The organism is Peribacillus sp. CSMR9, from assembly GCF_033141925.1.
Classification (GTDB): domain Bacteria; phylum Bacillota; class Bacilli; order Bacillales; family DSM-1321; genus Peribacillus; species Peribacillus simplex_A.
The window spans coordinates 173,015-275,523 of record NZ_JAOPHO010000002.1 but is presented as its reverse complement, the minus strand read 5'-3'; the positions used below and the strand labels follow the sequence as shown (position 1 = coordinate 275,523).

The window sequence follows — 102,509 nt, the reverse complement described above, 5'->3', positions numbered from 1 at the left end:
CAATACGGGAGTCAACTATTAGCTGCTTAATTTATAGGTCTTTTTTTAAGACTGTCCATTTTGAAGGGCACAGTTCAACCCCTACAGGTTGCAATCGTTTTTAATCTTTTGAGATTGATAAGTTTGACTCCGTAGATTGTCAATATCCAAAATGGCTTAACCATCTATTCGAAACTATTCACAAGTAACCTTGTAGGGGCAGCGGATGCATTAGGGTCCTCTATTTCCTGGCCACTTTGGTAGGGGCACAACATGTTCAATTTTTGTACTTTTAATATATTTTTTATAACGTCATTCCAATTTTAACTTTTCAGACCTGAAAAAGTCTTTTATGTAAAAAGGAGGTCATTCAAATATGAATAACAAAATGTATCTTTCCTTGGCCATTCCGCTTACGATTTCGACGATGAGTACGCCCTTGCTCGGTGCGGTTGATACGGCTGTTGTTGGAAAATTGAGTGATCCCGCTTATATAGGCGGGGTAGCTGTCGGAACCATTATCTTTAACACGATGTATTGGCTTTTTGGATTTCTTCGTGTCAGTACATCTGCCTTTGCAGCACAAGCGGAGGGAGCAAGGGATGAAAATCAAAGCCTGATGGCTTTGATTCGGCCTTTTTTCATAGCAGCAATTATCGGTCTTCTTTTTATCGTGATCCAAAAACCCATTTTGAATGTTTCGTTAGGTGCAATCGGTCAGGAATCGGACGTTTCCGCCTTTGCTGCAGATTACTTCAGCATCCGGATATGGGGTGCACCTTTTGCATTATTGAACTATGTCATCCTAGGCTGGTTAATCGGGAAATCCAGGATAAAAACATCTTTGTTCATACAAGTTTTCATGAACGTGATCAATATTATCTTATGCCTGGTTTTCGTAAATGGCTTTTCATGGTCAGTATCAGGGGTTGCTGCCGCTTCATTGATATCAGAGATTTTCGCTTTTTTCCTGGGCTTGTGGGTGATTCGGAAAGCGGTTATCATACCGGATGCTTTTTCATTCCGGGAGGGGTTCGATCATGCTTCCCTGAAGAAAATGATGGTGGTCAACAGGGATTTATTCATCAGGACCATTTGCCTGATTACGGTTTTCAATCTTTTTACGGCTAAAGGAGCCACTTTCGGGACAGAGACATTGGCGGCCAACGCCGTACTCATACAAATCCATTACCTGATGGCCTATTGCTTTGATGGCTTCGCGAATGCGTCCAGTCTTCTAATTGGAAAGGCCATTGGTTCGAGAGATATCCACCTTTATAAAAAAACTCTCTCACTTTCTGCGCAGTGGGGCTTGTATGCCTCGCTCATACTTGCTATATCATACTATCTATTTAGCGATAAGGTCATTCTCCTTTTCACGAATATCCCAGGTGTCATCGAACTGGCCCATGAATACGGACTTTGGATTGTCCTATTCCCTTTCACTGCCTTTATCGGACTCATTTTCTATGGGGTATTTACCGGTGCGACTGAAGCGGTTCCTATAAGAAACTCGATGCTCCTTGCACTATTGGCCTATCTATTTGTCCAATTCTCAGCAGTCCCCCAGCATGGCAATCATGGATTATGGCTTGCATTTCTGGCATTCAGTTTAGGACGTTCCTTATTTTTAGCGTTATATATCCCAAGACTAAACCGAAAAGTAACGGAGTTAATGGATGAAGAGAGTCCAGTGAAATCACCTTCTTTTTAAAAAAGAGGGTGTTTTTTATAATAAGGGGAATTTATCGGTAGTTTGACATTCGCAATAAAACGGGAATACGAAGAAAAGATAGCTACGCTTGGCGAATCAGATAGGAAAAGTGATAAAATGTAAAATATATATAAAAGAGGAGCTGACGTATTTTGAGTGAATTGAATTGGCGAGAAGAAGTTGAAAAACGGAAAATGGACCTATTACTGGACACACAAAACTTATTGAAAATAAAAAGTGTATTGGATGAAGAGCACCCGACAGAGGAGGCCCCATTCGGTAAAGGGGTCAAGGAAGCGCTTGATTACATGCTTAAATTAGGCGAAAAAGACGGTTTTACTGTGAAAAATGTCGATAATGTCGCTGGCCATATTGAAATGGGTGAAGGCGAGGAGTTAATCGGTATTTTATGCCATGTCGATGTGGTACCTGAAGGAGATGGATGGAGTTCGGATCCGTTTGGCGCTGAAATCCGTAATGGCCGCATATATGCTCGTGGGGCAATCGATGATAAAGGACCGACGATGGCTGCCTATCATGCAATGAAGCTGGTCAGGGAGCTAGGAAAACCTTTGAACAAACGTGTAAGGATGATCATTGGAACGGATGAAGAATCGAACTGGCGCTGCGTTGACCGGTACTTTGAAGTGGAGGAAATGCCATCGATGGGCTTCGCACCAGATGCTGACTTCCCGATCATCAGTGCGGAAAAGGGAATTTGGGATTTCTCGGTTATCCAACCTGCCGATGCAGGAAATGGTACGAGCTCAAACGTGAATGTTATGGAATTTTCTTCAGGCCGAAGGACGAATATGGTACCGGATTTTGCTACGGCGACTGTGGAAGCGGCTAATCCAGTTGAAGTAGTGGCAAACTATAAGGCTTATTTGCAAAAATACTCATTGAAGGGCCAGGCCGTTCCGCAAAAAAATCAAGTGCTCCTTGAAATGAATGGTGTCTCGGCACATGCGATGGAACCGAAAAATGGAATAAATGCAGGTCTGCATTTAGCCGACTTTTTAGCTGATCTCACTCTTGATCCGCATGCGAAAGCTTACTTCACTTTCATCAAGGGTCGTTTGTTTGAAGATTCCCGTGGAAATAATTTAGGTGTGGCTTATTCGGATGAGCAAACAGGAGAATTGACGGTCAATGCCGGCGTTTTCAATTATTCCAAACAAAGGGACAGCTCGATTGGGTTCAGTATGCGCTATCCAGTGACGTTTGAGTGGGAACAGGAAAAGGCGGCATTGGAAGAGAGGCTTGCGGCATATAATTTGAAAGTGAAGACCAATTCGCATTCTACTCCACATTATGTGAGCAGTGAAAGCTTCTTGATTAAGACGTTGCAGCAAGTTTATGAAGCGGAGACAGGTGATAAAGCTGAGCTTCTTTCGATTGGCGGCGGCACCTACGCCCGTTCATTGAAAGAAGGTGTTGCATTCGGCCCGCTTTTCCCTGGCAGCGAAGATATTGCGCATCAAAAAGATGAATATATTGATATTGAAGATATGCTAAAGGCCACGTCCATTTATGCACGTGCCATTCATGAATTGGCTAAATAAAAGGCTGAGAAGGAGAAAGACATGGGAAAAATCATTTTTAACGGCGATCTTAAAAGCAGGTCCGAAGTACAGGTTGACATTGAAGATCGGGGATATCAATTCGGTGATGGCGTCTATGAAGTCATCCGGGTTTATAATGGCGAATTATTTGCGGGAGACATGCATCTAAACCGGCTGATGGACAGTGCGAAGTTGATTCAGATGAAAGTTCCCTTTACTATAGCGGAAATCAAAACCCGCATGGAAGAGCTGATCGCTGAAGATCAACTGAAGGACGGTATCGTCTATATGCAGCTGACAAGGGGCGTATCTCCGCGAACACACTCATTTCCAACTGCTGAGGTGGAACCGGTCTTTGTAGCCTATACGAAGGAAACGCCTTATACAGGAAAAATGAAGCAAGGGGTCAAGGCTGTTACCACCGACGATATACGCTGGCTGCGCTGTAATATTAAGAGCTTAAATCTACTTGGTAATATAATGGCTAAACAGCAAGCGGTTGAAGCTGGCTGTGATGAAGCGATCCAGCATCGAGATGGCACGGTTACGGAGGGAAGTTCGTCAAATGTCTCAATCGTGGTGGATGGACTACTTAAAACGCATCCGGCCACCAACTTGATCCTGAATGGAATTACCCGTCAGGTGATGCTGAAACTTTGCGCTGAACATGGAATTCCCTATGTCGAAGAGACCTTCACTGTCGAGGACATGATGGCAGCCGATGAAGTCCTTTATACGAGCACAAGCGTCGAAGTGACACCAATTATAAATATCGATGGCCAATCGATTGCAGCCGGGGAACCCGGTCCGATAACCCAAAGAATTCAAAAACTGTTTTCCGAGGAAATCGAGAGGCAATGCGGTTCGGTTAAATAGATACAACCCCCCCTTTGCCGAAACTGGCAAGGGGATTTTTTTTAAATGCTTCTACTTTAAAGCCGGACATGAAAGATTTTTATCGTGCAATTGACTGATTTCATGTCAGAAGTGTCCGAACCTCTTTTTACACGCCTTCGTTCACGTTAAAAACATTCACCTCATGCAGTTAAATTCATGTAAAAAAAATTTTTTGACATTTTCAAGATCCAGGAATATAATTGCTAATAACCTAAAAAGTTTACCCGTTGCAACAATTTAAGTTGCGTGTAAAAAGGAGCTGAAATAGAAATGTCCGATGTATTGCATCAATCTTCCTCGAGAGGGATCAAACAACTGCTTCCTTATCTAGGGCCGGCCTTTATAGCAGCTGTGGCCTATATTGATCCAGGGAATTATGCTACCAATATTACCGCCGGATCTAAATATGGCTATACATTATTATGGGTTATCTTCGCATCTAATTTAATGGCTGTGCTGATTCAATCACTATCCGCTAAATTGGGGATAGCGACAGGAAAGAACCTACCTGAGTTATGCAGGGAGAAATTTTCGAAAAAGACATCTTTCTTATTATGGATTCAAGCCGAAGCAGTCATAATGGCAACGGACTTAGCTGAATTCATAGGAGCGGCACTGGGAATTTATTTGCTATTTGACTTACCGCTCATCACATCGGCCATTATTGCAGCGATTGGTTCTTTTGCCATTTTGGAAATCCAGCGTAGAGGTTATCGGACATTCGAAGCCTTGATCACGGTCATGATATTTGTTGTGGTGATTGCCTTTGGTGCTCAAGTTTTTTATGCGAAACCTGACACTTCATCCGTTGTCTTAGGACTCTTCACTCCAAAATTCGAGGGAGTGGACAGTATTTTACTATCGGCAGGTATGCTTGGAGCTACCGTTATGCCACATGCGATTTACCTTCATTCCTCTTTAACTCAGAAGAGAATTGTCGGTAAAAACGATTTCGAAAGAAAAAGAATTTTTCGTTTTGAGCTAATTGATATTATCATCGCCATGTTGATTGCAGGTGGGATCAATGCCGCAATGGTCATTGTTTCAGCTGCCCTTTTTCATAAGAATGGAGTACCTGTAGAGGATTTGGATGTTGCCTATCAACAATTCGGTGCCATACTTGGACCCTCTGTCGCGATGCTCTTTGGAATAGGCTTATTATTTGCCGGTTTATCCAGCTCATCCGTTGGTGTATTGACAGGTGATGTAGTCATGCAGGGATTCATTAAAAGACATATACCGATCTATTTGAGAAGGGCCATATCGACGGTCCCGCCTCTGCTGATAATATTATGGGGAGTGAATCCATCTAAAGCACTTGTGATGAGTCAAGTTATACTCTCGTTTGGCATCGCGTTTGCCTTAGTGCCATTGATCATGTTCACAAGCAATAAAAAAATCATGGGCAACCTGGTCAATCACAAAATCACCTCAAGCACTGCATGGCTCATAGCTGTACTCATCATCGGACTGAATTTGTTCCTTCTTTACGAAACGCTGTTCAGCTAAAAGGAGAAGAGGCAGATAAGGAACATTTTGACTGCACACCAATTGTTAGACACCATCTAACAATTGGAGGTGCAGTTTTTTTTGTTAATCCGTCCTTCCTTGCAATAATCCGCCCCAAACTATTATGAACAATCCCTCTGAAGGATTACTTCCTCTATAGCTTCGTTCACAGTATGGAAGGCAGGGATTCCAGTCTTTTTTTGATGGAGGGCATATTTATAAGGAAGTCCATGAAAGTATAGGCAATGGGGATTATGGAAAAATTAATGGGAAAACAGGAAGGGATGTTTGTGACCATGAATACTCATTTTTTCTTTGCTTTAGTATTACCTGATGATATTAAGTCTTATTTAAATGCTGTTACGGAACAACTGAGGTCAGACTTTCCATTTAAGAAATGGCTGCATCCAGCCGATTATCATATTACGATGGCATTTTTGGGCAATGCCCCCGATCCATTGAAAAAGGACGCTTTGGAGCGTGTGGAGAGCAAGCTTGCTAATGAAGCCTCATTTGGTTTGAAACTCGGCGATATCGGCGGTTTTGGCAAGAGTGAGAGTCCAAGGATTCTATGGGCAGGTGTCAACCAGCAAGAAAGGCTTTTTACCATTCAAAGAAAAATTTATAATTCATGTATCGAGGCCGGTTTTGAACTTGATAAAAAGCCGTTTAAGCCTCATATAACGCTGGCAAGAAAATTTGAGGGGGAAAGTCCCTTTTCGTTGGAGAGCGTCCGGCGGATGGCGAATTTGGAGTGTAAGCATTTTGAAGCTGACCAGGTTGCGTTATATCAAACACATCTTGGAGCCTCGCCGTCATACGAGAAGATTTTCACGATACCCCTTGAAAAATAGAGAGAGAGGGGTGGTGGCTGTATGGCACAGCTCATAAAGATGCAGGATTATATTTCCCGGTATGAGCAGGATATTTATCGATATCCAACACAATTTGCACGGTTGAAAAAACAGCAATGGGATACATTGAAGGCTGCTTATAATGCGGGTGAGCTAGATCGGTTGTATAGCGAATATGCTGAAAGTGGAACACAGGTCAAGATTGATACTTCACAGGAAGGGTCAAAGGGCCTGTTTAAAAGGGTGAAAGGCATATTCCACAGGGCAGAACAAGAGGCAGAGGCGGAAGAGTTGGTAATACAGAACCAAGTTGAAAATACTAATGTATTTTCATTAAAGTTTCCGTTCCGTCCGGCCAGTCTGGATGAATTAAAGCAGAATTTTTTAAATCAATTGCTCCGCTTCCAAATGAAATGGGGAAGTTCGACGCTTCGAGAAAAGTCAATTGTGGACCAATCATTCTTTTTGGATGAAAGGCTCCGCTTTTTTCTGCAGCGTTTTCCGGATACGTTTCTTGTATTATATAAACCAATTTTTCTATTGAAAAATGCTCCTGTTGAAGTCGATGTCATTTTATTGACCCCAGTTGACGCTTGGTGCATCACTTTTCTGGAAGCCGAGGAAGACGCTGCTTTCATCGGTGGGAGTGATCGGTTCTGGGTCCGCAGGCATCATAAGCATCCTGATAAAAAAGTGCTCAACCCTTTGCTGGGCGCAAATCGGATGGGAACATCGTCTCCCAGTTATTTGAGCTTTATGAAGTGAACGTGCCGATTAAGAAGGTGATTCTATCACGGAATGGATATGTGGATTACCCCAAAGCTCCTAATGATATTACGATATTGGATAAACGGACCTTCCCGGATTGGTTTGATAGGCTGCGGAATATATCATCTCCTCTTAAGGCACAGCAGTTAAAAGGCGCACAGGCATTGCTGGAATATTGCCAAACTACATCCAGCCTGCGACCTGAATGGGATGCCGAATATAACCAAACAGAGGGAAATGAACATGCCGCCCCTTAATGACACGCTGTGTTACATTGTCAATCCAATGGCTGGGAAGAAAGCCGAGGAAATACTGAAATCAAAAGCTGTTCCCTATGAGGTGTTTTTTACAAGGGAAAAGAGGCAACGCTAAGATTGACGAAGCAAATACTATCAGGGACAAATCAGGAAACCCGGATGATCGCTGCTGGGGGAGATCAACCATTAATGAAATGATAAATGGCGCAATTGGTTTTCTCATGCGATCATCAGCTCCCTTGCGGCTTGGTCTGGCAATGATTATGTAAGGGGCATTCAAAAAACTGAGAGTGTGGAAGAAGCCCTTCCTTTATTTTAGGATAACGATTTAGTGCAGTTGCCAATAGACAGTTCGAGTCGAATGATAAGGTTGGTTATTTTATGAATAGCCTTGGCATGGGAATTGATGCTGAAGTTTCCGCTGAAGGGGCCGTTCCCTTCTGAAAAAATGGTTTAATTTTGTCAGAGCGGGTAAATTAATTTATCTGTTCATTTTTATAAAAAAGTTATTTTCTTATCAGCCCAGCGGTATGGAGTTGCTTATTGATGAAAATCGGCAGCTTTTGAAACAGTATGGTTCATTGTCATTGCGAACCAGCCATACTTTGGCGGTAGAATGAAAATTTCAACGATGTCAAAGCTGGATGATGTCAGGTTGAATGTGTTTGCGGTCCATGATATTACATAGTTGAAATTATTGACCGTATTCATTTCACCTAAATATTAAAAATGTTGATTCTTTTTCTGGTAAAATGATAACAATGAGGAATCACGTGTCAGTAAAAATCCAGTCTGATGGGGAAATTGTTGGAATGGATGAAGCAGCTGCAGTGGTTCTGAAAGAGAAAATCCGCTTCATGTTCAAGGATGATATTCCATGCAAAAATATGAAATGATTTATTTGTTTTTGTTTTATGCGTATAATCGTTCTATAGTACTTGACGAAGAAACCGTTTTTCAACTAAAATTTAATTTATGGCTATTGTTTAATTGCTCAATAGCTATTTTTTTATTTCTCTAAATGAGGATGTTTTTAATTGCGGGTATCATCCCGATGCACGTATATATGCAGCTTCGCCAGCAGGCGGATTTTTTATTAAACATGGACTCAAAGTAGTGGTATTACATACACTAGGTGAACGTACCCATATTTGTATGATTAAGCGAGGAAATCGAAGGTGAACCAGTTGGAACATTTATTAGGTCAGGAGTGGGATATATCCCCTGCTGGAGGAGCTACGGGAGAAGCCTTTATTGCCGAGAAAGAAGGGCAGAAGCTCTTCCTTAAACGAAATTCATCGCCATTTTTAGCTGTTCTTTCAGCTGAGGGCATTGTTCCAAAGTTAATGTGGACAAAACGCCTGGAAAATGGGGATGTAATTACGGCCCAGCATTGGATGGAAGGCAGGGAGCTATCTCAGCAGGAAATGAACAATATAAGAGTCGCAAAGCTGCTTCAAAAAATTCATCAATCCAATCCTTTGTTAAGCATGCTCAAAAGGCTTGGGAAATCCCCTTTACGACCTGAAAGTATACTTACAGACATAGAAACCGGGTTAACTTCGGATGTTACGGATATTCCGATTATCAAGGAAGCCATCCATTTTTTACAGAACAATCTCCTGTTGATTGAATGCGACGAAAAAGTCGTCTGTCATTGTGATGTGAACCATAATAATTGGCTCATGACCGAAACCGACGGATTGTTCCTGATTGATTGGGACGGAGCGGTCATTGGCGATCCGGCCATTGACCTCGGCATACTCCTGTATTCATATGTCCCAAGGGAAGAATGGAATCAATGGCTTGCCCGCTATGGCAAGAAGCTTGACGCAGGCCTGGAGATGAGGATGAAATGGCACACGGTTTCACAACTTGTGCTTTCCATCCAATGGCATCATCGTAGAAAGCGGTACGAGGAAAGAAATGAACTACTGCAAAAACTTGAAGCATTATTGATGGTTGACTGATCAGAATTGATCTATATCATCCACCCACTGGGACAAGTCGTTCTGGTGGGTTGATATATGTGCATCTAAATCGGCGGTACCGATGCCTGTCTGACTGTATTCGTAAATCTCTGTCAGTATCGTTTTCACATTGCTGTCAATATCCATGTTGATCATTAAGGATTTGACGAGCCTTTCAACCTGTTCACATTCAGCAACGGATCCGCAGCAGTCTTTTTGATGATTGGTTAATATATCTTTTAATAGTGACATTTGATGTTCATGGGTAATCGGCATTTAATACCTCTCCTTTCTTAAATATGGATTCTAGGGATTCTCAGGTGGTTCTCGCCTGCCCTTCACTTATTTATGGTGTGTTTTGCGGAAAGTTTTATACATGAAAACTACAGAGACTGTCGCCTGGATGGCCGGCAGTTTTTTTATTTGTTCAGTGGGTGCATGCAGGCTTTTTACTAAAAAAATCAACTTGCAGGAATCCATCCACTCGTGTTATGGTTTGAACGATTATATTATAAATAGGGGTGTCATCATGCGTTTAAGAAATAAACCTTGGGCTGAAGACCGTTTGAATGATTTTCCACAATATGTAATTCATCAGCCAGTGAGCCATAAAGGTAAATGGCATGAAGTTTTTGGTAACGATAATCCGTTATATATTGAAGTGGGTACGGGGAAAGGCCGTTTCATTACAGAAATGGCAAAAGCCTATCCTGATGTGAATTTCATTGGAATTGAAGTATATAGAAGCGTCATTGTAGCTGCACTGGACTTGCTGATTGAAGCAGAAGTTCCGAATTTAAAGCTGTTGAATGTTGACGCAGCGAACTTAGGCGAATATTTTGCAAAAGGTGACGTGGATCGCGTCTACTTGAATTTCTCTGATCCATGGCCAAAATCACGCCATGCAAAACGTCGGTTAACGTATAAGACATTCCTCGAAGTATATGAAGGAATCCTGCCAGACAATGGCGAGATTCATTTCAAGACGGATAACCAAGGGTTATTCGAATCTTCCTTGAAGAGTATTTCCGAATACGGCATGCTCTTGAAATATGTAAGCCTTGATCTGCATAACAGCAGTTTTGAAGGGAATATCATGACTGAATATGAAGAAAAGTTCTCGAGTAAAGGCAACCGGATATACCGATTGGAAGCAATGTTCCAATAATCATCGTTCAGAAACCAGGTGCATAGCATCTGGTTTTTAGTTTGTTAAAATCAAAAAATGTTCATATCTTCCTTATGTAAAAGACAGGATTAATGCTGTTAATCATCAAGGATGTCAAGGAAACTCAAGAGAGATTATATTGAAATGTATCCACCATTATCGTCCTACTATGGATTTCCTGGATTTACGAGAACGAGATGGATTGTTATCAATTTCAATATTTGGAAGCGGGTGTTAAACTAAAGGAAGAGGAGGGGTAAAATGGAAACGATGCAAATAGGGGAAATTAAATTAACATGGTTGAATGGCGGTGTAACTCACTTGGATGGTGGCGCGATGTTCGGTGTTGTACCGAAACCGCTTTGGGCCAAGAAGTATCCTGTTAACGAAAATAACCAAATCGAGTTACGTACTGATCCGATTTTAGTGCAGGCAAATGGATTGAACATGCTTATAGATTCCGGTATTGGTAATGGAAAGATGAATGACAAGCAAAGACGGAATTTTGGGGTGACGGAGGAATCCAATCTTGTTGAAGATCTTGGCAGACTTGGGATTCAGCCAAATGATATCGATTACATTTTAATGACGCATCTACATTTCGACCATGCCTGCGGTTTAACGAAACGTAAAGATGAAAATTGGGTTCCTGTTTTCGAGCGTGCAGAAATTATTACGACCCAAACTGAATGGAAAGAAATGCAAAACCCGAATATTCGTTCAAAAAGTACATATTGGGCAGAAAACTGGGAGGCTGTCGCTTCTCTTGTTCGTCCTTTTGAAGGGGAGCAAGAAATTACGGACGGCATTAAAATGGTCCATACTGGGGGTCATAGTGATGGACATGCAATCATCATCATTGAAGATGGCGGGGATAGATTGATCCACATGGCAGATATCATGCCGACGCACGCGCATGCGAATGTCCTCTGGGTCCTCGCTTATGACGACTATCCTATGACTTCCATCGAGGCGAAGGAAAAATGGATGAAATCCGGACTCGAAAATGGGTCCTGGTACAGCTTTTACCATGATGCCCACTATTGTGCCATCAAGTGGGATGTAACGGGTAAGGATATAATAGCCGAATTGAAACGGAAACGGTAAGCGGGAAAGCAAAAGGAGGACGTCATTTTGACTGCCCTCCTTTTTGTATCAATCATTTTGTGCATTAAGTTCCAATATCGTTCCTGTAGAGGCATCTGCAATAAATTCGAATTGCTCGCGTTGTCCCTCTGTGTTTCTAGTGATCCCACCTTTGTACACTTCATAGTCCAAATCATTTTTTGTATAGTTTTCCGGCTTCATCAAGATCCATGAGCCATATATATTTCCATCCTTTTTGACTGTTTCCTTCACTTGGGCCAAGACTTTATCCGGAGAAGGTTTACTTGATTGATCCAATATTTGTTTTGTTGCATAGCCAGCGGCAAACCCGGCTGCAGTACCTAGTAAAAACGTTTTCCAATTCATTTATTTCTCCTCCATTGCATTTTTTAAAACCACTCCCACCAGTATACAGAAGAACACATTATTTGACTAATAATTTGAAATTTTAACCATTAACTGATAAATTAGAACTTTCTAGTGTAACATGAAGCTAAGTTCTGTAAAATAGTAAGTAACAATACATAGGTTAGGGGTAAAAAAATGAATCGTGAGACTTTAGAACTATTTAAAACATTGACGGAATTACCAGGAGCCTCGGGAAATGAACATGCAGTTCGGAGTTTCATGAGGAGTGAGCTGGAAAAGTATTCGGATGAAGTCGTTCAAGACCGCCTTGGCGGAATATTTGGCTTAAAAAGAGGGAATGAAGAAGGGCCGACTGTCCTGGTTGCCGGGCATATGGATGAGGTGGGCTTCATGGTCACTTCCGTAACGGAAAATGGAATGATTCGTTTTCAGACCCTTGGAGGCTGGTGGAGTCAAGTGCTTTTGGCCCAAAGAGTCGAAATCATTACCGATAACGGCCCGGTCATTGGTGTAATCGGTTCGATTCCTCCTCATTTGCTTGATGATTCGCAACGCTCAAAACCGATGGATATCAAAAATATGCTGATTGATATCGGGGCGGATGATAAGGAAGACGTGAAGCGAATCGGTATTAAGCCTGGTCAGCAGATTGTACCGATTTGTCCATTCACGCCGATGGCCAATGAGAAAAAAATCCTTGCAAAAGCGTGGGATAATCGTTACGGGTGCGGACTTGCAATCGAATTGTTAAAAGATTTAAAAGATGAAACATTACCGAATATCTTATATTCCGGAGCAACCGTGCAGGAGGAAGTGGGATTACGGGGTGCGCAGACTGCAGCTCATATGATCAAACCGGATCTTTTCTTCGCTTTAGATGCAAGTCCGGCGAATGATATGTCCGGCAGTAAAAGTGAATTTGGCCAGCTAGGGAAAGGGGCACTACTCCGCATTTTTGATCGTTCGATGGTTACGCATCGCGGCATGAGGGAATTCATCCTTGATACGGCAGAATCGAATGATATTCCGTATCAATATTTCGTTTCCCAAGGAGGCACGGATGCAGGGCAGGTCCATATTGCAAATGAAGGAATTCCAAGCGGGGTGATTGGTATTTGCTCCCGCTATATTCATACACATGCATCCATGATTCATATTGATGATTATGCCGCTGCACGTGAACTGATTGGGAAATTGGTTCGTTCCTGCGATAAATCGACATTTGAGACTTTGATAAATAACGGTTGATGGAGGAAGCTGAAATGGAAAGGGATGCTGTCATGTATCCTTTTCCAGCAGCTTTTTTTTACATAGAAGGAAGGTAAGTATATTGAAAATAGCAGTAGGCAGTAAAAATCCGGCGAAAGTAAAGGCAGTGCTTGATGTATATGTAGAAGCTGAAATCATTTCGCTTCAAGTGGAAAGCGGGGTCTCGGACCAGCCATTTTCAGATGAGGAAACGTTGGATGGGGCAATGACACGTGCCCGGAATTGCTTAATTCACAGTGATGCTGAAATCGGTATCGGCCTTGAAGGCGGTGTCGTGAAAATGGAACAGGGCCTATTTCTGTGTAATTGGGGTGCGATGGCCACGAGAGACGGTAAGGTCTTTGTAGCTGGCGGAGCGAGAATCCCACTACCCAAAATTGTTGCTGAGAAGCTGCTGGGCGGTCAAGAGTTGGGCCCGGTGATGGACGCCTTCACAAACCAAGAGAATATTAGTAAAAAGGAAGGGGCGATCGGCGTGTTTACAAATGAGCGAATCACCAGGGGGGAAATGTTCCTTCATATCATGAGGATGCTTGCCGGTCAACACGAGTATAAGCTGAAAATGAAAAAAGAGGATTTTTGAATCATGTCATGACAGAATGCATACTTCGGATCGGCGAATGCGGGTTCGAATCATGAAAAAAGAATACTGCCAAAACAGAGCAGGATCTGACAGGATTTTAATGAGCGGGGTTGCTAGTATAAATGACAAGGGGTGAGCGGAATGGGGTGGGTTGAATCAATCCAGAAGGCGATCGAGTATATCGAGGAGCACTTATTGGAGGATCTGACAATCGAGAGCATTTCCAGGCAAGCGAATGCATCAGCTTTTCATTTTCAAAGGACATTCACCATTTTAACGGATATTTCGATTGGTGAATATATCCGGCGTCGAAGATTGACATTAGCGGCCCAGGAGATTTCATCCACAAATGGCAAGGTCATTGATTTAGCCTACAAGTATGGCTATGACACTCCCGAGGCATTCTCAAAAGCTTTTCGAAGGCAGCATGGAGTATCTCCAAGTGAAGCCCGAAAGTATATGGGGAAGCTGAAATTCTATGAACGCCTGGTGATACAGGTGATTTTGAAAGGGGCAAAACCGATGAAATACAATATCCTCGAAAGGGATTCCTTTCAATTGATTGGAATCAAGCAAGAATTTTCCTTGATTAATGAAGAAAATTTGGTTGGGATTCCGATGTTGTGGGATAAAGTGAATGCGGATGGAACCAGCGATAGGTTAGGGAAGTTGAATAATGGCCAAATAGATGGCTTGATTGGTGTATGTGTCGATAAGCGGGCAGTGGAAAAAAATGAAACTATGGATTATTGGATAGGTGCAGAGTATGCCGGGAAAGTGCCTGAAGAGTTTTCAACACTTACGATACCGGCTTCCAAATGGGTTGTATTTGAAGTTCACGGGCCAATGCCGGATGCCATTCAAAAAGCCTGGAAGCAAATTTTTTCCGAATGGTTCCCTACCAGCGGTTATGAACATGCCGGGACACCTGAATTGGAAGTATATGCGAATGATGACGCATCAAATCCTGATTATTATTCAGAAATTTGGATTCCCATTAGAAAGGGATAAGTTTTAACTCATAAAATATTGTTTTTCGCTTGTAGGGAGATTAGGTTCATCTCACTTTCCCTACAAGCTTTTTATTTGGGTATAGACCTTTTCTCGTTATCAATCAATCCACATAGGGGGTCAAGCTCTTGGCCAGGAAGAATTACCGCCCATCTTCAAAAATATAAGAGAGCACCTTCATGGCTTGGTTCACGGATTCGACCGTGACACTCGCCTTTTCCGATAATTCCTTTAAGGCATGATGATGGGATTCTGAGCGAATCAAAATAAGCGGTTTACCCAGGGAAACGGCGGTGGTAGCGTCCATGGCAGTATTCCACTGTTTATATTTCTCGCCAAACAGAGCGACGACAAGATCAGCTTTTTTCATCATAAGACCTGTCCGCAAATTATTGATTTGGGAAGCGGCGGCATCCTTCAGAATAGGGTTCGGCTGTTCTCCGAGAATATCTTCACCAACATTATCGGAGCGTTCATGGTTTTCCATCGGACCGACAAATTCTAAGGGAAGCTTCAAGGCAGCGGCCTTATCTCTCAACTCACTTCTCCAATTCGAATGAATCTCCCCGGCAAGATACACGGTTAATTTCATAGTTTTCCTCCTCGGTATTTAAATTGCTTTCATTGTATCATGTTTTTTAGAAAATGGATGAATTCCATAAATAAGGATAATAGTATCCATAAGTGAGTACAAGAGAAGGCTGGAGGAATGACGATGGCTTTATCGAATGAAAAATTTCTTGTTTTCGTGTTAATTAGCAGTTTGCTTGTTGGTTGCTCAGGCATCGAGAGACAAACCGAAAAGGCGATGAAGGCTGCTGAAGTGGCTTTTCGTGACGATGAAAAACAGCCCAATATCGAGGCAGGGCTTATTCAGGTCTATCTGCCAAAGGATTTTAATGTAGTAGAAGAACATGAAAATAATTTGATTTTACAAAAAGGTGATAAGGCATATATATTATTTGTCAATCCAAATGAAAAGGAAGACAGCTCCGTATTATTTTTGGCAACAAAGTTGCAGGGGGATCAATATTTAGTGCTGCATTCTTTTCAAAATGATGAAAAATTCGGCTTTATCTCGATAAAAGAGGCATCGAAGGAAAAGTATGAGCTTGCGGTGGGGATCGGTGCGGTCAAGCTGACAACCGAAACGGATAAAGACCACTTAAAAACCGATGCGAAACAAATGATGCAAGTCGTTTCATCTGTGCCCCAAAAATAAAATGCACCCCGAAATTTCCGGCCATTCAACCGATCCATATTAATGGTTGATTCGGGGAGAGTCTGGTATGATGGGATAATATAAACTGTCATTTAGAGCAGGAGGAATATTCAAGTGGAAAATTTACAAACTATTGAGCAATTTGATGCATTAAAAAATGAAGGCAAACATATTTTTCTTTTTTCAGCAGCATGGTGTGGAGATTGCCGTGTAATCGAACCGATAATCCCGGAGATTGAAACGAAATTTCCTGATTTTACGTTCATTCATGTGGACCGTGATGAATTCATCGATGTGTGTGCAGCTAATGATGTATTCGGTATACCAAGTTTCATCGCTTATGATAATGGCAAAGAGCTAGGTAGATTCGTGAGCAGGGACCGAAAAACACAAGAACAAATTGAGGAATTCATTCAATCACTATAATCAATTTCCCCTTCTCGCAGGGGATTTTTCAATGAAGAGGAGGGTCAATCATGAAAATGGACAGCACGAAGCTGAAAAATATCTTGAAGGAACGTTTAAAAGATGTTAATCGCACTTTCAAATTCGATAGCAAGCAAGATACGTTACGTGTGGAAAATGTGAAGACCGGGAAGGGGATCACCATCGAGTTGCCTCCTGTACTTGCTAACTATGAAAATGTACAGGAAAAAGCCATCGATGAAATTACCTATTATGTGGAAGAGGCCCTGAATGTAATGGGGGAAGATCACAGCATGGAAGGCAAGGAGAAGTCCATTTTCCCAGTCATCCGCTCAACCTCCTTTCCTATGGAATCGGAAGACGGAAATCCATTTTTATTCGATGAGCATACGGCTGAAACCCGGATTTTCTATGCCCTTGATTTAGGGAAGACCTACCGCCTTATAGATGAAAAGATGCTTCAACGGGAAAATTGGCAGGGTGACAGGATCCGTGAAATTGCCCTTTTCAATGCCCGTTCCCTCTCAACTGAAATGAAGTCGGATATCGTTGCAGGTAATGCATTTTATTTTTTGAACACGAATGACGGATATGATGCCAGCAGAATCCTAAATGAATCCTGGCTCCGGGAAATGAAGGATAAGGTCGAGGGAACCATGGCCGTGGCCATTCCGCATCAGGATGTCATCATCATTGCCGATGTGAAGAATGATACGGGTTATGATATTCTTGCGCAAATGGCCATGAGCTTCTTTGCCAGCGGTCATGTACCGATAACGGCTCTATCTTTCCTTTATGAAGAAAATGAGCTGGAGCCCATCTTCATTTTGGGTAAAAACAAAAAGCGTGAACTATAATATCTTGCAAAACAAAAGGACCGTGTCAGCATGGAAAAACTCCAGCTTGGCAGCGGTCCTGTTTTTTATGGAGAAGTATATACAAGTTTAATAGAGTTGAACTAAAAGAAAGTGAAGCATTTTCCAACAAGGAACCTGAACTGACTGGTTTCGTGAAAAATAGCCTGGAAAGCATGAATGACAAAGATCTTAAGAAGGTTAGGAATTTCCGATTTTCTCAGGTTCAGAAGATTTTTCGTATTATGCAGAAAAGATTCCAGGCTGCTTCTTTTACATCGGCTGTAAACCGAAAGGGATGGAGAAGGCATAATTCAATCACCATCCTAAATTCGATATTGATGAAGATGCCCTTTTGATCGCTTCCAAATCAGTGGCGCAGGTTGTAAGCAGCTTTTATGAATGGGAATAGTACCATTGGTCTTTTTTTGCAAAAAAACGTTAGAACCCACAAAACACCGTTCAGTATTAACGAACGGTGTTTTATAGGCTTCGGCAGTTTGGATGCCACCGGAGGTTCCATGAAGGATGATGCAATGATTTGACCAGTCTCCACCCGGTTTGCATGTAAACTTAATCTCATTGTAAACGTGATTTAACAGCGGTGTTTTATTTTAATAGTAGACTAGAGGCTGAGGGTATTTCACAATGGATAGGTTTAAACTCATTCAACAAGGGGTTTAATAGGATAGGAGTTCTGCGGAATAGGTAGAGTTAGTAAAGAAAACGAAAAAAAGCAGATACAAATCCCAATTTAGCTTAAATTTTCTCGATATTTTAAAAATAACTGGTAGAATTAGTTACATAACTACAGATGTAGAAAGAGTGATACGTTTGAAATGGCTAAATAAGATGAAAAAATGGTTCCAAGCAGAGGAAATTATTGAAATCGAAGAAATTATTATAGATGAACCGCTTGATGAAGAGACATTAAGAAATATGGATTTTTCGAAGCTACCGAAGTCAAAGAAAGAAGAAATAAAAGTTTACAATCAAACAGTGGAAAAAATGTCACAGACTCCAGATCCGGATACGAAAATCCTGTTTCAATATCCCAAAGGACAGTTCAAGTTTCCGCTCATTCCTGACCGGGAGCAGAAAAAAAGAAAGCCTAGGGAAAGAAACCGGGAAAATCACGAACCAGAGCAGGGGAATGTGACCAAAGAAACGAGAAGGCCTGTTAGGGATCCCGAAACAAAACGGAGAAGCTTAGATCGGGAGCAAAACTCGAAAATAGTCCCTTCAAATACTCCATTCCGCCCAACGGAAATCCCTTCACCCATTTATGGGTTCCGCCGTCCGGAAAAAAAGATAGTCCCTTCTGAAGGAATTGTCGAATATGAATTAGAAAGCAAATTGCCCGTCATTAATAAAGAAGAACCCGATATTGAGATTCCAGGATCCATCCCTGAAACCCCAAAAGCCTTTGAGGAATTGACGATAAAACCATCTGTTCTTGTACAAGAGCAAGCGGAAAAAAAAAGGGAAGGGGCGGAGATACCCGCTTTCTTTCGTAAGAAGTCCATTGAGGCACGACCTGAAGAAGCAGTAAGTGAGCCTGTTATAGATGAGCATGCGGAAGAAAAAGAGTCTTATGAACAGGACCCAATTGATTTTGGACGCGAAGTCGCTGTATCCATCATGGACAAGCCGGCTGAAGCTATATCGGTCCCGGTACAATCGACTCAACCACCTGTAAGTCACGGGATCCATCCAGAAAGTGATCCATCAGAGGCAAAACCGGAAGAACATCCTAATCGTCCGAAAAAACATATCCCATTTAATGTGATGATGCTTAAGAAAGACCGGGAAAAAAATGAGTTCATGAATAAAATTTTGCCGGAAAAAAAAAGCCCTAATGCCGAAAGGGTAATCGTTTCACCTGATAAGCGATCTCTGATCAATGCTGATGAAACGGAGGCAGGACAAGCGAAATCATCCTCCATTCCTGAACGGAAACCGGAGGATGGCAAAGTTATGTCGAAGGAGGAGACTCCGGTCATTCAAGAACCCTCAACCTTAGTGGATACTGAATATGGCAACGTAACGGTCGCAGTGCCTGACAAAACAGCTGAATCCAATATCGGTTCGACTCCTGTCTTTAAGCCTTCATTTGAACAGGGGCATCACATTTCTGAAAATGGGAATCAAGAAGCTGATAATACAGAGGCTTCAGCAGAAGGTTGGCAGAGCGATACCCCGGAAGTGTTTGGTTCCGTTGAAGCCGATGATAATCCATACTATGTGTTTCCGAATATCGAGTTGCTGACACCTCCCACTTATGCTGTGCATGATGATGAGTGGCTCGAAGAACAGACTTTATTACTTGATGAGACCTTGAAAAACTTCAATGTCCGTGCTAAGGTCGTCAATGTCACTCAAGGACCGGCAGTAACCCGATTCGAGGTGCATCCGGAACCCGGTGTGAAGGTGAATAAAGTGACGAACCTGATGGATGACATCAAATTAAGCCTTGCCGCTCAGGATATGCGGATGGAAGCGCCTATACCGGGTAAACATACAATTGGAATCGAGATTCCGAACAGGAAAAGCAAGCCGGTATTTTTGCGGGAGGTTTTGGAAAGTAATGAGTTTCAAGAGCATGAATCACCGCTTGCTGTGGCTTTGGGTCTAGATATATCCGGTCAGCCGATAATCACGGATTTGAGGAAGATGCCGCATGGATTGATAGCCGGGCAAACGGGATCGGGGAAAAGTGTCTGTATCAACACCATGCTGGTAAGCTTGCTGTATAAAGCGACGCCGCAGGAGTTGAAATTGCTGTTGATCGATCCCAAAATGGTCGAACTTGCCCCATATAATCGAATCCCGCATTTGGTCAGTCCAGTCATAACCGATGTAAAAGCGGCTACGGCCGCGCTTAAATGGGCGGTAGAGGAAATGGAACGGCGTTATGAATTGTTTGTACATGCCGGTGTACGTGATATCACCCGCTTTAATGACCAAGCGGAAAAAGCCGGTCAATTTTCAAGCAAGCTGCCTTATATCCTAGTGATCATCGATGAGCTTGCGGATCTAATGATGATGTCCCCGGCTGATGTAGAGGAAGCGATTTGCCGGATTGCTCAAAAGGCCCGGGCCTGTGGCATTCATTTGATTGTAGCCACTCAGAGACCGTCTGTCGATGTCATAACTGGATTGATCAAGGCAAATATCCCGACAAGGATCGCTTTTTCGGTTTCTTCACAAGTCGACTCCCGTACGATCATCGATAGCGGAGGTGCGGAAAAACTGTTGGGAAGAGGCGATATGTTATTTGCTGAAAACGGCTCTTCAAAAACGGTTCGCCTGCAAGGGACTTTTGTAAGTGATGAAGAAATCGATCAAGTTGTCAACCATGTCAAACTGGAGCAGCAGCCTAAATATCTGTTTGAACAGGAAGACTTGTTGAACAGGGCCCAGGTCACGGAAGAAGCGGATGAACTATTTTTCGAGGCATGTGAATTTGTCGTGAGCCAACAGGCTGCATCTGCATCGAGTGTCCAAAGGCGCTTCCGTGTCGGTTACAACCGTGCGGCGCGTTTAATAGAAATGATGGAGCAGCAAGGAGTCGTTTCTGAATCCAGGGGCTCAAGGCCCAGGGATGTTTTGATTTCGGAAGAAGAACTGGAATTTTTACATGTTAATTAAGAGAACCTATTAAAAGGAAATTGTATATAATGTAAAAGGGTGAAAACCTTGTTATTATCACGTTAATTGAGGCAAAAGCCAATGATTTTATAAATTGGAACCTCCCTGACATGGATGAATGAATAAAAAAGTGATATAATAGTTTTTTGTTGATGAATGATTGAAAATATAAGCATGAAAAACTATGAAGAAATTGCGTTTCTAACAAGTCTCGTAATGAAAAAACAAATAAAAGATGACGTCATATACTGTCATACAGGTAGACGATTGGTGGAGGTTCGCTTTATGACTGCTTACCATTTTGTGGGAATTAAAGGGTCGGGTATGAGTGCTCTTGCACAAATACTGCATGATATGAATATTGAAGTGCAGGGTTCCGACTACGAAAAAGAATTTTTTACACAATTGGCATTAGAAAAAGCCGGGATTAAAATCCTTCCTTTTAACGAGGAAAATATTCAACCTGGAATGACCATCATTGCAGGAAATGCGTTTCCGGATAGTCATCCGGAAATCATGAAGGCAAAGGAACTTGGTTTGCCGATCATCCGTTATCACCGTTTCCTAGGTGATTTCATGAAAAACTTTATCAGCGTGGCGGTTACGGGAGCGCATGGTAAAACATCGACGACCGGCTTACTGGCCCATGTAATGGGCGGGCCTAAACCGACATCCTTTTTGATTGGGGATGGAACGGGTAAAGGAATCGTGAATTCTGATTACTTCGTATTCGAAGCATGTGAATATCGCCGTCATTTCCTTTCATATTATCCGGATTATGCAATCATGACGAATATCGATTTTGACCATCCTGATTATTACGCCAATGTCGAAGACGTGTTCGAGGCTTTCCAAACGATGGCCCTTCAAGTCAACAAAGGCATTTTTGCGTGCGGGGATGATGAGCATTTACCACATATTCAGGCTAAAGTACCAGTTATTTTTTACGGATTTGCAGAAGGAAATGATTTCCAAGCGAAAAATGTTTCCGTCACTCCGGATGGCACCACTTTTGATGTGCACGTAAGGAACAATTACTATGATACATTCACTATTCCTACCTTTGGAAAGCATAATGTGTTGAACGCACTTGGTGTCATTGCACTTTGTAAATATGAAAACTTGGATAAAGAAGCTGTGAAAGCCCAATTGCGGACTTTTGGCGGAGTTAAACGCAGGTTCTCCGAAAAGGAAATCGGAAGCCAGATCATCATTGATGATTATGCGCATCATCCGACTGAAATTTCGGCAACTGTTGACTCTGCTCGTCAAAAATATCCAGAGCGTGAGGTTGTTGCGGTATTCCAACCGCATACTTTCTCGAGAACGCAGGCATTCCTGGATGAATTTGCTGACAGTTTGAATTTGGCCGACAAAGTATACTTATGTGAAATTTTTGGATCTGCCCGTGAACATCAAGGGAAGTTGTCGATTGAGGACCTTCAAGATAAAATTCCAGGTGCCGAGCTGATAACGGAGAACACAACTGCAATATTGCAAAATCATGAAAACAGTGTCGTGTTATTCATGGGTGCGGGGGACATTCAGAAGTTCCAAGCAGCCTACGAGCATTCACTGCAGGTAAAATAAAAAAACGACCGATCCGTTAGCACGGGTCGGTCGTTTTTTATTGGAATTTTTGTTATTTTAAATTTTCTGGATTTAAATTTTCCAGTTCGGGTAAAACGAAGCGCCCGTCCTTACGTATCAAGACGTCATCAAAATGGATTTCCCCTCCGCCGTATTCTGGGCGTTGAATGTTGACCAGGTCCCAGTGAATGTCGGAATGGTTTCCGTTAAAGGCATCATCATAGCATTGTCCGGGAGTGAAATGAAAACTTCCATCAATTTTTTCATCAAAGAGGATATCTTGCATCGGGTGTAGAATATAAGGATTTACACCAATTGCAAATTCACCGACATATCGTGCGCCTTCATCAGTATCAAAAATTTTGTTGATGCGATCCGTATCATTCGCAGCCGCTTCAACGATTTTTCCATCCTTGAATGTTAACTTCACGTTTTCAAAAGTAAAGCCCTGATAAGGGGACGGAGTATTATACGAAATCACTCCATTGATGGAATCTTTAACAGGAGCCGTATATACTTCACCGTCAGGAATGTTCAGCTCACCTGCACATTTGATGGCTTTAATGTCTTTGATGGAGAAGGTTAGATCCGTTCCGGGCCCGGTTAAGCGGACCTTATCCGTTTTATCCATCAATTCGACAAGACTGTCCATTGCTGCGCTCATTTTGCCATAGTCGAGGTTGCAGACTTCGAAATAAAAGTCTTCAAATGCTTCAGTGCTCATTTTGGCTAATTGGGCCATGGAATTTGTCGGGTAGCGAAGTACGACCCATTTTGTTTTTGGCACGCGGATATTTCTATGTACTTTACCGACTGTCTGTCCATGAATCGCCATCTTCTCTGGAGGGACATCGGATTGTTCATTGATATTATCCCCGGCACGAAGCCCGATATAGGCATCCATCTGGTTCATTACGTTTGCTTCAAACTCACCCATCATCTTGTACTGTTCTTCTTTGGCACCCATCAACAAGGCACGATCGACTTGGTGATCCTTTAAAAGGACGAATGGGTAACCACCAGCTGCATAGGCTTCATTCACAAGGGCGTTAACAAGTTCACGCTGCAATCCAAAGTTTTCGATCAAGATTCTTTCACCTTTTTGAAGCTTCACGGAATAATTGATTAAATTTTTAGCCAATGTTTCAATTCTGGGATCTTTCATAAAAATACCTCCATTGTTTAAATTCGACTTATCTTTCTATCATACCCGATTTCCAGCCATAAGTGTCACCCCATGAATTTCATGGAGGAACTGGATGCAGGCAACAATATTTCCAGATTAGGGTTTGATGGGGTATATTGAAAAAATAAATACGTTTATAATAATAGGGAAGGGGTAATTAATATCTAACAGCTACTAAATAAGTCGATTTTTTCGGAGGTGTTCCAATGGAGATTATTTTATACGTAAGTGCTGCTGTTGCAGCGATAGCCTTTTTGGTCCTTGTTATTTTCCTGACAAAGGTACTGACATCGCTTCAAACAACCCTGGACAGTGTGGCCCGGACGCTGACAGGACTAGAGAGCCAAATGCAGGGCATAACGCTCGAAACTACCCAGTTATTACATAAAACGAATACGTTGGCTGAAGATTTGCAGCAAAAGTCAGAAAACCTGAACACGGTGGTGGATGCCGTGAAGGATGTAGGTACATCCATCTCAAGCTTTAATTCTTCCATCCAAAAGGTTTCCCATAAAGTGCAGGCTGAGATTGATAATAATCAAGAACGAATCTCACAGATTGTACAATGGAGTAATGTAGCTTTAGAGATTAGGGATAAATGGAAGACTAGAAGCAAACAGGCTGCCCCAACCCCAACTGAAAGTGCGGAATTAGAAAGGGAAGCACTGGAAACCGATAACCTGCCTAAAAAAAGGTTTTTACGTTCTAGATCATAAAATCTAGTTATATAAAAAATGAACTGAAAATTGAAAGGGGAATGTATTATGACTCAAAAAGAATTTCAGACAAAGGACTATCAGAAATCATATGAGGACGAACGCGACTCGATCAATTCTAAGGACTTTATGATTGGCGCCTTGATCGGCGGGATGATCGGAGCTGCCACTGCTTTGTTCATGGCTCCCAAAACAGGCAAGGAACTAAGGAACGATTTCAATGAACAAGCTAAAAACATTTCAGAGAAAACGGAAAGATTAAGACAAACGGCGATGGAAAAAGGTACGGTTCTTGCTGATACTGCAAAAGAAAAAACAAGCTCCGTAACGGAAATCGTTTCAAATAAATCTTCAAATATCGTTAATAAAGTGAAAAGCCTAAAAACGGGAAAAGAAAACGGCGACTCTGCTGATGATACGACAAATTCGAGCAATAAGGATATAGATGTGACGGGAACTTCCGATTCTCCTATCGTATCTGTAGAAACGAATTTTGCTAACGGCAGCAACCCGGAAACTGATCCTGCCGATCCTACAAGCGGAAACAAGAATACGGCAAAATTAAAACTTGATGAAGCGAAAAAGGCATTTGATGAAACAGAGAATAAACTAACGAAATAAATTCTTGACCCTCCATTCTTTTAAAAGGGATGAAGTGACATAAAGTTACGTAGAATAAGGCGGTGAAGCGCTTCGATGGCTTCACCGCCTTTTTGATGGTAAAATTTATATGTACAAGGAAAGGAGATGCATTATGAAGATTACCAAAATTGAAACAGAAGAACAATTCAATCAGCTTTTAAAAGAGGATACTTTCCTACTTTTCAAGCATAGCGTAACATGCCCGGTCAGTGCTGAAGCATATGAACAATATGAAAAGTACATCTTAGAGAACGAACAACTTAAAACGGCCTATTTAGCCGTTCAGGAAGCTCGTCCACTATCCAATTATGTGGCAGAAACATTTGATATCAAACATCAATCACCTCAGGCCATCCTTTTTAAAAGTGGAAAACCGGCCTGGAATGAATCTCATTGGCGGATTACATATGATTCATTGAGCAAAGCCATTAATGAATGATTGATAAAGGCCGGATCCCTTAGGTAGGGGATCCGGCCTTTTATTATTCCATTGATTGGCGGGCCTAAGGATGTTAATCCTGGGGAAACCTATTCTAGGGAGGCCCTTTCGTAAAGACTCTTTAAATATTTCTCGGCTTCGGACAAGTGGCAGAAGATTTAAACTTTTCTATGTTCTTGTGAAAAATGATCAATTAAATGATAGCTTTCCTGTTCTATTTCCAATATAATTCCTACAACGGATCGTGTTTCAATATTCTGTGTAACCATTTTTCTGGCATGAGCGGCACCTAGTTTTAAGTATTTATAACTTTAATGCTTAAAAGCGTTTAATTATTAAAGAAAAATATAGTGACATTTATGGACACTTCATTTATAATTGATTTAATCATACATGAAATATTCTAAATTTTTCATTGATAAAACAATCGGAGTGGATGTTCGAGGGTCCGGATGGGATTTTTTTAGTTTGAATCCGCTGAACCGATTTCTATTTTAAAAAACGAAGGGATGGATTTGTAATGAGCAACAAAGAGCTTGATGGACTTCGTAATCAACTGGATGATGTGAACCTTCAGTTATTACATCTTATTAATCAACGTGCTGAACTTGTACAGGAAATTGGTCGCGTTAAAGAAAAACAAGGTGTAAACCGTTACGATCCGGTCCGTGAAAGAACAATGCTGGATCTTATCGAAGCTAATCATCAAGGACCGCTTGATCTTGGTTCGATTAAACATATTTTCAAAGAAATCTTCAAATTGGGCTTGGAGCTTCAAAAAGACGATCAGAAGAAAACGCTTCTTGTATCTAGAAAACAAAAGGCTGAAGACACTATCATCGACATTAAGGGTGAATTGGTCGGTAATGGAATCCCGAGCTTCGTTTTCGGACCATGTGCCGTTGAATCTTATGAACAAACTGCTGCGGTGGCGGAAGTCATTAAAGCTAAAGGTTTGAAATTGATGCGCGGAGGTGCATTTAAGCCACGTACATCACCATACGACTTCCAAGGACTTGGTTTGGAGGGCTTACAAATACTTAAACGTGTTGCTGACGAATACGGCTTGGCCGTCATCAGTGAAATCGTGAGCGCTAACGATATCGAAGCGGCGATCGATCATATTGATGTCATCCAAATCGGAGCACGCAACATGCAAAACTTCGACTTGCTAAAAGCGGCTGGTGCCGTAAATAAACCAGTTCTTTTAAAACGCGGACTGGCTGCAACGATTGAAGAGTTCATTCATGCAGCGGAATATATCATGTCGCAGGGCAATGGCAACATAATCCTTTGTGAACGCGGTATCCGTACTTACGAAAAAGCAACAAGAAACACACTTGATATCTCTGCCGTACCGATTTTAAAACAAGAAACCCATTTACCGGTCATGGTTGATGTGACGCATTCCACTGGACGTCGCGACCTCTTGCTTCCGACGGCTAAAGCGGCGCTTGCAATCGGTGCTGACGGTGTAATGGCAGAAGTGCATCCAGACCCATCTGTTGCTTTATCGGATTCTGCACAGCAAATGGACTTCAAACAATTTGATGAATTCTACGATGAAATTAAACGTTTGAATTGGGTAACTGTATAAGCTGGAAAGTCTTTAAAATATCTACTTACGGCCCTTACCTCCTTGGCAAGGGCTATTTTTAATGGTAAAATACTTGTTTTTACAGAAAAAGCATCGAAATAGGCACTATTGGATTGCAGGAAAGATTCGACTATCGTATGATAAATAACAAGAATGAGAACTGTTCGGAAGATTGAGTCATACATAAAGTGATATCTATGTGAATTTTATACTTGAAAAGGGTATTGAATCTTTGACTGAGAAGAGAGTAGGACTGCATTTTTTGTTAGGCAGATCGTTCCTAAAATAATCTTCCTTATAGAGGAAAACGCATAAAAGAATTTTTCCCGAAATAATTCGGGTCTTTTATGGGGAAAATGAAAGAAATGGAGGAATGGATGAATGAATAATATAACCATTTATGATGTGGCGCGTGAGGCGAATGTTTCCATGGCCACCGTTTCCCGTGTAGTTAACGGGAATCCGAATGTAAAGCCTGCAACAAGGAAGAAAGTTTCGGATGTGATTGAGAAGTTAGGGTACCGTCCCAATGCAGTGGCAAGGGGTCTTGCCAGCAAGAAAACGACAACAGTCGGGGTCATAATTCCGGATATCTCGAGCATCTTTTTTGCCGAATTGGCACGAGGCATAGAAGATATAGCCACCATGTATAAATACAATATCATTCTAAGCAGTTCCGATGAGAATATAGATAAGGAATTCCATTTGTTGAATACGATGCTTGGAAAACAAGTGGATGGTATTGTATTCATGGGCGGTAACATTTCTGATGAGCATGTCAAAGAGTTTAAGAATTCACCCGTTCCAATCGTTCTGGCAGGTTCGGTGGATGAAAGCGGACAAGTTCCATCGGTTAATATTGATTATGAGGCGGCGGCATTCGACGCAGTGACCTTCTTTGCTAAAAAAGGCCACAAGCATATCGCTTTTGTAAGCGGAAATCCTTCCGCGCTGATTGATGAAAAGAAATTGACTGGTTATAAACGAGGGTTGAAAGAAGCTGGGCTTACTTTCGATGAAAGCTATATTGTTGAAGGCGATTATACATATGATTCAGGAATCGAATCTTTTGAAAAGTCACTGGAAGCTGAAGAGAAACCGACGGCATTCATCGCCAGTGCTGATGAAATGGCGCTTGGAATTGTCCATGCGGCACAGGACAAAGGGTATAATGTACCGGAAGACTTTGAAGTGATCAGCTTCGACAACACGAGATTGACATTGATGGTGCGACCGCAAATCACGACGATCGTTCAACCTTTATATGATATTGGTGCCGTTGCGATGAGGCTTCTAACAAAGTTGATGAATAAAGAAGAAGTGGAGGAAGGTCATGAAAAAGTGATCCTGCCACATCGGATTGAAAATCGTCAATCAACGAAATAAGCTGGTTTGGAGAGTGTCCTGGGGGCACTCTCTTTTGTTTCTTAAAAAAAAGATCGTTTTTCAACGATCTTTTGGTTTACTGTGGTCCTTGCTTGCCGATGTTTGCTTGGAAGACCGAATGGGATATAGAACCTTTTCAAGTGTCAGGGCATTTTTCTCGGTAATTTCAGGCTTCCTTGGAATGGGTTCGTATATATCCTCCATATCATCCCATTCTTTCGGTAGCGAAACTGGGGACTCAGGCTGCCAGCAATCAAGCCATTCTTTTGATAAGGGACCTGATATATCATTATCCGTCATTTCAAGCCAGACCCTCGACCAAGCCCTCGGGACGACGCGCCATATATCATATCCCCCGCCCCCTACTGCAATCCACCGTCCTTCGCAATACTTATGAGCCATTTCGTGGGCTAACTTTGGTATTTCTCTATAAATCTTCATGGTTGCCGATAAATGGGTGAGCGGATCGTAATAATGGGAATCCGCTCCGTTTTGCGTTAAAATGACATCCGGTTTGAAGAATTCAATGACCTCTTTAAAGGAAACTGTATAGCATTCGAGCCAGGAGCCATCTTCCGTGAATGCATCAACCGGGATGTTGAATGAATAGCCGTATCCTGTTCCTTGACCCCGTTCGTTAATATTGCCTGTGCCGGGAAATAAGTAGCGTCCCGTTTCATGAATGGATAGGGTGCATACATCCGGATCATCATAAAATGACCATTGGACTCCGTCGCCATGATGTGCATCAGTATCGACATATAAGACACGTGCCCCATATTTTTTTTGCAGGTATTTAATCGCGACCGAACTATCGTTATAAATGCAGAAGCCCGAGGCTTTCCCTCGGAAACCGTGATGCAGGCCCCCTCCAAGATTAAGTGCATGCAGGGACTGACCGGTCATGACGGCATCAACCGCAGTTAATGTACCGCCTACAAGCAAGGCGCTTGCTTCATGCATCCTGGGGAAGATTGGGGTATCTTCTGTTCCAAGCCCGTAATTCATGGCCTTTTCAGGGGGGAGCTTACCCTGCCCTGCTAATCTGACAGCGTTTACATAATGCTGATCATGGATCAATTCCAATTCTTCATCTGTAGCCATTCTTGGCTTGATAATTTGATCATCACTGATGGCATGGTGTTTTTTTAACAAATCCAGCGTGAGTTTAAGCCGTTTTTGATTGAACGGATGTTCATCATTGAATTTATAGGTAAGGAGTTCATCCGAATAGACAAAAAGGGATGTATCATTCATGGGAAATCCCCGGTAGACTAGGCCATAAAACGGTATAGCCTTCTTTCTTCAAATCCTCCACCACCATAAATGGATTCATCGTCTGCACTCGAATTACAAGAATCTTATAATCGGTCCCATCTTTTTCAGGATAAACAAGAGTGCTCAGGATATTGGAATTGCGCCTTTTGAAAATGCGGGCAATATCATGAAGGGTACCTGCCTTATCAGGGATTTTGATTTCGATTTGGGAACCGGGCTGGTTGACTCCGGTCAACTCAACGTATGAATGAAGCAAATCAGAACCGGTTATGATGCCTACTAACTTCCTTTCTTTTACGATTGGAAGGCAGCTGATATTATTATCGCAAAAAACAGCCCCGATTTCTTCGACGAAATCTAGCGGGTGCCCTGTGATTATATCCGTTCTCATGATGGTTGATAATGCTTTTTGTAAATCATTTTCGTTTTCTGCGGTGCGGAATATAGAAGGGGCAGCATCCCGTATATCACGGTCGCTGACTAATCCGACAAGTTGAAAGCTGTCATCGACAATGGGTATATGGCGAATTCGTTTCTCCTTAATGATTAAGACAGCGCTATGGATTGTATCCGTAGGAGTGAGAGTGATAATATCCTCATTCATTATTTTTTCAACAATCATATTCCTTCCTCCTCTTATACGCCTCTTTAATACATGAACCGATTCATAAAACGCAATTGGTCGAATTTCTGGATGGATTCCGGCGGCACTCTTTTGCCAATGCGGGCCATCAGGCAGTTGGCCGGGTGGGAACTGATTTCAGGATCATCTGTTGCAAAGTAGACCAAGTCACCGGCACTCATCATTTTTTCCATGACCTTGCGATAGTCCCAAATATTCAGCCCTGTCCCTTTCAAGTCCCAATGCCAATAGTATTCAGTGGTGATGATGATGAAGTCTTCGACCGAATCGTCTTCCATGGAAAGGCTGATTAAGTTCTTCCCGACGGAGGCACCCCGGTATTTAGGGATGACCTCGATTGCACCAAGCTCTATCAGGTCCTCCATCTGGATTTCCGACCAGCGTTCCAAGGGATCGGGATATAAATAAGAGACATAACCAACGATGGTTTCCTTTTCACGGGCGATAAAGATCCTGCCTTCAGGCAAGTCAGCAATCTCTATTAAAGCTTTATGCTGCAAAGCAGGCGGGCGGAAGGCGACCAAGTCTTCGTGAAACTCATAAGCGGACATTTTTTCCCCGTTTAACGGCCCCTCGATGATGAGCGTCCCGCTTAATGTCTGCAGTTCCTTAGTATAAAAGGTCTTATTATATTCCATTCTTTCACCACCCTTGTAAAATAGTAATCTTATAACTCTCGCATTCAAGCATAAGGAGCATTGCTTTTAAAACTGGCCGAATGGAAAGCTTACATAAATTATACATAAAAAAAGTGGCATAATGCAGAAAGTTCAAGGCTTATATGAATCTTTTGTTACAGTGCTTCCCATATATCCGCTATCGATATGAACTCATAATAACTATAAGTGATTTTCAAAATTCATCAAGAAAGATTTTCCCTAATATGGAAGTGTTGAATATTTTAAAAATTGAGATAATTGTGTTTTTATACTATAATGAAAATATAGAGCCGAATAGAGGGGGAGTTTGCCATATGAATGTGAAAGCGTTGCCAGTAGTGGAAGGTAATTTTAATTTAAAGAATTACGATGAAAAATACAAGAAATTTGACTGGTCCGAGACGGAAAAGGAATTTTCCTGGTCTGAAACAGGTAAAGTGAATCTTGCATATGAAGCCATTGACCGCCATGTTGAAACATATAAAAAGAACAAAGTAGCCCTTTATTACAAAGATGATAAAAGAAATGAAAAGTATACTTTCAAGGAAATGAAAGATTATACGAACCAAGCGGCCAATGTGTTCAAGAACATTGCCAATGTGGAAAAAGGCGATCGCGTTTTCATCTTCATGCCACGCTCCCCGGAGCTTTATTTTGCATTGTTGGGTGCGATTAAAACGGGGGCGGTCGTAGGGCCGTTGTTCGAAGCCTTCATGGAAGGCGCGGTAAGGGATCGCCTTGAAGATAGTGAGGCAAGTGTGATAGTGACGACCCCTGAGCTTTTGCCGCGCGTTCCAGTAGATGAATTACCCCATTTAAAACATATTTTCCTAGTGGGGGAAAATATAAAAGAAGAAGGAAAGTATCATCACTTCAATAAAAAGTTAAAAGAAGCGGACAAAAAATTCGAAATCGAATGGGTAGATCGGAATGACGGCCTGATTCTTCACTATACCTCAGGTTCCACAGGGAAGCCAAAAGGGGTGCTTCACGTTCATAATGCGATGATCCAGCATTATCAAACGGCAAGGTGGGTCCTTGATTTGCAGGAAGAGGACGTGTATTGGTGCACAGCGGATCCTGGATGGGTGACAGGGACGTCTTACGGTATCTTTGGACCGTGGCTGACAGGAACCTCCAATGTCATTGTAGGTGGGCGATTCAAGCCTGAATCCTGGTATAAAACCTTGGAAGACTTTGGTGTCACGGTATGGTATAGTGCTCCGACAGCCTTTAGGATGCTGATGGGTGCAGGTGATGAAATCGTTAAACGGTTCGATTTGGGTTCTCTCCGCCATGTTTTAAGTGTCGGTGAACCGTTGAATCCGGAAGTGGTGCGCTGGGGAATGAAGGTATTCAATCACCGTATCCATGATACATGGTGGATGACGGAGACCGGGGCTCAGGTCATATGCAATTATCCTTGCCTGGAAATCAAACCGGGTTCGATGGGTAAACCGATTCCTGGTGTGAAAGCGGCAATAGTGGATGATCAAGGCATCGAGCTTCCACCGCACAGAATGGGGAACCTGGCCATCAAGAAAGGATGGCCTTCGATGATGAAGACTGTCTGGAATAATGAATCAAAATATGAATCTTACTTTATGCCAGGTGATTGGTATGTTTCCGGTGATTCCGCTTATATGGATGAAGATGGTTATTTCTGGTTCCAAGGCCGGGTTGATGATGTCATCATGACGGCAGGGGAAAGAGTCGGACCTTTCGAAGTGGAAAGCAAGTTGGTCGAGCACCCAGCCGTAGCTGAAGCGGGGGTCATCGGTAAGCCCGATCCAGTTCGGGGGGAAATTATCAAAGCATTTATAGCCCTCCGTGACGGATACGATGCAAACGATGAGCTGATTGAAGAAATTCGCCAATTCGTAAAGAATGGTCTCGCAGCACATGCGGCGCCGCGTGAAATTGAATTCAGGGATAAACTTCCTAAAACAAGAAGCGGGAAAATCATGCGCCGTGTCTTGAAAGCTTGGGAACTGGATCTCCCAACTGGTGATTTATCATCGATGGAGGATTGAAACGCTGGGCATCCTGATTTTAGATGAAAATTAAAAGGCATCCATGGTCAATTATATGGATGCCTTTTTTTGAGTTCGGGAACATTAGTCGAATCAGTGTGGGAGATTATAATGAAACAGGCTGTCGGGAAATCCCCGACAGCCTGTTTCACTTCAAAAAGAGTGTCATTCTTCCTCTTCTTCAGCTTTATCTGTGTTTTTATCTTTATCATTGACAGTATCTTTATCTTTGTCGGTCTCTGTATCTGTATCTTCTTTGTCTATATTCCCTTTGTCTTGATCTTTGTCTTGATTTTGCTCTTTATCTATAACTTTATCTATATCTTTATCTTTATTTGTGTCTTTTTCTTTTTCTTTATCTGGTTTACCGTTCTCTTCTTTTGAGTCTGGTTTTTTAACTTCTTGAGTTATTTTATCATTTCCGCGATCATCTTTATTTTTAGTCGAATCTTCTTTTGAACCTGTCTTTTTAGCGCCGCTTTCAACACGCTGAGAAGGGGCTGATTCTTTACCGACTATGTCTACGGCCGTTACATAATAGGAACCGCCTGAGCCGACTTTGTAAACAAGACTCTCACCAGCATTGATGCTCGCCACTTTTTTGCCGTCTTTATAGACACGATAGCCGACGACATCTCCTTCATGATGCAGGCCCCATGTAATCTTATCGTTACTGATCGTTATGGATAGGGGATCGGGTACTTTGCCATTATCATTCAATTTCGCTTTCGCCCCGACGACATTTCCTGATTTTTCGCCTCCGGGAATAACGGATCCTGGGTCAATCACATATTGCAATCCGATATCTGCGAACGAATCTGGATTGAGCATGAACCCGCCGCTCGTGAATTCGCCAGGCGTTTGCGGAAGGGCTGCGTAGCGTTTGCTGCCGACTGATACATATTGTCCATCTATGAAACTATCATCCGCCTTGGATGGAGCATATTTGGCGATGAATAAATCTGATTTTACAAGCCCTGCCTTTTGGCATGCACTTGAAGGCAGCAGTCCTGAAACGGCACAGAAGGAACGGCTGACAATTCCGCCAGGCATTTCAAACCGCTTATCGGGATCGACGAGTTTCGGGTCGACTTTATATGCGGCATTGATCAGATCTGCCCAATAATATATATTCCGTTTATTATATTCAAGACCATTGTAGGTCCCTTGCAAGGATTTCGGTGTATCATAACCCAGCCATGTACCGAATGATACATTCGGGTTGGTTGCGACGAACCATGCGTCCCAGTAGTTTTGGGAAGTTCCGGTCTTACCTGCCCAATCGCTTGAGAAAGCAAGTCGGTTCCTGACCGAAGCGGCCGTCCCGCTGTTTACGACATCGCGCATCATATCAAGCGTCAGGTAAGCGGCTTGTGGTGAGAAAACATCCACTGGTTTCACTTTATGCTGATAGATGACCTTGCCATCTTTCGAAACGATTTTATCGATCATATAAGCATCGATGAATTCCCCTGAATTGGCAAATGTGCCAAACGCATTGACGTTTTCTTCAACGGTTACACCTTTGTCCATGGCACCTAATGACATGGAAAGATGGGAGTAATCCCCTTTCGTCACGGTGGAGAATCCCATTTTCTCTAAATAGGAAGCGGGGCTCAGGTTGATTATTTTCTTGTAAAAGAGCGCTGCCGGAATATTATAGGAATTCTTTAAGGCCTCGCGGGCAGTCGATACTCCCGTATAGCTGCCGCCGCCATAGTTTCCTGGGCTCCACGCTTGGCTGCCTGCCGGAATGGAAATGGGCACGTTGGCCGATACGCTACCAGGTGAGATTTTGCCCAGCTCGATGCCTGGACCATATATGAGCAAAGGCTTCATTGTTGATCCGTTTGATCGATGTGATGCGGTTGCATGGTTCGTCTGTTTCCGCTTGAAATCACGGCCACCTACGAAACTGATGATTTTTCCTGTTTTATTTTCGATTAGAATAGCCCCGGCTTCAACGGGCTCGCCCGCTTTATCGTATCCGAAATTCGGATAGTTTTTCGTAACTTCCTGCATTTTATCATATATCTTTTTATTGACCGTCGTATAGATCTGATAGCCGTTTTGACGCAGCTTGCGATCGGCAAGTGCTACATATTGTTTTTTTAAATCTTTATCCTTTAAATCTTTCTCTTCATATCCATCTTCTTTTGCCAGACTGACAGAAAGGATTTCGATGGAGCGTTTTTCAATTTCCTGGGTGAGCCAAGGATATTTCTCGGATGGCAACGCCTTTTTACCGATAAAGTCTTTTGTTATGTCGTATGCGCTTGCTTTATCATACTCTTCTTTTGTTATGTATCCATTACTATACATCCGTTTTAAAACGGTTTTCATCCGGTTGATGCCGGGTTCTTGATTTTCTTTCAGTTTTCCTTGCTGGGTATACGGTGTATAACCGAAAGGACTTTGCGGCAATCCAGCAATAAAGGCAGATTGGGGCAGTGTCAGATCTTTGGCCTCCACGCCGAAAATACCTTCAGCAGCGGACTCGACACCAGCGATGTTCCGACCGGAAGAATTTCGCCCCAGAGTGGAGACATTTAAGTATGTTTCCAAAATCTCTTCTTTTTCAAAGAACTTTTCGACCCGGAGTGCAAGCAGGATTTCTTTTGCTTTCCGATCAAATGATACTTCGTTGGTCAGGATTTGGTTTTTAATGAGCTGCTGTGTTAAAGTGCTTCCTCCCGATTGGACGGATGCATTCGTAAATTCCTGGTAAATGGCACGCAGGATAGCTTTCGGGACAACCCCGTCATGTTCATAAAAATACTCATCTTCTGTAGCGATGACTGCATTTTTAAGATACTCCGATACTTTATCGATGGACACTTCTTCACGCTCAAGGTCACTCTTAAGCTTGCCTAAGTATACGTCATCAGCAAAGTATACCTCAGAGGTCTCTTCGTAATTGTAGATATCTTTTTTTAAATCTTCCTTTGAGCGTACCGGCTCATCTTTGACGAGGGCAGCGAAATAGCCAGCTCCAACGCCGCCGGCGAATGAGAATCCTAGAACCCCAACAATAATGAGGATCAACGTTAGGTTCCAAATGACTTGGTATGTAACCCTTGCATTTTTTTGTGTTTTTTCATTTTTTAAAAAACGGGTTATCTGTTTCCATGCTGTTTGAAATCTATCTTTTTGATTATTATTCATCGTATCATACCCCCTGAAATCACATATATTATAGCATATAACACGGAAAGGAAAGGCGAACTTTCATATTTTTCTAGAATCTGTAAGGGTGATGTTGACAATGAATCTTATGTATGATAAAAATTTATTAATAATAAAATTTATTAAAAAAGCGCGATGATAGGACCCAGTAGTCAAACTATCCCTGTTTTAGAGAGCCGGTGGTCAGTGGAAATCGGTACACATGGTGAGATGAATTACTTCCTGGAGCATTTACTGTGAAATGATTAGTAGCAGGAAACGGTTGACGACCGTTATTCGTCTCGAGCGGAGGGCGCATTATGTCCTCAAGTTGGGTGGTACCGCGAATTTATTCGTCCCTTCATATTATATGAAGGGGCGTTTTTGTGTGCTTTTTGCGGGATTTTTTCGGATTGAAGGAGGAATTGTAAAATGGAATTGCTAAAGGAACTCGAGTGGAGAGGGATTATTTATCAACAAACGGATGAAAAGGGTTTTAAGGACCTTTTAGAAAAAGAGAAAATTTCTTTATACTGTGGTGTAGATCCAACCGCGGATAGTATGCACATCGGACATCTACTGCCATTCTTGACAATGCGCCGTTTCCAGCAGCACGGTCACCGTCCCCTTGTGCTTGTAGGAGGAGCGACTGGACTTATCGGTGATCCAAGCGGTAAAAAAGAGGAACGCCAGCTGCAAACGCTGGAAAAAGTGCTCTATAATGCCGACTGCCTAAAAGGACAGCTATCCCACATCTTTGAATTCGACGGTGAAAATGGTGCTGTCATGGTCAATAACTATGACTGGATAGGTAAAATCGACATGGTTACGTTCTTGCGTGATTACGGGAAATACATCGGCATTAACTACATGCTGGCAAAAGACACGGTTGCTTCCCGTTTGGAAACAGGGATTTCTTTTACGGAATTCGCATATACAATTTTACAAGGGATCGACTTTAGCCATTTATACGATAATCATGACTGTAAGTTGCAAATTGGCGGAAGTGATCAGTGGGGCAATATTACGACCGGTCTTGAAATGATTCGTAAATCGCATGACGAGGAAGCAAAAGCGTTCGGCATGACGATTCCGCTTGTGACGAAAGCGGACGGAACGAAATTCGGTAAAACGGAAGGCGGGGCGATTTGGCTTGACCCGGAAAAGACGACTCCGTATGAATTTTACCAATTCTGGATCAATACAGCGGATGCTGATGTCGTAAAATACTTGAAATTCTTCACATTCCTATCACGTGAAGTAATTGAAGAGTTAGAGCAGTCCGTACAGTCCGAACCGCATTTGCGTAAAGCGCAAAAAGCCTTAGGGGAAGAAATGACCCGTTTGATTCATGGTCAGGAAGCTCTTGATCAAGCAATCAAAATCTCTGCCGCCCTATTCAGCGGTGAGGTGAAGAATTTAAGTGCAGCGGAAATCAAATTGGGCTTTAAAGATGTCCCTAGCTTCGAACGTGAAAGCAAGGAAGATATCGGCTTGGTCGATTTAATCGTTGAAGCGAAAATTTCGCCTTCAAAGCGTCAAGCCCGTGAAGATATTCAGAATGGGGCAATCTCCATAAATGGGGAGAAAGTGACTGATCTGCAATATGTAGTGACGGAAGCTGCCAAGATTGAAGGGGAGTTCATCCTCGTTCGACGCGGTAAGAAGAAATATACATTAGTGAAATGATTATTCAAGGCCCGGCTGAATTACAGCCGGGCTTTATTTTGAAGTATTTAGTGCCAAAAAAACCCCCATCCAAGGATGGGGGTTTTGAAGTTATTAACGAGAGTAGAACTCAACGATAAGAGCTTCGTTAATTTCAGCAGGCAATTCAGAACGTTCTGGTAAACGAGTGAAAGTACCTTCTAATTTCTCAGCATCGAAAGTAAGGAAATCAGGTACGAAGTTAGTTGCTTCAACTGATTCTTTGATGATTGAGAAGTTGCGTGATTTTTCACGAACTGAGATTGTTTGTCCAAGAGTCACTTTGTAAGATGGAATGTCTACGCGGCTTCCGTCTACAGTGATGTGACCGTGGTTAACAAGTTGACGTGCTTGACGACGTGTACGAGCTAAACCAAGACGGTAAACTAGGTTGTCAAGACGTGATTCAAGAAGAACCATGAAGTTTTCACCATGTACACCTTTAAGTTTGCCAGCGCGGTCGAACATTGAACGGAATTGACGTTCAGTGATTCCGTACATGTGACGAAGTTTTTGTTTCTCTTGCAGTTGCATTCCGTATTCAGAAATTTTTCTGCGTTGGTTAGGACCATGTTGTCCTGGAGCATAAGGGCGTTTTTCTAATTCTTTACCAGTACCTGTTAGGGAAATTCCTAAACGACGGGATAGTTTCCAGCTTGGGCCAGTATAACGAGCCATAGGATGACTCCTCCTTTAAATGTTTTTATTTTGGTAAAATAAAAACCGTGTGAATGTACGATCATGACCATTTTGTTTTCATGTACCTTCGCCCTAGCAGCAGAGAGTTACGAGATACACCTCTGTATTGAGGAACAAAATGAGAACATAAAGGCTGTCACATAGGCTGCAATATTTTACACAAGGAGTATTGTATAATATTCTGCTCAATGAGTCAAGGATAGTTGCGATTAAATAAGGGGAGAGAATCGCAGCGGGAAGATACAATACATTTAAATAACACTATTTTTGTATGCTTCATGGTTGGTTTCCTGGCATTCCTTGGGAGCCCTTATAGGTATCGTTCCCACCTAGTTCTTTTGCATCGTTTTTTGCGAATCGTATAAATAACTAAAAAATAGGCAGTTATCGGTGTTTCCCATTGGGCAGAAGGTCAATCGAATAGTGTGATAGAGGTTAAGGGCCAGGCGTTTTATATTGGGAGGAATTAAGGGAAGGACCGGATGCAAGTACATGGGATCCTGTAATGGAGAGGGGAGTAGGCAAGGATTGCCGCTCCCTTTAACTTTATAATTGCTTGGAAAGGATTTCTGCGAACTTCTCCAGTCCCTGCTGATCGATTTCGTCAAATCGGTCCGTGACCGGGCTGTCGATATCGAGGACCCCGAACAATTTGCCATCCTTCATGAGCGGTATGACAATTTCAGATCGCGATGCTGCGTCGCAGGCGATATGTCCAGGGAATTGATGGACATCCTCGATGCGCAGGGTTTTTTCAGTTGCCGCTGATGTCCCGCATACGCCTTTACCCATTGGGATGCGAACACAGGCTGGAAGTCCCTGGAAGGGTCCCAGTATTAATTGGCCTTCTTCGTATAAATAAAAGCCGACCCAGTTAATCTCATCAAGAAACTGATTAAGCAGAGCTGCCGCATTGCTTAAATTGGCTATCCAGTTCGTTTCATCCTCGATTAAGGCAAAAAGTTGTTTCTGGACAAGTTCATAGTTTTTTTCTTTTTTTCCTTGATACATTTCGACATTAAACAAAAGCGTTCACCTGTCTTCCGCATATTATTACAGCACTTTCTAATATGTTGCTTTATTGTTGGGAAATTGTCGAGAACTTACTAAAGGATTCAGGCTCTTCCGTGCAGAAATAGTCCATAAGACTTGTCTCAAAGAAAGCGAGGGATTGCCTAAATGAATCGCCAGACGCCAACGAAACAAGCCATTGTGGAAGCTGCACTGCATTTATTTCATTTAAAAGGCTATCATGCCACATCCATACGGGATATTGCGAACAAAGCGAAAGTGAACGCTGCAAATATTGCCTACTATTTTAAGAATAAGCAGGGATTGCTGGAATTCTGTTTCACTTCCTATTTAGAAGAGTATATCCTGGTCCTTGATACGAACATGACACTGCTGGACCTTAAAGGCCCCCAGCATTGCTTGATGAATCTAGTAATGGATATTCTCGATTTCCAGAGGGAAAACTTCCTGGCTGCACGGTTCATATATGGGGAATCTTCACTAGATTCCAATTTAAACCGGGAAATTCATTCGACTTATTTTACAAAGGAAAAGTCTTATTTTCAATATGTTTTGGAACAAGGGATTAAGAGCAGGAGTTTCCAGCAGGTCTCCATTCCCATGTATATGCTCCAGTTGAAGGGCCTGCTAACGGCTCCTGTCCTTCATACCCATTATGCGATGGATGTGCTTCATGTGTTCCCGCAGGAAGCCTATTACACGAATATTTATGCCAATGAAGTCGGACGTTTTCTGCAAGATACCCTTTTCATTGCCGAAGACCTACAGCCACTGTTAGCGGGCCGGCCTGAAGTGTATACATGAGTTACCCATTAAACTCTGCAATCAGCGCCTGATGGCCCTGACCCAAATCTTTAGCCTGATGGGCATCGGAACCATAAATAAGCGGAATGCCGAGATCGAAAGCACGCTTTGCAAACCTTTCTGGAGGATAAGGCTCACCGCATAGCGGCTTTACAAGGCCGGCTCCATTATAATCAAGTTCATACTTTTGTTCCTTGATCAAATCCAGCACCTTGTAAACGCGCTCGTCAAAACTTAATGCTGGCGGATATCGATGCTGGAATTTATGGACAAGCGTAATATGCCCGATCCGCTTAGGTTTATAAATGCCTAAATCAGCTTTTATCGATTTTTCCAGAGTATCGTAATATTTGGCATACACCGATTCGACTGAACCTAGTTCATTGGCAATCTCACCAAACCCATTTTCACTGAAATCGATGCAATGCCAATTGCTTTGATGCTTGATGAAGTGGACGGAAAGTATACTGTCATCAAGGAATTCTCCGATTTCGTCGAGGAATTCTTTTGTTTCTTTTTCATGACCCTCTATGAAGTCAACCTCTAGACCTCTTTTGATCAGGATTTTGTCTTTATAGCGTTCTTTCAGTACGCGGAGCTCCTGAAAGTAATCCAGGAGCAGGGCAGCGTCCATGCCGCTGTCTTTTTCAGGCGTAGGATCTTGAAAATCTCGTGGCAATGGAGCATGTTCCGTAAATGTGATTTCCTTTAATCCTAGCTCGATTCCCCGCGTAATATATTCATCGAATTTATCCGTAGAGCCGTGAGGGCAAAACGGAGTATGTACATGACCGTCAGCTTTCATAGTCCTTCCCTCCCAAAAAACAGGTATTTGTAGCAATTTTCTACAAAAAAATCATTTTTCTCATCAAAAATTATTGCTAACATGGTATCATAAAAGCATTAAATTTAACATTTTTAAAATTGATATATAAACGAGCAAGACTGTAGGGACTAGAACAGGGGGCTTACCATGGAGTACATACTTGGGGTAATTGTATTAATTTTGATTTTCATCATTTGGGGTTATTTTTTCAAAAAGAGATATTTTAAAGAGATCGATCGACTGGAATCCTGGAAAATAAGCATCATGCACCGCCCCGTGCTAGAAGAGCTTTCTAAAGTCAAACAATTGAACATGACAGGTGAAACAGAGGAAATGTTCGAAAACTGGCGCATTGAATGGGACGCTATCATTACGGACCATATGCCCGAAGTCGAAGAGCTTTTATTCGATGCAGAGGAGTCCATCGATAAATACCGTTTCAGCCGGTCAAAAGAGGTACAGCGCAAAATTACAGTCAAGCTGAATGAAATCGAGGAAATGATCAAAAAGATCCTATACGAATTGAATGAACTCGTAGGCAGTGAGGAAAAGAACCGATTGGAAATTGAGGATATTAAAGAATCCTACCGTCAATTGAAGAAATCCTTGCTTGCACACAGGCATAATTACGGGAAAGCGGCTGATAAGCTGGAAAATTCCTTGGATGAAGTATTGCAGATCCTTCAGAGGTATGAAGAAGAGACTGTGAACGGGAATTATTTGAATGCGAGGGAGCTCGTTCTTTCCATTAAGGAGAAATTGGCGATCTTGGCCGTTAAAATGGAGTTGCTCCCAAAATTATTGGTTGATAGTCAATCCGAGCTGCGCTCCCAGCTTCATGAATTGAAGGATGGCTATGAGGAGATGTCGGGACAGGGTTATCTGTTGAGTCATATCCAATTCGAGCAGGAAATATCAAGGCTTGAGGAAGAACTGAATCTTTATAAAGCACAATTGGAAAATGCCGAAACGGAAGCTGTGGATAAAGGCATTAAAGATATGCGCGAAAGCATTGAGGTGCTTTATGACCTTTTGGAGAAAGAAGTGCTTTCAAAACAGTATGTCTTGAAAAATGATGAAGTCCTCAGGAAAACGATAAGTGACCTTGAATATGAGAACGATAAACTTAAAGTTGAAACCATACATGTTCAACACACGTATCATCTAACGGAAAATGAGCTAGATGCACAACGGAAGATGGAAAAGCAGATTGCCCAGATTTCGAAACGCCATCAATTGCTCGTCTTGAAGATGGAGGATAATGTGATGGCAAGCTCTCTTATCAGCGAAGAGATGCAGGGGCTGGCAGTACAGCTGAAAGAATTACAGGAAAATCAAAAAGAATTCACCATTAAATTACAGGCTTTACGAAAAGATGAAATGGATGCCAGGGATTCACTGGCCGAATTGAAACGCAAAATGGTCGATACTGGCCGTTTAATTGCAAAAAGCAATATTCCAGGTCTTCCTGAAGAGTATAAAGCGGTGCTTCAGGATGCCAAAGAAAGCATGGATGACGTTCAGGGTAAACTTGAAGAAAAGCCGCTTGACATGGCCGCTGTTTATATTTATTTGGAAAAAGCTGTCCAACAGGTGAGTGCGGTCCACGAAAAAGCTGATGAATTGATTGAACATATGTATTTGGCCGAAAAAGTGATTCAATTCGGAAACCGTTATCGCAGCAGTCACGATACAGTTGCCGATAGTCTCAGGGAAGCGGAAGCCAAATTCCGAAGCTATGAATATCAAGCTGCATTGGAAACGGCAGCCACGGCCATTGAAAAGGTCGACCCAGGTAGTTTGCGAAAAATTGGAACGAACATAGAAGAAGTTCTTTCCTGAAAACCCGCCATGGCGGGTTTTTTCTTTTATCGGATCCTGAACTAGTTTTCTGCCGAAATTGAAAAATGGGATTGATAGGGTTGGAAGTGAAATCATTCTGCGGGAATTCAAAGAAAGCGTGTCTCCTTTCGTTCATGGACCAGTGTTTTACATTCTCTTTCAAATCCAATTATGTTAATATTAGAAGTCGCAACAGCTACACTTGAAACGGCATTTAGAAGAGTGACCAACATAGATACAAAAACATGGAAGGTGAACCCATGATTTATTTTGACAATAGTGCAACAACAAAACCATATCCTGAAGTAATCGAATCATTCATGAAGGTTTCTTCGGACTATTTTGGAAACCCCTCTTCGCTGCATGGACTTGGGGTGCAATCCGAAAAATTACTTTCTGCTGCAAGAAAGCAAATCGCTGATTTATTAAAGGTGAAGAGCTCGGAAATATATTTCACTTCCGGGGGGACGGAAGGGAATAATCTTGCCATTAAAGGAGCCGCCCTCTCTCAGAGAAATCGGGGAAAACACATAATCACGACGGCAATCGAACATCCTTCTGTAGAAGACGCATGCCAAGCATTGACGAAAATGGGTTATGAGATCACATATCTTCCCGTTAACGAATTTGGGCAAATTGATATAAACGATCTTAAGCATGCATTGAGGGAAGATACCATTTTAGTATCCGTCATGCATGTTAATAATGAAGTTGGCTCTATCCAGCCGATTGCTGAAATGGGAAAATTGTTAAAGCAATACCCACACGTGCTCTTTCATGTCGATAATGTGCAGGGGGCAGGCAAAGTTTCTTTATCAATACGTGATGCCAATGTGGATTTATGTACAATTTCCGGACACAAGGTGCACGGCTTGAAGGGGACGGGCATCCTTTATGTTCGTGAAGGCGTTCGGATCGATCCGCTTTTCCACGGTGGCAATCAAGAAACGAAAATCAGGAGCGGCACCGAAAATGTTGCGGGAATCGTCGCCCTTTCAAAGGCTTTTCGTATTAGTATGAGCAATCAATTGCTGTGTCATGATAAGCTGCAGCAAATCAAAAATTATTTATATAAAGGTTTGAAGGAACTGGACGGGGTGTTGATTAACAGTCCTGAAAAAGGTGCACCCCATATTGTGAATTTTTCCGTACCGGGACTCAAATCAGAGGTATTGCTGCATGCGCTTGAATCGGAAGGGATATATGTTTCGACTACTAGTGCCTGTTCTTCGAAAAAAAGGACGGTAAGCAAAACGGTGGATGCGATGTTCCATAACCAAGCCCGTTCCGAAAGTGTGATCCGAATCAGTACTACCTATGGCAATGAGATGGAAGAAGCGAAGCAAGTTCTGGCGGCGATACAGAAAATAGTCGCTAATTTAGAAAAAATAATGAGGGTTGCAAAATGAAATTTGATCATATAATTATCCGTTATGGAGAAATCTCCACGAAAAAAAGAAACCGTAAAGGCTTTGTAGACAAAATGAAGGCGCATATCCGCTGGAGTTTAAAGGATATTGAAGGAGTAGTGCTAACAGCCAACAGGGAGCGGATGTACGTTCTCCTGAACGGTGTGGACCATAAGCCTGTCATTGACCGATTGAAAGGCATTTTTGGGATCCAGTCTTTAAGCCCTGCGATAAAAATTGAACGCGACTTAGAAGTGATGAAAACGGCAGCGTTGTATTACCTTAATCATACTCTTGAGGAGGTAAATACATTCAAAATCACGACAAAACGCGCAGATAAGGATTTCCCATATAATACCGATGAAATTAACAGGGCACTCGGCGGGCATTTGCTTCGGAATACAGAAAATTTAAAAGTGGATGTAAAGAACCCTGATTTGAACCTGCTGGTAGAAGTGAGACGCGAAGCCGTTTATTTGACGGGTGAAATCATCCAGGGGGCAGGCGGTCTTCCATTCGGTTCAAGCGGAAAGGCAATGCTGATGCTTTCAGGCGGGATTGATAGCCCTGTTGCAGGATTCCTTTCGATGAAACGCGGATTGGACGTAGAAGCGATTCATTTTTACAGCCCGCCTTTCACAAGTGAGCGTTCACGTCAAAAGGTCATTGATCTGGCAGGCAAGCTTGCTGAAATAAGTGGAAGCATGAAAGTGCATATCGTTCCATTTACTGAAATTCAATTATTGATTCAAAAACAGATCCCGGAAAACTACTCAATGACAACAACTCGACGTTTAATGATGCGGGTCGCCGATCAAATCCGTGAAAAGGAAGAAGCCATGGCACTGATCACCGGTGAAAGCCTTGGACAGGTTGCAAGCCAGACGATGAGCAGCATGTTTGCCATCAATGAGGTGACGAATACACCGATCCTGCGTCCGCTGATTACGATGGATAAAACGGAAATCATCAAAATCGCAAGAGAGCTTGATACTTTTGAAATATCCAATCTGCCTTACGAAGATTGTTGTACGGTCTTTACGCCGGCAAGCCCAAAAACGAAACCGAAACGTGAAAAAGTCAATTACTATGAGAGCTTCGTTGACTTTGAATCATTGATTGAAAAAGCGGTCTCCGAAACAGAAATATTGACGGTTAAACCGGGTCAGACATTCGATAGGGAAGAAGCGATGGAAGACTTGTTTTAATATCCTGTAATTACCAATGATATTGTGCGAATGAAGCCATGTGTTTTAACACACTCTATAATCACAAGGAGGTGAAAAACTCATGGCAAACAACAACAGCTCAAACGAATTATTGGTACCTGGAGTGGAACAAGCTCTACAACAAATGAAATATGAAATCGCTACAGAATTCGGCGTACAACTTGGTGCCGACACAACATCTCGCGCTAACGGTTCAGTTGGTGGAGAAATCACAAAACGCCTTGTTCAAATGGCTGAACAACAATTAGGCGGAGGATTCAACAGATAATTTAATAAATATGGCTACAGAGAGCGGGTTCTAACACCCGCTCTCTTTATTATTTGTAAAAATAAATAGAAATATTAGAGAAGTATCTTGTATAATGAGTAGGTACTAAGAGTTCATAAATGGAGGGGAAAAAAATGAAACGTAAAGATTTATTGGCTCCGGAACATTACAACTTAGTGAGTGAAATGGAACGTTTTGCAAAAGATCCAGAAAAAGTTGCCGTCCTCTGGGAGAACGAAACCGGAGACAAAAAACAACTTACATATGAGAATTTATTAAAGAGTGCAAATAAAATCGGAAATGCCTTCAAAAAAAAAGGACTCGGTAAAGGTGATACGGTCCTTATCATAATCCCTCGCTTGGTGGAAGCCTATCAAGTGTATTTAGCCGCATTGAAAATTGGCATGATTGTCATACCTTGTTCCGAAATGCTTCGTGCGAAGGACTTGCAGTATCGAGTCAACCATGGTGATGTTAAAGGAATCATCAGTTATCATGAATATACTCATGAATTGAATGAAATAGAAGGGGCGGAAAGCCTCCTGAAATTTTCAATCGGAAAACGAATCGAAAATTGGCTGAATTTGAATGAGCTTGCCGATGAGGAATCAGATCAGCTGACTATGGCCGACACGAAGAGTGAGGATATGGCGTTCTTATCGTATACTTCCGGAACGACAGGAAATCCAAAAGGGGTCGTCCATACACATGGATGGGCTTATGCCCATTTGAAAACGTCTGCAGCAAACTGGCTTGGCATCAGCGAAGGGGATGTGGTTTGGGCAACGGCAGGCCCAGGGTGGCAAAAGTGGATCTGGAGTCCTTTCCTGGCTGTATTGGGAACGGGTGCAACAGGTCTTGCCTATCATGGGAAGTTCGAGGCGAAAAAATATCTTCAGCTGCTTCAGGGATACAAAGTGAATGCGTTATGCTGCACACCAACCGAGTATCGGTTGATGGCAAAGGTGGATAACCTTGATGACTATGATTTATCCCATCTTCATAGTGCAGTATCAGCGGGAGAGCCTTTAAATCAAAAAGTGTTCGAGGTCTTTAAAAACCATTTCCATATTGAAGTGCGCGATGGATATGGACAAACCGAAAATACCCTTTTGGTAGGTGTAACAAAAGGCATGGATATTAAATTGGGCTCCATGGGCAAACCGACTCCGGGCAACCATGTGGAAATCATTGATGATTCCGGTAAACCCTGTTCTCCTGGTATAGTGGGGGATATTGCCGTACATATCGATACACCTGCTCTCTTTAAAGAATATTTTAAAGATCCCGAGCGGACATCGAAGCAATTCCGTGGGGACTATTATATCACCGGCGATCAGGCGAAAATGGATGAAGATGGTTATTTCTGGTTTGAGGGTCGAACTGATGATATCATCATCAGTTCGGGATATACCATTGGACCGTTTGAAGTGGAAGATGCACTCGTTAAGCATCCATATGTGAAAGAGTGTGCCGTTATAGCAAGTCCTGATGAAATAAGGGGAAATGTGGTCAAGGCGTATGTCGTCTTGATGGATGATATCGATCCGAACAGCCAAGATTTAATCAAAACGCTTCAATCGCACGTAAAAGAATTGACTGCTCCATATAAATATCCAAGGAAAATCGAATTTTTAGATGAGCTTCCCAAAACGACATCGGGTAAAATCAAACGGGTGGATTTACGGAAAAGGGAAGAAGCACTACTTAATAATTAACGAAAGCATTTCCGTCAGCCCCCGGCTGACGTTTTTTTTATTAACAGAGGCTTGCATAATCATAAATATGGGAATCCGTGAATTGAGATGGTACACTTACTGCATATCTGAAGGGAAAGAATCATTTAATAAGGAGTGTAGAGCGGGATGGGAACGTTATGGTTCAATGGGGCGATATATACGATGATTAAAGAAAAAGATCAAGTGGAGGCACTCTTCACTGAAAAGGGGGTAATTGTTGATACCGGCAGCATTGACTATTTAGAACGTAAATATGCCGGCAATATTTCCAGGGAAATCGACTTAAAAGGACAAACGATGCTGCCAGGGTTAGTGGATAGTCACCTTCATTTGGTCGGGCATGGTGAAAGACTGCTTCGTCTAGACCTCTCTTTGATGGATAGCAGGGAGTCCATCATGAATGCCTTGAAGGAAAAGTGCTCAAAGACCCCTGCTGGAAAGTGGATTGTTGCCGAAGGGTGGAATGAAAATGAATGGCCCAGTCCTGAATTGATTTTACGGGATGAGCTTGACGCGATATCGACAGAACATCCCATCGTATTGAAAAGGATCTGCCGCCATGCCTTGGTGGTCAATTCCTGCGCCCTTTTGGAAGCGGGTATTAAAGAAGATATAAAAGAACCGTCAGGCGGGGTGATCTGCCGCTATCCAGAAGGACGGTTAAATGGTTTATTTAAAGAAAGCCAGGCGCTGAACCTGATTTTAGACAGCCTTCCTGGCATTGACCAAGAGTATATCGAAAACGCACTCATAGAGGCCATAGAAGACGCATATAAGCTAGGTTTGACTGGCGGACATACTGAAGACCTCCATTACTATAATGGCTTCCTTCCGACATATCAGGCGTTTAAATCGGTAATCGAGGACAGGGAAATGGCCTTTCGCGCCAATTTACTCGTCCATCACGAAGCGTTCGAAGAAATGCTGAAAGCAGGCGGCAGCTATCAAGAAGGTACGCGATATATCAAGTTCGACAGCATGAAGATATTTACCGACGGCTCCTTAGGCGGACGCACAGCCCTGTTAAGCGAACCCTATGCAGATCAAAGGGATACGAACGGTGTCGCGATATTCACTGAGCATGAGCTTCAGGAATGGGTGAAAAAAGCAAGGGATGCCGGAATGCCTATTGCTGTCCATGCCATTGGCGATCTCGCTTTTGAATACGTCTTGAATGCAATTGAAGCCATCCCCCCAAAAGAGGGACAGAGGGACCGGCTCATCCATGCGCAGATCGTCCGGCCGGAGCTGCTGGAGCGGGCGGCAAAACTGCAGGTCATATTTGATATCCAACCAGGTTTCGTCACGTCCGATTTTCCGTGGGTGGAAGAAAAGGTTCCAGCCAATCTATTGGATTCCTCCTATGCCTGGAAAACCTATTTGAATATGGGCATCATTTGTGCGGGAGGGTCAGATGCGCCTATAGAGCCATTAAATCCAATTTTGGGCATCCATGCTGCTGTCACAAGGACGAAAATCAACAGTGAGGACAGTACCGTATATGGCTTGGATGAAAGGCTCTCCGTTCATGATGCCTTCGCACTTTATACAAAAGGGAGTGCTGCAGCTATCGGCCAGGAAAAACGCCGCGGTCAGATCATCAAAGGGTACGATGCAGATTTTACAGTGTTTAATCTGGATGTCTTTGCTGTTGCGCCGGATGATCTCCTGAAAGTTGAGGCGGTCATGACGGTCATCGATGACAGAATCATGTATGATAAAAAATAACAGTTGCAAAAAAGAAATGGATACGCAAAATAGTTAGATGGAATTCGATAAAGGAATTAATGGAAAGAAGGCAGGTTATGAAAGTGGATGAACAAAAAGAAGGGGCGATCTATGCAGCCCTTTCTTATATGATGTGGGGAGTCGTGCCAATTTACTGGAAGTTCCTTCAGGGAGTCGGAGCTACAGAAATCTTGGCTCAGAGGGTATTATGGTCTTTCGTCTTCATGCTGGTTTTATTGATGTTCATGAAAAAACGACAAGCGTTTCTTGATTATGTCAAAAACATATTGGGAAATCCCAAACTCTTTGCGGCGTTACTAACGGCCTCACTGCTCGTTACAGCTAATTGGGGAGTGTTCATCTGGGCCGTTAACTCAGGACGGATCCTTGACACGAGCCTTGGATATTATATCAATCCGCTAGTCAGTGTACTATTGGGAGTGATAGTTTTAAAAGAAAAATTGAGCGGGGCACAGATCATGTCGTTCCTGCTTGCAGGAATCGGGGTCTTGATCCTAGGCATTCATTTCGGTACGATCCCGTGGGTCTCTCTTGTTTTGGCCATGACCTTTGGATTATACGGCCTGGCAAAAAAAATGATCAAAGCTGAATCGGCGATCGGGCTGACGCTCGAAACGATGATGGTAACGCCTCTTGCCCTGGGTTACCTGATATACTTGATGAACCAATCAGAAATGCAATTCTTTACAGCAGGAAGCACAAGCTTGCTGTTGGTGGGCGGTGGGATTGTCACGGCCTTGCCTCTTTTATATTTTGCAAAGGGGGCGGAGAAGATCCCGTTATCGATGCTTGGGATTTTTCAGTATATCGCTCCGACCTTATCCTTACTGATCGGGGTATTCGTCTATCACGAAAGTTTTACAAAAGCGCATCTTTTAGCCTTTTTGTTCATATGGTCAGCCTTGGCTGTTTATACACTATCCATTACGAAATGGGGCCAGGCAAGTGCACGCAGGTTTAAAGGCAAAGGGAACATCGGTGCGTGAATAAGAAAAAATGCTTGGTGGTTCCATCCCCAAGCATTTTTTAATTGTCGATATTTAAAGAAACCGGTTTTACGGCAGGAGAATTGCTTGAGTCATGAAAGGTAAATCTTCGGACCTATTTCAGAAACAATCAAATCAGATAGGCTGACAAGACCGTGAACGGGCTTTGCACGGGAGATAGTTGGTTGGAATTGTCTATAGTAGGAACTATCCAAGCTAATGATATGCTTTGTCAGGAATGCTGAGATGGCGGCATTCGGCTTTCTATTGCTATTTAGTTCATCGATGATACCCTGTGCATTGGTAATCCCGATCCCGTGGCCATAAAAGAGGTCTTCTCCTAATAATATTGCATTCTCACCTTGCCATTCAGGTGTTTCCTCATCGTGATCAGGGTTTTTGAAGTAAAGGCAATCCCCTGGTAAATAATCCGTTCCTTGATGAACATGAAGAGCCATATTCTTCGGAGGGCGCCAGTCATATAGAAATAGGCTTGAAAAAAGATAGTCGAAATTCCTAGGGCCGATTAAATCCAAAATGGCCTTTAAAAAAGTGACGACTATCGCTGTACCGCATTCGAAAGCGTAAAGCGTTCCATTCAAGAAAATGTCCAGGAGTGCAACATGAGGGGCAATCCCTGGCTGAAGGGTAAAAGTGCCATCCTTTGAAAGGCGCCAATATTGTTTATTGGATGCCGATTCCTCAAGTGTGGAAAATTCTGCATCACTTTTATCCAACGCAAAAGCTGCCTCGATGACTCGGTGCCTCAGTTGTATATCGAAATTAAGGTATCCAAAGCTCCGATATTCAAAAATGTTAGAATCTTCCGCTAGCAATTGGAGAATTTCAAGCGATTTAGCAGATGCTATACCTGGTTGGATGTGACTGACATCTAATAATTTGTGATTAATCTTTATCATGATCATATCCACCTTTTGCTTTTGAAATTAAGGGCTTATAAAACCAGTACACAAAAAATGTCCACAGGTTATGCTCATTATATGAATACCTGCAAGGAAATGACTCTTTGAACGTGTCAGGCACGTAAACGAGAATGATTGGAATGGCATGATGTTTTGCTAGATATCCTTTAACGCAAGGGAAACCTTTCCAATTAATGAGAAGAAGCAAATTAGTATTCCTTTTTCTCCATGAATTGATATAATGGGAGAGAAAAGTTCATATGTGCGAGAAATGTAGGGGGGCCAGTACTGCTGGCTGAGATTGCGTCCTTTAGATGCTGACTCTTTGAACCTGATCTGGATGATGCCAGCGGAGGGAACATATTATTACTGACTTTCTGTTTTGTATGTTAAACGTCCGAATTCATCTTCGGGCGTTTTTTGTTTTTTACCGGTATTGGAATGGACCCTGGCGCCCCATTATGGTTTCGGCATATGGATCTTATATGATGTGTAGGAGGATAATAGTTTGAATAAATTCTTACCACTGTTAACTTCGTTGTTCCTTTTGGCTGGATGTGGGGCAGGCGGAACTAATGAAAAAGAAGAATCATCTAAAAAAGAAGGCAATAAAGAATTAAAAAAGGTATCGGTCGTGCTTGATTGGACACCGAATACAAACCATACAGGATTGTATGTAGCCAAGGAAAAAGGGTATTTCAAAGAACAAGGTCTGGATGTGGAAATTATCATGCCAGGCGAAGCTGGAGCTGATAAACTTGTGGCTTCAGGGAAATCTGAATTTGGCGTGAGCTACCAGGAGGGCATTACGCAGGCCCGCGTGCAAGGCGTGCCGATTGTTTCGCTAGCTGCTGTCATCCAGCATAATACCTCTGGATTCGCTTCACCTGCGGCAAAAAACATTAAAACTCCCAAGGATTTTGAAGGGAAAACGTATGGTGGCTGGGGGTCTCCAGTTGAAAAGGCCATTATTGATTCACTTATGAAAAAAGAAAATGCCGATGTAAATAAAGTGGATATAGTGAATACAGGGGACACAGATTTTTTCACTTCGGTTAAAAGGGATATAGATTTCGCCTGGATTTATTATGGGTGGACAGGTATCGAGGCTGAGTTGCGGAATGAAAAGCTTAATATGGTTTACTTAACCGAATACTCTGATAAGCTTGATTACTATACGCCTGTTTTGACAACAAATGAAAAGATGATTAAAGAGGATCCTGAGACTGTTAAAGCATTCGTTCATGCAGCTTCGAAAGGGTACCAGTTTGCAATTAAGAATCCTGATGATGCAGCGGACATATTAATTAAGTCTGCACCTGATCTAGATCCAAAACTAGTGAAGAAAAGCCAGGAGTGGCTTGCAGATAAGTATCAGGATGATGCTCCGCGTTGGGGTGAACAAAAGCTTGAAATCTGGAAGAATTATAGTGATTGGATGAAGGAAAATAAGCTTCTTGAAGGTGATTTCAATCCTGAAAAGGCATTTACCAATGAATTTTTACCAAAATAGGAGGAAATACAATGGCCAATTCATTAATTAGTATACAAATCATTCCTAAAGGGGAAAATGTCATCCCCATGGTCGATGAAGCAATCAAGATCATTGATGAATCAGGTGTCAAGTATGAGGTTCACCCGCTAGAAACAACAATGGAGGGTGAGCTATCCGAGCTTTTTGCCGTGATAGAAAAAATGAATGTAAGAATGATTGAATTAGGCTCGCCGAATGTCATTTCCCAAGTGAAGATACTATATCAGCCAAGCGGGATTACGATGGATACGTTAACGGAGAAATATCGGGCATGATCAAAAGGGGAATTTGGAAGAAGGGGGCTCCCTTCTTTCTTTTATTATGTTTGCTGATAGTATGGGAGTCAATGACAGTCTTATTAAAGGTTGAAAAATGGCTGCTTCCCGCTCCATCAGCCATTTTCATTGAAGGAATTGAGTCGTCCCGTAATCTTTTTGGACACCTTATATCAACAACTGAGCTTGCGTTATCGGGTTTTCTTATTGGAAGCTGTATCGGGTTATTAATTGCTGCAATCTTACACCTATTTCCAGGTGTGAAGGACGCGGTTTATCCTCTGCTCATACTCTCGCAAAATATACCAATCATAGTTTTGGCACCGCTTTTAGTGATCTGGTTTGGCTTTGGCATGCTGCCTAAGTTAATTGTGATTTCACTCGTATGTTTTTTTCCGGTTGCGGTCGCTTCATTGGACGGTTTTCGCCAGACACCTTACGAACTTAAGCATTATTTCAAGATGATGGGAGCGGGGAAAAACCAGTTATTTTGGAAGCTGGAACTTCCCCACTCGATCCCGTTCATTTTCTCAGGCCTAAAAATTTCGGCCACCTATAGTATAATGGGTGCGGTTATTTCGGAATGGCTTGGGGCTAAATCGGGGATTGGTGTTTATATGACGCTCGCTTCCTCCGCGTTTCGGACAGATCGGGTGTTTGTTGCCATTTTCATCATTATGGGAATGAGCCTTCTCTTTTTTGGAATCATCACATTCCTGGAGAAATATTTAGTTTCATGGAAGAGAAAGGAGGGTGAAAGGGATGATGCTGGAAATTAAAGATGTCTCCTTTTCTTTCGATGGTAAACAGAATATTTTAGAGAATATGAATTTCCATGTAGATGATGGGGAATTTGTCACAATCCTAGGACCATCTGGCAGCGGTAAAAGTACGTTGTTCCACTTGATAGGCGGTATTTTGAAGCCGGATCAGGGCATCATTTCGTTGGATGGTAAAAAGATAAATGGCTTTAAGGGCCATATAAGCTATATGCCGCAGCAACCATCCCTTTTACCTTGGAGAACGGTGTTGGATAATGTTTTGCTTGGAAGTGAGCTTGCTGGGATAAGAGACAAAGAAATGGCAAAAGCCCTTTTGTTGAAAGCTGGATTAGAAGAGTATGTGAAGGCATATCCGCATGAATTATCTGGGGGCATGAAGCAAAGGGCCGCTTTCATTCGAAGCATCTTAAGTCAACAGGACTTGATGTGCCTGGACGAACCCTTTTCTGCTCTGGATGAACTGACAAGATTGGAAATGCAAAAATGGCTGTTGTCTGTTTGGGAACAAAATCGGAGATCTGTGCTTTTTGTTACCCACAGCATAGATGAAGCGGTTTTCCTTTCAGATAGAATTTATGTGTTATCAGCAAAACCGGCTGCTGTCATCAAAGAAGTGAAAGTTCCATTTCCAAGGCCAAGAAGTGAGGAACAATTTCTAAGTGATGAATTTTTAAATTTGAAGAGAGAATTATATGCCGCACTAAAGCCAACCCTTTCTTAAGTCAGGAGGAAATTGAAAATGAAGATCATCGACAGCCATATCCATTTGGATAGGTATGATGAAAGTGAACAGAAGCAGATTCTCTCTGATATGGAAAAGGTGCATTTGGAATCATTGGTGACAGTTTCCATGAATTTAACCTCTTCCATAAACAATGACCAGCTTTCACTCAAAGATTCACGAATTAAGCCTGCCTTCGGCTTTCATCCCGAGCAGCCCCTCCCGAGTAAAGAGGAAGTGAACGAATTATTGTATTGGATGCGGGAACATCGTCATAATATGGTTGCTGTAGGTGAGATCGGACTCCCGTATTACTTAAGGCAGGAAAATCCCAATATGGATACGTCAGGTTATGTAGAGATACTGGAAAGGTTGCTGGCTTTTGCTAAAGAGGTTGAAAAGCCGGTTATCCTTCATGCCGTCTATGGCGATGCCCCCATCGTTTGCGACCTTTTGGATAAGCATCAAATCACAAAGGCACACTTTCATTGGTTTAAAGGTGATATCAGGACAGTCGAAAGAATGGCCGAAAAGGGGTACCGCATTTCGATTACACCTGATGTTTGTTATGAGAGGGAAATACAGGAATTGGTTTTTGCATACCCACTTAAGCTGATGATGATTGAAACGGATGGCCCATGGCCGTTTGAAGGGGTTTTCAAAGGGAAATGGACGCACCCGGGCATGATGCATGAAAGTGTTCGTCAAATTGCTTCGATTAAAGGATTGCCAATTGAGGATGTCTATGAAATCCTTTATCAAAATACGAAAGATTTTTACCATATATAAAAGGTACCGGACATATCCGGTACCTTTTTTGTTAGTTCAAAGAAAGGTCCTTTTCACCTTTTCCCAAAAGGAATTATCCTTAAGCTTAACGGTCTTGATGACTTTACCGCTTAACCGGACCTTGACCTTTTCAACATGATTGATGCTTAAGGCTTCATTGTCCATTCCGATGATCGGGTAACTTGGCCCGTTTTGTTCAAGGTGGACGGTCAAAGATCTATCGCCGCTTAGGATGAATGAAGAACCTAGGGTCCGATAGGAATTATTATTGATGGATGCGAACTCGCTCACTTGAAAACAAGGGAGAAGCGGATCCACAACGGCCCCGTTTACCGATTTATTATAGGCGGTGCTTCCGGTCGGGGTCGCAATGATGATTCCGTCGCCGCGAAAAGTTTCAAAATGGAGTTGATCAATGAAAATATCCATGATGAACGTTTTGGTTATGGAAGTCCGGATACTGAGTTCATTGAGGGCATAAAAGGAGGGCTGATCGTCCAACTGGATATCGATGGTTGGATATTTACACACCTCGATTTGCTCTCTTGTCATGGCATCGATCATTTTATCCGTGTCTTCCAAGTGGAAATCGCAATACATATTCAAGTTACCTGTGGTGGAAATGCCTGCATATAAACAATCATCCCTGAACCCGGTTTTACGGGCTGCCTGCAGGAATGTGCCGTCATCACCTATGCTTACGATGATGTTGGCCTTTGTGAAATCTTGGATGACTTCATATGAATGCTGTTTCGCTAAGTCCGATAAGTATTCGATCTTGTTAAGTATTTCTGCATTCGGTGCATGGAAAAAATAAATATTCCTGCGTGTGTTCATCATGTTCCCCCCTAGTATGATTGGTGATGAAAGGGCTTTCTTTTTCCTGTTCAGGTAAATGCAGATCGTGCAAAATGCACTGATTCATTTCCAATTAGAGGATTATTTGCTACAATTTTATATGTCTAGTTTATCATGGAATGAAACATTAATGTATGCAGTTCGTATGATAAGAAGGATACATATATTTAAGGGGGAAAACAGATGAATGGAAAACGTTGGGCGGCACTTGGAATTGCAGCCGTTTTATTTTTTGTCTCTATTGCTGTAGGGACGGCTACAACTCTATTTACAGCGGATACGGAAAATATCATTGATGAATTATTTGCTTCTGAAAGTGCATTTAACGAGGAAGTCATAGAAGGCGATGATTTTTCTAATGTTATTGCAGTATTCGATGTAGAGGGAACGATTCAAGATACAGGAGAAGCTTCATTACTAAGTTCAGCAACATATAATCACCGTGCCTTCATGGATAAGCTGAAGATGGCAGAGGAAAATGATGATATCAAAGGAATCATACTAAGGGTGAATTCTCCTGGCGGCGGTGTCGTAGAAAGTGCTGAGATCTATGATAAGATCCTTGATATTAAAAAAGTGAAAAAACCTGTCTATGTTTCAATGGGATCAATGGCGGCTTCCGGCGGATATTATATTTCTGCGCCAGCCGATAAGATTTACGCCAGCCCAGAAACGATGACGGGTTCACTAGGTGTCATCATGCATGGGTATAATTACGAGAAGCTGGCCAAGAAGTATGGCGTTGAGTTCGAAACCATCAAAAGCGGACCACACAAAGATATTATGAGCCCAACTCGGGAAATGACTGGAGAAGAACGTGAAATACTGCAAAATATGATTAATAATTCTTATGATCAATTTGTAAAAGTCATTGCCGACGGACGAGGTATGACAGAGAATGAAGTACGCAAAATTGCTGATGGTCGCATTTATGATGGGCGTCAGGCTAAAGAAAACCATTTAATAGATGATTTCGGCCATTTGGATGATGTAATTGCCGCGATGAAAACTGATATCGGTAAAAAAGATGCTCAAGTTATCCGCTATACCGATGAGGCAGGTTTCGGTTCATTATTCAGTATGGAAGCGCAAAAAATGTTGGGGAATGATGTGGAAACGGCCGTCTTGACAAAAATCCTTTCCTCTTCAAATTCTCCACGCTTAATGTATTTGTATGCGGAATAGGGGGGCTGAAGGATGACGGAACGAAATGAAAACAATGAACAAACCGCTGCATCCAATGTACTGGCAGATCAAGAGGTTCCCGTTCAGCAGGAATTTACGCCAGCCAAGCAGGCCGTGGATGATGGCGGAGTCAAGAGAGTGCATTTTGCTGGATTTTGGATGAGATTTTGGGCCTATTTAGCTGATTTGTTGGTTATCGGAAGTTTGAATCGGATTTTGATTCATCCCATCTTCAAGTTTTATGAAGGGACAGATGATCTTTGGTTTTCCGCAGAAGGCTTACTAACAGGGATCGTATTCTTCTTATACTTTGTTTTGATGACCAAATTCTTGAACCAAACCCTTGGTAAGATGATTTTTGGACTGAAAGTCGTTACATTGAGGGAAGAGACAAAAACCATTTCTTGGGGTACGATATTGTTCAGGGAGCTGATTGGCCGATATATTTCAAAAGTTACTTGGATTGGCTATCTCCTGGCAGGCTTATTACCGAAGAAACAGGCTTTGCATGATGTCTTTGCAGACACGGGTGTTGTTTTGATCAGAAGATGATATTTTCCATTCATGAATCTGTAAGAGCGTGTTTTTCGCTTTTGCAGGTTTATTTTTTTTTGCATTTGCCGATAATGATAGGCTGAAGGGGTGTGGGTGCATGATGTGGGTTTTGCTGATTATAGGTATCCTCATTTTGGTGCTGCTTATTCTTATTTTCACAAAAGTAAGAGTATACATTGACTACAAACGTGTCCAAACGAATGACAAAATACATATTAAATTATCAGCTTGGTATGGACTTATTCACTATACATTCAAAGTCCCGGTCATTAAAAAGGATGATGACTCGGCAGCTATAGTAGTAAAGGAAGAGCAAGAAATGAAGGGGAAAACCAAAAAAGAAGATATGAAAAAAATCACACCCGAAGATTTGCGTGACGGATTCGCTGACATGAAGGAGTTGCTTCAGCATATGGTCGGATTTCATAGGGTCGTCCGTCAGTTCACAGGGAAAATCCAAGTTAAAAAATTCAGCTGGCATAGTATTGTCGGTACTAAAAACGCTGCACATACCGGTGTTTTAACAGGTGCATGCTGGGCGCTTAAAGGCTCAATCATCGGTTTGCTGACAACCTATTTCAACTTCCGGATCATGCCCGCATATTCCATTACACCTGACTTTCAAAGATGGCAGGCCAATACGTCGATTTCCTGCATATTACAATTTAGAATCGGGCAGGCTATGGTGACTGGAATAAAACTGCTTCGTTATTGGAAAGGCGGAAAACCGCATTTCAGGTCCAGGAAATTAGCGAAGCTATCAGGTGATTCCAATAAACAATCGTTCTAGAGTGGAGGAATTTAAATGTCAGATCATCCGATTCAAGGTTTAATGAAAGAAGCGATGGAAAATCTGAAAGAAATGGTCGATGTGAACACGATCATCGGTGATCCGGTGGAGACTCCGGATGGAAGTGTCATTTTAACCGTATCCAAAGTTGGTTTTGGTTTTGCAGCCGGTGGCAGCGAATTTGTAATGGATGGAAACCATCAAGCACATCAAGGTGATTCCAAGCAGCCTTTTGGCGGCGGTAGCGGCGGTGGGGTTTCCATAACACCAATTGCCTTTTTGATTGTCGGTTCCCACGGGGTGAAAATGATTCATCTTGATGAAGGTACGCATCTTCTCGAAAAAATGATGGATTTAGCTCCTCAAGTCGTCGATAAGATTCAGTCCATGCTATCCAAAAAAGAAAGTAGTAATCAAAGGCAAGGCAGCAGTAGCAGTCAAACAAACGTAAAGAGGTACCAAGAACCTAAACAGGATTTAGATTTCTAACTGCGACTCGGCATCCGCCGAGTTTTCTTTTTGCTGTAATATGCTTACACCACTTAATGCTTGATTTTCCACACATGTGAACCGCCAATTCACTTTTCCTAATTCAATTAATTGCAAAATTCCGGTAAAACAAATATTATTATGCTTGTACATATAGCAGAAAGAGGAGGAATTTTTAATGGCTTCAGTTACATTTAAAAACAACCCGGTCACTTTAGTGGGATCAGAACTAAAAGTTGGGGACAAAGCACCTGATTTTACGGTATTGGCTAATGACTTATCACCGGTTACATTAAGCGACTCCCAAGGTTCTGTCCGCATTATCAGTGTAGTTCCATCTGTCGATACAGGTGTATGTGATGCACAGACACGTAAATTCAATGAAGAAGCGGCAAAATTGGATAATGTAAAAGTTCTGACGATCAGTAACGATCTTCCTTTCGCGCAAAAACGCTGGTGTGCTGCTAGTGGCCTGGACAATGTTCAAGTTCTTTCCGATCACCGTGACCTTTCATTCGGTGAAGCCTATGGTGTCGTCATGCAAGAACTTCGACTATTGGCACGCTCGGTGTTCGTTGTAAACAGCAATGATGAAATCACATATGTAGAATATGTTAGTGAAGGTACCAACCATCCAAATTACGAGGGTGCAATCGAAGCGGCTAAAGCAGCAAAATAAGAGGCGAATTCTTAGAAACCGGACGCAATGTGTCCGGTTTTTTGTTTTAATGTTTAAAAGGAGAATATAGTTCATAGGTTATTAAATTCTAACCAACCAAGTGAAATCACAAAGATAATCCAAAGAACAGTTAATATCCCGTACAGGAAAATAAAAACAAAAAATCCCCACTTTAGAATCTTTTTTAGTATCATCCAAATAACACTTCCCCCTAGTCATCTACACTCGAAATTAACACGTTTACCATTTACTTACCAATTTTTAAAAACTTTTAAAAAACAGTGTCTCGATTCTAAATATACGGAATAGGAAAACAGTACATTAAACAAACGAAGAATGTTAAGCAGGACGTACGACTTGTATCTCTTTCTTCTTACCTATAAAATAAGGACAGAAGCAAACAGGAGGAATTAATAAGTGAAGTCTACCCCAGTTGAACAATTATTTTATGAATTTGATGAAACAGCCCAAATATTGCAAAGTGAATTATCATGTACGTATCTGGATGCCCTAGGTGAAACGGGTGAGAACTTCTTCCAGGGGAAAGTCCTGCAGGAGGAAATCAGTGAAGTATCGAAGAAAAGGTTAGTTAAGCATTATGGAGATTTTTCACCAGAGAAATATGAGAAGGAAGCAATTCGTAAAGCGTACCAGCTTGCTATTTTAAAAGGCATGCAGGAGAGCGTCCAACCGAATCATCATATGACCCCGGATGCAGTCGGCATGTTCGTCAGCTATTTAGTCGGTAAATTCACCAAGGATCAAAAAGAATTGGTCATGCTAGATCCAGCTGTCGGAACGGGGAATTTACTATTTGCGATCTTGAATCAACTTACTGATAAAAGTATCGCATCATATGGTGTCGAGATTGATGAAACCTTGATCAGGCTTGCTTATGCAGGTGCCAACCTGCAAGAACATCCGCTGCAATTTTTCAACCAGGACAGCTTGGAGCCACTTTTCATCGATCCTTCCGATGTTGTGGTCAGTGATTTGCCGATTGGTTATTATCCGAATGATGTGCGTGCAGCTGAATATGAATTGAAAGCAGATAATGGACATTCATATGCACACCATTTGTTTATTGAGCAAAGTGTTAAACATGTGAAGGATGGCGGACACCTTTTCTTCATTGTCCCTAATAACCTGTTCGTCTCGGAGGAAGCGCCGAAACTCAATGATTTCCTGAAGAAGCATACACATATCCAAGGGATGGTGCAACTGCCGCTTTCCATGTTTAAGAGTGAAGCGGCTGCGAAAAGCATCCTGATCCTTCAAAAGAAAAAAGAGGGTATCGAAGCTCCGAAGAAGGCACTGCTCGTACAACTTCCGAAGTTATCGGATTTCGAAGCGACAAGCTCTGTCATGCAGCAGATGGATGATTGGTTCAAAGAGGAAAAGTAGTCAATGAAAGCTGATGCCATAGGCATTGGCTTTCATTTTTTTTTATTCCTAATTTTTGGTTTTTATTTGGTTGTATCCGCTCGCCATGATAAAATTGTACAATACACTGCATGTTTCGTTGAGATGATCATTGGAAGAACTAGCTTAGAGTAAAGGAGCAGGATGGATGTCAAAAATCATGGCTATTAATGCTGGCAGCTCTTCATTGAAGTTTCAACTTTTTGAGATGCCAAGTGAAAACGTAATTACAAAGGGTCTTGTAGAAAGGATTGGCTTGAAAAATTCCACATTCACTTTGAGCGTCGAAGGCAAAAAGGTATCTGAAACGGTGCATATACCCAACTATGAAGTGGCAGTAGGGCTTTTATTGAAAAAGCTGATTTACCATCGCATCATTGAATCCTTTGAAGAGATAGATGGCGTAGGGCATCGGGTTGTGCATGGTGGTGAGGTGTTCAGTGACTCCGTCTTGATTACGGTGGAAGTAATAGAGGAAATCGAAAAGCTTTCCGAGTTGGCACCCCTTCATAATCCCGCCAATATCACGGGAATCAAAGCCTTCAGGCAAATACTTGATGTTCCTGCTGTTGCCGTATTCGATACTGCCTTTCATCAAACGATGGCTGCAGATTCATATTTGTACAGCTTACCCTTTGAATATTATGAAAACTATGGAATAAGGAAATATGGGTTTCATGGTACTTCACATAAATATGTGTCGCAGCGGGCTGCAGCAATGATTGGCCGCCCAATCGAACAGCTTCGCTTGTTATCCTGCCATTTAGGGAATGGTGCAAGCATTACGGCCATAAAGGGCGGTAAATCGATTGATACATCAATGGGATTTACACCATTGGCCGGTGTTACAATGGGGACGCGTTCAGGCAACATCGACCCTGCGCTGATTCCATATATCATGGAGAAGACGGGAAAAACGGCTGATGAAGTGCTGGATGTCCTGAATAAGAAAAGCGGCATTCTAGCCCTTTCCGGGTTTTCCAGCGACCTGCGCGATATACAAGTGGAAGCGGATAAAGGCAATGATCGGGCTGTACTCGCACTTGAAGTTTTTGCAGATCGGATTCACAAGTACATAGGTTCCTATTCGGCTAAAATGGGAGGTGTGGACGGCATCATTTTTACAGCGGGCATCGGTGAAAACAGTCAAGCCATTAGGGGTCGAATCTTGGAGGGACTTGAATTCATGGGGGTATATTGGGATAAGGATCTCAACCGTACCTCGGGTAAGGAAGCCTTCATCAATACACCTTATTCCCCCGTTAAAGTGATGGTCATTCCCACTAATGAAGAAATCATGATTGTCAGGGATACCATGAGATTGGCTTTTAGCGAAAACATGACTTCATGATTTTTTATAAAGATCCCTTATCTATTGGTAAGGGATCTTTTCCATGAAAGCATTGATCCAAATGGTTTCACCCTCAACCGCACCTTCTTGCCCCTCATCATCTTTCTTGAAAAGCCATCCTCTATGGTATACTTAAGGGAGAATCCACCAATTCTGTACATAGGAGGCTTGATGCATGGAATTCACGAATCGGGAAATTAAAATTCGGAATGAAATTAGTGAATGGCAGGAAAATCTTTATCAATATGAGCGAAAAGATTTGTCAGCATTGTATGATAAATGGTTAGAGCAGGGTTTTGACCTGCTTCCAGATAACGTCCAACAACAGTTTTTTGAAAAGCTTGATACTTGGCTTTTTCATTTGCATGCCATGGTTCAGAGCTCACAAATCCAAATAGATGCAAGAGAGCGGATTTTAGCATCTGCGCGCTTGTTTAAGGAAGATATCGAAACGCTGGATGACTTGAATCACTTATCGATCGATCAGTTGAATTACATAGCCAACCAGCATATCGCAAAGCATCGGTTGTATTCATTTGCACAAGGCGGTGTAAGCGGATCTGGTAGCCTGCTCCTGTTAGGGAGTGATATTCCGGCCATGACGGTCATCAATGTCAGGATCGTACAGCTGATTGCGATGTCTTATGGTGTTGAGGTGAATACGCCTTTTGAAATGATGATGGCCCTTAAGGTATTCAATGCAGGAGCGATGCCAAAGAGACTTCAAGGGATGGCCTGGGAAGAATTGATCCGGGAAGTCCAGAACGCGGAAGATGACTATTTTTATTTAGGAATCGAAGAACTTACAAATCCGACCTGGATGGAACAGCCGTTGAAGCAGCTGTTGAAAGCCGTATCCATAACTGTCTTTCGAAAAAAATTGGTTCGGGGCATTCCATTCATCAGCATGGCCATCGGGGCTGGGGCCAATTATCAAATGACCCGGAATGTCAGTGAATTTGCGCAGAAGTTCTATCAATATCGGTATTTACAGATGAAGAAGGCTGAAGAAGAATGAGTGTCAGGGATCATAAAGAAGGTTTCACGGAGGCAATTCGATGCATGGTGATAACCGTTAGTGATACGCGTAATGAAGAAACGGATAAAAGCGGGGCACTGATGGTGGAATTATTGAAATCGAATGGGCATGAAGTGACGGAATATGAAATTGTAAAGGATGAAAGGGAAGCGATTCAAGCTGCGGTCACAGTTGGCAGCCAAAGCAGCAAGGTGGATGTCATATTAACAAACGGTGGCACTGGCATCGCCAATAGGGATGTAACGATCGAGGCGGTTCAAGAATTGATGACAAAGGAAATTCCGGGTTTTGGCGAGATTTTCCGAATGCTCAGCTTTCAAGAGGATATCGGTTCTGCAGCCATTCTATCGAGGGCGATTGCTGGGGTCGTGAACAACAAAGCGGTTTTTTCCACCCCGGGATCAACGGGGGCGGTTCGGCTTGCGATGAATAAATTGATTCTCCCGGAATTGGGACATGTCGTTGGTGAGCTTCGGAAGGATTTATAAGAGGGATGCAAAAAAAGCCACAGTTTTAAACTGTGGCTTTTTTTGCATGGAATAGGCCTTAATTATGCATCTTTTCACTCACGCCTTGATTGGTGCGATACCAAAGCCATAAATCATTGATGATGGAAGCAAGTTCCGCAATTTCGGAATTGAGCTGGCATGATTTGGTGAAATTACTTTCATCGGAGAGCTGAAACTGCTTTCGGTTAATGGTGGATTCCAGTTCCTTGATGCGGTCCGGTATGCTCCCCCGGATATTCTCCCATTGTACGAGTATTTGCTGTTGCTCGCCTTTTGTATATTCATCCCACTCCAGATTCAAATCAGGAATGGGGATGCCAAGCCGTTCATCATAGGTAAATAGTTCTCTCATATTCCCACCACTTTTCGATTTTTCATACTCTTAGTTTACTATATTCTTGCGAAAGCATCCAATGTATGAATTCCCTGAAATTATTAACGGATTATTTAGCTAAATCTTTAAAATACCCCTTGTATTCCGTTTATAAAGATGATAAAGTACTAATCATAGATTGAATAAAAATAACACTGAGTGAATTTTTATTCACACGAAAGGGACGATTAAAATGGGAAAAAATCAAAAAGTTGTTTTAGCATATTCCGGAGGTTTGGATACTTCCGTTGCAATTAAATGGTTACAAGATCAAGGATACGAAGTTGTAGCATGCTGCTTGGATGTCGGTGAAGGGAAAGATTTGGACTTCATTAAAGAAAAAGCAATCACTGTTGGTGCGGTCAGTTCATATGTGATTGATGCGAAAGACGAATTCGCTGATGAATTCGCATTAACGGCTCTTCAGGCACATACATTATATGAAGGGAAATATCCATTGGTTTCAGCTCTATCACGCCCGCTGATCGCTAAGAAATTAGTGGAAGTGGCTGAAGCGGAAAATGCGGTAGCCGTTGCGCACGGTTGTACGGGAAAAGGAAATGACCAAGTGCGTTTCGAAGTATCCATCTCGGCATTGAATCCTGATTTAGAAGTTCTTGCACCTGTTCGTGATTGGAAATGGTCTCGTGAAGAGGAGATTGAATATGCAGCTAAAAATGGCATTCCTGTTCCAATCGGCTTGGCAAGTCCATTCTCGATCGACCAAAACCTTTGGGGAAGAAGTAACGAATGCGGAATCCTGGAAGACCCATGGGCAGCTCCACCAGAAGAGGCTTATGATCTGACAACAAGCCTTGAAAATACGCCAGATACTGCTGACATCATTGAAATTGGTTTTGAACAAGGTGTACCGGTTACATTGAATGACAAAAACTATAAATTGGCTGACTTGATTGTTGAATTGAATCAGATTGCCGGTAAACACGGGGTTGGACGTATCGATCACGTAGAAAATAGATTAGTAGGAATCAAATCCCGTGAAGTATATGAAGCTCCAGGTGCTATGACATTAATTGCTGCACATAAAGAGCTTGAAGATATCACGCTTGTAAAAGAATTGGCTCACTTCAAACCAGTAATCGAGAAGAAAATGACTGAATTGATTTATGAAGGCCTTTGGTTCTCTCCGCTTCAAAAAGCATTGGCCGCTTTCCTTAAAGAAACACAAGTAAATGTAACGGGTACAGTCCGTGTGAAGCTTTTCAAAGGACATGCGATTGTTGAAGGAAGAAAATCCGAGTACTCTCTATATGACGAAAAACTGGCTACTTATACAAAAGCGGACGAATTCGATCATGATGCAGCAGTTGGGTTCATTAAGTTATGGGGACTTCCAACGAAAGTGAACAGCATGGTCAATAACAAGAAGGTGACAGTGTGAGCAGCAAGCTTTGGGGAGGGAGATTCACCAAGTCTGCCGAAGAATGGGTAGATGAGTTTGGAGCTTCCATCTCCTTTGACCAGGAACTTGTCCTTGAAGATATTCAAGGCAGCTTAGCCCATGTAACCATGTTAAAGCAATGCAGCATTTTACCTGAAGAAGATGCGGACCAGATCATTGCAGGACTGAAAAGTTTACAGGAAAAAGCTGAAAAGGGTGAATTGACTTTTAAGGTTGAGATGGAGGATATCCATCTTAACCTGGAAAGTATGCTAATAAGCGAAATTGGTCCAGTGGGCGGAAAGCTTCATACAGGCAGAAGCCGTAATGACCAAGTTGCAACAGATCTTCATCTGTATATGCGGAACCAAACAAAAGTGATCCTGGAACTCATCGATGATCTGCAAAAAGCGATTTTGGGACAGGCCAAAAAAAATGTGGAAACACTAATTCCAGGTTATACACATTTACAGCGGGCACAGCCCATTTCATTTGCCCACCATTTAATGGCTTATTTTTGGATGCTTGAGCGTGATAAGCAGCGTTTCACCGAGAGCTTCAAAAGAATTAATGTTTCTCCATTGGGTGCTGGGGCGCTAGCTGGGACGACTTTCCCGATTGACCGTGCCCTCAGTGCCGAACTATTGGGGTTTGAGGGGATTTATGAAAACAGCCTTGATGCGGTAAGTGATCGTGACTTTGCTATTGAATTCATGAGCAACAGTGCGACGATGATGATGCATTTATCCCGTTTCAGCGAAGAAATCATTCTATGGTCAAGCCAGGAGTTCCAATTCGTTGAATTGGATGATGCGTTTTCAACGGGAAGCAGCATTATGCCGCAAAAGAAAAACCCTGATATGGCAGAATTGATTCGTGGTAAAACAGGAAGGGTTTATGGGAATTTAACGGGGTTATTGACTGTATTGAAAGGATTGCCGCTTGCTTATAATAAAGATATGCAAGAAGATAAAGAAGGCGTTTTCGATACGGTCAAGACCATTGTTGGTTCACTTAAAATATTTGCTGGCATGATTTCAACAATGAAAGTGAAAACGGACGTCATGGAAAAAGCAACAAGAAATGACTTCTCGAATGCGACGGAATTAGCTGATTACCTAGCTTCAAAGGGAATGCCTTTCCGTAAGGCACACGAGGTGGTCGGGAAACTTGTATTGTTCTGTGTCCAGAATGGCTGCTATTTAGTAGACCTAAGCATTGAACAATTCCAGGAAGCCTCCGATTTGTTTGGACATGATATTTACGATGCATTAAATCCTTACGAAGCCGTTAAACGCCGTAACAGTGCGGGCGGTACAGGTTTTGCCCAAGTGTTGCTGGCGATTGAAAAAGCGGAAAAACTGGTAAGTGAATAACAGTGAAAAAGCTCGTTCACCAATTTGGCGAACGAGCTTTTTTATGATCATCTTTTATCACTATTCGTACGGACGACAATTACATCACAGTTTGAATGGCGAACGATACCTTCCGACACGCTGCCGATCAGGAAACGTTCGACGGCATTAAGGCCAGTTGCACCGCACACAATTAAATCGATTGAATGTTTTTTTGCAATATCCCTTGGAATTTGAACTTTAGGAGAACCATATGCCACTTCTGTTTGGACTTTTGCAATCCCGGATGCAATGGCTTCCATTTTATACTTTTCCAATAGCTCATTGGCAAAGGTTTCAGAGTGTTCACGGATAGTCATATCATATGCTTCGATAGTAGGGAAATTCCTTGTGTCAACGATATGTGCGAGACATAGGGTCGCGTCACTGAGTTTTGCTAAATAGATAGCCTTTTTTAAAGCCCACTCTGCTTCTTCCGAACCGTCCACTGCTACTAGAATATTTTTATAATCTATACTATTCAAGTGAATCTCCTCCTTCTATTTCATTCCTATTATACTATTATTTACCTGATTGTCTTATTTCAATTGTAACAAATTAGCGAATGTTTTAGCCAGTGCCCAAGAAATCGCAACATGAAACAATATGGGTTCTAGAAAAGTTGAACTTGTTATTGCGAATAAGAAGCTTTGCTTTAACCAAACCCCTTATGTCTTTTATTTACTTGATTTGTTTTATTTATGGTAAGGCCGGGCGTGAGAGAGGAGTTTTTTCTTTGAGTGTTTCAAGAATATTAAACTATGCATTATATTTATACGTACTTTTGTATGCCTTGATCTATTTCATTTCAAGCCTTGACTTTCTTCTTCTGCTTTATTGTGTGGTCATTTTAGGGGTAAATGAATATGAATCAAGGTTCACCACCGAAAGATGGTTAAATGATGATGAAGGAAGAGTATATCTGGTTGATGACTTATTGAATGATCATGAATTGATAGGAAAGACAAAAGAAGAAGTGATTACGCTTTTAGGTTCTCCAGCAGAAACGGAATATTTCAAAGAGGAAGATAATGTTGTTTATTACCTTGGTGCCGAGAGGGGAATAATAAGTATAGATAGTGAATGGCTTGTCATTTGGTTTGACGGCAATGAACAAGCTGTTAAGTTTGAACTGCGGACCGATTAGTTGAAATGAAATTCGATTAATAGTTACCCCCGCCTTAAATGAGGACGGGGGTATCCGGGTTTCGTTACATTAAACGGTCAATGCATGATCATTTTATGATTTGCAGGCTCTTCGGATATTTGGTCAAAACCTCACAGCCGGTATCGGTGATTAATAGATCATCTTCAATCCTGACGCCTGCAACATTTGGAACATATATACCCGGTTCGATGGTATAAACCATTCCGGATTGAAGTTCAAGGGTATTCGTTTCGGTCAAGGATGGGTATTCATGGACGCTGATCCCAAGTCCGTGGCCGAGCCTGTGCGGGAAGAATTCACCGTATCCTTTATTCCTGATGATGTTTCTTGCAATCAGGTCAATCTCGGAACAGGATACACCCGGTTTACTGGCTGTAACGGCAGCTTCTTGTGCATTAAGTACCGTTTCATATATCTCTGCCTGTTTATCATTGATATCTCCGTAAGCAACCGTTCTAGTGATGTCAGAGCAGTACCCTTCATGAACGACCCCAAGGTCAAAGAGGACAAGATCGCCACGCTGAACCTTCGTATTCCCAGGTGTGCCATGTGGGGAAGCGCCATTTTTACCGGTCAGGACCATTGTGGAGAATGACATTTGGCTAACTCCGGCCTTTTTCAGTTCGAATTCTATCGCTGCAAGGATTTCCATTTCCGTTTTACCTTCATGAATTTCGCTGACACCCACTTCGATCGCAAAGTCGGCAAGGCGGCATGCTTCACGGATTTTGACTATTTCCTCTTCCGACTTGATCATTCGCATCCTTTGGAGTTTTTCTTCTGCTGAAACGAGCGTTGGTGCTCCGAAGTGATGTTGGACCTTTTCATAGCGCTCTACATTCATATGCTCTTTTTCAATGGCCATTTTATTTATGGTTAACCCGCGATTCACCACTGCTTGCTTAACTTTTTCCCATGGATTTTCAATGTCGGTATAACCAATGATATCCCCAGTCCATCCAGCATGTTTAGCATCCGGAACTTCCATCTGCGGGCAGACAAGGAATGGGTCGGCATTTGCAAAAATGGCAAGTGCAAGCAGTCTTTCATGAGGATCACTAAAGAACCCGCTTAAATAGAAGATGCTTTCTGTGGATGTAAGTAATGCGGCTTCAACCTCATTGGCCTGAAGCCAATTTTGTAGTTCTGTCAAACGTTCATTCATGACGATACCTCCATTTATAAGATATAATTACCTTAGCAATATTTAAAAGTATAGTAAATGGGTAAGGCCTAATAAGGCTATTTAAAAATTAGTGGTATGGGAAGGGAGCATCAGAAATGAAAGTATCTTTTCATGGACATGCAGTTGTAAAAGTCGAAACGAATGGTCAAACGATTTTATTCGATCCGTTCATCAATGGAAATGAATTGACCGATTTGAAGGTAGAAGATGTGAAACCGGATGTGATCATCTTGACACATGGTCATAATGACCACGTTGGTGACACGGTCGAATTGGCCAAAAGGCATGATGCACTTGTCATCGGCATTGCAGAAATTGCCGACTATCTTGGTGCTCAAGGGGTTAGGACTCACGGCATGAGCATCGGCGGAGCTTTCGAATTCGAATTTGGAAAAGTGAAACTGACGCCTGCTTTCCATGGAACGGGATTCAATAACGGAGATGGGCAAATCATTTATTTAGGAATGCCTGCTGGCGTATTACTTATGATAGAAGGGAAAACGATCTATCATGCAGGGGATACAGCGGTATATTCCGATATGAAACTGATCGGGGAGCGACATCCGATTGACTTGGCATTTTTGCCAATCGGCGACAATTACACCATGGGGCCGGAAGATGCCGCACTTGCAGCGAAATTCCTTCAAGCCAAACAGGTCGTGCCGATTCATTACAATACTTTCCCTGTCATCAAACAGGATCCTAACAAATTCATTGACCTGCTTGAAGAGGGGAATGGACTGATCATGGAAGCCGGGGATGAAATTGAATTATAAAAGGAGCGGGAGCCACATGGCCTCCCGTTTTTGTTTGGGTCGTTCGGGAAGTATCAGGAGCGGATGGAGGATTGAAATGAAAGGAAATCCTTGTAGCATTGCCTTTTACGAATCTGGATTTTTATAGAGGTGTCGTAAAGTAAATCTCGTTCATTCAGCCAAGTCTTTTTTCCTTTCACAGGCATAAAATGAATAGATGGTAAAAAGGGGGGATTGGATGAAACAGAGGTTATTACTATGTTTGCTTTTATGCGGTGTGATGCTGTATTATGCCGTGCCGCGCTTGTCGTTGGAAAGTGGCGGTTTGGAGAGCCTATTTGCCGGAACCTGGTTGTTGTTTGCCTTGTTGGCGGTAGCGGGGAACTTGACGGGAATACTATATTCTCCTAAAAAACAAAAGGTAAAACGCCAGCTGGAATACAAAAGGTTGCGCCAATACTAGTAGTTGTTTGATAAACTAGGCTCTTTGACCTTATAATGGAGAATAGGAATACCGTGAAAAGGGTGAAGCGCTTGGCTACAAAGCATGAACAAATATTAAAACATATCGATGGGCTCCCTGTTGGTGAAAAGATTTCCGTCCGTCAAATTGCGAAAGCATTGAATGTTAGTGAAGGTACGGCATATCGGGCAATTAAAGAGGCGGAGAACCAGGGCTACGTGAGTTCGATTGAGCGGGTAGGCACGATCCGTATCGAGAAAAAGAAAAAAGAGAATATTGAAAAGCTCACTTTTGCCGAGGTAGTTAATATTGTGGACGGACAAGTTCTGGGTGGAAAAACGGGACTTCATAAGACATTAAATAAATTCGTCATCGGGGCGATGAAGCTGGATGCCATGATGAGATATACAGGTGCAGGAAATCTGCTGATCGTCGGGAACCGTACCCAGGCCCATGAGCACGCGTTAAATGCGGGTGCAGCGGTGCTGATCACCGGGGGATTCGATACGGAAGAGCCCGTTAAAAGGTTGGCCGATGAATTGGAGATGCCAGTCATTTCTACAAGTTACGATACCTTTACCGTTGCAACGATGATCAATCGGGCAATCTATGACCAATTGATCAAAAAGGAAATATTGCTGGTGGAGGATATTTTGACGCCCGTACAGGAAACGACCTTTTTAACGGTTGGTGACCGGGTTCAGACTTGGCATGAACTGAATCAGGAATCAGGGCATAGCCGTTTCCCTGTTGTCGATTACAATATGAAGGTTCAAGGAATGGTCACATCAAAAGATATCATGGGTCAGGAAGAGTTGACGCTCATTGATAAGGTGATGACGAAAAACCCGATGACCGTAGGCGATAAAATGAGTGTAGCATCTTCTGCACATATGATGGTTTGGGAAGGCATTGAGTTAATCCCGGTCGTGAATGACAGTCATATCCTGAAGGGAATCGTGAGCAGGCAGGATGTACTGAAGGCACTGCAAATGAGTCAAAGGCAGCCACAGGTCGGCGAAACGATCGACGATACGATCACAAGTCAGCTTGTGATGACTTCGAATCGCGGCAAGGGTGAGGAAGTGTATAACTATGGCGTCACTCCGCAGATGACCAATTATCTTGGGACCATTTCAAGCGGTGTGTTCACGACATTGGTTACGGATTCAGCAAACCGGGCACTTCGAAGCTATAAGCGCGGTGACTTGGTCGTGGAAAATATGACGATTTATTTCATCAAGCCAGTTCAGATCGACAGCACGCTTGAAATCCATCCGCGTGTCCTTGATGTAGGACGTAAATTCGGAAAAGTGGATGTCGAGGTGTTTAACCAAGGCAAACTTGTCGGTAAGGCGATGTTAACCTGCCAATTGCTTGATCGATCATGATAAATAAATCAAAAAGGATAATCGATATTCGATTATCCTTTTTGATTTACGGCTTCTTCAATTGCATGCGGCAGGTAAAATCTATACATTTTATAGCCTCCCCAAACGCTGAATAGGCCAACGGAAATGAAAACGGCAGAAATGATATAAGTGGTGGTTGTGTGGAATAGAAAAAGCTGATTGATTCCGAATAGTGCGACAAACGCACCAAGGGCAATGGAAGACTTCCCTGAAATCCACTTTTTTTCCATCGGCATTTTGGTTCGGACCGATTTGATCTTATAAAACAAATAGACCCCTAGTGAAAGAACGATCAAGGTTACAAGAATAGGCATCGTTTAAAATTCCCCCAATTTAACATATGTACCTTTTTATTGTAGCGGGAAATGAAAGAGAATGCCACAGTAAACCAAGATGACACTTCCTATTTCCCCAATTTTTTGATTAAATGAAATATATAAAATCTTTATTAGGTTCGATAATACATAGTTTGAGGGGAGATCAATATGAAGGCTGAAATTTTAGCAGATATAAAGCGTTATGATACTATCATTCTCCATCGCCATGTCCGTCCAGATCCGGATGCTTATGGTTCACAGGGGGGATTGGCGGAAATCCTGAAGGCATCTTTCCCTGAAAAGCGGATTTATACGGTTGGGAAAGAAGAACCGTCACTGAATTATTTAAGAAGGCTCGATGTGATTTCTGATGAAACATATCAAGGTGCTTTGGTCATCGTTTGTGATACCGCCAATACCGACCGGATTTGTGATTCAAGGTATATGACGGGGGATAAACTGATTAAGATTGACCATCATCCTAATGAAGATCCATATGGGGATATGCGCTGGGTCGATACATCAGCAAGTTCTGCAAGTGAAATGATTTATGAATTTTACCAATTCGGTAAAGAAAAAGGCTTGAAGATGAGTGATGAAGCGGCACGCCTTCTATATGCAGGCATCGTTGGCGATACAGGTCGTTTCCTATTCCAAAGCACGACTGAAAAGACATTTGCCTATGCCAGTGAATTGATTCACTATTCGTTCTCCCGTCCGCAATTATATCAGGAGATGTATGATGTCAATGAAAGCATTGTCAGGTTGAATGGCTATGTTCTGCAGCATTTTGAGATCCTTCCATATGGCACGGGGAAAATGATCATCACAAAGGATATACTTGAAACATTCCATGCTTCGGCATCGGAGGCCTCTCAGCTCGTTTCCTCGCTAGGTTCGATTAAAAATGTTAAGACATGGGTCTTTTTCATTGAAGAGGATAAAGAAATTCGAGTCCGTTTCCGTTCCAAAGGTCCAATCATCAATACGATTGCCCGTAAATATAACGGCGGAGGCCATCCGTTTGCAGCAGGGGCTTCGATCCATTCTTGGGATGAAGTGGATAATATCCTTGCCGATTTGGAAGAGTTGAATAAAGCGAATTAGAAAACGATTTTTGGATTGAAATGACATGAAGACCAAATCAAAGTGATTTGGTCTTTTAGCTTTGCGGATATAATAAGGACTTTGTCGGAAAGCGGTTTTATCAAGAGCTCCTCTTTACTTTGATTTCAATGTTCATTTTCGTATAAAACATGATTTCCACGACTTCAAGGTCATAACGCTTTTTATTGATGGTCACGATTTTATTTTCGATTGATTTTTTCAAGAGCATCTTTCCATTATATACACTGACGACATCTTTGGCGAGAAGGGAGGAAAGGTCGTCCTCTATCACATCCTCCGCTTCCGCGACACTCAGCTGATCGAGACTGTATGTTTTTCCATTCGTAATCGTCACTTCGACCTCTTGAATCGTTAAGATCTCTTCGTTTTGCTGATTCAATTTTTTATAATCCTGCTCCCAGATCCCGATTTTTTCGTTCAAATCCTTGACTTCTTCTCTTTGGTCATGAATGATCCGTATTTGTGTTTCTTGCTGGACCCCATACATATAAAAGAAAATCACCCAGCTGATCAATCCGCCAAGTGCGGCCCCGGCAAAAAAACGCTGCCAGGTGGGTGCCCGGTGATAGGGAGGAATCCTCATGATGATATATGCTCCTGAGTGAACCAGTTGATGATAAGTGCTCCTGTCTGTGCTCCCCCAAGTGCAGATAGAATCAATAGGATCTGCTTGACTATATCCTTCGTTTCTCCGTGGAAAATGCCGCGCTCGAAATTATAGACCATATCAAAAGTACCCCCGATGGCAGCGACAATCGCCCATATACGCAGGCTGTCCGATAGCCGGAACACAGTCGTCATCGGAGCTTGTCCAGTAAAAAAAGCGGCGAGGCCCCCGATTAACGAGCCTCCAAGCAATACGCCAAGCGATATGAAAAAGCTGTTGATAAAGGCCGGAAAAAAGGCTTCATTCATATATCATCATCCTTTTTTGCTTGATATTCTTCTATTCTATTTATATGGGAAGTGCAGAGGTATTATGATAGTCGGCGAAAATCAGGGTGATAAATTGGATTGGTAATGAGAACATATTTTCTTTTTTTGAAATAAACACTATAATGAAAAGAAACATGCCTTACAAAGGTGGGAGAAAAAACGTGTATACTCATCTCCATATTCAGAGCGGATACAGCCTGCTGACAAGTACGGTGAAGATCACTGATCTTGTGGCCAAAGCGAAAGCGGATGGCTGTACAAGTCTTGCCTTAACCGATCGAAATGTTATGTACGGTTCGGTCTATTTTTATAAAGAATGTAAGAAACAGGGAATAAAGCCGATTGTCGGCCTTCTTGCAGATGTCCTCGATGAACAGGAATCGGCACATGGCCTTCTTTTATTGGCAAAAAATCTGCAAGGCTATCAAAACCTGCTTAAAATAAGCAGTGCCATAAAAACGAAATCCCCGTCAGGCATTCCAATGAACTGGCTTAAAGCCTACTCCGGGGGCTTGATAGCAATAACACCGGGTGCAGAGGGGCACATAGAAACGCTATTAAGAGAAAAAAATACTGAAGAAGCCAAACAGGCTGCAGGTCGATTTCTGCAAATTTTTGGTCATGATAACTTTTTTGTATCCATACAGAGACTTTCGATTGCGGACGAAGAGAAAGGTATCGAAGCCTTAAGTCAGTTGGCGAGAGAATTAGGGATAAAGATCGTTGCGACGAATCCGGTTTATTTTTTGAACGAAAGCGATGCACTCGCTCAGGAAGTCCTTCTGGCAATTGGAAATGGTGACAAGCTGTCGGATGAGACGCATACGGTTCTTGAATCCAATCAATTTTATTTGAAAAGCAGGGCTCAGATGGCAGAACTATTCCATGACAGGCCGGATGCACTCGAAAATTCACTACATATTGCCGCGCAATGCAATCTTGAAATTCCGTTTCATCGTTCACTGCTGCCTAAGTACCCCACTGAAGATGGAGTCACAGCCGAGGAAATGCTCGAAGTTGTCTGTTTCCAAGGGTTGCGGAAAAGATTGCCTGAGCCATCCATTCAATATGAAGAACGCCTTCGGTATGAATTGGATATAATTACCGATATGAAATTCAGTGATTACTTTTTAATCGTTTGGGATTTCATGAAATTCGCTAAGGATCACCAAATCCTGACTGGTCCTGGAAGGGGATCGGCCGCCGGATCGATGGTCGCTTATGTGCTGTCGATAACGGATGTCGATCCAATCGAACATTCCTTGCTGTTCGAGCGTTTCCTGAATCCTGAACGTGTCTCGATGCCGGATATCGATATTGATTTTCCGGATAACCGCCGTGAAGAAGTGATTGCCTATGTCGCGAAGAAATATGGGGAACTTCATGTAGCACAAATCATTACATTCGGAACATTAGCTGCCAAGGCTGCTTTAAGGGACACAGGACGTGTTTTCGGCTTGAATTCAAAGGAACAGGAAGCGGTATCGAAAATGATTCCAGGCCGTCTGGGCATCACGCTTCCTGAAGCTTTCAAGGAATCGAAAAGGCTGAGGGAATTCGTTAATGAGAGTGAGATGAATCAAAAACTTTTTCAAACGGCGTTATTGCTTGAAGGGCTGCCTCGCCATGCTTCGACACATGCGGCAGGCGTCGTCATCAGCGACCAGGCACTGACCGAGCATATCCCGATTCAGGGAGGGCATGACGGCATCCATCTTACTCAATATCCAATGGACCTTCTTGAAGAACTGGGACTTCTTAAAATGGATTTTCTTGGGCTTCGCAATTTAACGCTCATCGAAAATATTTTAAAGAACATCCACAAGGGAACGGGGAAAAAACTGGACCTGTCGCATATCCCGATGGATGACCCCGAGACGTTAGCCCTTTTAGGGAGAGGTGAAACAACTGGTGTGTTTCAATTTGAATCGGATGGCATCCGAAAGGTTTTGATCAAGCTGAAACCGAACCGATTCGAGGATATTGTCGCGGTCAATGCCCTCTATCGTCCAGGTCCAATGGAAAACATACCGCTGTTCATCGAGCGAAAACATGGACTGGCTCCCATTGAGTACCTGCACCAAGATTTGAAGGATATCCTTGAGCCTACATACGGAGTCATTGTTTATCAAGAACAGATTATGCAAATTGCCTCTCGCCTCGCCGGATTTTCACTTGGGGAAGCTGACCTGCTCCGTCGTGCCGTTTCGAAGAAGAAAAAGGATGTGCTGGATCAGGAGCGGCAGCATTTTGTGAGCGGCTCTTTGAAACAAGGATATTCCGAAAAAACGGCAGATGAGATTTATTCCTTGATCGTCCGCTTCGCTAATTACGGATTCAACCGTAGCCATGCGGTTGCTTATAGTGTCATTGCTTATCAGCTGGGGTACTTGAAAACCCACCATCCGGAATATTTCATGGCAGCACTCATGACATCGGTAGTGGGGAATGATGAAAAGATTGCCCAATATATCCGTGAGGCAAAAAAGAAAGGGATGACGGTTCTGCCTCCTTCGATTAACCGGAGCGGATACCCGTTTTTACCGGAAAAGGAAGGGATCCGCTATAGCCTTGGAGCCATAAAAGGAATAGGCGGTACGGTTTTAAAAGAAATCTTTGCTGCAAGACGACAAAAGACGTTCGCTGATTTATTCGATTTCTGTTTGCGCGTTTCGGGGAAAATCGTAAATCGAAAAGTGTTGGAGGCGCTTGTGCATTCAGGTGCTTTTGATGAATTCGGTGAAGACCGGGCAACATTATTGGCGAGTTTGGACATAGCGATCAGCCATACGGAATTGGTAAATCCAGATGATGATCTATTCGATATGTTTTCGGATGGCGAGTTTTCACTCAAACCGAAATACAACCGGGTCGAGCCCATTCCTATCGAGCACAAACTCTCATTGGAGAAAAGCGCATTGGGGCTATATCTATCGAATCATCCCGTGACCAGCTACAGGGAACTATTTCAGTACTTCGGCTGTTTGACCATAGACGAGGCTACCAATAAAAAGGAATCAAAAGTCTTACTTGGCGCATATATTACGTCGGTTAAAACCATAAGGACAAAAAAGGGCGATGTTATGGCCTTTTTGAGCGTCAGTGATGAAGAGGGGGACATTGAGGCGGTCGTTTTTCCCAATGTATATAAAAACCACTCTGCCGACTTGAATCATGGACAACTCGTTATGCTGCAGGGGACATTGGAAGAACGGGATGGAAAAACCCAGCTCCTGATCAGGAACGTATATCCGCTTGAAAAAGTGAAAAGGATGAAAGAGGAACAAAACGGAACGGTTTTCCTGAAAATTGAGGCTGGCAAGCAAACGAAGGACACACTGCAAAAAATAAAAAAAATTTTAATGCAGCATAGCGGCGAAACAAAGGTCATGCTTTTTTACGAGAGGGAAAACCGCTATGTACAGCTATCTTATTGGGATTGGGTCAATCCTACAGATAGTCTGATGCAGGCATTATTTGGTTTAGTCGGAAAAGGTAATGTGGTTTATAAGCGAGAATAACTGTTTTACAACTTAAGCAGTTATGTTATATTGAAAACAGGCCGCTGTGGTCTGACCACTAGATTTCAGCATATAAGATATGGGTTACCCAATATGTTTTAGGAGTGAAAATATGTCATTAAGAGAAGAAGCTTTACATATGCATCGCATGAATCAAGGGAAATTAGAAACAGTTTCAAAAGTACCGGTTAGGAATGCAGAAGATTTAAGTCTTGCTTATTCTCCTGGTGTCGCAGAACCATGTAAAGAAATATACGATAAGCCAGAAACCGTTTATGACTATACAATGAAAGGGAACACTGTTGCTGTCATTTCTGATGGAACGGCTGTGTTGGGACTTGGAAACATCGGCCCTGAAGCTGCTTTGCCGGTTATGGAAGGAAAAGCCGTTTTATTTAAAAGTTTCGCTGGAGTGGACTCTTTTCCAATCTGTTTAAAAACGACGGATGTGGATAAAATTGTAGAGACAGTTAAATTACTCGAACCGACATTCGGAGGAGTTAACTTAGAGGACATTGCCGCACCAAATTGTTTTGAAATTGAAGAACGACTTAAGAAAGAAATGAATATCCCTGTTTTTCATGATGATCAGCACGGTACGGCCATTGTAACTGTTGCAGGTCTTGTAAATGCCTTACGACTTGTGAATAAATCAATCTCAGAAATTAAAGTGGTAGCGAATGGAGCCGGGGCTGCGGGTATTGCTATCATTAAATTACTTTATAGCTACGGAGTTCGTGACATTATTATGTGTGACACGAAGGGTGCCATTTATGAGGGCCGTTCGTCAGGCATGAATGATATAAAAGAGCAAGTGGCGAAAGTGACCAATCGCAATAAGATTTCAGGACCTTTGGAAGCGGTCATTCAAAACGCTGATGTATTTGTAGGCGTTTCTGCCGCAGGTGCGTTAACCAAAGAAATGGTTTCATTAATGAATAAGGATGCGATCATTTTCGCGATGGCTAATCCAAATCCGGAAATCATGCCGGAGGATGCGAAAGCAGCGGGTGCCAAGGTTGTTGGAACGGGCCGTTCGGATTTCCCGAATCAGGTCAATAATGTCCTTGCATTCCCGGGAATTTTCCGTGGGGCATTGGATGTACGTGCGACTCATATCAATGAAAAAATGAAGGTTGCTGCTGTAGAGGCCATTGCCGGTTTAATTGAGGAACATGAGTTGAACGAAGACTACGTTATCCCTGCTCCTTTTGATGAGAGGGTAGCGCCTGCCGTTGCGGCTGCTGTTGCCAAGGCAGCGATGGAAACGGGAGTGGCTAGAATTAATATGGATCCCGAGGAAATTAAAGAAAAAACAAGGAAATTAGCGATCATTGGAAAAAGTGAGGAATAATTAATTTGGCAGGTCGGACTTCTTCATCCAAAATTTATCTCGATGTCGTTGAGAGCCTACGTAGCATGATTGAAGCGGAAAGCCTCCTGCCGGGAGATAAAATCCCATCAGAACGGGAGTTATCGGATCGTTTTAATGTTGGCCGTTCCTCTGTACGGGAAGCATTGCGTGCCTTAGAGCTATTAGGATTAATAGAAACAAGGCGTGGTGAAGGAACGTTTATCAGGGATTTCCAGGAGCATAAGCTAGTCGAGCTTCTGGGAACCTTTTTTTTGCAAGATAAAAAAGTACAAGAAGATTTGGCTGAGACGAAAAGGCTGATTGAAATTGACTGTTTACGGATTGTCGCCTTTTTCGCTACAGCTGAGGATATCAAACGATTAATGGTCTGGGTCAAGACGGATGAGTTTCATGATGATGATTTCTTCTTAAGAATTGCCATATTGAATCGCAATCGATTGATGGAACGAATTTGGCGCATTGTCAACAGCTATGCTAGAACATCAGAGATGGTACAGGGTAATGTGAAAAAAGAAGATTATCTGGCACTTCTTACATATTTACTCGAACGGGATGAAGAAAAAGCCATCGAAACGTATCTTATTAGAATTAGAAATATGTCGAAGGACGAGTGACACCTTTTTACACGATACTACTTTAATTTCTGATATAGTTTGTACCAAGTATCAAATAATAGATAATTGGTGGTAAAGGGAGGATTAAGCTTGCTTAAAGAGCTATTTGCGAAGTCTAAGAAGAAATATGCAACGGTTCCTTTAGATCGGGAGAAACAAGATGTACCAGAAGGAATTATGACAAAATGCCCCGGCTGTAAAAAAATCATGTATACAAAAGAATTAGTGAAAAACAATAAAGTCTGTCTGCATTGCGGGTTCCATCATTCGATGTCTTCCCATGAGCGTATCGAATGTTTATTCGACGCCGGCAGTTTTAATGAATTTGATAAAGAAATGATTTCAGTTAACCCACTTGGATTTCCGGATTACTTGGATAAATTGGAAAAGGACAAAAAGAAGGCCAAGATTAATGAGGCCGTTGTTACAGGAGTAGGGAGCATCAATGGGTACCAAGTATCAACAGCCATCATGGATTCCAATTTCCGGATGGGAAGCATGGGCTCCGTTGTTGGTGAAAAAATCACCCGTGCCATTGAACGTGCAGGTGAATTGAAGATTCCGTTTATCATTTTTACGGCATCAGGCGGCGCTCGGATGCAGGAGGGTGTTTTAAGCTTGATGCAGATGGCAAAGACGAGTGCTGCACTCAAGATGTTCAGCAATGAAGGCGGGCTGATCATATCAATGATGACCCATCCTACCACAGGTGGGGTTTCGGCAAGTTTCGCGTCACTTGGTGATATTAATCTAGCCGAACCTGGAGCACTTATTGGTTTTGCGGGACGAAGAATCATTGAACAGACGATTCATGAAGAGCTTCCAGAAGACTTCCAAACATCTGAATTCTTGATGAAGCACGGCCAATTGGATGCGGTTGTCAAACGTACGGAAATGAAAGAAACTTTGACGACGATCCTTAAAATTCATGCCCCGGGTGGTGAATGGTTATGATTTACGAATTAGAGTTCGAGCGTCCCGTTACGGACCTGAGAAATAAGATTAAAGAGCTAAAGGCGATTACGAAGGATGCTGACGTAGACCTTACAGTAGAAATCGAAACGTTGGAAAAGCGTCTAGAGAAGCTGGAAGTGGATATTTATAACAATTTAAAACCGTGGGATCGCGTTCAGATTGCCCGTCATCCAGCCCGTCCGACGACGCTTGATTACATTCCGAGATTATTCAATGACTTCATAGAGTTTCATGGAGATCGTTATTATGGGGATGATGAAGCGATTGTGGCTGGAATCGCAGAGTTTGATGGACTTGCCGTGACTGTCATTGGACATCAAAGAGGTAAGGATACGAAGGAAAACATCCGCCGTAACTTTGGCATGCCCCATCCGGAAGGCTATCGAAAAGCTTTGCGTCTGATGAAACAGGCGGAAAAATTCAATCGTCCGATTATTTGTTTCATTGATACGAAGGGAGCTTTCCCGGGCAAAGCTGCTGAAGAGCGCGGACAAAGTGAAGCCATTGCGAAAAACCTTTTTGAAATGGCAGGGCTTAAGGTGCCGGTCATCAGCATTGTCATTGGTGAAGGTGGAAGCGGCGGTGCATTGGCACTTGGTGTAGGAGACCGAATTTTCATGCTTGAGAATTCAACATATTCGGTAATTTCTCCTGAAGGGGCTGCGGCATTGCTGTGGAAGGATGCTTCTCAGGCTAAGAGGGCTGCGGAATCGATGCAAATCACTGCCCCCGACTTAAACCGTTTAGGAGTCATCGATGAGATCATTCCTGAAGTGAGAGGCGGCGCCCACCGGGATGCAAATTTACAGGCAGAAGCCATCAAGGAAACCCTGAAACGTTCATTCAATGAACTTCTGCCATTGAATAGTGATGACCTTATTAACCAGCGTTACATGAAATTCAAGAAAATCGGTGAGTATGAATTTGAAAAACAATCTGAGGGGAAACCTAAGGAAGTTGAACAGCATTCATAATACATTTTGCAAAAAGGAAAAACGTGCTGCCAAGGGCAACACGTTTTTTCAGCCTTTAATGGTGTGCATATGTATTCATTACCGAAACCTGTAAAGAATATGGTTTGTGTATAGTATGTAAACTTTTACACCATTTTACTTCAATTTCTGTAGAGAATCGGTTAGGCTTATTACATCAGGTGAGCATAAGTGTAACAGATACTGCTTATTGAAGCTTGAAAAAGGGTACAATGATATAATGAGCTTAAAATTGATTAGTGCTGTAGAGAGGTGACATTTATGAAAAGAATTGGTGTATTGACTAGTGGAGGAGATTCTCCAGGCATGAATGCGGCAGTCCGTGCGGTTGTCCGTAAAGCAATTTTTCATGAAATGGAGGTCTTCGGGATTTATTATGGATATCAGGGCCTTATAAATGGGAATATAAGGAAACTTGAGCTTGGGTCGGTCGGGGATATCATTCATCGAGGCGGCACAATGTTACATACGGCTCGCTGTCCGGAATTTAAGACAGAGGAAGGCCAGCTGAAAGCGATTGAACAACTGAATAAACTTGGCATCGAGGGCATTGTCATAATAGGTGGCGATGGTTCTTACCGCGGAGCGAAAGCTTTGACTGAAAGGGGCTTCCCTTGTATCGGAGTTCCTGGAACGATTGATAATGACATACCGGGTACGGACTTTACGATTGGTTTCGATACAGCCCTGAATACAGTAATCGACGCTATCGATAAGATTCGGGATACGGCAACTTCTCATGAAAGGACTTATGTGGTTGAAGTAATGGGAAGAAATGCCGGCGATATCGCGCTTTGGGCCGGCCTGGCTGGCGGAGCGGAAACGATCCTTTGTCCTGAATGCGAATATGATATGGAAGATCTGATTGGGAAGCTGAACCGCGGACATGACCGTGGGAAAAAGCATAGTATCATCATTGTAGCTGAAGGTGTTGGAAGTGCCGTTGATATTTCGAGGAAAATTGAGGCGAAAGCAGGATTTGAAACCCGTGTAACGGTTCTCGGCCATGTCCAGCGCGGAGGTTCTCCTTCGGCAAATGACCGTGTATTGGCAAGCCGGCTTGGAGCCAAAGCTGTTGAATTGCTTCTTGAAGGCAAAGGGGGCAGGGCTGTTGGAATAGAACAAAATCGACTAGTTGATTATGATATCATCGAAGCCCTTGCTAAACCGCATACAATTGACAAGAAAATGTATGATTTATCCTCTGAGTTATCCATTTAAATCAGTATTGATCAATGATAATAATTGCAGGTATTTGAAAGAAGAGACTTATAACACTACGCCCCCTGTCATTTAAAAGGTGGGCAGGCGGCGATTTTTCCTTAAAGGAGGATGACACATGCGAAAAACCAAGATTGTTTGTACGATTGGCCCCGCAAGTGAAAGTATAGAAAAGCTGGTTCAATTAATAGAAGCGGGGATGAATGTAGCTCGGCTTAACTTTTCACATGGAAATCATGAAGAACATGCCGCTAGAATCCGCAATATCAGGGAAGCGGGTGAAAAAGCGGGTAAACAGGTTGCTATCCTGCTGGATACAAAAGGACCTGAAATACGGACAAATAATATGGAAAATGACTCCATAGAGCTGGTAGCCGGCAATGATGTCATTATTTCCATGAATGAAGTCCTGGGAACACCTGAAAAATTCTCCATTACCTATGAAGGGCTTCTGCATGATGTCCATCCAGGATCTAAAATCCTTTTGGATGATGGATTGATCGGTCTTGAAGTGTTGAAAATAGATGAGGTAAGAAAAGAAATCAGTACCAAAATATTGAATAGCGGTACACTTAAGAACAAAAAAGGCGTGAATGTTCCAGGTGTTTCGGTTAACCTGCCTGGCATAACGGAGAAAGATGAACAGGATATCCTTTTTGGAATCGAACAAGGTATCGACTTTGTTGCTGCCTCATTTGTACGCAGGGCTTCCGATGTACTTGAAGTGCGTGAATTATTGCAGCAGAATGGAGCGGAGCATATTCAAATCATCCCTAAAATTGAAAATCAAGAGGGTGTAGACCGGCTTGATGAAATCTTGGAAGTTTCAGATGGTTTGATGGTAGCCCGTGGCGACCTGGGAGTGGAAATTCCTGCAGAAGAAGTGCCATTAGTCCAAAAACAAATGATCAAAAAATGTAACAATGCCGGGAAACCGGTCATAACGGCTACACAAATGCTCGATTCGATGCAGCGTAACCCAAGGCCGACCCGTGCAGAAGCAAGTGACGTAGCCAATGCCATATTTGATGGAACGGATGCCATCATGCTTTCTGGTGAAACGGCTGCTGGAACCTACCCTGTCGAGGCTGTTCAAACGATGCATAACATTGCTTCACGTGCAGAAACTGCCCTTGATTATCGGGATATATTATCAGTCAGAAGCAAAGTGAACCGTCATAATGTCACGGATGCAATTGGTCAGTCCGTTGCCCACACGGCGCTTAATCTTAATGCCGGAGCAATCATCACCCCTACCGAAAGTGGCCATACGGCAAGGATGATTTCTAAATACCGCCCTAAAGCACCGATCATTGCCGTTACCTCCAATGATCATGTTTCAAGACGGCTTGCACTGGCTTGGGGAGTCTACCCACAGATCGGTCCCAAGGCGACGACTACCGATGACATGCTTCAAACTGCTATTGATGAAAGCTTGCATTCCGGCTTAGTGTCCCATGGGGATTTAGTCGTCATAACAGCCGGTGTGCCAGTTGGTGAAACAGGTACGACTAACTTGATGAAAATTCATGTGTTAGGGGAGGTTCTTTTGAAGGCTCAAGGAATCGGCAGGAAATCTGCGAAAGGTGAAGTGGTTGTAGCTAAGAACGCCAAGGAAGCTTTGGAAAAAGTGACGGAAGGCTCTGTACTTGTTACAATTGGTTCTGACCGCGATATGATGCCAGCGATTGAAAAGTGTGCAGCATTGATAACGGAAGAAGGCGGTTTGACAAGCCATGCAGCTGTTGTAGGGGTCACATTGGGCATTCCGGTCATCGTTGGGGCGGAAAACGCGATCAAAGTTTTCACGGATGGGCAAAGAATAACGGTCGATGCAGGCCGTGGAGTCATTTATGATGGACATGCCAACGTTTTGTAAAACGAAATTTTGGCTGATTCCGTGCCAATGAGGTAAGATGGATGTACCGCACCAGAAATGGGCTGTGCAGGAGGAATGTAGATGAAATATTTTTTATTGTTTATCATTGCGATGCCGGTCATTGAAATCATTGTCCTATTGCTGTCAGGCAATATGATTGGTTTTTGGCCAACTGTGTTCCTGATTGTAGCCACAGGTTTAATCGGAGCCTATTTGGCTAAACGGCAAGGGATGGAAACATGGAAAAGGGCACAGGAACAGATTCGTTACGGAATGATGCCAGGAAATGAAATCATTGATGGAATCTGTATCTTTATTGGAGCTGCACTGTTGCTGTCCCCTGGGTTCATTTCGGATATCATGGGATTGCTCCTTGTATTTCCGCCAACCCGGAATCTCCTCAAACCGATTGTTATCCGGTTTATCATGAACAGGATGAATAAAGGGAAAGTCACCATCATTCGGCATAAATAATATAAGGCTGCCTAAAAGCTCAAGCTTTTAGGCAGCCTTTTTGGTCTGGAAAAAAGAAGTCTTCAAAAGCAACCAAGGGTTTTTTTCATTGGCAGCTTTTATGGCATTTCACTAAAATTGGACAAAAACATAGGGAGATTAAATGTAATCCGTTTTGCCTGTTTCACCATTAAATGAAGAATTCGGAAGAAAGTGAAGCAGTGTATAATAACAGAATTTTTTAACTATTATCCCGCGAAAACATGGATAAATCAGGCTTTTTCATGTGAGAAATTCTTTTTTTGGAAACTTTTTAGAAAAAACTGGTGACAAATTTATACAGTGTGTTATATAATACAAACAGGAAATAAAACAACTGTATTATAACATAAAAGAGTTGGAAAGGATGTGGAGAGGCAACATGATTACGGAAGCAAAAGGCTTACAAATTACGGGCAACATTAAGCCAGGATATGAACAAATACTTACAACGGAGGCTCTTCAATTCATCGAAAGAATTGAACGGCATTTCAGTGAAAGAAGGAAGGAACTTCTGAAACGGCGCAAAAGCGTACAGGAAGAGCTGAATCAAGGCAAGTTGCCTGATTTCCTTGAAGAAACGAAGCATATTCGTGAAAGTGATTGGACGATTGCGCCACTCCCGAATGACTTGCAGGACCGCAGGGTTGAAATAACTGGACCAGTTGATCGTAAGATGATCATTAATGCAATGAACTCAGGTGCCAATGTATTCATGGCTGATTTTGAAGACGCCAACTCACCCACTTGGGAGAATTGCGTGGATGGTCAATTGAATTTGCGCGATGCAATCCGCGGAACCATTTCATTTAAAAATCCCAATGGCAAAGTGTATGAATTGAATGAAAAAAGGGCTGTCCTAAAGGTAAGGCCACGCGGCTGGCATTTGGAGGAAAAACATGTCCTTTTGGATGGACAGCCAATATCAGCCAGCATTTTTGACTTTGGACTGTACTTTTACCACAACGCAAAAGCATTGGTCGAAAAACAAAGCGGTCCATACTTCTACTTACCAAAAATGGAAAGCCACCTAGAAGCAAGATTATGGAATGAAATATTCGTATATGCACAGAACGATTTAAGAATACCGCAAGGAACCATTAAGGCAACGGTCTTGATTGAAACGATACTTGCCGCATTCGAAATGGATGAAATTCTGTACGAGCTTAAAGAACATTCTGCAGGCCTGAACTGCGGCCGCTGGGATTATATCTTCAGTTTCCTGAAAAAATTCCGTCACTCGGATGATGTTATCTTTCCTGACCGGCTGCAGGTGACGATGACCGTTCCGAACATGAGAGCGTATTCCTTATTGGCAATCAAAACATGCCACTCTCGTAATGCTCCGGCAATTGGCGGGATGGCAGCGCAAATTCCAGTTAAAAATGACCCGATTAAGAATGATGAGGCTTTTGCGAAAGTCCGGGCAGATAAGGAACGCGAAGCAAGAGACGGCCATGATGGAACATGGGTTGCCCATCCAGGTATGGTAAGCATCGCAAAAGAGGTTTTTGACCTGCTTGTTCCAAAACCGAATCAAATTTTCCGAAAACGAGAAGATGTCCTTGTAACAGCGCAAGAGTTGCTGGCTGTGCCCGAAGGAACGATCACGGAGGCAGGATTAAGGACGAACATTAACGTCGGCATCCAATATATTGCCTCTTGGTTAAGCGGCAGGGGGGCGGCGCCCATTTATAACTTAATGGAAGATGCAGCAACGGCTGAAATTTCAAGAGCACAAGTCTGGCAATGGATCCGGCATCCAAAAGGCATCCTCGAAGATGGCAGGAAAATAACCGAAGAATTATTCCATCAGATTAAAGAGGAAGAAGTGGAGGTCATTAAATCGGAAGTAGGGGAAGAAGCTTTCAAGTCAGGAAAGTTTGAAGAGTCTACTAAACTATTCGAAGAATTGATTGAAGCGGATGACTTTGCAGATTTCTTAACCAATCCGGCATATGAACAATTATCTTAATATTAAAAATATTAAATATAAATTAGGAGGAAACTATAATGATGAATGAAAGAGCGCAACAATTACAACAAAACTGGGAAAATGACTCACGGTGGACTGGGATTAAACGTCCTTATACGGCGGACGAAGTTATTAAATTAAGAGGTTCCATCGATATTGAACAAACACTGGCACGCCGTGGTTCTGAGAAACTATGGAATCTATTAAATACAGAGGATTTCATCAATGCATTAGGAGCATTGACTGGTAACCAAGCAATGCAACAGGTGAAAGCTGGTTTAAAAGCAATCTACCTAAGCGGCTGGCAAGTTGCGGCAGATGCTAACATCGCAGGGCAAATGTACCCTGACCAAAGTTTATATCCAGCCAACTCCGTGCCGCAAGTGGTTAAACGCATTAATCAGACACTTCAGCGTGCAGACCAAATCAGCTTTGCTGAAGGAAAAGAGGATATCGATTGGTTCGCTCCAATCGTAGCGGATGCTGAAGCCGGCTTTGGCGGTTCCCTTAACGTCTTCGAATTAATGAAAGGCATGATCGAAGCTGGAGCGGCAGGCGTTCACTTTGAAGACCAGCTTTCTTCAGAGAAAAAATGTGGTCACCTAGGCGGTAAAGTTCTTCTGCCAACCCAAACGGCAGTACGTAATTTGGTTTCCGCCCGATTGGCAGCCGACGTAATGGGGACACCGACTATCTTAATTGCCCGTACGGATGCTGATGCTGCAGACTTGATCACCGATGATATCGATCCGGTCGATGCACCTTTCATCACTGGCGAAAGGACTCCGGAAGGGTTCTACCGCACCAACGCGGGTCTTGATCAAGCAATTGCACGCGGCCTTGCTTATGCACCGTATGCCGACCTTATCTGGTGTGAGACTTCTGAACCTAATCTAGCGGATGCTCGCCGCTTTGCCGAAGCGATCCATGCAGAGTTCCCGGGTAAGCTTCTTGCTTACAATTGCTCCCCATCATTTAACTGGAAAGCTAAATTAAGTGATGAAGAAATTGCCAGCTACCAAGTTGAATTGGGTAAATTGGGTTATAAGTTCCAATTCGTTACCCTTGCTGGCTTCCACTCATTGAATCATAGCATGTTCAATCTTGCTCTTGGTTATAAAGACCGCGGTATGGCTGCATACTCAGAACTTCAACAAGCAGAGTTCGCCAGTGAACCCGACGGCTATACAGCAACACGCCATCAACGTGAAGTGGGAACTGGTTATTTTGATGAAGTGGCACAAGTCGTTTCTGGTGGAACATCATCCACAACAGCACTTGCAGGTTCTACTGAAACAGAACAATTCGAGACGTCAAAATAAAGGCTTGAAACCAAAAATCCGCCTCGTACCCGAGGCGGATTTTTATATGGAATGGGAGAATGCTATAAGATATAAAGATAAGCTGGATTACTTTATGTGGTTCTCTTTGTATCTTGCCCGATGATGAAAGACCATATGGCCTTAAAGACATTGGCACGCTGAAGTGTATTGAATATGACAAGTACGACAGGTCCTGCAATCAGCCCAAGGAAACCGATCAATTTGAAGCCGATGAACAAGGCGATGAGAGTGGCGAGCGGATCCAAACCAATACTGGAAGAAAGAACTTTTGGCTCTATTAACTGGCGCTGGACAACAACGATTATGTACAGGACGGACAAACCGATTGCAAGACTTGTATTTCCGGCAATGAATTCAAAGATGATCCAAGGAATGAAAATCGTCCCTGTCCCTAAATAGGGAATGATATCGACCAGTCCGCATATCAGGGCAATGGTAATTGAATAATTCACCCTTAAGATGAGAAAGCCGATTAAAATCGTGACAGTCGTCAATGAAACAAGAGTGAATTGTGCACGGATAAAACCAAATAAAGCCCGTTTTAAGTCCCTGAATAAACGCTTGGCACCCGAAAAAATCTTATCAGGCAACACTTTTCCTGTCACAAGGCCAAAGGTATCCCAATCTTTACTGATGAAGAAAGTGCCCAGTAGGGTAAAAAGGAGTGCTGTTGCCGTAGTTGGAAACCATCCGATAATTGTGGGAATGTTCTTCAAGAACGCTTGAATGAAGCCGCTTACTCCGGTAGTGATGGATTCACCGATATTTTGGATATTCTTGAGGACTGTGTCTTGCTGTTCGATATCCAAATTATTGAACATGGCAGCTATTTGATTATATAAAGGGATGACGGTTGAAGTGATGTATGTTTCTATAAAGTCCACGATCGTTTCAATGTGTTGTGGTATGACTCCGGCAAGGTAATTGGTCCCTGAAATGATCTCGGTGACCAGTAAGGTGATTAGACCTGCAAATAAAAGGAAAATGAGCAAAAGGGAAATGAATACAGCCAATCCCCTTGGCAGTCTTCCTTTCTTTTCGAAAAAAGTGACCAGGGGGTTCATCAAGAAAGCGATTATCATGGCAATAATGAATGGGTATGTATACTTAGATAAATAAAACAAGGCAATTCCACCTAAAATTATTCCTCCGACGACCAGTAAAGAACGAATGAAACGATACATATATACTGGATTCAAGACATATCCTCCTTCTATCATAAAGTTTGTATTATAATTGTAACGATGATGGAAAAGAAAGGAAAGATTCTTTCGTCATTCTGCTTAACTTTTTCCCGTTAAAATACATAGCTCCATAAATCGGTCTCCTCTAAAGAAAGAGAGGAGTTTGTTATGTTAAAATAACAAAAAAGAAAGAAGGTGAAGGGAGAATGATCAACGGTCCTGTCGTATTTTTAATTTTACTTGCAGCAATCGGTTGGTTTGGGAAAAATATGTCACTGATCATGGCTGCGGGTTTTCTTTTAAGCATGAAACTGATTGGCCTTGACGCTAAAGTGTTTCCATATTTAGAAGCGAAAGGAATCAACTTGGGCGTTACTATCATCACGATTTCCGTACTCATCCCAATAGCGAATGGGGCGATTGGTTTCAAGGAACTTGGGGACGCCATTAAATCCCCTTATGCCTGGATTGCGCTTGCATCCGGAATAGCGGTTGCACTTATAGCGAAAAATGGGATTACACTCCTGTCACATGATCCGCATATTACTGCGGCTCTTGTTTTTGGGACGATTCTTGCTGTCGCATTATTCAAAGGTGTAGCTGTCGGTCCGTTAATCGGGGCAGGAATTGCTTATTTATGCATGCAGATCTTTAATTTTTTTAAATGAAGCGAGTGGCGGAGGATAAAAGAGCTCGTCAACATTGGGAATGGGAATTTTCTATCTAATGTTTCATTTCTTCTGCTTTGCGACAAATTTTCAAAAAAAACGTGTTGGATTGCATAAAAAAAAGCAGGTGAATATGTTGCTAATTTTTCTAATGAAATAATAATTTTTTCACATTTTAAGTGCTTTTCATTCCCAAAAAAGTGTTTATTGTTTATAATAATCATGTAACTGCTCTGTTTTATTAAAAATGGGATTCAGAATATCATTGATATTTTTGAGGAACCTTAAAAAAAGATGTAGTTATTGAGCAAGCGCTCACTAGGAATAGCTACAAGCATTATTTTTAGAATTTCGTATAAAAGATTATCGTACATTTTACTATTGTTGGGGGCATATTCCGTGAACGCTTCAATACAAGATGTATGTCTTCTGCTAAAAAATAGATGGTTGTATTCAGAATAGCTAATTTCCTTGGAAGCGCTATATTTATACGCAATGAGCAAGGGTATAGGGGAATATCTAGGAAAAGGAGAGATTTAGTATGACAGCAACAAAAGGTCTTGAAGGTGTGGTAGCAACAACTTCATCAGTAAGCTCCATTATCGATGACACATTAACGTATTCAGGTTATGACATCGACGATTTGGCTGTAAATGCAACATTCGAGGAAGTAATCTATCTTTTATGGCACGGAGCTCTTCCAAACAAAAGCCAACTAAAGGAATTAACTAAACAACTTGCTGAAAATGCTGCAATTCCAGCAGAAGTGGTTAATCATTTCAAAACATACCCAATTGATAAAGTACATCCTATGGGAGCTCTTCGCACAGCTGTATCTCTTCTTGGTCTTTATGATGAAGAAGCGGATGTAATGAATGAAGACGCTAACTATCGTAAAGCAATCCGCATCCAAGCAAAAATCCCTACATTGGTAACAACTTTCGCTCGCATCCGTCAAGGTAAAGAAGCGGTTGCACCACGTACAGATTTAAGCTTTGCTGCTAACTTCTTATATATGTTAAGTGGTAATGAACCAACGGCAATCGAAGAAGAGGCATTCAACAAAGCATTGGTCCTTCATGCTGACCATGAATTGAACGCTTCCACATTCACTGCACGCGTTTGTGTGGCTACATTATCCGATATCTATTCTGGCGTAACTTCTGCCATCGGCGCTTTAAAAGGCCCACTTCACGGCGGAGCTAACGAACAAGTCATGAAAATGCTTACTGAAATTGGTTCAGTTGATAACGTTGAGCCATATATCAATGAAAAATTAGCCAATAAAGAAAAGATCATGGGCTTTGGCCACCGTGTGTACCGTAAAGGTGATCCACGTGCTAAACACCTTAAAGAAATGTCCCAAAAACTTACTGAACTTACTGGACAACCGCAATATTATGATATGTCCATTAAAATTAATGAAATCGTAACTGGTCAAAAAAATCTTCCGCCAAACGTAGATTTCTATTCTGCTTCCGTATACCATAGTTTAGGTATCGAGCATGACCTATTTACACCAATCTTTGCAGTAAGCCGTGCTTCAGGCTGGATCGCTCATATCCTTGAGCAATATTCAAACAACCGCCTGATCCGTCCGCGTGCAGAGTATGTTGGACCAGGTATGCAAAAATATGTACCGATTGAAGAACGCTAATTAAAAGTTTTTCAAAAATTATTTTTTATTTCATCGATTTTGTAGTAAATTAATAGATGTGAGTAAAAAGGGTTAGTGGTCCTGTCTCGTTTAATGGCGGGCCATCTAACCTTTGAATTTGAATCGGAGGTAAGAGACATGACACAAAGCCAAAAAATCACAGTTACTAACGGTGCTCTTAACGTACCAAACAATCCAATCGTTCCTTATATTGAGGGAGACGGAATCGGTCCTGATATCTGGGCAGCAGCTTCTCGCGTTTTAGACGCAGCAGTTGAAAAAGCTTACAACGGCGAAAAGAAAATCGAATGGAAAGAAGTTTTAGCTGGACAAAAAGCATTTGACCAAACAGGCGAATGGCTTCCACAAGAAACTCTTGATGTCATTAACGAATATCTAATCGCTATTAAAGGACCTCTTACAACTCCAATCGGTGGCGGTATCCGCTCATTGAACGTTGCATTGCGTCAAGTATTGGACTTATTCGTATGTCTTCGTCCAGTACGTTACTTTGATGGTGTGCCTTCACCAGTTAAACGTCCGGAAGACACTGACATGGTCATCTTCCGTGAAAACACTGAAGACATCTATGCTGGTATCGAATATGCAAAAGGTTCTGACGAAGCTAAGAAATTAATCGAATTCCTACAAAATGAATTCGGTGTTAAAAACATTCGTTTCCCTGAAACTTCAGGTATCGGAATTAAACCGATTTCTGAAGAAGGAACAAAACGTCTTGTTCGCTCTGCACTTAACTATGCGATCAAAGAAGGCCGTAAATCATTAACGCTTGTTCATAAAGGTAACATCATGAAATTCACGGAAGGCGCATTTAAAACTTGGGGTTATGAAGTTGCAGAACAAGAATTCGCCGATAAAGTGTTCACATGGAACCAATATGACAAAATTAAAGATGCTGAAGGCACTGAAGCTGCTAACAAAGCACAATCTGCTGCTGAAGCTGAAGGCAAAATCATCGTTAAAGATTCCATTGCTGATATCTTCTTACAACAAATCCTGACTCGTCCTAAAGAGTTTGATGTTGTTGCAACAATGAACTTGAACGGAGATTACATTTCTGATGCATTAGCTGCACAAGTTGGCGGAATCGGTATCGCTCCAGGAGCAAACATCAACTACGAAACTGGACATGCCATTTTCGAAGCAACTCACGGAACGGCTCCTAAATATGCTGGTCTTGATAAAGTTAACCCATCTTCAGTACTTCTTTCAGGCGTTCTTTTACTTGAACACCTTGGATGGAACGAAGCTGCAGACAGCATCACAAAATCAGTGGAACAAACAATTGCTTCTAAAGTCGTTACATACGATTTTGCCCGCCTAATGGAAGGCGCAACAGAAGTTAAATGTTCTGAGTTCGCTGACGAGCTTATCAAAAACCTTAAATAATTTATAAATGCTTTCTGGAAAAGTACCTTAATGGGCTTCTTTTCCAGGGAGCTTTATATATATATGTGCATGAAAATGTTAAAAGTATTCCAAAATATTCACATATTTTAAGGAGGAATTAACATGTCTAAGCGTAAAAAAATCACAGTGGTAGGTGCCGGTTTCACTGGTGCTACAGCAGCATTCCTAGCAGCTCAAAAAGAACTTGGTGATATCGTTTTAGTTGATATTCCGCAAGCTGAAAACCCTACAAAAGGTAAAGCTCTTGATATGGCGGAAGCAGGACCTGTTCTTGGTTTCGACGCTAACATCATCGGTACATCCAACTATTCAGAAACAGCTGATTCCGACGTAGTGATCATCACTGCTGGAATTGCCCGTAAGCCCGGCATGAGCCGTGACGACTTAGTTCAAACTAACCAAAAAGTTATGAAATCAGTAACTAAAGAAGTGGTTAAATATTCCCCTAATACAACAATCATCGTTTTGACTAACCCTGTAGATGCAATGACTTACACTGTTTACAAAGAATCAGGTTTCCCTAAAGAACGCGTTATCGGACAATCGGGTGTTCTTGATACAGCTCGTTTCCGCACTTTCGTAGCTCAAGAATTAAACTTATCCGTTAAAGATGTAACTGGTTTCGTGCTTGGCGGACACGGTGACGATATGGTTCCTCTGGTCCGTTACTCTTATGCTGGCGGAATTCCTTTGGAGACATTGATCCCCCAAGATCGTTTAGAAGCAATCGTGGCTCGTACTCGTACAGGCGGCGGAGAAATCGTAAACCTTCTTGGAAACGGAAGCGCATATTATGCACCGGCTGCATCCCTTGTGGAAATGGCTGAAGCAATCCTTAAAGACCAACGTCGCGTTCTTCCATCCATCGCTTATCTTGAAGGCGAATACGGATTCGAAGGAATCTACCTTGGTGTGCCAACTGTACTAGGTGCAAACGGCATTGAACAAATCATCGAGCTTGAATTGACTGAAGGCGAAAAAGCGGCACTTTCAAAATCAGTTGAATCAGTTAAAGCGGTAATGCAAGTTCTTCAATAAGAGATGGTGAAAACAATCTCTTGATCAGACTGCCCGGAATATTGGAAGGGAAGGCCGAGGCCATCTTCCATCTCCGGGCAGTCTTTTTATCCGCTTTGGAACAAATCCGGGGACGATAAGCCCCTTCTTAAGGTAGGAATAACTTTCAATACGTTTTTTTATGTGTAAATTTCATATAATATTCTTTATAATGGAATTGGATGAGTAGACTGAGAATTTGGTCTATGGGGTAATACATAATTCAGGGGGATCTAATGTCAAAGAAAATTCTCGTAGTGGATGATGAACAATCAATAGTTACCTTACTTCAGTACAATTTAGAACAAGCAGGCTATTCGGTGATCACGGCTTTGGATGGAGAACAAGGGCTACAGGCTGCTGTGGACATACGCCCCGATTTAGTGGTATTGGATTTGATGCTGCCTAAAATGGATGGGCTTGAAGTATGTAAACAGCTTCGCCAGCAAAAAATCAATATCCCGATCTTGATGCTGACTGCTAAGGACGATGAATTTGACAAAGTGCTGGGACTTGAACTTGGAGCGGATGATTATTTAACCAAACCATTTAGTCCGCGGGAGGTAGTAGCACGGATTAAAGCCATATTAAGGAGATCTCAGTTTCAATCGAACGGCAGTGAGTCAGGTAATGATCAGGAAGATGGTCTCTTGAAATTAGGGGAATTGAAAGTATTCCCGGATCGATACGAAGCATTCTTTGATGAACAGCAATTAGAATTAACTCCAAAAGAATTTGAATTACTTTTATACTTGGCGAAGAATAAAGGACGAGTATTGACTAGGGACCAACTGCTCAGTGCGGTATGGAATTATGATTTCGCGGGAGATTCCCGAATCGTCGATGTGCATATTAGCCATCTTCGTGAAAAAATAGAGAAGGATACAAAAAAACCTCTATATATCAAAACGATAAGGGGCTTGGGGTATAAGCTTGAGGAGCCTAAAAAAGAATGACGACCTATCGTAAAAAGCTCTTATATACCCTCATCACGCTGGTGATGGTCGTCCTGATGGCCGTGGGCTTTTTATTGGGGCATTTGTTCAAAAGTTATTATATTACAACGTTCAATGAGCGCATACAGAACGAAACATTCTTCATTTCTACATATATTCAAGAGCATGGGGGGATCGCGTCCTTTTTGGAAGAAGGGAAGACGGCAAAACTGACACCCCTTTTAGATTCGAACTTAACGATTCTCTCTACGAGTGGGGAAATATTATACGATTCGACATCATCAAGTGAAATACTTAAAAGCCATGCCAAGGTCCTTCGCAAAATAACTTTGGAAAAAGGGCTTAAGTATGGGGAAGGGTTTGAGGTGGTTGAAGGGGAGTCGGACCTCCATTTTTATTGGAAGACGGTCGAAAAGGATGGCAAGATTGAAGGTTTTGTCGTCCATAGCAATGAAATAGAGGCCATCGATCAAGTGAATAAACAAATGTGGCAAATATTGATCATTTGTTTAGGGGTTGCCTTGATCATCATTCTCATGCTCGCGAGTAAAATCACTTCATATTATATCCGTCCGATCGAGGAGGCCACGATGGCAGCCATCGAACTGGCAAAAGGGAATTATGGAACTCGGACATTCGGGAGGCAAACTGATGAAACCGGAATGCTGACGACTTCCTTGAACATATTGGCGAGGAATCTTCAGGAAACTGAAATAGCGAGGGAAATGAATCAGGATCGTTTGGAAGCACTTGTTGAAAATATCGGTAGTGGTGTCTTGCTCATAGACAGTAAAGGGTATACCACCTTAATCAACCGGGAATTCAAGAAAAGCTTCCATGTAAACTCCGCTACTTTTTTGTTTCAGGAATATTACTCGGTCATTAAAGATCAGGAAGTGATTGCCATAATCGAAGAGATCTTTCGGACGGAAAAAACGATAAAACGCCAGGTGAGGATACCACTTGCAATAGAACGTAAGCATTTTGAGATTTACGGGGCTCCCATTATCGGGAATCATGATGAATGGAAGGGGATCCTCCTCATTTTCCATGATATCACCGAATTGAAAAGGCTCGAGCAAATGCGGAAGGATTTCGTGGCTAATGTGTCCCATGAATTGAGAACCCCGATCACTTCTATTAAAGGGTTTTCAGAAACATTGTTAGATGGGGCTTTAAAAGACGAAAAGACCTTAAAGCACTTTTTAACGATTATCTTGAAAGAAAGTGATCGGCTGCAAGAGCTCATTCAGGAGCTTCTGAATTTATCAAAAATGGAGCAGCAGGAATTCGTTTTGAACGCAGGTGTCGTGGATATTACGAAAGTCCTTGGTGAAATACAAGAGATGCTTATTGGGAAGCTGAAGGAAAAAGAAGTATCGCTTGAAATTAAAGCATCACAGGAACCTGTTTTCATTGAAGGGGAATCTGATAGGATCAAACAGGTTTTCATTAATTTAATAACGAACGCATTGACCTATACCCCAAATGGCGGGAGGGTCACCGTGAATATCATGGAGAATGAACAGACGGTTGATATTGCAGTTCAAGATAGCGGGATCGGCATCGAAGAAAAAGAACTGCCGAGGATCTTTGAACGGTTTTACCGGATCGATAAGGCAAGGAGCCGCGATTCAGGAGGAACTGGCATTGGACTGGCAATCGTCAAGCATATAATAGAAGTCCATAAAGGTAAAATCAACGTGGAAAGCACACCTGGAACCGGGACGACTTTTACAGTCACTTTAAATAAAAGCTTAAAAGGAAAGATGTAGCGGGTTTCGTGAATTTACATGTCCTTTACAATTTCTTAAAACGGACTTCATAATGCAGGGGTACAATGTTTGTACAACCCCTCATCCAAGGAGTTAAACATTGACAGAGACCCATAGTCTCTGTCTTTTAATTTTGTCTTATTCCCCGGGAACCATTCCTCTATCCTATTTTCTTAGGAAAATATTTGATTTTCATGAAACTTTAGGCCCTTTCTTGCGTAAATAAGATATAACGGCAAAGAAGGGGTGATACATATCGTTAGCTTAAAAAGGATATATACGATCATAGGACTTGTCTTTCTAATTTTAATTTTGGGTGTAGTTGCGATATCGACCTGGTACACGGTTGATGAATCCGATCAAGCTGTCATAATGACGTTTGGTAAGGTGGAGCAGACGATAACAGAACCAGGACTTCACTTTAAGCTGCCTTGGCCGATTCAATCGGTTGAAAAATTATCGAAAGAAACATTCAGCCTTAAGTTTGGATATAAGGAAGAGGATGGAGAGGTGAAGGATTACCCGAGTGAGACCAAGATGATTACGGGTGATGAAAATATTGTGCTAGCCGACCTAGTGGTTCAGTGGAAAATCACAGACCCTCCAAAATATCTATACAATGCAGATGATCCAGAGAAAATATTATATGATACGACTTCAGCTGCCTTACGGAGCATTATCGGCAGCACGAAAATAGATGATGCACTTACATCCGGTAAAGCGCAAATTGAAGCGGATGTATGGGGATTGCTGTCACAGCTAATGGAGAAATATGATGTCGGAATTTCGATATCTGCGGTTAAACTCCAGGATGTGGAGTTACCGAATGAAGAAGTCCGGAAGGCATTTACCAATGTAACGGATGCCAGGGAAACGGCCAATACGAAAATAAACGAAGCGGATAAATATGAAAATAAACGGATGAATGAAGCGGAAGGGGAAAAAGACGCCATCATATCACAGGCCAATGGGGATAAAGCTGCCCGTACGGAAGCTGCCCGTGGGGATGTAGCGGTCTTTGAAAAATTACTAAGTGAGTATAAGGGCAATAAGGGGATTACGAAGGACCGTCTTGTTATTGAGACCCTTGAAGAAGTATTGCCGAATGCGGAGCTTTATATCATGAATGATGATGGAAACACAATGAAGTACTTGCCGCTTCGCTCGCTTGAAAAAGAGGAAACGAAAAAAACGCCTGCACCTGATGAATCCACTGCTCCAGAAGGAGAAACGGAAAAAGGGAATGCAACGGAAGAAAAAGCGGCGGGGGAAGGGGGCGCTAAACAATGAGTGGAAAAATAATAGATTTCTCTGAGTTGAAAAAAGGTGATTTTCATTGGAGAGGCTACGTGAAAATTGGCATTTTCCTCATTATTTTATTCGCGTTGCTGCTAATCATCTTCACCAATGTATACATCGTCAAAGAGGGCGAATATAAAGTCGTCCGTCAATTCGGTGAAGTGGTAAGAATTGATAAAACCCCGGGTTTGAAGGTAAAAGTGCCATTCATCCAGAGCGTCATGACCTTGCCGAAGTATCAGATGAGTTCTGATGTATCCGAGGCGGAAATCAATACGAAAGATAAAAAGCGGATGCTGATCGACAACTATGCAGTATGGAGAATAGAAGATCCGAAGAAATTGATTACAAATGCAAGGACGCTACAGAATGCCGAAACGAAAATGGAAGAGTTCATCTATTCGGCAGTTCGTTCAGAGCTGGGCCAGCTGAATTATGATGAAATCATCAATGATGAGAAGTCATCCAGGGGAAGTTTAAACGACCGCATAACAGAAAAAGTCAACGAACTGCTCCAAAAGGACAGTTATGGCATCAGCCTGACGGATGTCCGGATAAAGCGGACTGACCTGCCAGCCGAAAATGAAGCATCCGTCTTCAAGAGGATGATTTCAGAGCGGGAATCGAAAGCGCAAGAGTACCTATCCAAAGGTGATGCGAAGAAAAATCGTATCATTGCGGATACTGATCGTAAAGTGAAAGAATTGCTCTCGACTGCAGAAGCTGATGCAGAAGTTATCAGGGCTGAAGGAGAAGGGGAAGCAGCGATAATCTATAATAAGTCGTTTTCCAAAGATCCCGAATTCTATAAACTATACCGGACTCTTGACTCCTACAAAAAAACGATTGGAGATCAAACGGTCATCGTTCTGCCGTCGGATTCCCCATATGCCAGCTTGTTAATGGGAAATACTAAATAATCGCCGTTGCCGTCATTTTTCTTTCCGCTTCTACTCATGGTAGAATAGAGAAAGAAAATGAACGGCTTTTTGCGTTTTTAAATAGAAGCTAAAACTACATAAACCTGTATGACTGGAGGAAGACGGAATTGGATAAAAAGTTAGTACTCATAGATGGAAATAGCATTGCATACCGTGCGTTTTTTGCACTTCCGCTCTTGAATAATGATAAAGGGGTACATACGAATTCCGTTTACGGATTCACCATGATGCTCAACCGCATTCTTGAAGAAGAAAAACCAACGCACATACTTGTTGCATTCGATGCGGGTAAAACGACATTCAGGCACGCGTCATTTAAAGAATATAAAGGAGGACGCCAAAAAACGCCGCCTGAATTATCTGAGCAATTTCCTTTCATTCGTGAGCTGCTTGATTGTTTTCAAATAAAAAGGTATGAACTGGAGAACTATGAAGCCGATGATATTATCGGGACGCTGTCTTTACAAGCTGAAAAAGATGGTTTTGAGGTGAAGGTCATTTCCGGTGATAAGGATTTAACACAATTATCCTCCCCTAGTACGACGGTTTCCATTACGAAAAAGGGGATTACTGAAATTGAGGAATACACTCCAAAGCATATACATGAAAAATACGGTCTATCCCCCTTTCAGATCATTGATTTAAAAGGGCTGATGGGAGATGCCTCCGACAATATTCCCGGCATACCGGGTGTTGGTGAAAAAACCGCCCTTAAGTTATTGCATCAATTTGAAACGGTGGAAAACCTTCTGCAGTCGATTGATGAGGTAAGCGGACAAAAATTGAAAGAGAAAATAGAGGAACATAAAGACCTGGCTCTATTAAGTAAAGAGCTGGCTACAATAACGAGGGAAGCGCCGCTTGAAGTTTCTGTAAACGAGACCGAGTACAGCGGCATGGATCAGGAACGAGTCATCTCATTCTATAAAGAGCTAGGCTTCTCGACTTTGCTCGATAAATTGGATGTAACGGAAAGTGTACCGCTTGAACAGGAAAAGATAGAGGTTCACACGGGTGAAATGACAGAAGGAATGTTTGCAGATGAAAGTGCTTTATATGTTGAAACTTTAGAAGATAATTATCATCGTGCAGATATTATAGGGATAGCCATCAGTAATGAACAAGGTCATTTTTACTTCCATGGAGATGATGCTCTGAGTTCCGCGGCATTTAAAACTTGGGCAGAGGATGAAACAAAAAAGAAAACGGTTTTCGATGCGAAGCGTACGGTTGTTGCACTCCGTCATAGAGGCGTCGAAATAAAAGGCATCGATTTTGATGTGTTTTTGGCATCCTATATCCTAGATCCGGCAGAGTCAGTGGATGAAGTGGCCGAAATCACGAAAACACAAGGTACAATCCGTCTTGAGACAGATGATGTTTTTTATGGAAAAGGTGCAAAACGCAAGATTCCTGGGCAAGCTGAATTGAGCGAGCATATCGCCAGAAAATCGAAGGCAATCCTTTCTCTTAAAGAACCGATGATCAATAAACTGCAAGAGTTCGAGCAATATCATCTGTTAACGGAACTGGAGCTGCCTTTGTCGATCATCCTGGCTAATATGGAATGGCAGGGAATCAAGGTGGATATAGGCCGGCTGAAAAACATGGGGCAGGAATTAGCCATTCGCTTAAGAACCATTGAAGCACGAATTTTTGATTTGGCTGGAGAGGCTTTCAATATCAATTCACCTAAACAGCTTGGGGCCATCCTTTTTGAAAAGTTAGAGCTTCCGGTCATGAAGAAAACCAAAACAGGTTATTCCACTTCAGCCGATGTGCTGGAAAAACTGGAGAGCCAGCATGATATCGTTAAGGAAATATTACTGTATCGCCAGCTTGGTAAGTTGCAATCCACATATATTGAAGGTTTGCTCAAAGTGGTCAATGCTAAAACGGACAAGGTGCACACCCGGTTCAACC

General features: G+C 42.4%; 95 protein-coding genes, 1 pseudogene, 1 riboswitch and 1 other annotated feature (1 of these 98 cut by a window edge). Of the genes and pseudogenes, 75 read left to right on the top strand and 21 right to left on the bottom strand.

Annotated elements, in window-relative coordinates; genetic code table 11:
* Positions 1 to 355 precede the first annotated feature (355 nt).
* The 7 genes from N9I19_RS03155 (at position 356) to N9I19_RS03125 (ending at position 7,543) form a co-directional block, all read left to right on the top strand.
* Positions 356 to 1,693 (top strand): MATE family efflux transporter, encoded by a 1,338-nt coding sequence (locus N9I19_RS03155; RefSeq protein ID WP_317776948.1) that lies wholly within the window; start codon positions 356 to 358, stop codon positions 1,691 to 1,693.
* Positions 1,694 to 1,845: 152 nt separating this feature from the next.
* A complete protein-coding gene (gene pepV / locus N9I19_RS03150; protein ID WP_317776947.1) occupies positions 1,846 to 3,258 on the top strand; it encodes a dipeptidase PepV in 1,413 nt (470 codons plus the stop codon).
* Positions 3,259 to 3,279: 21 nt separating this feature from the next.
* On the top strand, positions 3,280 to 4,134 hold the full coding sequence (dat, locus tag N9I19_RS03145; RefSeq protein WP_317776946.1) for a D-amino-acid transaminase: 855 nt from the start codon (positions 3,280 to 3,282) through the stop codon (positions 4,132 to 4,134).
* A gap of 291 nt (positions 4,135 to 4,425) precedes the next feature.
* Complete coding sequence (locus N9I19_RS03140; protein ID WP_317776945.1) at positions 4,426 to 5,664, top strand: Nramp family divalent metal transporter; 1,239 nt, start codon at positions 4,426 to 4,428, stop codon at positions 5,662 to 5,664.
* Between the two features lie 296 nt (positions 5,665 to 5,960).
* The gene (thpR, locus tag N9I19_RS03135; protein WP_317776944.1) at positions 5,961 to 6,518 is read left to right on the top strand and encodes an RNA 2',3'-cyclic phosphodiesterase; all 558 of its coding nucleotides are present in this window, start codon (positions 5,961 to 5,963) and stop codon (positions 6,516 to 6,518) included.
* A gap of 21 nt (positions 6,519 to 6,539) precedes the next feature.
* Positions 6,540 to 7,283, top strand: a complete 744-nt coding sequence (locus N9I19_RS03130) for an NERD domain-containing protein (protein WP_317776943.1) — start codon at positions 6,540 to 6,542, stop codon at positions 7,281 to 7,283.
* A complete protein-coding gene (locus tag N9I19_RS03125; protein ID WP_317776942.1) occupies positions 7,280 to 7,543 on the top strand; it encodes a hypothetical protein in 264 nt (87 codons plus the stop codon). Before N9I19_RS03130 ends, N9I19_RS03125 begins: the two co-directional genes overlap by 4 nt.
* A 540-nt stretch (positions 7,544 to 8,083) precedes the next feature.
* Here the strand turns inward: N9I19_RS03125 and N9I19_RS03120 are convergent.
* On the bottom strand, positions 8,084 to 8,254 hold the full coding sequence (locus N9I19_RS03120) for a hypothetical protein (protein WP_317776941.1): 171 nt from the start codon (positions 8,252 to 8,254) through the stop codon (positions 8,084 to 8,086).
* A gap of 62 nt (positions 8,255 to 8,316) precedes the next feature.
* Here N9I19_RS03120 and N9I19_RS03115 point away from each other — a divergent pair, with 62 nt between their 5' ends.
* Positions 8,317 to 8,439 carry a hypothetical protein gene (locus N9I19_RS03115; RefSeq protein ID WP_284149540.1) on the top strand — a complete coding sequence of 41 codons (123 nt, stop codon included), beginning with the start codon at positions 8,317 to 8,319 and terminating at the stop codon, positions 8,437 to 8,439.
* 291 nt (positions 8,440 to 8,730) lie between these two features.
* Complete coding sequence (locus N9I19_RS03110; protein WP_284470002.1) at positions 8,731 to 9,513, top strand: phosphotransferase family protein; 783 nt, start codon at positions 8,731 to 8,733, stop codon at positions 9,511 to 9,513.
* Here N9I19_RS03110 and N9I19_RS03105 read toward each other — a convergent pair whose 3' ends face one another.
* A complete protein-coding gene (locus tag N9I19_RS03105) occupies positions 9,514 to 9,789 on the bottom strand; it encodes a YtzH-like family protein (RefSeq protein WP_317776940.1) in 276 nt (91 codons plus the stop codon).
* A gap of 253 nt (positions 9,790 to 10,042) precedes the next feature.
* Between N9I19_RS03105 and trmB the strand changes: the two genes are divergently transcribed.
* Both trmB and N9I19_RS03095 read left to right on the top strand, forming a co-directional pair.
* A complete protein-coding gene (gene trmB / locus N9I19_RS03100) occupies positions 10,043 to 10,681 on the top strand; it encodes a tRNA (guanosine(46)-N7)-methyltransferase TrmB (protein WP_317776939.1) in 639 nt (212 codons plus the stop codon).
* A 261-nt stretch (positions 10,682 to 10,942) separates the two neighbouring features.
* The gene (locus tag N9I19_RS03095; RefSeq protein ID WP_317776938.1) at positions 10,943 to 11,788 is read left to right on the top strand and encodes a YtnP family quorum-quenching lactonase; all 846 of its coding nucleotides are present in this window, start codon (positions 10,943 to 10,945) and stop codon (positions 11,786 to 11,788) included.
* Between the two features lie 48 nt (positions 11,789 to 11,836).
* Here N9I19_RS03095 and N9I19_RS03090 read toward each other — a convergent pair whose 3' ends face one another.
* Positions 11,837 to 12,154: a PepSY domain-containing protein gene (locus N9I19_RS03090; RefSeq protein WP_125160196.1), complete on the bottom strand. Its 318-nt coding sequence runs from the start codon at positions 12,152 to 12,154 to the stop codon at positions 11,837 to 11,839.
* A 177-nt stretch (positions 12,155 to 12,331) separates the two neighbouring features.
* On the opposite strand from N9I19_RS03090, the gene N9I19_RS03085 reads away from it, so the two are divergent.
* The 3 genes from N9I19_RS03085 (at position 12,332) to N9I19_RS03075 (ending at position 15,020) form a co-directional block, all read left to right on the top strand.
* Positions 12,332 to 13,405 (top strand): M42 family metallopeptidase, encoded by a 1,074-nt coding sequence (locus N9I19_RS03085; RefSeq protein ID WP_317776937.1) that lies wholly within the window; start codon positions 12,332 to 12,334, stop codon positions 13,403 to 13,405.
* 82 nt (positions 13,406 to 13,487) lie between these two features.
* On the top strand, positions 13,488 to 14,009 hold the full coding sequence (locus N9I19_RS03080) for a DUF84 family protein (protein WP_317776936.1): 522 nt from the start codon (positions 13,488 to 13,490) through the stop codon (positions 14,007 to 14,009).
* Between the two features lie 141 nt (positions 14,010 to 14,150).
* Positions 14,151 to 15,020, top strand: coding sequence for an AraC family transcriptional regulator (locus N9I19_RS03075; protein WP_317776935.1), 870 nt, complete (start codon positions 14,151 to 14,153; stop codon positions 15,018 to 15,020).
* A gap of 142 nt (positions 15,021 to 15,162) precedes the next feature.
* Here N9I19_RS03075 and N9I19_RS03070 read toward each other — a convergent pair whose 3' ends face one another.
* A complete protein-coding gene (locus N9I19_RS03070; protein WP_089363612.1) occupies positions 15,163 to 15,612 on the bottom strand; it encodes a YtoQ family protein in 450 nt (149 codons plus the stop codon).
* Positions 15,613 to 15,735: 123 nt separating this feature from the next.
* Between N9I19_RS03070 and N9I19_RS03065 the strand changes: the two genes are divergently transcribed.
* From N9I19_RS03065 to murC, 6 genes and pseudogenes are all read left to right on the top strand, one after another.
* On the top strand, positions 15,736 to 16,242 hold the full coding sequence (locus tag N9I19_RS03065; protein ID WP_089363613.1) for a hypothetical protein: 507 nt from the start codon (positions 15,736 to 15,738) through the stop codon (positions 16,240 to 16,242).
* A gap of 114 nt (positions 16,243 to 16,356) precedes the next feature.
* Positions 16,357 to 16,668: a thioredoxin family protein gene (locus tag N9I19_RS03060; RefSeq protein ID WP_061464419.1), complete on the top strand. Its 312-nt coding sequence runs from the start codon at positions 16,357 to 16,359 to the stop codon at positions 16,666 to 16,668.
* 50 nt (positions 16,669 to 16,718) lie between these two features.
* Positions 16,719 to 17,525, top strand: coding sequence for a DUF1444 domain-containing protein (locus tag N9I19_RS03055; RefSeq protein ID WP_317776934.1), 807 nt, complete (start codon positions 16,719 to 16,721; stop codon positions 17,523 to 17,525).
* Between the two features lie 202 nt (positions 17,526 to 17,727).
* Positions 17,728 to 17,934: pseudogene (locus N9I19_RS25120) on the top strand (M20/M25/M40 family metallo-hydrolase); the annotation flags it as partial.
* Between the two features lie 422 nt (positions 17,935 to 18,356).
* On the top strand, positions 18,357 to 21,173 hold the full coding sequence (locus N9I19_RS03050) for a DNA translocase FtsK (protein ID WP_317776933.1): 2,817 nt from the start codon (positions 18,357 to 18,359) through the stop codon (positions 21,171 to 21,173).
* Between the two features lie 285 nt (positions 21,174 to 21,458).
* Complete coding sequence (gene murC, locus N9I19_RS03045) at positions 21,459 to 22,763, top strand: UDP-N-acetylmuramate--L-alanine ligase (protein ID WP_061464415.1); 1,305 nt, start codon at positions 21,459 to 21,461, stop codon at positions 22,761 to 22,763.
* Positions 22,764 to 22,815: 52 nt separating this feature from the next.
* On the opposite strand, the gene N9I19_RS03040 is transcribed toward murC, so the two are convergent.
* Positions 22,816 to 23,928, bottom strand: coding sequence for an aminopeptidase (locus tag N9I19_RS03040; RefSeq protein WP_061464414.1), 1,113 nt, complete (start codon positions 23,926 to 23,928; stop codon positions 22,816 to 22,818).
* A 227-nt stretch (positions 23,929 to 24,155) separates the two neighbouring features.
* Here N9I19_RS03040 and N9I19_RS03035 point away from each other — a divergent pair, with 227 nt between their 5' ends.
* From N9I19_RS03035 to ccpA, 5 genes are all read left to right on the top strand, one after another.
* Positions 24,156 to 24,665 carry a DUF948 domain-containing protein gene (locus tag N9I19_RS03035; RefSeq protein WP_061464413.1) on the top strand — a complete coding sequence of 170 codons (510 nt, stop codon included), beginning with the start codon at positions 24,156 to 24,158 and terminating at the stop codon, positions 24,663 to 24,665.
* 48 nt (positions 24,666 to 24,713) lie between these two features.
* The gene (locus N9I19_RS03030) at positions 24,714 to 25,286 is read left to right on the top strand and encodes a YtxH domain-containing protein (RefSeq protein ID WP_089363615.1); all 573 of its coding nucleotides are present in this window, start codon (positions 24,714 to 24,716) and stop codon (positions 25,284 to 25,286) included.
* A 133-nt stretch (positions 25,287 to 25,419) separates the two neighbouring features.
* Entirely contained in the window at positions 25,420 to 25,746 is a 327-nt protein-coding gene (ytxJ, locus tag N9I19_RS03025; protein WP_061464411.1) for a bacillithiol system redox-active protein YtxJ, read from the top strand.
* Between the two features lie 520 nt (positions 25,747 to 26,266).
* A complete protein-coding gene (locus N9I19_RS03020; RefSeq protein ID WP_061464410.1) occupies positions 26,267 to 27,343 on the top strand; it encodes a bifunctional 3-deoxy-7-phosphoheptulonate synthase/chorismate mutase in 1,077 nt (358 codons plus the stop codon).
* 381 nt (positions 27,344 to 27,724) lie between these two features.
* On the top strand, positions 27,725 to 28,729 hold the full coding sequence (ccpA, locus tag N9I19_RS03015; protein ID WP_061464409.1) for a catabolite control protein A: 1,005 nt from the start codon (positions 27,725 to 27,727) through the stop codon (positions 28,727 to 28,729).
* 60 nt (positions 28,730 to 28,789) lie between these two features.
* On the opposite strand, the gene N9I19_RS03010 is transcribed toward ccpA, so the two are convergent.
* Genes N9I19_RS03010 through N9I19_RS03000 form a run of 3 tightly spaced genes read right to left on the bottom strand, consistent with a single transcriptional unit; the run spans position 28,790 to position 31,288 of the window.
* Positions 28,790 to 29,986 carry an acetoin utilization protein AcuC gene (locus N9I19_RS03010; protein WP_089363618.1) on the bottom strand — a complete coding sequence of 399 codons (1,197 nt, stop codon included), beginning with the start codon at positions 29,984 to 29,986 and terminating at the stop codon, positions 28,790 to 28,792.
* Entirely contained in the window at positions 29,979 to 30,629 is a 651-nt protein-coding gene (locus tag N9I19_RS03005; RefSeq protein WP_061464407.1) for an acetoin utilization AcuB family protein, read from the bottom strand. The genes N9I19_RS03010 and N9I19_RS03005 overlap by 8 nt, the downstream gene beginning before the upstream one ends.
* Positions 30,630 to 30,655: 26 nt before the next feature.
* A complete protein-coding gene (locus N9I19_RS03000) occupies positions 30,656 to 31,288 on the bottom strand; it encodes a GNAT family N-acetyltransferase (RefSeq protein WP_317776932.1) in 633 nt (210 codons plus the stop codon).
* A 335-nt stretch (positions 31,289 to 31,623) separates the two neighbouring features.
* On the opposite strand from N9I19_RS03000, the gene acsA reads away from it, so the two are divergent.
* Positions 31,624 to 33,342 carry an acetate--CoA ligase gene (gene acsA / locus N9I19_RS02995; RefSeq protein ID WP_125160182.1) on the top strand — a complete coding sequence of 573 codons (1,719 nt, stop codon included), beginning with the start codon at positions 31,624 to 31,626 and terminating at the stop codon, positions 33,340 to 33,342.
* Positions 33,343 to 33,507: 165 nt separating this feature from the next.
* Here the strand turns inward: acsA and N9I19_RS02990 are convergent, their stop codons facing one another.
* Complete coding sequence (locus N9I19_RS02990) at positions 33,508 to 36,507, bottom strand: transglycosylase domain-containing protein (protein WP_317776931.1); 3,000 nt, start codon at positions 36,505 to 36,507, stop codon at positions 33,508 to 33,510.
* A gap of 147 nt (positions 36,508 to 36,654) precedes the next feature.
* Positions 36,655 to 36,871: a binding site (T-box leader), on the top strand.
* A gap of 68 nt (positions 36,872 to 36,939) precedes the next feature.
* Between N9I19_RS02990 and tyrS the strand changes: the two genes are divergently transcribed.
* Positions 36,940 to 38,196 carry a tyrosine--tRNA ligase gene (tyrS, locus tag N9I19_RS02985; RefSeq protein WP_317776930.1) on the top strand — a complete coding sequence of 419 codons (1,257 nt, stop codon included), beginning with the start codon at positions 36,940 to 36,942 and terminating at the stop codon, positions 38,194 to 38,196.
* 93 nt (positions 38,197 to 38,289) lie between these two features.
* Here tyrS and rpsD read toward each other — a convergent pair whose 3' ends face one another.
* Both rpsD and N9I19_RS02975 read right to left on the bottom strand, forming a co-directional pair.
* Positions 38,290 to 38,892: a 30S ribosomal protein S4 gene (rpsD, locus tag N9I19_RS02980; protein WP_061464403.1), complete on the bottom strand. Its 603-nt coding sequence runs from the start codon at positions 38,890 to 38,892 to the stop codon at positions 38,290 to 38,292.
* A 567-nt stretch (positions 38,893 to 39,459) separates the two neighbouring features.
* Positions 39,460 to 39,939 (bottom strand): GAF domain-containing protein, encoded by a 480-nt coding sequence (locus N9I19_RS02975; protein ID WP_089363623.1) that lies wholly within the window; start codon positions 39,937 to 39,939, stop codon positions 39,460 to 39,462.
* A gap of 153 nt (positions 39,940 to 40,092) precedes the next feature.
* Between N9I19_RS02975 and refZ the strand changes: the two genes are divergently transcribed.
* Positions 40,093 to 40,749, top strand: coding sequence for a forespore capture DNA-binding protein RefZ (refZ, locus tag N9I19_RS02970; protein WP_061464401.1), 657 nt, complete (start codon positions 40,093 to 40,095; stop codon positions 40,747 to 40,749).
* Position 40,750: 1 nt separating this feature from the next.
* Here the strand turns inward: refZ and hisJ are convergent, their stop codons facing one another.
* Entirely contained in the window at positions 40,751 to 41,554 is an 804-nt protein-coding gene (hisJ, locus tag N9I19_RS02965) for a histidinol-phosphatase HisJ (RefSeq protein ID WP_284470014.1), read from the bottom strand.
* A gap of 168 nt (positions 41,555 to 41,722) precedes the next feature.
* On the opposite strand from hisJ, the gene ezrA reads away from it, so the two are divergent.
* From ezrA to rarD, 7 genes are all read left to right on the top strand, one after another.
* Positions 41,723 to 43,417, top strand: a complete 1,695-nt coding sequence (ezrA, locus tag N9I19_RS02960) for a septation ring formation regulator EzrA (protein WP_317776929.1) — start codon at positions 41,723 to 41,725, stop codon at positions 43,415 to 43,417.
* A 260-nt stretch (positions 43,418 to 43,677) separates the two neighbouring features.
* Positions 43,678 to 44,826, top strand: coding sequence for a cysteine desulfurase family protein (locus N9I19_RS02955; RefSeq protein ID WP_317776928.1), 1,149 nt, complete (start codon positions 43,678 to 43,680; stop codon positions 44,824 to 44,826).
* The gene (gene thiI / locus N9I19_RS02950) at positions 44,823 to 46,034 is read left to right on the top strand and encodes a tRNA uracil 4-sulfurtransferase ThiI (protein ID WP_061464397.1); all 1,212 of its coding nucleotides are present in this window, start codon (positions 44,823 to 44,825) and stop codon (positions 46,032 to 46,034) included. The genes N9I19_RS02955 and thiI overlap by 4 nt, the downstream gene beginning before the upstream one ends.
* A gap of 82 nt (positions 46,035 to 46,116) precedes the next feature.
* On the top strand, positions 46,117 to 46,323 hold the full coding sequence (locus N9I19_RS02945; protein ID WP_034309203.1) for an alpha/beta-type small acid-soluble spore protein: 207 nt from the start codon (positions 46,117 to 46,119) through the stop codon (positions 46,321 to 46,323).
* Positions 46,324 to 46,457: 134 nt separating this feature from the next.
* Entirely contained in the window at positions 46,458 to 48,041 is a 1,584-nt protein-coding gene (gene mbcS / locus N9I19_RS02940; protein WP_317776927.1) for an acyl-CoA synthetase MbcS, read from the top strand.
* A 147-nt stretch (positions 48,042 to 48,188) separates the two neighbouring features.
* A complete protein-coding gene (locus tag N9I19_RS02935) occupies positions 48,189 to 49,790 on the top strand; it encodes an amidohydrolase (protein WP_089363628.1) in 1,602 nt (533 codons plus the stop codon).
* Between the two features lie 77 nt (positions 49,791 to 49,867).
* Entirely contained in the window at positions 49,868 to 50,797 is a 930-nt protein-coding gene (rarD, locus tag N9I19_RS02930; RefSeq protein ID WP_061464394.1) for an EamA family transporter RarD, read from the top strand.
* A gap of 92 nt (positions 50,798 to 50,889) precedes the next feature.
* Here rarD and N9I19_RS02925 read toward each other — a convergent pair whose 3' ends face one another.
* A complete protein-coding gene (locus N9I19_RS02925) occupies positions 50,890 to 51,717 on the bottom strand; it encodes a protein-glutamine gamma-glutamyltransferase (RefSeq protein ID WP_284470017.1) in 828 nt (275 codons plus the stop codon).
* 268 nt (positions 51,718 to 51,985) lie between these two features.
* Positions 51,986 to 52,095, top strand: a riboswitch (TPP riboswitch).
* A gap of 133 nt (positions 52,096 to 52,228) precedes the next feature.
* Between N9I19_RS02925 and N9I19_RS02920 the strand changes: the two genes are divergently transcribed.
* From N9I19_RS02920 to N9I19_RS02900, 5 genes are read left to right on the top strand one after another with little or no spacing between them, the layout of a single operon-like run.
* Positions 52,229 to 53,233 carry an ABC transporter substrate-binding protein gene (locus tag N9I19_RS02920; RefSeq protein WP_089363630.1) on the top strand — a complete coding sequence of 335 codons (1,005 nt, stop codon included), beginning with the start codon at positions 52,229 to 52,231 and terminating at the stop codon, positions 53,231 to 53,233.
* Positions 53,234 to 53,244: 11 nt separating this feature from the next.
* On the top strand, positions 53,245 to 53,529 hold the full coding sequence (locus N9I19_RS02915) for a thiamine-binding protein (RefSeq protein WP_125160171.1): 285 nt from the start codon (positions 53,245 to 53,247) through the stop codon (positions 53,527 to 53,529).
* Positions 53,526 to 54,308, top strand: coding sequence for an ABC transporter permease (locus N9I19_RS02910; protein WP_061464390.1), 783 nt, complete (start codon positions 53,526 to 53,528; stop codon positions 54,306 to 54,308). The genes N9I19_RS02915 and N9I19_RS02910 overlap by 4 nt, the downstream gene beginning before the upstream one ends.
* Positions 54,292 to 55,032 (top strand): ABC transporter ATP-binding protein, encoded by a 741-nt coding sequence (locus tag N9I19_RS02905; protein WP_061464389.1) that lies wholly within the window; start codon positions 54,292 to 54,294, stop codon positions 55,030 to 55,032. Before N9I19_RS02910 ends, N9I19_RS02905 begins: the two co-directional genes overlap by 17 nt.
* 18 nt (positions 55,033 to 55,050) lie before the next feature.
* Positions 55,051 to 55,821, top strand: coding sequence for a TatD family hydrolase (locus N9I19_RS02900; protein ID WP_284470018.1), 771 nt, complete (start codon positions 55,051 to 55,053; stop codon positions 55,819 to 55,821).
* A 36-nt stretch (positions 55,822 to 55,857) separates the two neighbouring features.
* On the opposite strand, the gene N9I19_RS02895 is transcribed toward N9I19_RS02900, so the two are convergent.
* A complete protein-coding gene (locus N9I19_RS02895; protein ID WP_317776925.1) occupies positions 55,858 to 56,658 on the bottom strand; it encodes an NAD kinase in 801 nt (266 codons plus the stop codon).
* A 204-nt stretch (positions 56,659 to 56,862) separates the two neighbouring features.
* On the opposite strand from N9I19_RS02895, the gene sppA reads away from it, so the two are divergent.
* The 9 genes from sppA (at position 56,863) to N9I19_RS02850 (ending at position 64,677) form a co-directional block, all read left to right on the top strand.
* A complete protein-coding gene (gene sppA, locus N9I19_RS02890) occupies positions 56,863 to 57,864 on the top strand; it encodes a signal peptide peptidase SppA (RefSeq protein ID WP_317776924.1) in 1,002 nt (333 codons plus the stop codon).
* A 12-nt stretch (positions 57,865 to 57,876) separates the two neighbouring features.
* Complete coding sequence (locus N9I19_RS02885) at positions 57,877 to 58,416, top strand: RDD family protein (protein ID WP_317776923.1); 540 nt, start codon at positions 57,877 to 57,879, stop codon at positions 58,414 to 58,416.
* Between the two features lie 100 nt (positions 58,417 to 58,516).
* Positions 58,517 to 59,209, top strand: coding sequence for a DUF2953 domain-containing protein (locus N9I19_RS02880; protein ID WP_317776922.1), 693 nt, complete (start codon positions 58,517 to 58,519; stop codon positions 59,207 to 59,209).
* Between the two features lie 15 nt (positions 59,210 to 59,224).
* Positions 59,225 to 59,698 carry a GerW family sporulation protein gene (gene ytfJ / locus N9I19_RS02875; protein ID WP_061464384.1) on the top strand — a complete coding sequence of 158 codons (474 nt, stop codon included), beginning with the start codon at positions 59,225 to 59,227 and terminating at the stop codon, positions 59,696 to 59,698.
* 178 nt (positions 59,699 to 59,876) lie between these two features.
* Positions 59,877 to 60,377, top strand: a complete 501-nt coding sequence (gene tpx / locus N9I19_RS02870) for a thiol peroxidase (RefSeq protein WP_317776921.1) — start codon at positions 59,877 to 59,879, stop codon at positions 60,375 to 60,377.
* 417 nt (positions 60,378 to 60,794) lie between these two features.
* A complete protein-coding gene (locus N9I19_RS02865; protein ID WP_061464382.1) occupies positions 60,795 to 61,781 on the top strand; it encodes a class I SAM-dependent methyltransferase in 987 nt (328 codons plus the stop codon).
* A gap of 166 nt (positions 61,782 to 61,947) precedes the next feature.
* Positions 61,948 to 63,150, top strand: coding sequence for an acetate kinase (locus N9I19_RS02860; protein WP_061464381.1), 1,203 nt, complete (start codon positions 61,948 to 61,950; stop codon positions 63,148 to 63,150).
* A 175-nt stretch (positions 63,151 to 63,325) separates the two neighbouring features.
* Entirely contained in the window at positions 63,326 to 64,168 is an 843-nt protein-coding gene (locus tag N9I19_RS02855) for an EcsC family protein (RefSeq protein ID WP_317776920.1), read from the top strand.
* Positions 64,165 to 64,677, top strand: a complete 513-nt coding sequence (locus tag N9I19_RS02850) for a MogA/MoaB family molybdenum cofactor biosynthesis protein (protein WP_089361748.1) — start codon at positions 64,165 to 64,167, stop codon at positions 64,675 to 64,677. Before N9I19_RS02855 ends, N9I19_RS02850 begins: the two co-directional genes overlap by 4 nt.
* A 58-nt stretch (positions 64,678 to 64,735) precedes the next feature.
* Here the strand turns inward: N9I19_RS02850 and N9I19_RS02845 are convergent, their stop codons facing one another.
* Positions 64,736 to 65,050, bottom strand: a complete 315-nt coding sequence (locus N9I19_RS02845) for a hypothetical protein (RefSeq protein ID WP_061464378.1) — start codon at positions 65,048 to 65,050, stop codon at positions 64,736 to 64,738.
* 214 nt (positions 65,051 to 65,264) lie between these two features.
* On the opposite strand from N9I19_RS02845, the gene N9I19_RS02840 reads away from it, so the two are divergent.
* Positions 65,265 to 66,473 (top strand): argininosuccinate synthase, encoded by a 1,209-nt coding sequence (locus N9I19_RS02840; RefSeq protein WP_061464377.1) that lies wholly within the window; start codon positions 65,265 to 65,267, stop codon positions 66,471 to 66,473.
* Positions 66,470 to 67,849, top strand: a complete 1,380-nt coding sequence (gene argH, locus N9I19_RS02835) for an argininosuccinate lyase (RefSeq protein ID WP_317776919.1) — start codon at positions 66,470 to 66,472, stop codon at positions 67,847 to 67,849. Before N9I19_RS02840 ends, argH begins: the two co-directional genes overlap by 4 nt.
* A gap of 47 nt (positions 67,850 to 67,896) precedes the next feature.
* On the opposite strand, the gene N9I19_RS02830 is transcribed toward argH, so the two are convergent.
* Complete coding sequence (locus tag N9I19_RS02830) at positions 67,897 to 68,343, bottom strand: universal stress protein (protein WP_061466162.1); 447 nt, start codon at positions 68,341 to 68,343, stop codon at positions 67,897 to 67,899.
* A gap of 260 nt (positions 68,344 to 68,603) precedes the next feature.
* Here N9I19_RS02830 and N9I19_RS02825 point away from each other — a divergent pair, with 260 nt between their 5' ends.
* Positions 68,604 to 69,014: a hypothetical protein gene (locus N9I19_RS02825; RefSeq protein WP_317776918.1), complete on the top strand. Its 411-nt coding sequence runs from the start codon at positions 68,604 to 68,606 to the stop codon at positions 69,012 to 69,014.
* An 88-nt stretch (positions 69,015 to 69,102) separates the two neighbouring features.
* Here N9I19_RS02825 and N9I19_RS02820 read toward each other — a convergent pair whose 3' ends face one another.
* Complete coding sequence (locus N9I19_RS02820) at positions 69,103 to 70,200, bottom strand: M24 family metallopeptidase (protein ID WP_317776917.1); 1,098 nt, start codon at positions 70,198 to 70,200, stop codon at positions 69,103 to 69,105.
* Positions 70,201 to 70,316: 116 nt separating this feature from the next.
* On the opposite strand from N9I19_RS02820, the gene N9I19_RS02815 reads away from it, so the two are divergent.
* From N9I19_RS02815 to N9I19_RS02805, 3 genes are all read left to right on the top strand, one after another.
* Entirely contained in the window at positions 70,317 to 70,997 is a 681-nt protein-coding gene (locus N9I19_RS02815; protein WP_317776916.1) for a metal-dependent hydrolase, read from the top strand.
* Between the two features lie 217 nt (positions 70,998 to 71,214).
* Entirely contained in the window at positions 71,215 to 71,439 is a 225-nt protein-coding gene (locus tag N9I19_RS02810) for a hypothetical protein (RefSeq protein WP_317776915.1), read from the top strand.
* A gap of 71 nt (positions 71,440 to 71,510) precedes the next feature.
* Positions 71,511 to 72,830: a DRTGG domain-containing protein gene (locus N9I19_RS02805; RefSeq protein WP_061466161.1), complete on the top strand. Its 1,320-nt coding sequence runs from the start codon at positions 71,511 to 71,513 to the stop codon at positions 72,828 to 72,830.
* A gap of 32 nt (positions 72,831 to 72,862) precedes the next feature.
* Here N9I19_RS02805 and N9I19_RS02800 read toward each other — a convergent pair whose 3' ends face one another.
* Positions 72,863 to 73,165, bottom strand: a complete 303-nt coding sequence (locus tag N9I19_RS02800) for a YtpI family protein (protein ID WP_125160151.1) — start codon at positions 73,163 to 73,165, stop codon at positions 72,863 to 72,865.
* Positions 73,166 to 73,336: 171 nt separating this feature from the next.
* Between N9I19_RS02800 and N9I19_RS02795 the strand changes: the two genes are divergently transcribed.
* Complete coding sequence (locus N9I19_RS02795) at positions 73,337 to 74,275, top strand: DHH family phosphoesterase (RefSeq protein ID WP_061464370.1); 939 nt, start codon at positions 73,337 to 73,339, stop codon at positions 74,273 to 74,275.
* Between the two features lie 100 nt (positions 74,276 to 74,375).
* Here N9I19_RS02795 and ytrI read toward each other — a convergent pair whose 3' ends face one another.
* Positions 74,376 to 74,879, bottom strand: a complete 504-nt coding sequence (gene ytrI, locus N9I19_RS02790; RefSeq protein ID WP_089361740.1) for a sporulation membrane protein YtrI — start codon at positions 74,877 to 74,879, stop codon at positions 74,376 to 74,378.
* Complete coding sequence (gene ytrH / locus N9I19_RS02785) at positions 74,876 to 75,211, bottom strand: sporulation membrane protein YtrH (protein ID WP_061464368.1); 336 nt, start codon at positions 75,209 to 75,211, stop codon at positions 74,876 to 74,878. The genes ytrI and ytrH overlap by 4 nt, the downstream gene beginning before the upstream one ends.
* Positions 75,212 to 75,393: 182 nt before the next feature.
* Between ytrH and dnaE the strand changes: the two genes are divergently transcribed.
* The 10 genes from dnaE (at position 75,394) to aceA (ending at position 89,598) form a co-directional block, all read left to right on the top strand.
* Positions 75,394 to 78,753 (top strand): DNA polymerase III subunit alpha, encoded by a 3,360-nt coding sequence (dnaE, locus tag N9I19_RS02780; RefSeq protein ID WP_317776914.1) that lies wholly within the window; start codon positions 75,394 to 75,396, stop codon positions 78,751 to 78,753.
* A 112-nt stretch (positions 78,754 to 78,865) separates the two neighbouring features.
* Positions 78,866 to 80,107, top strand: a complete 1,242-nt coding sequence (ystJ, locus tag N9I19_RS02775) for an NADP-dependent malic enzyme (RefSeq protein WP_317776913.1) — start codon at positions 78,866 to 78,868, stop codon at positions 80,105 to 80,107.
* A gap of 5 nt (positions 80,108 to 80,112) precedes the next feature.
* Positions 80,113 to 80,742: a FadR/GntR family transcriptional regulator gene (locus tag N9I19_RS02770; RefSeq protein WP_089361739.1), complete on the top strand. Its 630-nt coding sequence runs from the start codon at positions 80,113 to 80,115 to the stop codon at positions 80,740 to 80,742.
* A 90-nt stretch (positions 80,743 to 80,832) separates the two neighbouring features.
* Positions 80,833 to 81,696, top strand: a complete 864-nt coding sequence (gene accD / locus N9I19_RS02765; RefSeq protein ID WP_061464366.1) for an acetyl-CoA carboxylase, carboxyltransferase subunit beta — start codon at positions 80,833 to 80,835, stop codon at positions 81,694 to 81,696.
* On the top strand, positions 81,693 to 82,691 hold the full coding sequence (gene accA / locus N9I19_RS02760; protein WP_317776912.1) for an acetyl-CoA carboxylase carboxyl transferase subunit alpha: 999 nt from the start codon (positions 81,693 to 81,695) through the stop codon (positions 82,689 to 82,691). Before accD ends, accA begins: the two co-directional genes overlap by 4 nt.
* A gap of 279 nt (positions 82,692 to 82,970) precedes the next feature.
* Positions 82,971 to 83,930: a 6-phosphofructokinase gene (gene pfkA / locus N9I19_RS02755; RefSeq protein WP_061464364.1), complete on the top strand. Its 960-nt coding sequence runs from the start codon at positions 82,971 to 82,973 to the stop codon at positions 83,928 to 83,930.
* Between the two features lie 118 nt (positions 83,931 to 84,048).
* Positions 84,049 to 85,809 carry a pyruvate kinase gene (gene pyk / locus N9I19_RS02750; protein WP_317776911.1) on the top strand — a complete coding sequence of 587 codons (1,761 nt, stop codon included), beginning with the start codon at positions 84,049 to 84,051 and terminating at the stop codon, positions 85,807 to 85,809.
* A gap of 81 nt (positions 85,810 to 85,890) precedes the next feature.
* A complete protein-coding gene (locus tag N9I19_RS02745) occupies positions 85,891 to 86,283 on the top strand; it encodes an FxsA family protein (protein WP_089361736.1) in 393 nt (130 codons plus the stop codon).
* Positions 86,284 to 86,683: 400 nt separating this feature from the next.
* On the top strand, positions 86,684 to 88,276 hold the full coding sequence (gene aceB / locus N9I19_RS02740) for a malate synthase A (protein WP_317776910.1): 1,593 nt from the start codon (positions 86,684 to 86,686) through the stop codon (positions 88,274 to 88,276).
* 38 nt (positions 88,277 to 88,314) lie between these two features.
* Positions 88,315 to 89,598 carry an isocitrate lyase gene (gene aceA, locus N9I19_RS02735; protein ID WP_061464360.1) on the top strand — a complete coding sequence of 428 codons (1,284 nt, stop codon included), beginning with the start codon at positions 88,315 to 88,317 and terminating at the stop codon, positions 89,596 to 89,598.
* Positions 89,599 to 89,690: 92 nt separating this feature from the next.
* Here the strand turns inward: aceA and ytvI are convergent, their stop codons facing one another.
* Positions 89,691 to 90,818 carry a sporulation integral membrane protein YtvI gene (gene ytvI, locus N9I19_RS02730; RefSeq protein WP_089361734.1) on the bottom strand — a complete coding sequence of 376 codons (1,128 nt, stop codon included), beginning with the start codon at positions 90,816 to 90,818 and terminating at the stop codon, positions 89,691 to 89,693.
* A gap of 191 nt (positions 90,819 to 91,009) precedes the next feature.
* Here ytvI and N9I19_RS02725 point away from each other — a divergent pair, with 191 nt between their 5' ends.
* The 9 genes from N9I19_RS02725 to polA all read left to right on the top strand — a co-directional run.
* Positions 91,010 to 91,471 (top strand): DUF441 domain-containing protein, encoded by a 462-nt coding sequence (locus tag N9I19_RS02725; RefSeq protein WP_089361733.1) that lies wholly within the window; start codon positions 91,010 to 91,012, stop codon positions 91,469 to 91,471.
* Positions 91,472 to 92,012: 541 nt separating this feature from the next.
* Positions 92,013 to 93,128: a citrate synthase gene (gene citZ, locus N9I19_RS02720; RefSeq protein ID WP_061464357.1), complete on the top strand. Its 1,116-nt coding sequence runs from the start codon at positions 92,013 to 92,015 to the stop codon at positions 93,126 to 93,128.
* Between the two features lie 93 nt (positions 93,129 to 93,221).
* A complete protein-coding gene (icd, locus tag N9I19_RS02715; RefSeq protein WP_284149589.1) occupies positions 93,222 to 94,538 on the top strand; it encodes an NADP-dependent isocitrate dehydrogenase in 1,317 nt (438 codons plus the stop codon).
* A gap of 123 nt (positions 94,539 to 94,661) precedes the next feature.
* Positions 94,662 to 95,597, top strand: a complete 936-nt coding sequence (gene mdh, locus N9I19_RS02710; protein WP_061464355.1) for a malate dehydrogenase — start codon at positions 94,662 to 94,664, stop codon at positions 95,595 to 95,597.
* A gap of 254 nt (positions 95,598 to 95,851) precedes the next feature.
* Positions 95,852 to 96,571 (top strand): response regulator transcription factor, encoded by a 720-nt coding sequence (locus N9I19_RS02705; protein ID WP_061464354.1) that lies wholly within the window; start codon positions 95,852 to 95,854, stop codon positions 96,569 to 96,571.
* Positions 96,568 to 98,346 carry a two-component system histidine kinase PnpS gene (gene pnpS / locus N9I19_RS02700; RefSeq protein ID WP_317776909.1) on the top strand — a complete coding sequence of 593 codons (1,779 nt, stop codon included), beginning with the start codon at positions 96,568 to 96,570 and terminating at the stop codon, positions 98,344 to 98,346. Before N9I19_RS02705 ends, pnpS begins: the two co-directional genes overlap by 4 nt.
* Positions 98,347 to 98,601: 255 nt before the next feature.
* The gene (gene hflK, locus N9I19_RS02695) at positions 98,602 to 99,636 is read left to right on the top strand and encodes an FtsH protease activity modulator HflK (RefSeq protein ID WP_317776951.1); all 1,035 of its coding nucleotides are present in this window, start codon (positions 98,602 to 98,604) and stop codon (positions 99,634 to 99,636) included.
* Positions 99,633 to 100,565 carry a protease modulator HflC gene (hflC, locus tag N9I19_RS02690; protein ID WP_061464352.1) on the top strand — a complete coding sequence of 311 codons (933 nt, stop codon included), beginning with the start codon at positions 99,633 to 99,635 and terminating at the stop codon, positions 100,563 to 100,565. The genes hflK and hflC overlap by 4 nt, the downstream gene beginning before the upstream one ends.
* A gap of 128 nt (positions 100,566 to 100,693) precedes the next feature.
* Positions 100,694 to 102,509: the 5' portion of a DNA polymerase I gene (gene polA, locus N9I19_RS02685; protein WP_317776908.1), read on the top strand. The gene runs 809 nt beyond the window's last position; the window shows 1,816 of its 2,625 coding nt (coding positions 1-1,816); the start codon lies at positions 100,694 to 100,696; its stop codon lies off the right edge, out of view.

Coding starts and splice junctions, on each gene's coding strand:
- N9I19_RS03155 (WP_317776948.1), top strand. CDS start 356: ATGAATAACAAAATGTATCTTTCCTTGGCCATTCCGCTTACGATTTCG.
- dat (WP_317776946.1), top strand. CDS start 3,280: ATGGGAAAAATCATTTTTAACGGCGATCTTAAAAGCAGGTCCGAAGTA.
- N9I19_RS03140 (WP_317776945.1), top strand. CDS start 4,426: ATGTCCGATGTATTGCATCAATCTTCCTCGAGAGGGATCAAACAACTG.
- thpR (WP_317776944.1), top strand. CDS start 5,961: ATGAATACTCATTTTTTCTTTGCTTTAGTATTACCTGATGATATTAAG.
- N9I19_RS03130 (WP_317776943.1), top strand. CDS start 6,540: ATGGCACAGCTCATAAAGATGCAGGATTATATTTCCCGGTATGAGCAG.
- N9I19_RS03120 (WP_317776941.1), bottom strand. CDS start 8,254: ATGAATACGGTCAATAATTTCAACTATGTAATATCATGGACCGCAAAC.
- N9I19_RS03105 (WP_317776940.1), bottom strand. CDS start 9,789: ATGCCGATTACCCATGAACATCAAATGTCACTATTAAAAGATATATTA.
- trmB (WP_317776939.1), top strand. CDS start 10,043: ATGCGTTTAAGAAATAAACCTTGGGCTGAAGACCGTTTGAATGATTTT.
- N9I19_RS03095 (WP_317776938.1), top strand. CDS start 10,943: ATGGAAACGATGCAAATAGGGGAAATTAAATTAACATGGTTGAATGGC.
- N9I19_RS03090 (WP_125160196.1), bottom strand. CDS start 12,154: ATGAATTGGAAAACGTTTTTACTAGGTACTGCAGCCGGGTTTGCCGCT.
- N9I19_RS03085 (WP_317776937.1), top strand. CDS start 12,332: ATGAATCGTGAGACTTTAGAACTATTTAAAACATTGACGGAATTACCA.
- N9I19_RS03075 (WP_317776935.1), top strand. CDS start 14,151: ATGGGGTGGGTTGAATCAATCCAGAAGGCGATCGAGTATATCGAGGAG.
- N9I19_RS03070 (WP_089363612.1), bottom strand. CDS start 15,612: ATGAAATTAACCGTGTATCTTGCCGGGGAGATTCATTCGAATTGGAGA.
- N9I19_RS03065 (WP_089363613.1), top strand. CDS start 15,736: ATGGCTTTATCGAATGAAAAATTTCTTGTTTTCGTGTTAATTAGCAGT.
- N9I19_RS03055 (WP_317776934.1), top strand. CDS start 16,719: ATGAAAATGGACAGCACGAAGCTGAAAAATATCTTGAAGGAACGTTTA.
- murC (WP_061464415.1), top strand. CDS start 21,459: ATGACTGCTTACCATTTTGTGGGAATTAAAGGGTCGGGTATGAGTGCT.
- N9I19_RS03040 (WP_061464414.1), bottom strand. CDS start 23,928: ATGAAAGATCCCAGAATTGAAACATTGGCTAAAAATTTAATCAATTAT.
- N9I19_RS03035 (WP_061464413.1), top strand. CDS start 24,156: ATGGAGATTATTTTATACGTAAGTGCTGCTGTTGCAGCGATAGCCTTT.
- N9I19_RS03030 (WP_089363615.1), top strand. CDS start 24,714: ATGACTCAAAAAGAATTTCAGACAAAGGACTATCAGAAATCATATGAG.
- ytxJ (WP_061464411.1), top strand. CDS start 25,420: ATGAAGATTACCAAAATTGAAACAGAAGAACAATTCAATCAGCTTTTA.
- N9I19_RS03020 (WP_061464410.1), top strand. CDS start 26,267: ATGAGCAACAAAGAGCTTGATGGACTTCGTAATCAACTGGATGATGTG.
- ccpA (WP_061464409.1), top strand. CDS start 27,725: ATGAATAATATAACCATTTATGATGTGGCGCGTGAGGCGAATGTTTCC.
- N9I19_RS03010 (WP_089363618.1), bottom strand. CDS start 29,986: ATGAATGATACATCCCTTTTTGTCTATTCGGATGAACTCCTTACCTAT.
- N9I19_RS03005 (WP_061464407.1), bottom strand. CDS start 30,629: ATGATTGTTGAAAAAATAATGAATGAGGATATTATCACTCTCACTCCT.
- N9I19_RS03000 (WP_317776932.1), bottom strand. CDS start 31,288: ATGGAATATAATAAGACCTTTTATACTAAGGAACTGCAGACATTAAGC.
- acsA (WP_125160182.1), top strand. CDS start 31,624: ATGAATGTGAAAGCGTTGCCAGTAGTGGAAGGTAATTTTAATTTAAAG.
- N9I19_RS02990 (WP_317776931.1), bottom strand. CDS start 36,507: ATGAATAATAATCAAAAAGATAGATTTCAAACAGCATGGAAACAGATA.
- tyrS (WP_317776930.1), top strand. CDS start 36,940: ATGGAATTGCTAAAGGAACTCGAGTGGAGAGGGATTATTTATCAACAA.
- rpsD (WP_061464403.1), bottom strand. CDS start 38,892: ATGGCTCGTTATACTGGCCCAAGCTGGAAACTATCCCGTCGTTTAGGA.
- refZ (WP_061464401.1), top strand. CDS start 40,093: ATGAATCGCCAGACGCCAACGAAACAAGCCATTGTGGAAGCTGCACTG.
- hisJ (WP_284470014.1), bottom strand. CDS start 41,554: ATGAAAGCTGACGGTCATGTACATACTCCGTTTTGCCCTCACGGCTCT.
- ezrA (WP_317776929.1), top strand. CDS start 41,723: ATGGAGTACATACTTGGGGTAATTGTATTAATTTTGATTTTCATCATT.
- N9I19_RS02955 (WP_317776928.1), top strand. CDS start 43,678: ATGATTTATTTTGACAATAGTGCAACAACAAAACCATATCCTGAAGTA.
- thiI (WP_061464397.1), top strand. CDS start 44,823: ATGAAATTTGATCATATAATTATCCGTTATGGAGAAATCTCCACGAAA.
- N9I19_RS02945 (WP_034309203.1), top strand. CDS start 46,117: ATGGCAAACAACAACAGCTCAAACGAATTATTGGTACCTGGAGTGGAA.
- mbcS (WP_317776927.1), top strand. CDS start 46,458: ATGAAACGTAAAGATTTATTGGCTCCGGAACATTACAACTTAGTGAGT.
- N9I19_RS02935 (WP_089363628.1), top strand. CDS start 48,189: ATGGGAACGTTATGGTTCAATGGGGCGATATATACGATGATTAAAGAA.
- rarD (WP_061464394.1), top strand. CDS start 49,868: ATGAAAGTGGATGAACAAAAAGAAGGGGCGATCTATGCAGCCCTTTCT.
- N9I19_RS02925 (WP_284470017.1), bottom strand. CDS start 51,717: ATGATAAAGATTAATCACAAATTATTAGATGTCAGTCACATCCAACCA.
- N9I19_RS02915 (WP_125160171.1), top strand. CDS start 53,245: ATGGCCAATTCATTAATTAGTATACAAATCATTCCTAAAGGGGAAAAT.
- N9I19_RS02910 (WP_061464390.1), top strand. CDS start 53,526: ATGATCAAAAGGGGAATTTGGAAGAAGGGGGCTCCCTTCTTTCTTTTA.
- N9I19_RS02905 (WP_061464389.1), top strand. CDS start 54,292: ATGATGCTGGAAATTAAAGATGTCTCCTTTTCTTTCGATGGTAAACAG.
- N9I19_RS02900 (WP_284470018.1), top strand. CDS start 55,051: ATGAAGATCATCGACAGCCATATCCATTTGGATAGGTATGATGAAAGT.
- N9I19_RS02895 (WP_317776925.1), bottom strand. CDS start 56,658: ATGAACACACGCAGGAATATTTATTTTTTCCATGCACCGAATGCAGAA.
- sppA (WP_317776924.1), top strand. CDS start 56,863: ATGAATGGAAAACGTTGGGCGGCACTTGGAATTGCAGCCGTTTTATTT.
- N9I19_RS02885 (WP_317776923.1), top strand. CDS start 57,877: ATGACGGAACGAAATGAAAACAATGAACAAACCGCTGCATCCAATGTA.
- N9I19_RS02880 (WP_317776922.1), top strand. CDS start 58,517: ATGATGTGGGTTTTGCTGATTATAGGTATCCTCATTTTGGTGCTGCTT.
- ytfJ (WP_061464384.1), top strand. CDS start 59,225: ATGTCAGATCATCCGATTCAAGGTTTAATGAAAGAAGCGATGGAAAAT.
- tpx (WP_317776921.1), top strand. CDS start 59,877: ATGGCTTCAGTTACATTTAAAAACAACCCGGTCACTTTAGTGGGATCA.
- N9I19_RS02860 (WP_061464381.1), top strand. CDS start 61,948: ATGTCAAAAATCATGGCTATTAATGCTGGCAGCTCTTCATTGAAGTTT.
- N9I19_RS02855 (WP_317776920.1), top strand. CDS start 63,326: ATGGAATTCACGAATCGGGAAATTAAAATTCGGAATGAAATTAGTGAA.
- N9I19_RS02850 (WP_089361748.1), top strand. CDS start 64,165: ATGAGTGTCAGGGATCATAAAGAAGGTTTCACGGAGGCAATTCGATGC.
- N9I19_RS02845 (WP_061464378.1), bottom strand. CDS start 65,050: ATGAGAGAACTATTTACCTATGATGAACGGCTTGGCATCCCCATTCCT.
- N9I19_RS02840 (WP_061464377.1), top strand. CDS start 65,265: ATGGGAAAAAATCAAAAAGTTGTTTTAGCATATTCCGGAGGTTTGGAT.
- N9I19_RS02820 (WP_317776917.1), bottom strand. CDS start 70,200: ATGAATGAACGTTTGACAGAACTACAAAATTGGCTTCAGGCCAATGAG.
- N9I19_RS02815 (WP_317776916.1), top strand. CDS start 70,317: ATGAAAGTATCTTTTCATGGACATGCAGTTGTAAAAGTCGAAACGAAT.
- N9I19_RS02810 (WP_317776915.1), top strand. CDS start 71,215: ATGAAACAGAGGTTATTACTATGTTTGCTTTTATGCGGTGTGATGCTG.
- N9I19_RS02800 (WP_125160151.1), bottom strand. CDS start 73,165: ATGCCTATTCTTGTAACCTTGATCGTTCTTTCACTAGGGGTCTATTTG.
- N9I19_RS02795 (WP_061464370.1), top strand. CDS start 73,337: ATGAAGGCTGAAATTTTAGCAGATATAAAGCGTTATGATACTATCATT.
- ytrI (WP_089361740.1), bottom strand. CDS start 74,879: ATGAGGATTCCTCCCTATCACCGGGCACCCACCTGGCAGCGTTTTTTT.
- ytrH (WP_061464368.1), bottom strand. CDS start 75,211: ATGAATGAAGCCTTTTTTCCGGCCTTTATCAACAGCTTTTTCATATCG.
- ystJ (WP_317776913.1), top strand. CDS start 78,866: ATGTCATTAAGAGAAGAAGCTTTACATATGCATCGCATGAATCAAGGG.
- accA (WP_317776912.1), top strand. CDS start 81,693: ATGATTTACGAATTAGAGTTCGAGCGTCCCGTTACGGACCTGAGAAAT.
- pfkA (WP_061464364.1), top strand. CDS start 82,971: ATGAAAAGAATTGGTGTATTGACTAGTGGAGGAGATTCTCCAGGCATG.
- pyk (WP_317776911.1), top strand. CDS start 84,049: ATGCGAAAAACCAAGATTGTTTGTACGATTGGCCCCGCAAGTGAAAGT.
- N9I19_RS02745 (WP_089361736.1), top strand. CDS start 85,891: ATGAAATATTTTTTATTGTTTATCATTGCGATGCCGGTCATTGAAATC.
- aceB (WP_317776910.1), top strand. CDS start 86,684: ATGATTACGGAAGCAAAAGGCTTACAAATTACGGGCAACATTAAGCCA.
- aceA (WP_061464360.1), top strand. CDS start 88,315: ATGATGAATGAAAGAGCGCAACAATTACAACAAAACTGGGAAAATGAC.
- N9I19_RS02725 (WP_089361733.1), top strand. CDS start 91,010: ATGATCAACGGTCCTGTCGTATTTTTAATTTTACTTGCAGCAATCGGT.
- citZ (WP_061464357.1), top strand. CDS start 92,013: ATGACAGCAACAAAAGGTCTTGAAGGTGTGGTAGCAACAACTTCATCA.
- icd (WP_284149589.1), top strand. CDS start 93,222: ATGGCGGGCCATCTAACCTTTGAATTTGAATCGGAGGTAAGAGACATG.
- mdh (WP_061464355.1), top strand. CDS start 94,662: ATGTCTAAGCGTAAAAAAATCACAGTGGTAGGTGCCGGTTTCACTGGT.
- N9I19_RS02705 (WP_061464354.1), top strand. CDS start 95,852: ATGTCAAAGAAAATTCTCGTAGTGGATGATGAACAATCAATAGTTACC.
- pnpS (WP_317776909.1), top strand. CDS start 96,568: ATGACGACCTATCGTAAAAAGCTCTTATATACCCTCATCACGCTGGTG.
- hflC (WP_061464352.1), top strand. CDS start 99,633: ATGAGTGGAAAAATAATAGATTTCTCTGAGTTGAAAAAAGGTGATTTT.